The sequence below is a fragment of the Thermomonospora echinospora genome (genome assembly GCF_900108175.1).
Taxonomy (GTDB): domain Bacteria; phylum Actinomycetota; class Actinomycetes; order Streptosporangiales; family Streptosporangiaceae; genus Thermomonospora; species Thermomonospora echinospora.
Map to the genome: position 1 here is coordinate 56,917 of NZ_FNVO01000006.1, position 115,085 is coordinate 172,001.

A 115,085-nucleotide genomic window follows, 5' to 3' on the forward strand; every position below is an offset into this window, starting at 1 on the left:
CTGCAACTGCGGGTCCAGGCGCATCCGGGATATCAGGCGGGCGGCGGTCATGGAGTGACCGCCCAGGTCGCAGAAGAAATCGTCCTCAACGGAGATCCCGTCGCAGCCGAAGATGTCCTGCCACAGCGCGGCCAGCCGGTGTTCCAGCGGTGTCCTCGCGGCGATGCGCGCCCCACAGCCGCGGGCGAGCGGCGGTGACGTCGGGGCGGGCAGCGCGGCACGGTCCACCTTGTCAGCGGTCAGCAGGGGAAACGCGTCAAGGACTTCCACATACGCGGGAATCATGTAGTCGGGCAGCCTGCGCCGCAGGACCGCGCGTAGACGTTCGCGCAGCGTGTCCTCCGCCAGAGGGGCCGACCGGTCGTTCAGCGTGACGTAACCGATCAGCTCCTGGGCGACGCCATCGCGTTCCAGTGGTGTGACGACCGCGTTCTCGACGGCGTCGTCCTCGCGCAGGACTTCTTCGATCTCCGCCGGCTCGATGCGGTAGCCGCGAATCTTCACCTGGGTGTCCACACGGCCCAGATACTCGATCTCTCCGGTGGCGGTGAACCGGCCGCGGTCGCCCGTGCGGTAGATCCGCGGAGCGTCGGCGCGGTCACGCCCCACCGGGTTGGGCACGAAACGCTCTGCGGTGAGACCAGAGCGGTTGAGGTAACCGATGGCCACCCCCGGGCCGCCGATGCAGATCTCGCCGCTGTCGCCCTCCACGACCTCCCGCAGCTCGTCGTCCATGATGTAGACGCGGTACGTGGGCAGCGGGGTGCCGATGGTGACCGGCCGGTGTGGGAGGAGCTCGCCGCACGCGGCGGTCACCGTCGTCTCGGTCGGGCCGTACGCGTTGATGATGCGCAGCCCCGGACGCCACCACTGCCGCACCAGGTCGAGAGGGCAGGCCTCGCCGCTGACCAGCAGGCTGCGTAGACAGGGCACCTCTGCGTCGAGGGTCGTCAGCAAGGTGGGCACACAGCACAAAACCGTGATCTTGTGTTCGGTGAGGAAATCCCCAAGTTCCGGCCCGGCGAGCCTGCCCCCGGACGGCCCCGCGACCAGCGTCGCCCCGGCCATCCACGCCGGCCAGATCTCCTCGACCGCGAAGTCGAAGGCGATCGACAGGCCCTGATAGACCCGGTCCTCGCTGCTCACCCGGTAGATCGGCGTGACGACCCGCAGGAAGTTGACGATGCTCGCATGGGACACCGCCACCCCCTTGGGCCTGCCCGTGGTGCCGGAGGTGTAGATGATGTAGCACTCCGACGACGGGTCGATGTCGATCGTCGGCCGGGTGTCCGGCTGCCGAGCCAACTGGTCGGATGCCTGGTCGAGTTCCAGCACGGCGCAGGGCAGGGCCTCCGTCCGTTCGCGCAGTGGCGATGCCGTCACCAGGTCGCGCAGTTCGGCGTCCTGCGCGATGAACGCCAAGCGGTCGGCGGGGAAGGACGGGGCGAGCGGGACATAGACCGCCCCCGCCTTGATCACCCCCAGCAGGGCGACGTAAATGTCGCAGGACCGCTCCAGCAGGATCCCGATGCGAGCGCCCGCCGTACCCCCGCGCGCCATGAGCAGATGTGCCAGCCGATTGGCCCGGCGGTCCAGCTCCGCGTAGCTCAGGTGCTGCCCTTCGCACACCACGGCGGTGGCTGCCGGGCTCTCGTCGCACGCGTGCGTGAAGTAGTCCGCGAGGACCCGCGCCGAGGGAGGGCGGTCGGCGGACGGTTGCCCTGCGCCGCCCCGGGCCTCGGGGAGGGGTCGTCTGCTCGTGATGTCCTTCGCATCGGGCGAAGCACTCATACTCCGACGCTATGGAAGAGCCGGTTAGCGCCCGCGAAGACGGAGGTTAGGCGACGGTTAACACCGGCGAGGCACTGGCAACGGCGCGCACTCCTCGGATACGGAGCCGCCAGTACCGCCTCTCCCCGACGCACTCTGCGGCTGGGCGAGTCCCGGCGAAGATCACCAACGGTGAGTGTCGTGGAACGTTGTTCCTTGGCGCCCACCGTGCCGATGGCATCACCATGGCAGGGGCGCCGGCCGCGCCTTCGGCCCTCTGATCGCCGTACGACGGCCGTACATCGGCGCCTACGATGGGAATCGTGGCCGCTCAGCTACTCGTCGTAGAGGACGATCCGGCCATCGGCTCGGAACTGGCCGAGGCGCTGACCGGGCATGGGTTCGGCGTGGTCCTCGCCGAAACCGGGCAGCGGGCGCTCGCCGCCGCCCGGGAGCGCCCGCCCGACCTGATCCTGCTCGATCTGGGCCTGCCCGACATCGACGGGGTGACGTTGTGCCGTCGGCTGCGCACCGCGCTGCCGTTGACGGTGATCGTGGTACTGACGGCGCGCACCCGCGAGTTCGAGGTGGTCGTGGCACTGGACGCGGGTGCCGACGACTATCTGACCAAGCCGTTCCGGCTCACCGAGCTGCTGGCCCGGTTGCGGGCGCATCTGCGCCGTCGGCAGGCGGTGCCGCAGGAGCGTGCCGTCGAGGTGGGACGGCTGCGGTTGGATCTGGCGGCTCAGCGCGCCCTGCTGGACGGCGTCGAGCTGGAGTTGCGGCCCAAGGAGTTCGACCTGCTGGCGGCCCTGGTCACCCGGGCCGGTCAGATGGTCACCCGGGAGCAGCTGATGGAGGAGGTGTGGGACGCCAACTGGTTCGGCTCCACCAAGACGCTGGATGTGCACGTCTCGGCGTTGCGCCGCAAGCTCGCCATGCTGGGCGAGGATCCCGAGCGCATCACGACCATCCGCGGGCGCGGGTACCGCTACGAGACCACCGGGTGAACATCCTGATCAGGGTAAGTGTCGTCAGCGGGCAGCAGCAGGGTGAACACCGGCGGACGGGGGGAGCCGAGCACCAAGCGGCCACCCTCGGCCTCGGCCAGCGAGCGGGCCAGCGCCAGCCCGATGCCGTGGCCGGCCGAAGGCGTGTCTCCGTCGGGCGGGCGGGGGCTGCGGCGGGCGAAGACGTCCGGTGCGTCGTCGGGGATGCCGGGCCCCTGGTCGGTGACGTCGATGGCCAGGCCGTCGCCCACATCGCCGGCCCGCACGGTGACCCGGCCACGGCCGTGTTCCAGGGCGTTGTCCAGCAGCACGTCCATGATCTGTGACAGCGCGGCGGGCGCCGCCCGGACCTGTGGCAGGGGCCGTCGTATCTCGATGTCCAGCCGGCGGCCCTGGGCGGCCAGCGGGCCGTGCCAGCGCCGCCGGGCCTGTTCCAGCAGTGCCGGGACGTTGAGCACTTGGTGGGCGGGCTCGCTGTCGCGGGCCAGGTCCAGCAAATCGTCGATGATGCTCTGAAGACGGCGGCCTCGCTCCAATGCGGTGCCGATGGCGGCGCGCAGATCCGCGCCGGGCCGCTCCAGTGCCGATTCCAGTCCCAGCAACAACCCGGTGAGGGGGGTCCGAAGCTGGTGGGAGACGTCCGCACTGAACGCGCGTTCGCGGTCCAGCACCGCCCCCAGCCGACGGGCGGTGGCCTCCAGAGCCAGACCGGCGGCGTCGGCCTCACGCAGGCCCGAGCGGCGGGTATGGACGCTGAAGTCACCGCCGCCGAGCTGCTGCGCGGCGGCCGTCAGCCGCTCCAGAGGCAGGGCCAGCCGCCGGGCCTGGTACTGGGCGAGCAGGGCGGCGCAGCCGATGACCAGCACGGCGAGCCCGGCCATCGCCAGCCAGGTCCGTTCCACCCGATCGGTGGTCAGGTCATAGGGGGCGCTGACCCGCACGACCGTGTTGATGCCTCCATCGGAGGCGACCGGGGCCGAGACGGCGAGCTGGCCGCGTTCGAGGCCATCGTGGACGCGCCCGTCGTGGCTCTGGGCGGCCAGTGGTGACACCGACGGCCCGGTCCCGGTCAGCCGTCCACCGTCGAGCCGGTAGACGCCTATGGCCAGCTGTGGCGACAGCCCTGCCAGCCGGGGCACGGGCCTGGGCTGATGATTGATGTCGTCGGGTACCACGGCGGCGACGCGGGTGGCATCGCGTTGCAGCCGGGTGATCGCCTCGTCGCGGTACAGCCGTTGTACCGCCACGGCCAGCGGCAGCGCGAACAGCACGATGGCCAGGGCCGTGACCCCGACGATCGCGACCAGGACCTGCCGACGCAGCGGCCTGCCCTTGGCCGGGCCTTGCCGGACGTCCATGCACGCCAGCCTGCCACCGGCAAGGTGAGACAAACGCCGGCCGGCCGTGGCGGTTCAGGACGAACGCGGTCTCCGTCCACATGAGTCCCACGAACCCCTGAAGTGGCCTTACGTACTTGTTCCAGCACACTACGTCGTGCGCTGGTGGCATGACGACGACTGCAGGAACGCCACCAGGCGGCCGTCGGCGCCGAGATCGTCGGCCGAGGCCACCGCGACGGCCGAGCCTCCGGCGATCATGCCGAGGGCGGCGGTAGCCCGGTCCCCCCTGGGCGCTCCAAGCTTCAGGCTCCGACGCCGGAGGAACTGCGGACCGTCCGCAACCTGATCAACGAGGCCGCGGCGATCCCGGACAGCGCCTACGAGTGGGACCTGCACGACATCTACCAGGCGGGCCTGGACCTGGTACGGGAACTACAGGTACTGGCACAGCATCCGGCCGATGACGGATACATGGAGTTGGACCGGCGCGGCGCCGAGTTGCTGTCCCAGGTCCTGACCGAGCGTGAGAAGAAGGCCGGTCTGGTCATCGTCTCCAGCGAGTCCTTCGGCAAAGCGCACATGTTCGCGCGGACCTGTGCGCGGTGGTGCCGAAGGGTTACGGGTTCAGTGTCGCGGGCGGCACTTCGTTTGGGGGCGCGCGGGCCTGCGGCTACTGGGTTCCTCGTGGGTGTGCCCGTGCGGGGGTGGGCTCCTCGTCGGTCAGGAGCGTACGTAGCGTCGGAACGTGGTTCCCGAGGCGAAGGAGCGGTGCTCGACCAGGCGCAGCCGTAGTTCTTTCCTCACGGGCAGGTACGGTTTGCCACCTCCGATGATCACGGGGAACGCATGCACCCAGAACTCGTCGATCAGGTCCAGCAGGCAGGCGGCCAGCTCGGGGCCGCCGAGTTGGAGGGTGCCGTCTGCATCTCGCCGTATCGGTGGACGACTCTAGTCATGCTCGCCCCACGGCGTGATCACCGTCAGCAGTACCGGCTCCTACCGCCTGGCCCAGGCCCGCGCCCGCACCGAACAGGCCGCCGGCCGGCCCTCCCACCACGCCTCTCCAAGGGGAGCAGCCAAGATAAGCCAGAAAAAGCCCAGGTCAACGGGAGTGTGCCCGTCTGGTGAGGCGTGACGAGGGCGTGGAATACGCTCAGCCCGCCTCGCTCCCGCCCACGGGCGGCGGGTCAGCCGTTTGCCACGACCCGGCGGTGGTGGCTTGGATGGGCCGGGTGCGTTTCGTTCGCTTCACCGACGACCAAGGGGAACCGCTCATCGACCCCCGCGCCTACCTGGAACGGCTGCCGGAACTGGCCCCCGAGTTGCCGCCGGGGGCGCGGGAGTTCGCCACCGACCCGGGGCATTACGACTTCCACGGGCAGCGGTGCGTCAAGGACCTGAAGCTGCGTTCCCAGGCCTGGGACCCGGAGGCGAATGCGCTGGAGCTGTTCTTTCGGCACAACTGCTGGAAACACGAGGAGGACCTGACGATCCGCTACGCGGGTCTGCGCAGCCTCCACACGGACCTCGCCGTGGTCTCCGACCCGGTCAGCACGACGTTCGACGTGGTGCTGGACGAGGTGCTGCCGCACCAGGGCGGCTGCCTGCACGAGATCGAGTTCTGGGGCGGAACGATGGTCGTGGCGGCCGACGACCTGACCGCCGCCTGGACCGGAGCCGACTGCCCTGACAGGTCCCGCTAGGGGCTTGTGGCGGGAATGTGCGGGACTGCGGCCCGCCTTTCGCTCATGCAGTTCCACCGCACCCCCGGTCGGAGGAACGGATCCCCTGGCCCCAGAAGGTCGGGGCGGTCAACGCTGTCCAGCCGCAGAACTGGCAAGAACGGCTCAAGCGGCGGCGCCAGGACGAGTAACGGGCCACCGACACCCGCGACCCCGTCCCGTATCCCCCGATCTGCGACCTACTGGGCAGGTGCCTGGGCGAGCGACAGGCTGTTCCCGTCGGGATCCCGCACGACGACATGGCGCACACCGTTGCCGTAGGTCTCCACCGGTTCGTGGCCGATGCCGTGCACGGCGAGGCGGGCCAGGATGTCATCGAGGTCGGTCACACCGAGCGTGATCATGGCACCGCCTGCCCGCTCGGCCCGGTCGTCGACGACCACCCACGCGTTCTCACCGACCTGCCACAGGTATTCCTCGCCGATGACCCGTCCGCCGCGCGCCCGAAGAACGCCTCGAACCACTCCAGTGCCTTGGTCCGATCACTCACCGGCATGATGCTGTACAAGTCCACTCGGACCACTCTCCTCAGCCGTTTCGGAACTTAGACCACTCCCGTGACTGGAACTCACCGGAGGAAGACGGCCCAGGTCTCCGCGAGGAACCTGAGGACAGGCGATCACTCACCCTTCCGGGAAATGTTCAGGAACCGAACGTTCTGTTTTTGAACGTCGGCCCACCGGCCGTGGACGGCCAGGGCACGCCAGGTAGGCACACCGATCTTGATGACACTCTTAGATTCCACGTGGTAGCTGTGAGTAGGCATGTTGGTTCTCGGCCCCGCCCGACCCTCATCACTCCCCCGGTCCGATCTTGGGAGGTCACCGGTGCCCAGCCCTTTCGTCCGCCGGCTCCGGCTGGCCGCCGAACTGCGCGCGCTGCGCGAGGAACGCGGAATGACCGCCGACGAGTTGTCGCGGCTGCTGTACCAGTCGCGGCCGAAGGTCTCCAAGCTGGAGAACGGCCATCTGCGCCCCGACCTGGCCCTGGTCATGAAGATCCTGGACCTGCTCGACGTCACCGGCGACAAGTGGCACGAGGTGGTCACCATCGCCCGGGACGCCGCCGAACGCGGCTGGTGGGACAGATACGGCGCCGCCATGGGCGACCGCCAACGCATGTACGCCGACATCGAGTCCGGCGCCAAGAGCATCCGTGGTTACAACCAGTTCGGCATCCCGGGGATCTTGCAGACTCCCGAGTTCACCATGGCGCTCGTCGAGCTCGACAAGGCCGACGGACCGCTGGACTACAGCCCGGAACGCATGATCAAAGCACGTCTGCAACGCCGGAAGGCCGCATTCGGCCCTGAAGGACTGACATACGAACTGATCTTGGACGAGTTCGTCATGCGGCGTCTGGCCGTCGCTCCCGAGGTCATGAGCGCCCAGCTTCTGCACCTGGTGGAAACCGCGTCCTACGAGCCTCGGCTCACCGTCCACGTCCTGCCCATGGATGCACGCATTGAGGGCGGCTTCCTGGCACGATCAACGTTTGCGATCTACACGTTCCCCGATCCGAACGACCCGACGATGGCGATCGCCGACACGGTCAACACCGACGTAGTGCACACCGCCACAACCGAAGTGGCGCGGTACATCGAGTTGTACCAGCGGCTCCGTGACGCATCCCTCTCGGCCGTCAGCAGCCTTACGTTCCTGGAGGAGGCAGCCAATCGACTTGCCAAGATGGCAGGATCGTAAGCATGTCCATCAAGTACGCGCGCTGGCGCAAGTCAAGCCACAGCGCCCCCAACGGCGACTGCGTTGAAGTAGGCATCTCCCACATGGGCGCGATCGGAGTACGTGACACTAAGCAGGACGGCACAGGCCCCGTCCTGGAGTTCACCCGCCCGGAGTGGGCCGCGTTCCTATCGGCCATCCGCTCGGCCGACCCCAGGCGATGAGCACGGCCGAGTGCGAGAGATGCGGGCTCACCATCAGGCTGGGCTGAACCTGCAACCTCACACCGGCCGGCGAGGCTATTGCGAGAAGATCCAGCCGATTGCCTGACGGGTCAGTTCGTCTTCGACCGCCGAGCTCCTCGGGCCTTCGCGCTCGGCCGCGTCCTCCTGGGTCGGGCTGGTGAGGTAGGTCCGCCGGGTGCGTGGGTCGGCGATGACGCTGGCAAAGCGCAGGTCTCCTGCGAACAGCAGTACCCCGTAGCCGTCCGTCATGGCCTGCCAGGTTTCCATACGGAACCTGACCGTGTGCTGTGCGGCGACACTGTGATCGGGAGCCAGCAGGGACACGCGGGTGACGACGTGGCTCCGGCTCTGGTGCGTGCTCTCGGCCCGGCAGGGCCACGCCTGCCAGGGTTCCCGCTGGATCATCGTGGCCATGTTCCGGGTGCGCCGTCGACGCTCTATCAGCCCCGCCCATAGCGCCAGGATGAGACCGCTTCCACCACCGGTCAGTCCCATCCACAGGAAGAGTCCTGGGAAGCCGAGGGCGCCACTGAGCAGCGCGGGGCTGGTGAGCACGATGACCAGGATGAGAGGCGGGAGCGCGGTCAGCACGGTCCAGGGCGGGAACCGGTATCCGCTGGACGCGAGAATTTCGGCGAGGGCCCATGGGGTCATCTGTGCAGCGGGCCGGGGGGTGACGGCATATCCGTACTGTCGGGCGAGCACGACCAAGAATTATGCAGGAAGGTTCTTGGGAGAGGAAGCCGCGAACCCCGATGACCAGGCCCTCCGCGCAGGTCCAAACGATCGGGAAAACAGAACATCGTCGCAGGTGGGAGCGCTATTCAACCCCATCGACATCCACGAATCAGCCCGGGCCGGCGCACCGGTGGTCAGCGCGACCTGTTTCGCGCGACGGTCAACGACCTGCGCTCGTTCCTTGTTGTGCTTTCCTCACCGACCAGGCCACTCGGGGTTATCGCCTACTGGCGAGCGGAGATAGCGGGAGACGTGGATCTTCCCGCGGTTCCCGTAAGGTCGGCCGGGCCGGCTCCGTCGGTCAGGCGTCCTCGCTGATGCCACCGAGCCGCTCGATGTCCTCGGCGGGGATTGCGGTGAACAGGGAGACGCTGGAGGTCGCCGACCCCTCGCACCTACGAAGCCTTTCGGGCATGGCCTGGCGCATCTCCGCACAGCAGTCTGACGGAGAAGGACCCGGCACGCGCTTCTCCGCGCCGTGGCCTGGGACTGTCTGCGTTCTCAGCCCACCGAACGAGAAGTCCCTCACTCGTTTCCGACGTCGGCCCCGTTCCCGCCGATGTGCAGCCCCAGGATGACTCCGAGCTTCACACCGCCGTCGTCAACGCGCTGTTGGCGTACGCCGAGCAGCACAAGTTCGCTCAAGTGGAGCCGACGGCGGAGTTCACGCAGGACCAGGAGGCGCATGAGTTCCTCCCCGAGAACGACTTCGCTTTCCTGACCGGGGCTCTCTTCGATCAGGGGTGGCGGCGGGCTCTCCGAAGCCGACTCCGGGACGTACCGATGAAGGCCGAGGCGGACGAAGCCGGAGGTCATCACTCAGTCAATCCCATGCCTGTTGACCAGCGGCAACTCACATACCACCACCGTGGACGCAACCGCTGGCCGACCGCCCCGACGTCTGGAAGGTCCGCAATGAACCACGCCTCTTCCTCGGAGAAGAGTGGAGTTGAGTACGCGGAGGTCTGGCTCTGAGTAGCCGTACTCAGGGCCAGGTCCACTGCTCGCGCCCACACTGCGATCATGAGTCGGCTTTCCGGGGAAGACCCTCGCATCGGTCGTGTACGGCGACCCTCCCGTGTCCGGCGCGGCGCGGTGCTGGCGGCGCTGTGCGCGCTCGCTCTCGCCGCATGCGGCACTGACTGGGCGAACGGCAAGGACCAGAAGACCGGGCCTCATGACCAGGGCGAGGTCGCCTCGGCCGCACCCTCCCCTACCGAGGCCGAGGAATCCGAGGGGCCCGAATTCCTGGCGTTCATGGAACTCCTCAGCTCCCTGGCCGAGCCGTGCCTGAAGGACCTCCCAGCCCCAGAACCGCCTAAGGAGCCGGGGCCGGCAAGACCGCCTACCGCACCCCTGCCCGAGCTGACCGTCCCGGACGGGCCGCCATCCCCAGGGAAACCCCGGGATCGGCAGACCGCCATGAAGGAGGTGGAGCTGAGCTCCGCGGAGAAGTGCGAGGCCCGCATCCACGCCCGCCGCATCACCAAGGCCCTCAAGAGCGCCCCCGGCCCGACGTCGCAGCACGTCGAAAAGATCCTGCGCAGCCTCGGCTACATCGACGAGCGGCTCCACGGCCCGCAACCCTCGGGCCAGAGCGTGGTGTTCACCCTCGACCTGCGGGTGCTGGGCGGCCGGCTATGCCTGTTCGGCAACGTCACCGGCACGAAGACCCACATCGAACCGTACGGCGTTTCCCCGGAAGTCGGCTGTCTCGACGTACAGCGCCGTCACTGAGCAACAAGACGGACCCCGGTAGTCGACAAGGAGCCTCCGGACGAGGAGACCGTGTTCATGGGCGGTAGGCGATGGTCACGCCGATATCGCCAGTTCCATCCTCAGCCGGGAAGTCCTGTTCATCTTCGGGCCAGATCATCCAGCAGTACCGGAAGCAGCGCCTCCTCGTGGACGGGATGTGCGGCGGCTGCCGCCGCCAGATCTCCTATGGCTGTTGTGCCGCCGGCAGCCCTGTAGGAAGTGAGGTCGAACCGCCAGGGTTGCAAGCTCGGGGCGACGGTGCGAAGCCGGTCCACGATGCCGAGGCCGACCCGGTCGAAGTCGGCGCGGGCGTGGACGGTGCATCCGGCCGAGGCAAGAGCACCGATCAGCGTCATTGCCGCTGCGGCGGCGACGCCGTCGGTACAGACGAGAGGGGCGCAGCGTGCGCCATGGCGGTCTGCGGCGGCCTCGACGATCGTCGGGTTCTCACAGACGTACACCGGCTGCGGGGAGGTAGGTCTCCACCTGCCGGTCAGGGAGCGCAGGGTCAGCCAAACCGGTTCACCGGGTGCGGCTGCCGTCAGGGCCACTGCGGGGGCGGACCCGGCCAGCGGCAGGTTGAGCACCAGGACACGGGAGGAGACCTCGTTGCACAGTACGCCGACCGCGCGCCAGGCGGTCCGCCAGGTCGGGCCGGCCCGCTGGGGGCGTTCCAGATCGTGCACCACCGCCGCAAGCCGGGCCACGGCTCTGCCCAGCGCCTGATCACCGTCGAGGGCGTGGGCGTTCCCGCACACCTCGGTGGCGAGCCGGGTCAGGTGGATCGGCTCACCGGACAGTGCATGCCAGACACGAGCGACCTTCTCACCGAGTTCGACGGCACGCGGATTCTCCGACTGCCAGGTCTCCGCATGATGAGCGGCCACCCCGGCGGACTCCAGTGCGGCTCGGACGGATGCCGCACGTGCGGTGTGCCGGGCGGCCCGCTCGGCCCTCGCCTTGGCCCGGACGGTCACCGGTCCGCAGGCGAGTTCGGCGAGTTGCAGCGGGCTCACCCCGTCGAGGGCTGCAGACAGGTCCTGCAGTCGTACGGGTCGGCCGGACACGTTCCAGGAATTGCCCACCAAGCGGGCCACCTGGCGCCGTTCATCGGCGTCCAGGTTCAGACGCAAGGTGCCCTTGTCGGTGGAGTGGCCACGCGCGGCTCGTTCTCGGATCGCTTCGATGACTTTTGCGGGACCGGGCAGCCGTGCCCAAGAGGCCAGGCTGGCGGGCAACTCGGTCGGCGGTGCGGGTTCATCCTCGGTGGACTCGGGGGTCTCATGACGCAAAGAGCGTTCCCTCCTCCTGTAGCGAGTCGGTTGAGGTGGGGCGGATGGCCTGGGTCTCTTCCAGCACGACCCATTCCCCGCCGCACCACAGATGCGGGAGAGCGTCCACACCGGGCAAGTGTTTCTGGCGGGCCAGGTCGTAGACCGCGGCGGCGGGCACGGTGGCGTACCGGCACCACTCGTCGTGCGCGGTGATCATCACGTCGAGGTCGAGTTCCACGGTGAGCCCCATGAAGCTCGCCTTCACCTCGGTGTCCACCCCGGTCATGGCCTCGTCCAGCCACACGGGACGAGGTGCGTGCGGGCCCGCCGCGTCGTAGGCGACCACGGCCGCCGCGAAGAGGGGCTGTGAGAGCAGCACCACCTTCTCTCCACCGGACTTGGAGCCGTGTCGGGCGGCGTCGAAGGGACGCCAGCGACCGGCCGGACCGGGCTTGTAGCGCAGTTGGATGCGGAGCCACGACCGGTAGTCGAGGGCGCGCGCCAGGTGGTCCTGCCAGTCGGCGACGCCTTCGGAGAGAGCGTCCTCGCGTGCCTGCTCGACCTTGCGCCGCAGGAATTCGCGGATCATGTCCTGTCTGGCCGGGGCCATGTGCTCGTAGCCCTGCCGGAGCGCCTCGATCACTCGCCCGGCGTCGATATCGGACGGGTCGGCCTGCCACTCCAGTCGCAGAGTGTGGCCCTGGCGAGTGGGATGCTTGGCCAGGCGGTCGTTGATGCGGGTGAACACCGACTCGGTGTAGTCGAGGCGTTCTTTGAGGTGTTCGATGAAGGCCGAGCCGAGAAGCCTGCTCAGCACCTGTTGCTGTTCGGCGTCGAACCGCTCCCGTTGGGCGAGCACCTGTGCGGCGAGCGTCCCATCCGCGGTCTCCGGCGGGACCCAGCCGGCGGACTGGTCGGCCAGGATCACCACGCGCGGCAGGTCGCCGTCCTCCTCCTCTCGGACGGTGCCGTCACGGTTCGGCAGCAGGACCTGCCGTAGCTTTTGCAGTTCCGCAAAGCACCGCCGCCATGCCTTGTCCTGGTCGACGGCGTCGGCGGCGACCTCGATCTCACGGCGGACCGTGCGGGCCGCATCCAGCGTCGCCTCTACCGCGCGACTGTCCGGAACGGCCACCCCGAGCGGGGCCACCAACCCACGGTCTGCGGCGACCCACCATGCTGCGGCCGCCGCCTCCCTTTCCGCTGCCGCAGTCCGCCGGGCCTGCTCGTGTTTCTCGAGGACCGCCACCGCGGAGTTCTCCGCCACTCGCAGCTCGGTGAGCCGCTCACCGAGGTCTTCGACCTTCCGTTCCAGCTCCGTTGCCTGCGTGTCGAGCTCGGCGCGGCGTTTCAACTGGTCCTGGTGCCCGGTGCTCAAGGCCTCGTAGGCGGTCCGCGCAGCGATCTCGGCGTGCCTGGCCCGTTTGTGGGCATCGGCCAGCTCTCCATCAGCGCGTTCGGAGTCGTGTGCGGCCTTGCCGTGTTCTTGTTCGGCGCGTTCGACGTGAACTTGGCGTACGCCGAGCAGCTTCAGGTCGGCGTTGTGCCGGTCGATCGCGACGCGCAGCTCTCCCAACGCATGGCGCAGAGGTCCGAGATCCTCCAGTGGAAAGGCGTGCTCGGCCGCGTAGCTCGCGACCTGCGCCCAAGCCGAGTCTCGTTCGCGGGCGGCGTCCGCATGCTGCTTCTGTACGACGGAGAGTTTGCCGCGTGCTCTATCCAGCTGTGTATGTGTCGCATCTGCGAACGCGACCGCTCGCACAAGCTCAGCCTCGCTGGGGGCGGCTTCGGCCTCCTGGGCGAGGCGCCGCAGTGTTTCGTCGGTGTCGTTGAGCAGGCGTTGGTTGGCCTCAAGCTCGGCCTGGAGCTGAGCCAGCTCCCCCTCCAGTCGGGTGATCGTGCGCTGCCGGGCCTGCTCTCGTGCGGTGGCCCCGAGATAAGAGGCGGGCTGGGGCGATTCGGCCGATCCGGTGAGCGAGCCATGGCGCCAGCTGCCGTCTGCGGCGAGCCATATCTCCTCAGCCGTCTCGGGAGGCCGTGCCGGATGCCAGCCGATGCCCCTCAGCACTGCGGAGATCCGGTCAGCGGTGACCCCACCGGCCGGGGTGGGCCCAAGGATCTCGGTGAGGTTGCGCGCCACGGCGGGAGCTATGGTGATCATGGTGTCCGGGCCGGTCACCAGGTCACCGTTCGGAGTCAGCCAGGCATCCAGCAGACCGGCGGCTGCGAGCACCGCCTCAAGCCGGTCGAGATCTTCGGATGCCAGCCCGTCTCGGGGCCGGACGCAGGCCCACAAGGGCGCACCTACGGCGTCATCGCCGGTCGGGCGCCTGCGGCGCGTCCAGAGCACAGGCGGTGGTGGTGGCTCCTCCGCAGTGTGGCGGACACGTTCCAGCTCGGCTTCAAGGGTGGTCCGCCGTTCGGTCAGCCTGGTACGGCTGGACCGCTGTTCGGCTCGTTGCTCCTGCAGATGGGACCGTGCCGCATCAAGGTGATCGTGTAGCGCCGCCGTCAGCAGAGACGATCTGCTCTGGGCCGCCTCAGGGATCCGGTCCTGCCAGTAGAGGAGATCCCTTTCAGTGCAGGGGGCGGCCCGCAGTGTGGCGGACCATGTGGTGAGCTCCTCTTCCAGCGTGGCGGCGGCCGTACGTACTGCGTCATCGGCCTCTTGAGCCTCCCCTTCCAGCCCGTGCACCGCCTGCCGTCGGTCCTCGAGGATCTGGGCGAGTTGGTCCGCCCTTGTGCGGGCGTCCCGCCAGACGCGATGCAGAGTCGTCAGGTGGTCGAGCCGTTCGGTCCGTGCCGCGTGCGCGACCCGCAGCCCGGCCAGGTCCCGGCCCCGCAGGAACGGCTCCGCGTCGATCCCAGTGTCATCGGCCGCTTTGCGAAGATGCTCGGCGCTTTCCGCCGCCTGTTCGGCGGCCTCGGCGTGTTCCCGGCGGGCGTCCGTCAGCACATGCGCGGCCTCGGCGAGCCGCCCGGCAAGGCGTGCGGCTGCGGTCTGCGCTCCCTCGACGAGCTCGGCCTCCCGATCGGCCACCTGCCGCAGGGACTCGGCGCGTTCGGTCGCCGCCACCGCGTCCTGGTAGGCGCTGCTGTCGATCAGCTCGCGCAGTTCCGCTCGCCGGTCCCCCAGCAGTTCCCTGCTCTTCCTGAGCTCTCCCTCGGTCACCTTGACGTCGTGACGGGCCGCAGTGAGTTTCTCCTCGGCCCGCCGCCGCTGTTTGGTGGTGTTGTCGAGGCGGGTGGTCGCCGAGGCCAGTGCGTCGGAGCGGCGCCGCACCACGATCTGTGCCCACCGTCGCCACGGACCGCGGGTGAACCGTGCCACGGCAGTGGCGGCGGTCTCCATCTGCTCGACGCTACGGCGCAGTTCCTCCAGCCGGTCCCAGCCTTCGGCGAGCTGAGTGACCTCGTTCGCGGCCAGGCGGGGCAGCGCGTCCCGCAGGGTCCGTTCCAGCTCTCGGGGGTTGAGCCGTTCCCCGAGTTTGGGGCGGCGTAGCTGCTTGAGCAGCTCGGTCAGGTTGTCGTAACCGGTGGGGTCCAGCTCGAAGAGCTCGGCGGCCAGGTCCGTGCGGTAGCGGGCCGCGTTGTCATAGACACGGACCCCGGCCTCCTTGCGCAGTTCCTTCTCGTCCAGCGGACCCGCCGCCGGGGCGAGCACCAGATCGGGGCCTGGTCGTCGCGTGGTGAGGAACATCCATCTCTTCACCGGCTCGGTACCGCTCCCCCTGCGGGCCGAAGCTCCCAGGCCGCAGACCAGATATTCGGGCGTTCCCTCCGCGGTGAGGCGCCCGTACTCGGCCCAGGCGTACCCCAGGCCGTTGTCGGCCATCGGGCGAGGGTCGTCCTCCTCACCAGTGGGCAGCAGGTTGAACCGCATGGTGCGGTGCTGGGAGCCGAACGGGTCGAGCACCGGGGGCGCGATCTCTCCGCGCAGCAGAAGCAGCGTGGTGAGTTCCAGCAGCTTGGTCTTGCCGGCGCCGTTGCCCCCGCGCAGTACCAGCCGCCCGTCGGCGTACCAGAACTCCGCGTCGTCGTACTCCCACAGGTTGACGACACCGACCCGCAGCGGCTGCCAGCGTTCACGTGCCGGTTCGGGTACTCCACCGGTGCGGGCGGCGGCGAGCCAGGCTTCGGGGTTCACTCTTCTCCTTCGATCCGCTGCTGTGCGGCGCGTACCTCGGGATCGCGGAAACGGGCGGCGGGCGGCATCACCCGCCAGGCGTCCATCTCGGGGCGCAGGAGGTCCAACTCGGCGAGGATGATGATCGCGGCGTCGGCGAGCCGGCCCGGGTCCTCTTTGAACGCCGTGGTCATGGCCTTCGGATGGCAGGCCACCACTTCGGCTGCCGCACCGGCGATCTGCGAGACGTCGACGATCCTTCCTGCCGCTTCCCCGCCGGTCCCGGAGCGGAGCAGGTGGTCGAGGATCATGAGGGCGCCGAAGTGGTCGGCCTTCACCCGCGGGAACGGCCGGTCCGTGCCAGTGTCGCCGTCCGGGATGAGCGCGATGCCTTCTCGGCGCTGCTCGGCCGCCCAGCCGGTCATCTCCTGGCACCAGCCGAGAATGCGTGACCGTTGTGAGGTCAGGTAGGCGCGTTCCGGCTCGGTCAGGTCCTCCATCAGACAGACCGGCAGCTCCAGCAGCCGTCTCATGATCGTGAAGCGCCGGTGGTCCTCGACCGTGGGGGCTGCGGTCCGCCGGCCGACCGCGGCCGCAAGGCTCTCCGGGTCGATCAGGCGCAGCAGCAGCTCACGCCGTACCTGGTAGGCCCCGCCGATCTCGTCTTCGCGACGAGCCCAGCCGGTGAGCATCTCCTCCCCCGCACGGCCCGTGGGGGCGAGGACGCCGAGCTCGACCAGCAGGTCGATCGCCTTGACGAACAGCTGTCGTTCGGCGAACTTGTCCGGTTCGTAGGGCGCGACCGGTGCCTCTTCTCGAGCGGCGAGGGCTCGGACACGGTCCGACAGTTCCTGCACCGTGGTGAGGTCGTCGGTGTCCTCGGCACAGGCTGCGGCGAGCAACGCCAGCACCAGGCTGCGCCGGGGTGGGCCGTGCAGGCGAGGTGGCGCGATGACCGAGCTGTCCAGCGGAAGCCGGTACAACCGTGCGGCTTCCCCGGACATGACGAGCCGATATCCGAGCCGGTCGGCGAACCATTCGGTGAGCACTGGTCGGTGCTTGCGCACCACCGGCCACAGCAGGGAGCCTCGGCCGATCACCGGTTGCGCGAGCAGCCCGGTGAACGCCTGCCGTCGCTCGTCCAGATGCTGCCGGGTCATGAGGCGGGCTGAAGTTCGAACATCCAGTCCACGGTGACCAGGCGTCCGTCGGGGCCGATCAGTGTGGCCACGTCTGCCGGGTCGGCGGGATCACCGAGCCGCACCCGCCATCGTCCGTCCTGGGTGATGGCCTCATGGCCGGGGCCGGAACGGCGGGCGGCCGCGATGAGCTCCAGCAGGAGGTCCAGCTCGGCTCCGTCCAAGCGGGGCCACTGCGACAGGCGGGTCCCTGAGCGCCGGCGCAGTGCCGCCTCGGCGGCGGCACGGGCGGCGGCGAGTTTCGCGCGCTCACGGCGGGCGGCGTCTCGGCCGGCCGCATAGTCGGCCCGGCGCGGCCGTCTACCCACCATCGCGCGGTGCCCTTGTTCGCGGAACTTGGCCGGGACTGGAGCAGGAGGGGCGCTCTCCCAGGTTTCGGTGTCGTCTTCCAAGGACTCGGCAGGCACGAGCAGGTGCCGGGCGGAGAAGACCCCCAAAGCGGTGTCCCAGAGCCTCCAGGCCGTCGTCTCGTCCGGCGCGCGCTCGATCACCGCGGCCAACTCCAGCAGTTCGGCCCGGCGGGTCACCACACCCCCGGCCTCCATCAGGAAGTGCGTGTTGCGCGCCCACGGGCTGATCACATCACGGAGTTGCCGCCGCAGCCTTCGGGCTTGTGCCTGGGGACCGCAGAACCATGTCTGCAACGCGTGCCAGGTCTGTTCCCAGCGTTCGGCCTGTGCCTGCACCATCTCCTCGTCGGGGTGCTCGGCCAGTGCTCCACGAGCGCAGGCACGCCATGCCCCGCTCGACGGGGTCCGTGTGACCATGTCGGCGATGCGTGGGCTGTAGACATCGACCTGCTCTCCCCACATGGCGATGTAAGCCCGCAGGGTGCGGCCCACCTGTTCCTGCTTGGCCTCGTCCGGTGTTCCCGACAGATTGTGCGCCAGCGTCCGCTGCCATGACCGCGCGGCTCGCGCCATCGCGTGATGCAGCGCGATGACCTGTTGGAATTCACTTGCCGCAGCCGGGTACCGTTCCTCGGCCATCGCTTCGGTGAAAGCCTTGAGCCGGTCGTGGATCGCTCGTGGAGCGAGCGTGAGATCGGCGGCCTCGTCATCGGCGTCGTCGGTCTCCGCCCAGAACGCGTGCAGCCGGGCCGCCAGCGGGGTGAGCTGGTAACGATCACGGCGACGCAGGAAGTCCTCGCCGGTGCGGGCCGGTTCCTGCCAGCGGGTGACGACCTTCCAGGCGACCAGCCGGCCCAGCCTGGCCTCCAACGCGAAGTTCGAGCCCTCCAACAGCCGCTCGGCGGTGTCCGTTCCCGCCAGCGCACGCACTCGTTCGGTCACCGCGTGCGCCACCTTGTCGTAGGACATCCCGGTCAGGTTCGTGTCCATGGCCGCCAGCAGCACGTCCACGATGACCCGGTACTGGGCCGCATACCGCGACACCAGATAGGCCGGGACCATGACCTGGCCGGGCAGCGCCCCCGCCCACAGATCCGGGCCCTCCCCCTGCTCCTCGGGCAGCTCAGCCTCGTCCATGGCATCCCATTCTCAGGGAGATCTCGCGCACTCGGCGGGGCTTCCCGAATCGCGCCGGCCATATCACTGACCTGTTCCGGCCAGCACCTTCAGCGGCTCTCTCAAGGCGGCTATTCTGGAGTCGGAGTATGTCTTGATTACCTGATCGTAGGCGGCGTCGACGCTGCGTACGGTGCGTTCCTTGGGTTGTCGACCTGCAGGAATCACTCCATCGTGCAGGCCGGACAAGCGCCGATGCCGTCGGCTGACCGAATACCGCCGATGTCCGGGCGCAGGGAGCCTCCGGCGGGAGAGTACCCATCGCTCCATCGGCATCCACAGCCGTCATCAGCCACCACACGAGCCCCAAAAATGTCACCCACTGGTGAGATAATGGATGGGTCCATGCAGTCGGCCGAGGAGTTCCGCCTATGCCCCACCGGCACGCGATTGACCTGATCAATGATGAGATCCTGATCTACTTCCCGTACAACCGGGAGAACAACCGCGCGCTACGTGAATACACCCAGCCCATCAACCTGCATTGGGACAGATCACGGCGGGCCTACTGCCTGGATGCGGCCGAGGCCGACTCGCCCGAGGTCTGTGACATCTTGCGCGGCTTCGCCAGCCGCAGAGGTCTGCGCTTCAACCGGGCCGCCGCCGCCCGACTCGGCGCCTTTGTCACCCGCAGCACCGGCGAGCGGATCCGCGCTGAAATCCGCGCGATCGACCACCTGCTCACCGTCCAGACGATGCCCAACCCGGCCGCCGACGGCCAGGATGAACTCCACGACAGACTCCACGCCCGCCGTCGTGCGCTGACCGCCATCCTGACCTGGCCGGCCTTCCCCCGCCGCCCCGAAGGCTGCGACATCGCCTCCCCCGGATGTCTCTTCCATCTCCGCTATGACGATGGCGAGGAAGAGACTCGGGTCCTCGCGGTGACCGAGATCGAGGGCTACGACAACATTCCACCGCACCGCCCGCTCGGGAAGACCCTCGGCACCGCCCGTATCGGTGACCGCATCCCTCTCGGCAGGGGCCGCGCTTCCTTCACCGTCCTCGACATCACCGACTGATCCGCGCACCCCGCATTTCCGCTGTCACCAGGACGGCGGAAATGCGGGAATGAGATCCCCGGGCGACAGCATCGGCAGTGTCATCAAGTCGCTACGTCAAGTGACCCGAGTTGGGCGGACACTGCGGTCCGCCACCCGGAGTCGCTTCACTTTCTGGGCTCGCAGAGATGGGGGGACCGCCACTGCCTCGGCGTGACGTCAGCGGATCGCAGGGCCGGGATCACCGGTGGCTTCGTGCGCATCTGGGGCCCTGTGATCAGTTCGGGCCGTATCTTGGTGCCATGGAGGACGCGGAGAAGCCGAGGCTTCTGGTCAATCGGTGGGCCGATGCGGTGGGCCCGGGCGGCGGAACCGATCGTGACTTTTGTGCATGCCTTGACCCGCGGGCCGGGCGGAGGCAAAACCCTGTCCGCTTCCATGGTGAGCGTCAGGACACCTCGGCGCCGGGGTGGCGGCGGCTGCTGGAGTTGATCGAGGAGGCGGCCGACGACGGGCGCGAGGTCTTCCAGCCGTTGACAGAGTTGAGCCCGGAAGAGCGGCGACAGATCATCACGTTGCCACCGACCATCGCCAAGCTGACCGCGGTCAAGCATCTGGTGCTGTACGGCAGCAACCTGGTGCGAGTGCCTCCACAGATCGGGGCGATGACCAGCCTGGAGGAGTTCAGCCCCTACACCTCGCACCGCCTGCACTGGTTCCCCTATGAGCTCACCAGGTGCCCGAAGCTGGTTCGCAGCACGGTCAGCACCCGTTCGCTGTACGGCAACTTCAAATTCCGCCCGCCGTTCCCCCGCCTCCAGCCGGGACCGGCCACCCTCGACGGCCTCGACCACACCGACCTCGACCCCGGCGTCCGGGGAGCCACGGCCATCCACAAGTGCAGCGTGTGCGACCAGCCCATCGGCCCTAGCGGAGTCCACCAGGTGTGGATCTCCCTGCGGGTCGCAACCGATGTCCTGCCGCTGCTGGTCAACGCCTGCTCATCGGCATGCGTGCAAGCGCTCCCCCAGCCCGCCGACGGCTATGTCCCCGCACCGCACACCGGCGGCTCCGAGATCGTCCAGCCCGATCCGAGGTGGTGACCCCTGCGGCGATCCGCCGGTCTTCGTCGGCGACGCCCAGAAGGTGACCACCACGCCGTCCACGTTGCGGTGGCGATCCCTGGACTTGAGAACCCTGTCGTGGACCGCATCGGCGCCATGCCCCTGCTCTGGATGGACGTCTCTGACCGCGCACAGCGCAGGTCCATCCAGAACAAGCCGGCTGACGTCGGGACTGTCCGGAAGACCCGGGGCACCTCACCCGACGGTGACTGCGTTGAAGTGGGCATCTCCCACATGGGCGCGATCGGAGTACGTGACACCAAGCAGAACGGCGCAGGTCCCGCCCTAGAGTTCACCCGCCCGGAGTGGGCCGCGTTCCTATCGACCATCCGCTCCGCCGACCCCAGGCGATGAGCACGGCCGAGCGCGAGAGATGCGGGCTCACCATCAGGCTCGGCTGAGCCCGCAACCTCACACCGGCCTCACCACACCGCCCCCACGAGGGCCACTACTGCTGGATCCGCTCCGGTCAGGACGGCTCGGATGTGCGTCGAGGAGTTGGTGCATCCAGGGAGTGGGGAAGGCGGGTGCGGCTCCGGCTGCTTCGACCACTTGCAGGTCGTCGTCGGTGAGCAGTGCGGGCAGGCAGGAGACCGGCAGGTTGCGATGCTCGGCCGCGGCGCGGCGAACGTGCGGGGCGGGGTCTACGGCCAGCACGCTGACGAGTGTGGCCGGCAGGTCGTCGTTTTTGAGGGCCAGGTGCCGGATACTCGGCTCGTCCGATTCGGCCAGCCGTAGAAATGCCTGCGGTGGGAAGTTCGGGTGCTCCACGAGCAGGGGACTGACCGAGAAGTCTTCGCCATGCTCACAGACCAGCCGTTCTAGTTCCTCGCCCGGCACGGTGGTGCTGCTCCTGGCGGCGATCCACCGGCTCCGGATCGTTCGCCAGTTGTTCCAGCAGGTCGACCGGGATCTCACAACCCGACTTCACCAGCTCCCGGACGACACACGACGCGGCACGGTCGCTCGCACCTCAGGATCGGGATGCGCGGCCAGCCGCCGGCGAACGGCCGTCGGAAGGTGAGTGTTGCAGCCGAGGTAACGCGACCTCCACGTCCTCCGACCCCAGCAACTCCCCCGCCAGCGCCTCGGTGATGTCCGCACGGCGCGACGCGACCGCACAAGCCGCCGAGGAGTGGATCAGCCGGAGCAACACCTTCTCGGGAACCGAAGGGTTACGCGCCAGCCCGGCAAGGACCCGGCGACCACGCCGCTCGTCCAAAGGTGGAAGCCCCATAACGCAGAAGGCTATCCACGCCGCCACGCATCCACTCCGGAACGCGCTGGTCTGGGGCGACAGGCCGAGGACGGCGCAGCGGAACAGCATCAAAAGCTCCTGGCTGGGCGCCTCTCTTTGGTCGGCTGAGGTGCTCTGGAGGCGTAGTTCCCGCCGATCACCCACCGGGGCTGAGCGACCAAGTCCTCCTGCAGGGTGGCGAACTCGTCCTTGGGCAGGCCCCTGGCCGGTGCTCACACCGGTGATTTCCCTGATTCCCGCTTCCGAGGTTCCCGCTTAAATCGGCATAGGCCGATTCTGAAACGATCTGCGGTGATCGGGAGCAGGCGCAACTCCCGCAGCCGACACGACGGTGCGCCGACACGTTCGATCGGCGCGGCCAGAAGGGATCCGACATGTCTCGTATCAGCGGGCGCCTGCGAATATTCGGCGCAGTGGCCGTCGGCATCATGGCCATGGGCGCCGCCGGCGCCATCACGACCCCCGCCTCCGCCGCCACCACGGTCTACAGCGAGGACTTTTCCAGCGGGCTCGGCACCTTCACCGCCTCCGGTTCCGTCACGACCGGTACGTACGGCGCCCGGTTGAGCGGGTCGCTGCTCTCCGACCCATCCATGACGTCCGCGCCCATCGACCTGGACGGGTACAGCGGCGTGACGGTGTCGTACACCCGGGCGGCGGCCGGACTGGACCTCGGCGAGGCCTTCACCGTGGCCTACTCGGTCGACGGCGGCTCGTTCATCACGCTGGAATCGGCGCGCACCGCCACGGGTGCGGCGTCGTTCAACCTGCCGGCCTCAGTCGATGGCCGCGACCTGCGGCTGCGGTTCTCGCTGGACGCCAACAGCGCCCTGGAGACACTGACCGTCGACGACGTGCTCGTCGAGGCCGCCGGCGGCGAGGACCCCGACCCCCCGACCGGGTCGCTGCCCCCGGTGGCCGACGTCACCAAGCCCGGGCCGTACGCGGTGACCATCAACAGGTCCGCCGGCCCTCGCGGCAGCGGGTGGCTGGTGTATCCGACGAACGCCGGCCAGAACGGTGTGGATCACCCGATCTTCGTTTGGGGGCCGGGCGCGGGGTCCGCCCCCGCCGACTATGAGGACATGCTGCGCCAGTGGGCCTCGCACGGGTTCGTCGTCTACAGCGAGGTCTCCTCCAGCAGCGGCGACTACATGGTCAACGCCCTCAACTGGCTGCAGACCCAGAACTCCACGCCGAGCAGCCCGCTGTACCAGGACCTCGACACCGCCGAGGTGGCCTTCGGCGGCCACTCCCGCGGGTCGATCGGCACGTTCGACGTGGCCGACGAGCCGCGGCTGACGACCACCGTCCACGTGGCCGGCGGCTCCTTCGACGGGAACGGCCCGAGCAATCTCCGGAAGCCGACCCTCTACATCGGCGGTGACGAGGACTTCGCCACCTCGAACATGGAGCGCGACTACACCAACACTCGCGTGCCGGTGTGGTTCAACATCCTCAACAACACCGACCACATCTATGCCACCCGCAACGGGCAGCACATCATCACCGCTTGGCTGCGGTGGCACCTGGCCGACGAAGAGTTCCGCCGCACGGAGAACTTCCTGAGCCGCACCTGCACCTTCTGCAACCTCGGTGCCGTCACGTACAAGAACTGGTGACACTGCGGTGACCGCTCTGCGCCGCCCCGCCGACATACCGGCGGGGCGGCGCAGCCTTTGCCGGGGCCCTGGCCGAGCCCCCATGCCTTCGGCCCTCCGATGTCCGCGTGGATGGAGCACTGCTAGACGGGACCGGTCGGCGGCGCAGTGCGCAGTGCCCTGAGCGGGGCCTCGAGCACACCGACCAGGTGCCGGAAGTCGCGGCTCTGGTGATGGAGGGCGTTACGGGTCTTCAAGGCCGAACAGTGCGGAGACTTGCCGTACGAGGTCTTCCTCGGTGGTCGTGGAGTCCACTCTGAGGCCGTGGAGGCCCAGATGACGGGTCTGCTCGGTGAGGCGGTCGGTGAACAGTGCGTCGCGCTGGAGCAGGTTTCGCAGTGCCTGCCGTGGGGCGCTGGTCTTGGCGAGGAATCCCCATGCCGGGCCGCCGCGGCTGTCGAAGACCGCCTGGCGGAATCGGGGAGTCGGCAGCAGCCACACGGCGTGGCTCACGTCGGCGAGCAGGGGGCGGACAAGGCCGGGCAGCAGCCGGAATCCCTCGGCGATCACCGGCCGGTCGGCGGGGAGGGCGAGGAGGTCTTCGATGATCAGGTCGAATCCCTCGCCGTGGAACCAGTGGAAGGTGTCGAGCATCTCGCGCGGGCTTCTGGCCACCCACCGTTCGTCCATGTCCATGGCGGCGAACCTGGCCAGGTGAGGAGCTTGTTCCACGGACATGCGGCGGGCGTGGTCGGGCATGACCGCGTCGGTGTCGTACAGGCGCATCCCGTACCGGTCGGCGATGTGCTGGGCGATGGTGGATTTTCCGGACCCGCTGCCGCCGCCGATCCAGTGGACGTGGCGCAGCCGCTCCCGCCGGGCGTCGGGGGAGGTCCTTTCATTCGGTGCAGAGTGCATTCGTTCGCTCCTGTCGAGTGCCCACCGGCTCGGGACATTCCCGCTGCCACTGCCCTGCGCTTCTGTGATCGCGACGCCCGCAACGCCGGTCACCGCCTGGTGGCCGTCGAGCGGGGCATCCAGGAGCTGTGCCAGGTTCTGGACGGGCACCGCCCGCTGCATCACCGTGCCATCGAAATCCGCCTCGCGGCTCGCGACGTGCTGGCCCCAGTGGCACGGGTGGCACTCACGATCGCCTGGGTTGGCCGGGGGTGGGGGCTTGGGGTGCGAGATGGTGGGTTTCGTGTGCCGTAGTGCCTCGGTGGAGGGCTGGAACGGTGCATGCTGGGAGGCCGAATTCTGCCCTCACCACGCCAGGAGTACCGTTCGATGCCCATCAGCCTGGACAAGGTCCGGTCCACCGCGCCTGGCCTGGTCGGCCTCTACCAGGCCGCCAAGGTCAACCTCGACAAGCGCGGCCTCGGCGGTGAGCGCGCCGCCGTCTATCTCGTCCTCGACCGGTCCGGTTCGATGCGCCGCTACTACAAGGACGGCACCGTTCAGCACCTGGCCGAACAAGCCCTCGCGCTGTCGGCCCATCTGGACGACGACGGCGTGGTCCCCGTGGTGTTCTTCGACAAGGTCGCGTACCCGCCGGTGGAGGTCGGCCTCACCCGGTACCAGGGGCGGATCAACGAAGAGCACGAACGTCTTGGGCACATGGGCACCACCAACTACGCCGCGGCCATGGAAGCGGTCATCGACCACTATCGGGCGGCCGCGCCCGCCGCACCGGCGTTCGTCATCTTCCAGACCGATGGATCGCCGGACTCCCGGACCGCGGCGGAGAAGGTCCTGTGCGAGGCTTCCACGCTCCCCCTCTTCTGGCAGTTCGTCGGCTTCGGTGACGATGAGTTCAAGTTCCTGCGCAAGCTCGACGACCTTCCCGTCCCCCGTAAGCGCGCGATCGACAACGCCGCCTTCTTCCCGGCCGGCCCGGACCCGCGCGGCATCGCCGACGACGACCTCTATCGGCATCTGATGGACGAGTTCCCCGCCTGGCTCGCCGCTGCCCGCGCCGCCGGAATCCTCACCTGACCGGAGCCGGCTCCCGAAGCCGGCGCGGATGACGGAGACCCGGCGCCGGGGGCGTACGGAAAGTCCGGGCCCGGTAAGACGCCCTTGACTCCCCTGGGATCAGCCTTGAAGGTTGGGCCATGGTGGACGAGAACGCGCTCCGGTTCGTCGTCGTCCGGCCGCCGGTGCTGGACGAGTCGCGGGGGCGGGTGATCGTCGATACGGAGACCGCGGACGCGGTGCTCGGGCGAATCCAGGCGAAGCGCTCCGCGCGGGCGGAGGTGACCTGGGCCGATGCCGCGGCGGCGGTCGGGGCCGAGATCGTCTCCGATGCGGCGTACTGGCCCGACAGCCCGTCGTTCTCGGTCCTGGGATTCGACACCGGGTATGTCCGTGAGTTGCTGGAGTGGGCGCGCGACAATCCCGACGATCCCGCGTCGTTCTTGCCGCAGGCGCAGCGGTGGCTTGACCGCGCCACCCCGTCTCGTGGTGATGTGCGCGAGTGGGTGGCCGGTCGGGAGTATCGCGCCGCCCGCGATTCGGCGTGGCTGAGCTGGTACGGCTTCGTCCTGCATCAGGATCGCCGGCCGCAGCAGGCGCCGGGTTTGGCCGGATCCCTCGTGTTCCTGGAACTGTTAGGGGCCGCCGTCGGAGACCGCGACAGGTTCCGTCGCACGGCGGTGGCGAGCCGGACGGAGGGCCCCGCGGTGCGCCCCGACGTGCTCCTCGGGCCGCGGCCGGTCGCCACAGCCCCGGACACGACAGCCTCGGACGCGGCGGCTCCGGAGGGGGCACGGTCACGGCAGGCGGCGGCAGAGTCCGACGAGCGCATCGATCCGTGGCTGATCGAGAACATTCGCAACCTGCGCGATGCCCGGACCGCTGTGCAGGCGTTCTTCGACGCCAAGCTCGGCCGGCAGCGGGCCGTGACCTACTACGTCACATCGGTGGACTCCACCGAGCCGAACGGTCCGGTCGGGTTCGAGGGCATCGAGCAGAGTGCCCCCTGGCGGGTGACCCAGGCCGAGCTCGACGCCGACGAAGGGCTCGCGGAGGCGCTGCGGCAGGCCGACTTCGACCTGGCCCGCGACACCCTGCCCGAGGCGCTCGAACGCATCGACGCCTCCCTCGCCGACCTGACCCAGCGGTTGTACGCGCGCCGGCGCGACACCCGGGTCACCGTCGCCGACGGCCGGCACGTACGTGTGGTCACCAACAGCCGCCCGACCACCGACCGACCGGGGTGAGCGATGAAACCGCAGGTGGAGCCGATCGGCATCGGTGACCTCAAGGTCGTCAAGCAGAATCTGCTCAGGTACGAGGCGGGCGAGATCGCGCACATCGAGAACGTGTTGCGCGGCGAGAAGCGGGAACGCCGGCACCGCCGGCTCACCCAGTACGAGGTCGTCACCGAGACCGAGGCCCTCACTGAGGAGGAGAGCCGCCGCGACCTGCAGAGCACCGAGCGCTTCGAGCTGCGCAACGAGATCGAGCACACCCTGAACACCGAGTCCAGCCTTGAGGCCGGGCTGAACCTGTCGGCCGGCTACGGCCCGGTGAACCTGAGCGTGTACGGGCGGGCGGCGTCCTCCGAGTCCAAGCAGGAGGCCGAGCGCGCCACCTCGCAGTACACCAAGGAAGTGATCGACAAGAGCACCAACCGGCTGCTGCGGCGCTCGCGCGAGCAACGGCGGGTACGGACTCTCGACGAGGCCGAGGAGACCAACCTCCACTCGCTGAACGGCGGCAGGACCAATCTCGCCGGAATCTACCGGTGGGTCGACAAGGTCTACCGGGCGAAGGCGGTCAACTACGGGCGCCGGTTGATGTACGAGTTCGTCGTGCCGGAGCCGGGCGCGTGGTACCTCCACCAGAACGCCCGACATCTGGCGGCCACCGCCCTGCCCACCCGGCCGGCCGAACCCGGCGTGCTGAACGGTTCCTTCGAGTGGGAGCCGCTGACGCCGGGGGCCGTGCGGCGGGACAACTACCTGGCCCTGGTGGCGCAGACCGGCGCGGAGGGCGTCAAGCCGCCGCCGCCCGACAGCGTCGTGCTGTCCAAGGCCTACTCCAGCCAGAACGCGCAGGCCGCCGCGGTGGCGGCGGCCGACGCCCTGGCCATCCCGCGCGGCTACCTCGCCCGGTCGGCGTTCGTGGTGGCCAACGGGTTGGGGGAGATCGCCACGGCGAAGGGCAAGATCATCATCGGGTCCAGCGTCTTCGACCTGCGTACCGGCACGGGGACGCCGGTCACCGCCTGGCACCAGGTGGCGCAGATCGCCGTCAGTTCCTGGACCTCCGCGATGTACGCCTGGTCGATGAACATCGAGGTCTACTGCACGCTGTCGCCGGAGGCGTTCCAGCAGTGGCAGCTCGACACCTACAGCGCGATCATGGCCGCCTACCGGCAGGCGCTCAGCGAGTACGAGGACAGGCTGGCCGCCGCGCAGGTCCAGGCCGGCGTCACCGTCCGAGGCCGGAACCCCGCGCTCAACCGGACCATCGAACGCGACGAGCTCAAGCGGGCCGGCCTCACCCTCTGGACGGCCGACTGGCCCGGCGTGCTGCCCGGCATCGGGGCCGGCGCCGACGGCGTCCCCGTCTACCAGCGCGCGAACGCGATCGGCAACGCGGCCACGATCGCGTTCTTCGAGGACGCCTTCGAGTGGACCAACATGGTCTACACGCTCTACCCCTACTTCTGGGGCCGGTCCAGCCAGTGGCCGAACTTCCTCGACGTCGACACCGGCGACTCCGCGTTCGACGCCTTCCTCACCGCCGGGGCCGCCCGCGTGGTCGTACCGGTGCGGCCCAGCCAGACCGCCCGGGTGCTGTGGTACCAGCTCACCGGCACCGTCTGGCCGGACGGCTCACCGCCCGACCTGTCCACCACCAGCGATCCGCGGATCGTGCAGTACAACAGCTACCTGCAGGACATGGCCGACGTGACCGATCTGGATCCCCTCGACGAGCAGGTGGACATCGATCCGCACGATCCCGCGGCGGTGCGGATCCGGCTGCCGACGACACTGGTCCACCTTCAGTCATCCGAGGAACTGCCGACGCTGCGCGATTGAGGGGACCCATGGAAACCCGCGATTTCGGCCCGGCGTATGGCAATCAGGTGCGGATCGCCGTGACCGACGGGGACGTCTCCGCCTCCGCCGACTACGCCGGGGCCCTCTCCACGGCGATTCAGGCGGTGGCGGAGGCCGTGCAGCACGCGGTCGAGACCCTCGCCGAGGGCGACTCGGGGCCTGCCGGCTGCGAGGTCAGCTTCGGCCTGCGGGCGACGGCCGCCGGCGCGCTGGCGATCGCCGCCGAGGATGCGGTGATCCAGGTACGGCTCACCTGGTCCCGCGACAGCGGCCAGGACGGCGGCCTCACCGGGCTGCTGCCCGGTCTGACACCGTGACCGTGTCGGCGGCACGGCACCGATGACCCGGTTCGAGGCGACCGTCACCGAGTCGGACGACGGCCCTCCGGTGACCCGGCTGGTCGTCGGCGGCGGCCCCGGAGACGGGCCTCCGGTAACGGTGACAATGGCGGCGGCCCCTCCGCGGTACTCCGCGCCGGCCCGCGTCACGTACCGGGACTTCGACGAGATCGCCGACACGGTGAGCGGCGTGGTCCGCCGCTACTTTCCACCCATCCGGTACGCCTACCAGTTCCTCGACGAGACGGCCGAGCGGCCGTACCCGATCCTGCGCCTGGCCGCGGCGCCCGGCGTCACGCTGACGGTCACCGGCCTGCCCGGCGCCTACCTGCCGCAACCCGGGCTACCGAACCTGGAGATCTATCGGGTCCAGGATCCGAGCCTCGTACCGCCGCAGGGCACCGACATCCTCTCCGACAACCTGGTCCACGTCGTCGAGGTCAACGCTCCACGGGTCGTCCTGGAGCCACCAGAGGACCCGGACGAGCTCCCCTGGGATCATGCGCGGCGGCTCGGCCGCCGCCCCGGGGTGATCCCGCACGACTGGTTCCTCATCGAGACGATGCCGACCGGTACGTGCGTTCGGCATGCGGCCAGTGGCCAGAGTGTGCTCATGAGGCCGCGTGAGGCGACCTTCCCCTCGTCGCCCGAACCCGGTGCGGATGGGACTGAGGCGTTCGCCTACGAGTTCCCCGCCGACGGGCAGTGGGGGGTGGCCGACCGGCCGTTGTTGCGGATCGTGGCCACGGACGCGACGAGCGTGCGGGAGTCCGGGCCCCACTACTCCGACCTGCGCCTGCTGGCCCGCACCGATGTGGACCCGCTGCTGGCCCAGCCCTGGTACGAGGTGTGGCGGGTGGACTCGGTACTGGACGTACCGGTGCAGGGAAGCGACCTGACCCCGCAACGCCATTGGCGCGGGCCATCCCAGGCAGCGCGCGACCAGGCCGTCAGCGAGGAAGTGGGCCGTCTGACGATCGACATCGCCCTCGGCGCCATCCCCGGTCTGGGCGATCTCATCGACATCGGCGAGTTCTGTTATGCGCTGGCCTACCACCGCGACCGCTGGGGCCGCCCGCTGTCCCAGTTCGACATCGCCCTCATGGGGACGTTCGCGCTGCTCCCGTTCGTCACCGCGAGTATCGTGCGCCGCGGTCGGGCACTGCTGCGCCGGTTCGGACCCAGGGCGGAACGGGCCGTGCACACCGTGCGGGCGCTGGAAAACGTCAACATCTCCGCCGCCGAGAGGGAGCTGCTGACCGAGGCTCAAGTGCTCATCCGGGCGGGCAAAGCGCTTCCAACGGAGCTGGAGGCGCGGCTGTTCGAGCTGCTGCGACGAGTCGCGCCGACCCCGCCGAACGTCGAGTCGCTGCTGAACGATGCGGGCACCGGCTTCGTCCATCAGCGCCTGCAGGAGCTGTTCCAGCGCTACAAGAAGGGGGGCGGCCCCGCCAAGCCGGCCGACTGGGCCCGGCGGGTGACCCGGGGGGAGGCGCGCGAGATCTTCGAACGCATCCTCGGAGCGGACTTCGCACGTCGTGGAACGGGGGACGTCCGGCTGAAGAACCTTGTGGACATCCCCCGGCCCAAGACTCTCACCGATGATGTCGCCATCGCCCACCTGCGCCACATCGAGGCCCAGCCGGGCAAGCTGTGGGAACGACTGGACGGGCTGGAGGAGTTGCTGCGGGATCGGCCCCGCCAGCTCGGGCCGGCCGTCCTGCAGGCGATCAAGTTCGTCCAGGCCGTACCGCTCGGGCTGTTCCACATCATGAAGGGCAACGTCGGGGAGATCCTGGCCTTCAGGAAACAACTCGATGTGCTCGCCGAGCTGGTCGCACACCTTCCGAAAGAGGTGCGCTCGTCCACCGTCCTGCTGACCGGCGTGCGGATCCGGCTGGCCGACAAGGCGGGACGGCTGAGCTCCCGCACCGTGCTGTTCAGCGACAACATCATCGCGACCATGGGCGCGCGGGATCTGACGCTGCGCGGGTTGTTCGAGGTCAAGTCCGGATCCGACGGTGTCGCGGAGGCCGCCGAGCAGGTGTTCCGGTGGGTCGAGGACCGGCTCACGCCGGGCAGCCAGATCGTGCTGCCCAAGGGCTCTGCGGTGGTGGGGGTCGACGGCAAGGTGGCCCGGCTGACCCGGGAGTACGTGTTCACCTGGGCGCCCTCCGGCGCGCTCGGCCCCGACGAGCGGACGATCTCGAACCTCAGCAAGGCCAAGCGTTACCTGGTCGTCCCCAAGGACGCCACCGGCGAACTGCCGGACGCCCTGAACATCCCCGGCGGACGGGAACTGATCCGGATGGACCAGACATCCGCCGAACTCGAATACCTCACCGGCCAGACGATCACACTCGTCCCTCCACCGAACCGAGCCGGCGGCATCCCCCGATAAGACCCACAGCGTTTCAGAGCTGCCCAGGTCAGCCTGCCGGAGGCCATCGAGCAGGCGCGGTCCGCCCTGCGGTCAGGCCGGAAGCACTCGTTCCACTCAGGGGCGGGGGGCCGGGGCGGCGAAGGTGGCGTGGACGGTGCGGGAGGTGGGGGTGCCGGTCCAGTGCCAGGTGGTGGCCAGGGCGGTGACGGTGAGGAGGCCGCGGCCGGATTCGGTGAGGGCGGTGGGGTCGGTGAGGGGCTGGACGCGAGGTTCGGTGGGGGCGCCCTGGTCGGTGACGCTGACGGTTACGCCGGTGGGGTTGTGGCGGACCTCGACGGTGAAGTGGCCGGATCGAGTGTGGCGGATGGCGTTGACGGCGAGTTCGTCGATGGTGAGGAGGACGTCGTCCAGGGTGGGGAAGCCGGGCAGCAGGAAGGCGGCAAAGGTGCGGGCGGCGCGGACTTGGGCGGCGTCGCCGGGGAAGGTACGGCGCCAGTACATGGGGGTGGCGGGCTCGGCGGGGACCAGGACGGCGGCGGGCAGTGACATCGGTTTCCTTTCACGGTGACGGGTGGGCGGGATCAGCCGGTTGTTGTGCGTCGTGGTGTCGGCGGTGTACCGGTGCTCTGGGGCCGGGGTCGGCGGGGCAGGGCGGGGGGTCGGTGGTGCGGCGCAGTGTGGCGTTCACGGTGGCGCGGGCGGCGGGGTGTAGATGAGGCGGTCGCCGCGGGCTTCGGCCAGGGCGGTGATGGTGCGCCAGCGTGCGGGGCAGTACGCCGCCTGGGCGTTGCCGGATAGGGAGAGGGTCACCAAGGACGGGCGACCGCAGCCGGGGCATGGTCTGCCGCCGACGTCCACCGAGAGGACGTACGGGCGGCGGTGAGGTCGGGGGCGGAGTGCCGGGCAGGGTGAGGGACGGGCGGGGCGGGGTGGTGAGCGGCATCGTTCGCCTCGTGGGGTGGGGTGCTGGGTGGTCCGGACGGGGTTCATCGTCACTGGGTGTGCTGGGTCGGGTACGGAGAATTGGGCGCTGGGGTGGCTGGGGGGCGGAAAGGTACTGGCGGACGGGTGGTGTTCCGGGGAGGAACGGCGCCGAGGGGAACGTTCGGGATTTGCGCGTTCGATTTCGGCAAGCCGTCCGGGGGTGGGCAGGTGGCAGTTTCCGGCCACCATTCGCGGTCGTGTCCGCCGGAAACGCTCCGATTGCGCGTGGTAACACAGGGTGGAGATGCCGATGTCAGCCCCTGTCCACCCCCGTGCCGTCCGCCACTGATCCCGGGAGGTCGCCGGTGACCAGCCCCAGTCCCTTCGTTCGACGCCGCCGGATGGGCGCCGCGCTGCGCGCCCTGCGTGAGGAACGGCGGATGACCGCCGACGACATGGCGCGGCGGCTGTGCTGCTCGCGGGCGAAACTGTCCAAGCTGGAGAACGGGCATCTACGACCGGACCTGGCCGAGGTGATGAAGATCCTCGACTTCCTGGAGGTCACCGGACAGCGGTGGGAGGAGGTCGTCAAGCTGGCCCGGGACGCGGCCGAACGCGGCTGGTGGGACGGCTACGGCCTGGCGATGGGCGACCGGCAGCGGATGTACGCCGACATCGAGTCCGGGGCCGACTCGATCCGCGAGTACAACCAGTTCGCCATCCCGGGAACCCTCCAGACTGAGGACTTCATGTGGGAGATGGTCAAGCTCGCGGAGGCCGAGAGAGACATCGACTTCGTACCCGATCGCATGGTGGAAGCCCGGCTTCGCCGCCAGGAACAGTTGCTAGGTCAGAAGGGGCCACGCTACGAAGTCATCCTCGATGAGGTGGTCATACGCCGCCCCACCGTGCCACCCGAGGTCATGATCGGCCAACTACGGCACCTCACCGAAACCGCCACCAGGCACCCCCGCGTCACGGTGCGTGTCCTCCCGTTGGTGGCCGACTTCACAGGTCGGCTGCTCCCGCTCTCAGCGTTCTTCCTCTTCACCTTCCCTGACCCGGCCGACCCGCCAATGGCGATCGTTGACACGGTGAACACCGACATCGTGCACGTTGATCACGATGAAGTGATGAGGTATACCCGACGGTACGAGCATCTTCGAGAGATTGCTCTTTCAGGTGCAGCCAGCCTCGGCCTGCTGATCGATGCAGCCGACGATCTTGAGCAAAGGATCGGCTCCTCCAGATGACCAAGGAATACCTCACTTGGCACAAGTCTCGTCGCAGCGAAGCCGGCAGTGCTTGCGTCGAGGTCGCCCCCTCCACCCACGGCACCATCGGCGTACGCGACAGCAAGAACACCACCGGCCCCGTCCTCGACTTCGCTCCCCGCACATGGGCCGCGTTCCTCAATACCCTCCGCTCTCCTCGGCACGGCGAGTGACCACCTACACGACCTGATCTGCGATCAGGTGGAATCAGACGGTAGCGGCAAGCCGCTGCTGCTGGATGCGGTGCCCGCTTTTTCGGTATCAGCGGGGACGGAAAGCATGAGTCCCCGGCTCGGGCGCGCTCGACCGAGCCGGGGACTCATTTGGGGGTGGTGGTCAGATGAGTTTGAGGATGGTGGCGAGGGTGTGGGCCTTGTTTCCGCCGGGCTGGAGGTCGGGCTTGGAGCCGAACAGGTGGGTGAGCAGTTGGTCGCGTAGCGTCCGGTACTGCACGTAGTCGGGCTTGGTGAACAGGTCGGGGTTCCTGAGGTCGGCGGGGACGTGGTACGGCCGCTCGACCAGGACCCTGGTGGGCTTGCCCTTGGGGGTGCCGCCGCCGCTGCTGCTGCCCGTGGTGGAGGCGGTGGTCGTGGCGGTGTTGAGGACTTGCAGGCCCGGGTGGCCGACGCCGAACTCGATGCTGTAGACCTTCGCCGTCCGCGTGTCGATGGTCACCTCGGCCTCGTCGGCGCTGAACTCCACGGTGGTGGCGTAGGGCAGTTCCAGGGAGTACTTGGTGCGGCGCGAGACGACCGTCATGACCTGGCCCAGCTTCGCCCAGCCCGCGGGGTCCAGCAGCGGGTGCTCCTTGCCGAGCGCATCCCGCAGCACCCGGGCGAAGGCGTTGTCGATGTTGGTGGTGTCGGTGAGGAAGGCGATCAGCCGTTCGATCTTGTGGCCGGGGATCAGGTGGCACTGGGTGGCCAGGCGGATCTTCTCACTGGAGTCGGCGAAGGAGGCGCCCTTGCAGGCGAACAGGAAGACCCCGGCACCGTCGTTGGCGGGGACGCTGCGCCGCCGCAGCACGATCTTTCTCTTCAGCAGCGAGTAGCCGGGGACGTCGTAGTAGAAGTCGTGGCAGACGACCGGGCCGTCGTTCTCCTTGCCGTCGGGCTTCTTGTCCCGCTCCATCTTGACGATGCCGAACTTCTTCTGCAGGTCGCCGCTCCGGCGGAGCTCGGCCATCAGGGACAGTACCTTGGCGTACTGCTCGGCCGAGACCTGGAACTCCGACTCGGCCTCCAGCGTCGTGGCCAGCTCCTTGCCGGGCTGGAGCAGGTCGGAGAAGGCCCGGTAGACCGGCCGGTGGTCGCGCAGCGGCTCGGCGGCGTTCCACTTCAGCTTGCGGACGGTCTCGGATTCCTTGAGGTCCTCGATCGTGATGGTGCGGATCGGCACCACGCCCGTGCCGTGCTTGGCGTCCATGCCGCCGCTGTAGTGGTTGATGGAGTTGGCCGAGGCGGTCGTGCCGGCGTCCATCCACACCACCCGGATCCCCACCTGCGGCAGGTAGGAGGTGAGGGCGGCCCGCGGGCTCTGGCCGTGCTCGGGGGTCACGTGGTAGAGCGCGCACAACTGCGCCCAGGTGTAGGTGGCCTCCAGTTCCACGGTGTTGTGTCCCTCGGGCGGGGAGATGATCGCGACGGTGTCCAGCACGGTGTCCATGGCCGAGTCCAGGTAGACCACCATCAGGTCGTACGGCTTGGCCATGTGCTCGGCGTTGCACCAGATCTTGATGGTGAAGTGCAGGCCCTCGTCGTCGTAGCCGGCCTCGGCCACCCGCATCTGCGCCAGTTTCCCGAACGTGGCGTCCAGCCCGTACTTGGGCTCCGACACCTTCGGCTCGCCCACGGACTTGAGCTCCCGGGTGTGGTCGTCGGCGCGCATCTCCAGCAGGCCCTTACGGGTCTTCTTGACCTTCTGCTCGACCGGGCCGCCGTTCACCTGGAATTTGATCAGGAAGGAGTCGGGCTCCTTGATGTCCCCGGGGTCGAAGAACACGTAGTGCATCGCGTCCCGCGACGGCGGCATCGGCGTGGCGACGCCGGGGATCTCGACCGGGTCGCGCCGGAAGACCTCGGTGCCGGGGACCCTGGCGCTCTGCTTGTTGCTGTCGTAGCGGACCTTGTAGTACGTCTTCGGGAACCCGGGCTCCGATCCCTCCACGACGGCGTTCTGGGTGCCCACGCGTACCAGGCTCCCCGCCTTCAGCGGCGGGTAGGCATTGCCGACGGCCTGGTCTGTGGGGATCTCCGCCGCTGCGGGACGGGAGGATTTTCCGTAAGGGGTGGTCATATCGCGACCCTCTGCCACTTTTCACCTCGCAACAAGCGGCGGCGCCGCCACCCAAGCCGGGCTTTCCATGAGCGGCATCCATCGCTCCCGCGACTTGCGCACATCCCGCCCGACCAGGGGTCAGATCTCCTGTTGGTCACGTACGCCACTCACCGGAACGGGACGCCCTGGTTTCGGTCGTTCCACCCGCCGCAAAAGTGCGGGACAGAGACTGCGGCCCATCCATCATGCGGACGCCCGAAAACTACCATGATGGAGAAATCCAGAGGGTTATCGCGGATTCTCGCGACGCACTGCGATATTATTGTTGATTTTTGTCCGCCCTTCGCCGAACCGGCCGGTCAACCGGACGGCCGGCGGGCGCGCCGCGCCCGCGAGGCGGAGGACGGCGATCCCCCACTACCGGCACCTCGATGAACGAGTTCGCTCCGCCCGGCATCCACGCAACCGGTTCCGGTGGATTCGGCCCGGCCTACTGCGAACGCACACCGTCCACGGCGAAGCCTCGGGGCCGTTGCCTCACCACCCTGTACCCGAGCGCTTACTTGGTAGTACTCTCCCGGTGCGGTCGCGGCGGCGAGAGGGGCGGCGGATGCCGATCACACCGACGGTGGAGGAACGCGCGGGGTGCGGGCGGGGATCGCGGCTGATGGCGCGGTTGATGCGGTGGTTCCTGCGGCCGCTCGTCGCCCGGCTGCCGTGGACCCCGTTCACGCTGCGCTGCGCCGGGCTGCTCGACCTCGGGGGTGCGCTGCTGGTCCCGCCGCGCGGCACCAGGGTCGGCAAAGTGAAGGGGCTCGGCTGTGCCGCCGAGTGGGTCTACGGTCCTGGCGTGAGCGGCGGATCCGGGAAGGTGATCCTGTACTTCCACGGCGGCGGGTTCGTGGCCTGCGGGCTGCGCACCCACCGCCGGATGATCGCCCGGATCTCCCAGGCGGCGGGCATGCCGGTGCTGTCGGTGGGCTACCGCATGCCGCCCCGGGTCACCGTCGAGACCACCATCGGCGACTGCGTCGACGCCTACCGGTGGCTGCTGGCGGAGGGGCACCAGGCCGCCGACATCGTGATCGGCGGGGACTCCGCCGGCGGCTACCTCGCCTTCGTGGCGCCGCTGCGCGCGATCCGCGACGGGCTGCCCCGGCCCGCCGGGATCGCCGCCCTGTCCCCCTTCACCGATCTGGACATCGATCTCAAGGTCGCGCACGTCAACGCCGCGCTCGATCCGTTCATCCCCGCGCCGCGCATGCGGGACATGGTCCGGACCTGCTTTCCCGGCGTCGCGCTGACCGACCCGCAGCTGTGCCCGGTGCACGCCGAGCTCGGCGGCCTGCCGCCGACCCTCATCCAGGTCGGCTCGGTCGAGGTGCTGCGCGGCGACGCCGAGCTGATGGCCGAACGTCTGGGCGCCGCGGACGTGCCCTGCACCCTGCAGATCTGGGAGGGGCAGGTGCACGTCTTCCAGATCTTCGCCGATGTCTCCCGCGAGGGCATCGCCGCCATCGCCGAGATCGGCGCCTTCGCCCGCACCGTCAGCGGCGCGGACACCCGGCAGGAGGCCGCGTAGCCGATCGCGGTCCGGCGCGGAGGCCGTCGCCGCCGTCCGGTGACCGTGCCGAGCCCCGGCGTGCGCCGGGCGTTCCGGTGTGTCAGCCGAGCTTGCGGGCCTTCTCGATGGTCTGGGCGAGGTTCTCCAGCAGGGGTGCGGCGCCCGCGTACGAGAAGCGGGGCACCGGGTCCCACGGGGCGATCTGGCCCGCCTTGACGGCGGGGAGTTCCTTCCAGGCCGGCTTGGCGGTGAGGTCGGCGGGCTGCAGCGCGGTGCCCCGGTTGTCGAGCAGGATCACGTCGGCGTCGTACTTGTCGGCGTTCTCCCAGCTCAGCTCCTCGAAGTGGCCGCCCTCCCCGGGCTTGTCCGGCACCACGACGGGCACGCCGAGCTCGGTGAAGTACACCAGGTCGGTGTTGACCTTCGGGTTCGACACGTACAGCAGGTCAGGGCTTGCGGAGGCGGCCAGGACCTTGAGTCCCGGGTTGCGCTCGACGGCCTTGCGCACGGCCTCGGCGGCCTTCTCGAACCGGGCCTTGGCCTGGGCGACCTTCGGGGCGTTCAGGTCGGCGCCGAGGGATGCGGCCAGCTCCGCGTAGCGCTCGATCGGCTGGGTCAGGAGGACCCGGGCGGTGCCGATGGCCACGCTGGGGGCCAGCCGCAGGATCTTGTCCTTGCTCTCGTCGGGCACGTACCAGAGCGCTCCCGGGTCGTACATGTGGGTGACGAGCAGATCGGGACGCAGGGCCGCGTACTTCTCGATGTTGAACTCGCCCCAGGCGTTGCCGATGACGGTGACCTTCCCGGCGTCCAGGTCGCCGGCCTGGGGTTCGAGCGTGCCGTCCTTGCGGGTGGTCTCGCCGAAGACGCCGACGATCTGCCGGTCGAGACCGAAGTCGATCAGGGCCGCCGCTGTGCCGGTGAAGGCGACGACGCGCGACGGGACGGCGTCGGCGGTGACCGGCGTCTTGCGGTCGTCGGTGAACGACCAGGGGCCGCCCTTGGCCGGGGACGCCGAGGAGGATCCCTCTTCCCCGGTCCCGCAGCCGGTGAGCAGCACGCCGAAAGCGGTGGCGCCCAGGGCCAGCAGGCCGCGGCGGGACATGGGGACGGCGGTCGGGGGGTGCGGCATCGCTTCGTCTTCCTGTTATCACGGACGCCCTCTGAGGCCAGGGCATCCCAATGAGGTGAGTTATACCTAACTTAGGCTAGCCTAAGCTAAATGATCGTCACGGATGGGGCGGCATCGCGGCCCGCGTCTGCACAGGAGGCCACCGTGTCCGCCCCTGCCAGCGCCCAGGAGCTGGAGCCGAGGTCCTCCGGCGAACGGCCGCCGGCGGCGCGCACCGCGCTGCGTGCGGCCGGGCTGGTGGGCTCCCTGCTCGTCCTGCTCGCCGTCCTGACGCTCAGCATCGGGGTCGGAGCCAGGCAACTGTCGCCCGGCGAGGTGTGGCAGGGGCTCGTCGACAGCCAGTCCGCCGCCCACGCCGTGGTGCACCAGATGCGGCTGCCGCGCACCCTGCTCGGGCTCCTCGCCGGAGCGGCACTGGGCCTGGCCGGCGGCGTGATGCAGGCGCTGACCCGCAACCCGCTCGCCGACCCCGGCCTGCTGGGGATCAACGCGGGCGCGGCGGCGGCGGTGGCCTCGGCGGGGGCCTTCCTCGGAGTGGCCACCTTCGACGGCTACGTGTGGTTCGCCCTGGCCGGAACGGCCACCGTCGCGGCGCTGGTCTACGCGGTGGGCGGCGGGCGCGGGGCGACCCCGGCCCGGCTGGCGCTCGCCGGTGCGGCGCTCAACGCCGCGCTCTACTCGTACGTGAGCGCGGTCATGCTGCTGGAGGCTGCCTCGCTGGAGAGGATGCGCTTCTGGACGGTGGGTTCGCTGGCCAGCGCACAGTCCACGACGGTGGTCAAGGTGCTGCCGTTCATCGCGGTGGGCCTGGTGCTCGCCCTGGCCCTGGCCCGGCCGCTCAACGCCCTCGCACTCGGCGACGACTCGGCCCGGGCTCTGGGCGCCCGCCCCGCCCTGGTCCGCACGGCCGCCATCGCGGCGGTGACGCTGCTGTGCGGCGCGGCCACCGCGGCCTGCGGGCCGATCGTCTTCGTCGGCCTGATGGTGCCCCATCTCGTACGGGCGCTGACCGGTCCGGACCTGCGCTGGATGTTCCCCTACTGCGCGGTGCTGGCACCGGTGCTCCTGCTGGGGGCGGACGTGCTCGGCCGGGTGCTCGCCCGGCCGGGCGAGCTGCAGGTGGGCATCGTGACGGCGGTGCTGGGCGGCCCGTTCTTCCTGTACTTCGTGAACCGGGCCAAGATGGTGGGCCGCTCATGAACGTCGTGCGTTTGGCGGGCGGCCGCTCGGTGCTGCTGCGCCCACGGGCGGCGGCCGTGGGAACGGGCCTCGTACTGCTGGCGGCGGCCATCGGCGTCGTCTCGATCGGCAGCGGCGACTACCCGATGAGCCCGGCGGAGGTCGTACGGACCCTCACGGGCGGCGGCGACCCCGCCCAGCACTTCATCGTCAACGAGCTCCGGCTGCCCCGCGTGGTCACCGCCCTGCTCGTCGGCGCCGCCCTGGGCCTGGCCGGGGCGCTCTTCCAGTCGCTGACGCGCAATCCCCTGGGCAGTCCCGACATCCTCGGGTTCACCCAGGGAGCGGCGGCCGGGGCGTTCCTGGCGGTGGTCCTGGGAGGCGGCAGCCTGGCGCTGGCGGGCGGCGCGATGGCCGGAGGCGTCCTCACCGGCGTCGTGATCTACGCCCTGGCGTCGCGGGGCGGCCTGCACGGGTACCGGCTCGTGCTGACCGGCATCGGGTGCACCGCCATCCTCACCGGCGTCAACGGCTACCTGCTGACCAGGGCCCAGCTCATGGACGCGGCGCGCGCCATGCTGTGGTTCACCGGCAGCCTCGACGGCCGGGGCTGGGAGGAGGCCGTTCCGCTGCTCGCCGGGATGGCCGTGCTGGTGCCGGTGGTGCTGCTGGGCTGCGGGCGTGCCCTGCCGGTGCTGGAGATGGGCGACGATCTGGCCAGCGGCCTGGGCGTACGGGTCCGGCGCCTGCGTCTGGTCCTGCTGGCGGCGGCGGTGCTGCTCACCTCTCTGGCGGCGGCGGCCGCCGGGCCGGTGGCCTTCGTGGCGCTCACCGCGCCCCAGGTGGCCAGGCGGATGACCAAGGCACCGGGGCCGAACCCGCTCGTGTCGATGTGCACGGGCGCCGCCCTGCTCGTCGGCGCCGACTGGGCCGCGCAGCGGCTGTTCGCCGGCCACCAGTTGCCGGTCGGCGTGCTGACGGGCCTGCTCGGCGGCGGCTATCTGGTCTGGCTGCTCATCGTCCAGCGCAGAAGCGGCCGGATATGAGGCGTAAGCACGGGCTCACGGCACGGCCTGAATCGATCTCATCTGTGGGAGAGGGAATGACCATCGAGGTTCATCAGGATTCCAGGAGCACCCCGGATCCGCGTGCGGCCGATGCCTGGGAGCCCGCCCCTGGGCCGGCGTCGGCGGACCCGAGCGTCTGCGGCGGCGAGGCTCCGTTGGACGTTCTCTCCCAGCACCTGGCGAGGCAGGCGGCGGAGCTGGGAGGCGCGCTCGGGGTGCTGCCGGAACTGGTCGCCGACGACCCCGCGCAGTGGTCCCGCGCCGCCGAACTGGCACACGAGCCGTATGAAGGGCTGCTCGCCCTGGTGAACGAGACGGCGGACCGGTGGAACGCGCCACCGCATGTGGCGGCGGCGCTGCTGTGGAAGACGTACGGATACTGGCACACGCTCCCGATGGCCCTGGGCTGGGCGCTGAACCGGCGGGTGCCGCTGATGGGCTTCGCCGACACGCTGGTCAGGCCGTCGGCGGAGGGCCTGACGATCGCCGCGGCCAAAGTGACCGTCGCGGTCCTTCCCGACGATCCCCTGGCCGGCGCCCCCGGCACGGTCGTCGTCTGTGACCTGGCGGCGGCCATCCGGGACGCGCTCATCGACGGCCAGCGCCCGGTGATCCGCGCCTTGGGCGCACTGGCCAGGATCGGTGAGCGAACCCTGTGGGGCTCCACCGCCGAGGCGCTCGCCCGCCCGATCCTCTCCCTGCGCTCCTACGACGAAGCGGCGGCGCTGCTGGACCGGATCGGGCCGCCCGTGGCCGGCCTCCTCACCCCGGACGGCGACGGCTACCGCCGCCGCACCTGCTGCCTGTGGGTCGCCCTCCCCGACACCGACCCCTGCGTCACCTGCTGCGTCCGCCGGTGAACCGCCCGGGCGAGCCGACCGTCCCTGCCCGGGCGGTGGGCGTACGCGGTCGTCAGAACCAGTTCTCGGCGAGGAGCTCGAACGACTTCATGCGGTCGGCGGGGTCGTAGGCGTAGGTGGCGACGATCAGTTCGTCGACGTCCGTGCGGCCGACGAAATCCTCAAGCGTCCCCACCACGGCCTTCGGGTCGCCGACGGCCTGGAAGCGGAGCATGGAGTCGGCGAAGGCGCTGTCCGCCACAGAGGCGGGGTCAACCGGCGGCTGCAGCCCGCGCCGCCGGCCACGGCGGACGTCCAGGAACATCTGCTGGACGGTCGTCCACTGCCGCCGCGCCTCCTCCTCGGTGGGCATCATCATGACGTTGAAGCCGGCCATGACGTACGGCTCGCCGATCTGCGCGGTAGGCGCCGACGCGTTGAACACCTCTCGGTAGAGCTCGATGGCTTCCATCACCTGCTCGGGGGCGAAGTGCGAGGCCACCGCGAACGGCAGTCCGAGCTGTCCGGCGATGGAGGCGCCGCTCACCGTGGAGCCCAGGACCCAGATCGGCACGTTGGTCCCGGCCGACACGGCGGAGAAGATCGGCGCGCTGCGGGCCGTCCCCCGGTCGCCGAACCAGCCCTGCAAGTCGAAGATGTCGTTGGCGAACGACTGCGGGTCCGCGCTGGAACGGGACAGGGCCTGGGCGGTCATCGGGTCGGTGCCGGGTGCGCGTCCCAGCCCCAGGTCGATGCGGTCGCCGAACATGTTCGCCAGCGTCCCGTACTGCTCGGCGACCATCAGCGGTGCGTGGTTCGGCAGCATCACGCCGCCCGCGCCCACCCTGATCCGTTCGGTCACCGCCGCCGCCCGGCCGATCAGCAGCGACGACGCGCTCGCCGCCAGCCCCGCGGTGTTGTGGTGCTCGGCGTACCACAGCCTGCGGTAACCCAGCCGGTCGGCCTGCCGCGCCGCCTCCATCGACGCGGCGATGCCGTCGGCGGCGGTCGCGCCCTCCGGAATGGAGACCAGATCCAGAATGCTCAACGGAACGTGACGTGACACCGCGTTCCTTTCTTCTCACCGTGGGAGCAATGAACCTGGAACCCAACCCGCGAACTCACCCGCTTATTCCCAGGCCATCGAATGCGGTCCCCCACGGTGCACCGCCCTCGCTCCCTGACGGTTCCGCCAGGATCGGCACCGACCTCCTACCGTGACACCGCGGCCGTCACCTCCACCAGCGGCACTCCCACGACACCCCGGCCGCACCGTTCGGGGAGAAGTACACGACGCCCGACTCGTCCTCGTCGCAGCCACCCGTGCGGGTCACTGTGACGTACGCGGACGCGCCCGCCGACAAGGTGCCGCCGCCCCCCGCTCTGACCGGTCCCCGCGTCCCCCGGACGCTCCACCGGACCGTGCCGCCCCGCGCGGTGACGCGAATGGAGCAGGAGTCCTGGCCCCTGTCCATCCGGCAGCCGCCGACCTCCAGGGTCCCCCGTGCCGGCGGCGAGGGTGGGGGCGGGCCGGGGCGCGGCGGCGCCGGAGTCCTCGTCGGGGCGCTCGTCGGGGCGCTCGCCGAGGCCGTGGGCGAGGGACTGGGCGAACCGGTGGTCGGCGACGCCGACGGCGAGGTCGGGCTCTCCGACGGGCTGCGGTCATCCGGGGTCGGCGATCTTCTCGGGGTCTCCGGCGGGCCCGGGTCGCCGCTCTCGCCCGAGGGAACGGACGTCCCCGGCCGGGGATCGCCGATCGCCGCGCTCTCCGAGCCGCCGGGCAGCAGCCAGAACGCTCCGCCCACCACCATGACCACCGCGGCGGCGACCGCCAGCAGCGGCAGCAGCCGCGACGCGCGCCGTCGGGGGGCTGCGGCGGCCGGGTGGGCGGCGGGCGCGTCCAACGGCAGCGGCCACCCCCACTCGTCGAACGGCTCGGCGTTTTCGGCCGCCACCGCGCGGGCCTCTTCGCCGCCGGGGCCTGCGGCGGCGCCGATCACCTCGGCGCGCAGCCCGGACGGGACGAGCGCGACCGGCAGCGCCCGCAGCAGCGACCCGGGGTCCAGCCGGGCACGGTCCTGGGCGCAGATCCGGCACCCCTCCGCCATGTGGGCGTCCACGCCGGCGACGACCTCGGGATCCAGCGGCCGTCGCTTGCCGATCACCATCGCGGTCACCTCGGGACAGTGCTCGAGCTCGGCGACCGCCGGCACCCGCAGCGCGTCGTACACGGTGGCGAGGGTCCGTTCCGCCAGCTCCGCCGCCTCGGCCTCGTTGAGGTCGAACACCCCGGCCAGTTCGGAGGACGTCAGGCCGTGCCGCACCAGCAGGTCCACCGCCTCGCGCTCGCGGTGCCGCAGACCGGCCAACGCACCGTGCACCTGGCGGCGTGTCCCCTTCCGCCGGGCCCGGTCCGACTCGTCCAGGGCCGCGTCCTCGGCCTCCGGTGCCCGTTCCGGCGGCCGGGCCTCTCCGGTGCGCGGGTCGACGATCCAGCCGTGCTCGGGCCGCCGCCCGTGCCGGTCCCGGGACCGGCGGCGGCGTAGGCACTCGTTGCGGGCCAGCGCGTACAGCCATGCCCGCAACAGATGCCGCTCGGTCAGCCGTCCGGCATGCGCGCAGGCTGCCAGCAGCGTGTCGCGCAGCGCGGCCGCGGCCGCCGCCTGGTCCGGCAGCAGCGCGTGGCAGTAGTCGTACAGCCCGGCCGCGTGGTCGTCGTAGACCTGTGTCAGGGCATCGATGTCGCCGGCGGCAAGGGCCTGGGCGAGGCGCTGGTCGTCGCCACGGTCGTCACTCGACCATCCGGACATTCCTGGAAATCTCTCCCGTGCTATGGCACCTGAGCGGTCATACCCGTCACCGGAGGCGCGGAGATTCGACGTCCCGCTCTCGCCGGGCCCCTATTTAACATGACGACCGATACATCGCGCTCGTTGACACAAAATTCCAGACAAGCCACACAAATCGGATATACGGTCGGACATCGCCTGCGGGAAGGTCGCCCCTCCGCCGTCACCTGGACTCTTCTTCCGTCACATCCGTGCGTCCCCGAAGGGCATCTCGCGAGCACAGGACACTTTTACGGAGGTCACAACGGATCGCCGCCCCGGGTCCGACCGTGTCCGGGCGACCCAGTCCAAGACCGAACCCCGCGGCCCGGCCGGCGCGGCCGGCTCCAGCGGTGTGCGCGGCGCCCCGCCGGAATGAACGATCACGCTCCGTAAGCGCACGTCATTGTGTTCGGACAAGTCTGAGTATTGGCATTCTCCATGGAGGAGAATAGCATATCCGCTAATGACGGCCGCCCGGCACGACGATTCCGTATCCACCCTCGGGGGCGTGGCCCCGCCATCGCCCCGCCGCGGACACTTGGAGCTGGCAGCATGCGCGCGATCCCCGCCGAACTGGTCAGGCGATACGAAGCCGAAGGCTGGTGGACCCAGGACACCATCGGGGATCTGCTGGAGCGTGGTCTGCGGTCCGCCGGGCCCGACGCGGCGTTCCGGGTGCATTCGCAGGTGCGGCCATGGTCGGGGACGCTCGGCGAGGTGGAGGTGGTGGCGCGCAGGCTGGCGGGAGGGCTGCGGGCACGGGGAGTGGGGCCCGGTGACGTGGTGGCGTTCCAGCTGCCGAACTGGATGGAGGCCGCCGCCGTGTTCTGGGCGTCGGCGTTCCTGGGGGCGGTGGTGGTGCCGATCGTGCACTTCTACGGGCCCAAGGAGGTCGGCTACATCCTCAAGGCGGTCGAGCCCCGGGTGTTCGTGACGGCCGAGGAGTTCGGGCGGATGCGCTTCTCGGCGGAGCTATGCGCGGACGTGCCCATCGTGGGAGTGGTGGGGCGCGACTTCGAGGACCTGCTGGACGCCGACCCGATGCCCGGTGTCCTCGCGACCGACCCGGCGGGGCCGGCTCTGATCGCCTTCACCTCGGGCACCACGCGCCATCCCAAGGGGGTCGTCCACAGCCATCAGACCCTCGGCTTCGAGACGCGCCAACTGGCCGAGCGCTACCCGCCCGACCTGGCCCGCCAGCTCACCTCGGCCCCGGTGGGGCACTTCATCGGCATGGTGAGCGCCTTCCTGATCCCACTGCTGGACGGCGCGTCGATCAACCTCGCCGACGCCTGGGACCCCGGCCGGGTGCTGGGCCTGATGAACAGCGACGGGCTCGTCGTGGGGGGCGGCGTGCCCTACTACATCACCAGCCTGCTCGACCATCCCGACTGGACGCCCGAGCATCTGCAGTACATGCGGTACGCGGGCCTGGGCGGGTCGTCCGTCCCGGTGGCGGTCACCACACGGCTGGCGGGCCTGGGCATCACCGTGTACCGCTCCTACGGCAGCACCGAGCACCCGTCGATAACGGCCTCCCTGCCCACCGCCCCCGAGCACAAGCGGCTGCACACCGACGGCAAGGCCCTGCCCGGTGTGGAGATCCGGCTGGGCGAGGACGGCGAGATCATCAGCCGTGGCCCCGACCTGTGCCTGGGATACACCGACCCGGCCCTGACCGAGGCGGCCTTCGACGCCGACGGCTGGTACCGCACGGGCGACATCGGCGTGCTGGACGAGGACGGCTATCTCACGATCACCGACCGCAAGTCCGACTTCATCATCCGCGGCGGCGAGAACATCAGCGCGCTGGAGGTGGAGGAGGTCCTGCTCACCCTGCCGGGCGTCGCGGAGGCCGTCGTGGTGGCCGCCCCCGACGCACGACTGGGTGAGCACGCCGCGGCGGTGGTACGGCTCAAGCCCGGCCACCCCGCCCCGACGATGGACCGGTTGCGCGCCCACTTCGACAAGGCGGGCCTGGCCAAGCAGAAGTGGCCGGAAGAACTGCACACGGTGGACGACTTCCCGCGCACCGCCAGCGGCAAGGTCCAGAAGTACGTCCTGCGCCGAGACCTCGCCGCCCGCGGCGCGGTGGGATGACACTTCCCGAAGAGCCGTCCGGTGCGGTAGCTCAGGAGGATTCGGAGCGGCGCTTGAGGCCCTCGGCCTCCAAGGTCAGGTAACGGCGGACGAGCCGGCCGGCGAAGACGCCCAGGAGGGGAGCGAGCGGGCCGCTCTGGTCGAAGACCAGCCGTACCGTCACCGGGCCGCCGGGCGCCGAGGTGAGTTCGTGGACCGCGGTGCTGGTGATGCCGGAGCTCTTGGAGACCCAGGTGAACGACGAGCCCGGGACGAAGTCGGTCACCTCCCACACGGCCGTGGGGAGCTTGGGCTGCTTGATCCGTACGGTGGCGCCCGTACCGAACGGCCGGTCCTCCAGACGCCGGACCTCGTCCATTGAGGCGGTCCACTCCGGCCATCGCTCGACATCGACGAGGACCTCCCAGACACGCTCGGCCGGCGCGTCGATGTCGGCCGTGATCTCGTACCGCATGGGACCTCCAGGGGGCGCGAACGATCCTGTGATCATCCTGGCAGCGACCGGCGGCGCCGGAAACCACTCCGAAGGCCCGATGTGGCCGCGCTCAGGCGGCGATGGTGGCGTGCATCTCCCACACCAGGATCTCCGCAAGCTCGCTCGCGGTGACCCGCTGCCCGCCGGTCGCGGTAAAGCGGACAGCGTCGCCGGTGCCGAGCGCTCCGGCGCCTTCGAGGTCCACCGCGCCGCGGGGCACGAAGAGGTGCAGGTACGGGGCCTCGGGCAAGTGAACGCTCTGGCCGGGTGCCAGGCGGGCGGCGTACAGCGCCGCGTACCGGTTTTTGATCCGGATTGCCGCCTCGCCGTCGTGCCGCTCCATCCCGGAGGCGACGGGAACGAGCGCACCGGACGACAGCAGCTTCTCGTCGATCTCCAGCTGTTCGTACCCCGGGGTGATGCCCTCCTCGTCGGGGACGACCCACATCTGCACGAAGTGCACCGGCTCGTCGTGCCGCTCGCCCTGCAGGCGCCAGGAGTCGTTCTTCTCCGAGTGCAGGATGCCGCGCCCGGCGCTCATCCGCTGGGCGAGGCCGGGGTAGATCACCCCGTTGTGGCCGGTGGAGTCCTGGTGGACCAGCGACCCGCGCAGCACCCAGGTGACGATCTCCATGTCGCGGTGCGGATGGGTGTCGAAGCCCGTGCCCGGCGTGACGATGTCGTCGTTGTTGACCAGCAGCAGCCCGTGGTGGGTGTTGTCGTGGTCGTAGTGGTGGCCGAACGAGAACGAGTGCTTGGAGTCCAGCCAGCCGAAGTCGGTCTTGAACCGGTCGGCGGCGCGGCGGACGTCGAGCTGCGGAGTGAGCGAGGTACGCATGGCACGGCCTTTCGCCGAGAAAGCGGAACGCGGGGTGTCGGGTGGCCGTCCCGCCGGCCCCGCGCCGGGCCGGCGGGACGGTGGCCGGGGTCAGGCGTTCTTGATCGCCGAGACCTCGAACTCAAGGGTGATCTTCTCGCTGACCAGCACGCCGCCGGTCTCCAGCGCGGCGTTCCAGGTCACGCCGTAGTCCTTGCGGTTGATCGTCACCGAGCCCTCGAAACCGGCGCGCACGTTGCCGAACGGGTCGGTCGCCAGGCCCTCGTAGGTGAACGGCACGGTCACCGGGTTGGTGACGCCCTTGATGGTCAGGTCGCCGGTCAGGTCGAAGGTGTCCTCGCCGGTCCGGCGCACCGCGGTGGAGACGAAGGTGATCTCCGGGTACTCGTCCATGGCCAGGAAGTCGTTGCTGCGCAGGTGCTCGTCGCGCTGGGCGTTGCGGGTGTCGATGCTGGCGGCCTTGATGGTCACCTTGGCGGTCGAGGCTTCGGGGTTCGCGCCGTCGATGTGGGCACCGCCCTCGAACTCGTTGAACGCGCCGCGGACCTTGGTCACCATCGCGTGCCGGGCGACGAACCCGATGCGGGTGTGCGCGGGGTCGATGGTGTAGTCGCCGGTCAGCGTGGTCAGGTCGGTCGCGAGAGTGCTCATCTTCGGGCCTCCGTCGGGTCGGTCTCGGTGTAGATGATGTGTCATCTACGCATCCCCCAACCTACATGACGAGTCATACATTCCGAAATACATGACGTGTCATCGATCACGGTAGAATGGCGACCATGACCGGCACCCAGTGGCTCGACGACGAGGAGCAGCGCGCCTGGCGGGCCTTCGTCCGGATGCAGGGGCGGCTGACCGCCCGGCTCAACCGGCAGTTGCAGACCGACTCGGGCCTGTCGCTGGCCGACTACGAGGTGCTGGTGCAGCTCACCGACACCGCCGACGGGCGGCTGCGGCCCTTCGAGCTCCAGCGCTGCCTGCACTGGGAGCAGAGCCGCCTGTCGCACCACCTCACCCGGATGCAGCGCCGCGGCCTGATCGGCCGCGAGGAGTGCACCGAGGACGGCCGCGGCGCCTTCATCGTGCTCACCGACGCCGGCCGGGACGCCATCACCGCCGCCGCGCCCGGCCACGTCGACACCGTCCGGAGCCTGTTCCTCGACGGGCTCACCCGTGACCAGATCGCCGCGCTCCGGCAGGTGTCCGAGCAGGTGCTCGGCCGGCTCGACGCCACCGCCGACACGGACGACTGAGACCCCGGACGGCCGCCCTCCACACGCCGGCACCGCGTGGGAAGTGCGGCGCATCTCTTCGCACCCGGCGACGACCGCGCCACGCCGTCGCGTGAACGCCCGAGCCCGGGAAGACGACGCGCACCGCCATTCCGCCGGTGTCCCGGGCACGTCATCATGGTGAGCCGACGTCGTCCACCGCGCCCATGCGCGGTAAGGCGACGTTCCAGGCGAGGGATCGCATCCGTTCAGACCGCAGCGACGGTCTGCCATACCCAGGGAGGGCCAGTGCCCAAGGCGTACGTCATCTTCACCGAGGCCATCAAGGACCGGGACGCCATGGACGCCTACGGCCGGGCGGCCGCGCCGACGATAGCCGAGAGCGGCGCCCGCGTCCTGGCGGTCGATCCGCAACCCCAGCCGCTCGAAGGCGAATGGCACGGTGACCAGACGGTCGTCCTGGAGTTCGACTCGGTGGAGGCGGCCCGCGCCTGGTACGAGTCGGCCACCTACCAGAAGGCCAAGGAACTGCGGCAGGCCGCGGCCGACACCAACGCCGTGATCATCTCCGGTTTCGACGTCCCGGCGTGACCGCGGCGGCCCCGGAGCGAACGCGCACCACCGGACACCGTCGCGGATGACAGGTCCGGGCGGTACGGCCGGGTCGCGGCCGTACCGCCCGGGTGCCCGTCAGGTGCGGGCCCCCACGATGGCGATCGCCGGCGGCTCCTCCCCCTCCCGCGCGTTGTGCTTGTCCGCCCAGTTGGTCAGGGCGGTCCGGCACGCGTGGTCGAGGTGCCGCAGCCCGCTCAGGTCCAGCTCGATGTGCCGGTCGCGGGGCAGCGCCTCCAGGGCGTCGAGGATCTTGGGCAGCCGCAGGAACGTGGCGTTCCCGCCGAGAGTCGCCCGGATGGGCCCGGTGCCGTCGTCGTCGACCCTGACGGTGACGTGCGAGGTCTCCCAGGCGGTCTTCAGCACCGCCAGCAGCAGGCCCAGCAGCACCCCCTCGAACAGGTTCAGGGCGACGACGGCGACCGCCGTGGTCACCAGGACGATCGCCTCGCCCCGGTGCTCACGCCACAGCGGAGCCAGCCGACCGAACGGCACCAGCTTCCAGCCGGTGTGCACCAGCACCCCGGCCAGCGCGGCCAGCGGGATGATCCCGAGCGCGGCCGGGAACAGCGCGGCGAACAGCAGCAGCCACACGCCGTGCAGCACCCGCGACGCCTTGGTGCGGGCGCCCGCGTTCACGTTGGCGGAGCTGCGGACGATGACGGCGGTCATCGGCAGCGCCCCCAGCGCCCCGCACACGGCGTTGCCCGCGCCCTGGGCCATCAGCTCCTTGTCGTAGTCGGTGCGCGGGCCGTCGTGCATCCGGTCCACGGCAGCGGCGCTGAACAGGCTCTCCGCCGAGGAGATCAGGGCGAACGCCACCACCGTGCCGATCACGCTCAGCTCGGCCAGCCGCGCCAGCTCGCCGGCGCCCGGCGGCTGGATCGCCGCCAGCAGCCCATGGATCTCCAGCCGGGCCGCCGGCAAGTCGAACACCGCCACCACGGCGGTGGCCAGCGCGACCGCCGCCAGCGGCGCCGGGACCACCCGCACCCGGGCGGGCAGCCGCGGCCAGACGACCAGCACCGCGATCGTGGCGGCGCCGACGGCCACGGCGGTGAGCGTGGCGGCCGAGCCGAACCCGTCGGCGGCCAGACCGGGCAGCCCGAAGATCTTGCCCAGCCCGGAGCCCGGCGCGTCGGCGTCGGCCATCGCGTACAGCTGCCCGGCGATGATCGTCAGCCCGATCCCGGCGAGCATGCCCTCCACCACGGCCACCGAGATGGCCCGGAACCAGCGGCCCATCCGCAGCGCGCCGAGCACAAGCTGCAACAGCCCGGCCGCCAGCACCAGCACGCCCAGGGTGGACAGGCCGTGCTGCTGCACCGCGTCGTACACCAGCACCGTCAGCCCCGCGGCCGGGCCGCTGACCTGCAGGCTGCTGCCCGGCAGCAGCCCGGCCACCAGACCGCCGACGATCCCGGTGACCAGGCCCAGCTCGGCCGGGACGCCGGAGGCGACCGCGACGCCCACGCACAGCGGCAGCGCGACCAGGAAGACGACGAGCGAGGCGGCCAGATCGCGCCGCCAGACCTCGGCGGTCATCTTGGCGGTCATCGCACCTCCCCGGTCACAGCGGTAGGAACATGTCGTCGCCGGGCTGATGGGCGTACATCAGGCCGGTGTTCACCTCGTAGAACCAGCCGTGCAGGGTGATCCGGCCGTCCGCCAGCCGCTGCCGGACCGCCGGGTAGCCGCGCAGCCGCTCCAGCTGCGCCAGCACGTGCTCGCGCACCGCGTGGTCGAGGTCGCGGACGGACGGGGCCGGGTCGGCGTGCTGGGCGAGCCAGCCGCTCATCGCCGGGACCGCGCTGAGCGCGTCGCCGCGGGACAGCGCGGCCACCGCGGCGCAGTGCGAGTGCCCGCACACCACGATGTCGTCGATGCCGAGGACCTCGACGGCGAACTCGATGGTGGCCGCCTCGCCGGTCGGCCGGTCCACGGTGTACTCGGGCACGATGCCGCCGGCGGTGCGCAGCTCGAACAGTTCGCCGGGCCGGGCTCCGGTGATCATCGACGGGATGACCCGCGAGTCGGAGCAGGTGATGAACAGCGCCTCGGGCTGCTGGCCTTCGGCCAGCCGCGCCAGCGACTCGCCGGACGCCGCCACCCGGGCGGGGAAGGAACGGGCGTGTTCGATGAACGTGTGCATGCGGAATTCCTCCAAGGGCGCCGCACGAAGGGCGGCACGTCGATGGAGCGGATATGAGCTGAGGGCGGAACGCGGACGACGGCCTCCGTGCCCACAAGCCGTGGCACGAGGCTCGGCGCATCGCGCCGGGCGCCCTCAGCAGCGCAGCACTTGGATCCGGGCGAGAACCGCCCCCATATCCGGCAGGCCTTCCCACCAGGGCCCGTCGCCGGGTCCGTACAGCCGCAGCACCAGTCCGGCCCGCCATTGGGCGAGCAGGTGCCACAACATCACCACCATCACCGGCCTGGCCGGTGCGCCGACGTTGTCGTCGGCCTCGCGCAGGCGGGACGCCTCGGCCTTGCGGGGGAGCTTCTCGGACTCCTCGCGTTGTTCGCCCATCAGGTGGTCCGGCGCGGCGATGGAGGCGCCCCGCCGATCTCCCTCGCCCCAGGACGCGGGCATCAGCACGGCGGACCAGCACAGGCACAGGCAGAGCACCCAGCCGAGCATTCTCACGGCGTTGCCGTCCGTCCTGCCGCGCATATCACCGCCCGTCCCGAGATGAACGCCAGATGACGCATGGATGAACGAGCCAGCGCCTCCTGCGGAGTAAGGAAGCGTGGCGCCAAACGGTCAGGCCTAAATTCAACCATGTCCAGATTCACCAACGCACCACCCGAAGGTTGCGAGTGACACAACCCCCACCCCGAGAACCACATCAAACTTCGCAATTGCCCATATATCGAATGTCTGCCGTTGCCAAGGACACGCCGAAAGAAGTGTCCGCGGCCCCGCCAGGGACACCTCGAAAGAGGCGTCCGCGACCCCGGGGGTGAGGCCAGCCCTGCGGGAGTCTCGGCCGTGCAGAGAGGGCGTTCACCACCGGACCGGCCGCAGGCCGCACTTTCGTTCCGCCGGTTCAAGCGTCGCAACGCGGATTCCACAATCGCGCAATGCGCGGACATTCATGGACTTTCCCAATGATTCTTTACCCGATCGACGCGGGCGGCGGTCGTCGGCCTCCACGGGCGCTCGGCGACGTCCGGCGAGCGCCCGTGGAGGCCGACAATCCGTGAAACATCTCCCACCACGACCGATATGTCAGATCCGACCATCGGCACGACCTTGACGAATTCGGTGGCGCCCCGGCAATCGAACGTTCTCTGCGATGTCCCCCGAAGACGGATTTCGGTGGCGGCGGCCCCTGCCGCCGACCGGCGCGCACGGCCGGGGCCGGCGGCGGGCCGGCCGGCGGGTCAACGCCTCGATGACGGCGCGGAGCCGGCGGGCGCCGGCGGCCTCACCCTCGGTGATCTCCAGCGCCGGGGCGGGACCGCGGCTGGGCTCACCGGCTTGCCGGCGCACCCACGTAACCACTATAAGTGGTTACATGGCTTTGCACTGGAAACTGGTCGTCGACACCCGCGACGCACCCGCCCTGGCGGACTTCTGGGCCGCCGCCCTGGAGTACGAGGTCGAGGACCAGGACTCCCTCATCGAGCATCTGCTGGCCACCGGCCGTCTGCCCGAGGACGCCGTCGCCGAGCACCGCGGCCGCCGGATCTTCTGCGGCCACGCCGCGATCCGCCACCCGGAGGACCCGTTCGACGAGACCACCGGAGTCGGCCTGGGCCGCCGCGTCCTCTTCCAGGACGTCCCCGAGGCCAAGACCGCCAAGAACCGCCTGCACCTGGACCTGCACGCCGCCCCCGGCGGCCTGGACGCCCTGGTCACCCGCCTGGAGACGCTGGGCGCCACCCGGCTCCACGAGGTGGATAAGGGCCCGGCCGGCCACTGGTGGGTCATGCAGGACCCCGAAGGAAACGAGTTCTGCGTCGCCTGAGCCCTCAGCGCCCGGGGCCGGGGGCTCCGAGGAGGCATGAGTCTTCGCGGTGGCACCGGCACCCGGAGACGAACCCACCGTGCTGAACGGCCTGCCGCCGCCCGTCCGTGACGCGGGCAGGATCGGTTCCGTTGTCGGCCGCCTCACAGCGGCGGCCGACAACGGAACGGCCGATCGTTCTCCGAGGTCAGCGCCAGCCCTGGAGTCCTGCGCCATAGGGATACAGGGGGTCGCCGTAGGTGGTGGGGACGGAGCGGCCCGCGTTGATGTGGGAGCGGATCTCGCTGCGCTGGGCGGGGGTGGCGCCCAGGTCGTAGGGGATGGTCCAGTCCTCGACGGTGTCGGCGGGGGTGTCCGTGCCGCCCGGTTTGAGGATCTGGTCGAGAGAGCGGGGCATCTGCCAGGGCAGCCTTCCGCTGGGGGCGTAGTCGCCGAACAGCAGGGCGGCGGTGGCCGGCCCCACCTCCTCACCGCCCCGGTAGGTCAGCACGACGGCGTCGGCCAGGTCGTGCCACTCGGTGATGACGGTGGGCCGGGGCAGGGTCATCACGACGACGACCGGGACACCCTGGTCGTGGAACCGGCGGATGAGCGCGAGTTGGTCGGGCGGTAGCTGGGGTTTCTCCTTCACCCAGGCGGTGGCGTGCGTGTAGGTGGGCTCCCCGACGGCCACGATGGCCAGTTCGGGATCCGGCGCGGTGTCCTGGTGGACGGTGACGCCGGCGGTCGCGGCCCGGGCCCTGATCGCCTCCAGCAGGGTCCTGGAGCCGTGTTCGGCATGGAAGTAGCTGGTCCAGATGCAGCAGGCGGTGCCGTCGGTGGCGGTGGGCCCGGCGACCACGATGTCGTCTCCGGCCCCGAGCCTGACGGGCAGGACGCCGTCGTTCTTGAGCAGAGTGTTGGCCTCCCGCGCGGCCTGGTGGGCCAGGGCGACGTAGGACGGCTGGTGGAACCGGTAGGGCCCGTTCACCGGATCCCCGTACGGGCGCTCGAAGACCCCGAGCCGGAACTTCAGCCGCAGGATCCGGGTCACCGCGTCGTCGATGCGGGCGAGCGGAACACCGGACAGGAACTGGGACATGGTGAAGCCCGGGGCTCCGGGGTCGGCGCCGCCCATCACGTCCGAGCCTGCGTTGGCGGCCTTCACCCACACTCCGGAGGGCAGCCAGTCCGTGGTGATCAGGCCCGTGTAGCCCAGGTCGTTGCGGAGGTGGTCGAGGATGGGCTTGCTGTCTCCGGCGCCCGACCCGCCCGGATCGAGAAACCTGGCGCCGGCGTAGCCGGGCATGATGTTGACGGTGCCCGCCTCGATCGCCGCCCGGAACGGGATCATGTGGTACTTGATCGTCACCTCGTCGTAGACGATCTCGGCCTCTCCCCCGGCGCCCTCGCCGGGCCAGTGCTTGACCGTGGCCAGGACCGAGTCCGGGTTCAGCTCCGGCCCGCCCTGCAGCCCGGTCACCAGCGCCCGGACCTGGGCCGCGGCGACCTCGGCGTCCTCGCCGTTGCCCTCCTGGACGCGTGGGTAGATCACCTTGGTGCCGACCTCGGCGAGCGGACCGAGCACCCCGCGGGTGCCGACCTCCAGTTGCTCGCGCCGCTGCATATCGCCCAGTTTGTAATCGAGCGGGTAGTTCTTAGCGGCGGCCAGCGCGCTCTGCAGCGGATACGTGGTCTGGTATCCGGCGATGGTGTCGCCCGCGGAGACCGGCGGGATGCCCAGGCGGGTCCCGGCCGCGTCGAGCAGGACGTCGTGCAGGTCACCGGGCTGTGCTGGCCCGAAGTGCCATCCCGACCGCGGGTACTGCTGGGCGTTGTAGAACATCTGGTACGCCTTCTCCTCCGGCGTCATCCGGCCGAGCAGGTCGCTCACCCGGGTCTCCACCGGCCGTCGCCAGTCCTCGTACGGCTCGATCGTCCCGTTCCGGTTGAGGTCGCGGGCGCCGCCGACGATCGGGACGCCGTCGTCGACCTGCTCGATCTCGGGGAGGTAGACGCTGAAGGTGCGGATCGCCGAGGCGGTCCTGCCACCGGCCCCGTCCACCGCGACCACGAACCACCGGTACGTCCAGCGGTCGGAGATGTCCCAGGTCGGGGTGTAGCCGGTGGCGGTCGTCTCGGCGACCTTGGTGTAAAGGTCCAGCAGGGTGCCCGACGCGGTGAAGTCGTAGTCGGCCCGGCTGACGTTGATCCACACCTCGTAGCGGGCGGTCCCCGGCACGGCCGCCCAGGACAGCGCGGGCCGCCGCGTGTCGGTGATCATCGCCTGGTCGGCCGGGGCGGACAGCGCGAACCGTCCGGTGGCCGCCGGTGCCCTGGTGGGCCTGGACAGCAGCGGCGGGGTGTCGGACGTGGTGTCGACGGTGCCGTAGACCTGGAACTCCCACAGCGAGTACCCGTACCCGGTCGCCCGGGCCGTTCCGGTGAACCGCACGTAGCGGCCCCTGCCCGAGACCGCGAGGTTCTCGATGCCGCCCTTGCCGGTGGTGGTGCTGTGGAGGGTCGTCCAGGTGGAGCCGTTGTCGGACACCTCGACGCGGTAGCCGGTGGCGTAGGCCGCCTCCCAGTTGAGGGTCAGGCCGGTGATCGTGGCGGCGCCGCCGAGGTCGATCCTCAGCCACTGGTCGTCGCCTGGAAGGCTGGCCCAGCGGGTGGTGGTCCGCCCGTCCAAGGCCGCGGCGGGCGCGTTGCCGCCTTCCCAGGACGAGGCCGAGACCTTCTTGAACGCGGAGATCGGCGTCCCCGCCGGGGCGGTGTCGCCGGTGTGGACGGCGAACTCCCACAGCGAGTACCCGTACCCGGTGCCTCGGACGGTGCCGTACATACGGATATAACGGCCGGTGCCGGTGACATCGAGGGTCTGGGTGCCGCCGGCCGCGGTACTGGTCGTGTAGATGGGCGTCCAGGCCGACCCGTCGTTGGAGACCTGGATCTGGAACGCCCTGGCATAGGCGGCCTCCCAGCGAAGCACGACCCGACAGATCGACCTGGTCGCGCCGAGGTCGGCCTGGATCCACTGCGGGTCGCTGGAGGCGCTGGACCAGCGGGTGCCGGTGTCACCGTCGAAGGCGGCGGAGGCAGGGGCTCCCGCGTTCTCGACGGACGAGGCGCTGGACGGCCTGTTCAGGGCGGCGTTCGCGGTGCCGCAGGTGGAGCCGCTGGTCTCGCCGTAGACCTGGAACTCCCACAGTGAGTAGCCGTAGCCGGTGCCCCGAGCGGTGCCGTACATGCGGAGGTAGCGGCCGGTGCCGGTGACGTTCAGTTCCTGGGTGCCGCCGCTGCCGGTCGTGGTGGAGTAGATGTCGGTCCAGGCTGAGGCGTCGGCCGAAACCTGGAGCTTGAACGCCTTGCCGTAGGCGCCCTCCCAGCGGAGCACCACACGGCTGATCGTGGCCGTACCGCCGAGATCGACCTGTAGCCACTGCGGGTCGGAGAAAGCGCTGGACCAGCGGGTGGCGGTGTCCCCGTCAACGGCGGCCGAGGCGGGGTAGGCGCCGTCCTCGGCGGAGGAGGCCGTGGCGGGCTTGCCCTGCGACAGCAGTACGGGGGCTGCGTAGGCGAAGCGAGCCGGGGCGAGGGCAGTGGCGATGAGTACGAGCGCCACGGCGAGCGCCGTGGCTGATCTACGGGGATCCATCGGAGACTCCGGCTACCAGCCGACCGCGACCAGCAGGTACTGCGGGTTGCCATGGGAGATGAACGACGACTGGTCGGCGTAGTCGTCGTACGGGAAGCCGTACGCCAGCTTGTTGATCGCGTGGTCGTGCCAGAACCTGGCGTAGTAGTTCGCCGGTGCCGCCCGGTAGAACTGGGACGGGTCCGACCACTGGGACTCGGGCAGCCCCGCAACGTGCCGGTTGAGCGCCGCGCACATCCCGGGCCGCTCGGCCAGCGGGCCCGCGCAGCCGGTGACCTCCGCCGTGGTGGCCGAGACTCCGGCCGACGCCGCGTAGGCCGTGAAGTAGTTCGCGTAGGCGCCGCCCGGCCGGAACGCGCTGGAGTTGCCGGGTGAGGGGATCCGGTACGGCGCCTCCACCTGGGCGAGGTGGTCGAACTCGGCCGGCACCTCGTCGATGAACCGCTGGAAGGTGGCCGCGCGGGACTCCTGGAAGATGTTCTGCTCCTCGCCCACGGCCACGTCATAGCCGTCGTGGGCGTGCAGCCTCATGGCGAGCTTGAGGCCGAACCCGTCGACCCTGGTGGTGTTGCCGTTGAACACCCCGGGCCCGACCGTGAACTCGATGAAGTCGTTGTACCTGCTGGTCGGCGAGCCGAGATGGAAGTACATCCGCCCGGCGGTGTTGGCCGGCATGTCGAAGTACGGCTGCTCGGCGATGGAGTGGACCTGGCCGTTGTAGCTCCAGAAGACCTGGTCGTCGGAGTACTGGCCGTTCGTGCGGTTGAGGACCTTGACCATGAGCACGTTCCGGGCGGGCGGGATCGTGGAGGTGTCGCCCCAGAACGGGTCGGAGGAGCCCTCGGTGGTGTGGACGGCGAACTCCCATAGCGAGTGGCCGTAGCCAGTGCCACGGGCGGTGCCGTACATGCGGAGGTAGCGGCCGGTGCCGGTGACGTCGAGGGTCTGGGTGCCGCCGGTGGCGGTACTGGTCGTGTAGATGGAGGTCCAGGCCGACCCGTCGTCGGAGACCTGGATCTGGAACGCCCTGGAGTAGGCGGCCTCCCAGCGGAGCACGACCCGGCAGATCGACTTGGCCGCGCCGAGGTCGACCCGCAGCCATTGCGGGTCGGAGAAGGCGCTGGACCAGCGGGTGCCGGTGTTGCCGTCGACGGCGGCCGAGGCGGGGAAGGCGCCGCTCTCCACCGAGGAGGCGGTCGCCGGGCGGTTCAGGGCGGCGTTCGCGGTGCCGCAGGCGGCGGCCTCCGCCGGTCGGGGCGCACCGGCCATGGCGCCGGCGGCCAGCAGTGTGAAGGCGCTCAGCGCCGCGGCGAGGTTTCGGGTTTTCATGAGCGTTTCCTCCGGGGGCGGGGGGACCCCGGCCGGACCGGGCCGGGGTCCCGGAGGCGTGCGATCAGGGGTGTCAGGGGTGTCAGGGGAAGGAGACGACCACGGACGGGACCGTCGAGGTGCCCGACGTCGGCGCGCCGGTGTCGTTGATCACGTGGTTGTACTGGCCGTTGCCGCCCAGCGAGACCACCAGCAGGTGGTGGAACCGGACGCCGGGCTTGACCGGGGCCTGGAACCCGTGGTGCTGCCGGATCGTGGGGTCGATGTTGTAGTAGCAGTAGGAGCCCATGCCCCAGCCCTCGTGGGTGTTCACCGAGTCGGCGACCCGGTAGGCGGCGAAGCCCTGGGTGGAGCCGTTCTGGATCGCGGCCTGGTTGGGCGCGTCGTAGGCCTTCTCGTTCTGGAAGAAGATGGTCCGGCCGCGTTCGCCGGACCACTGGACGTCGTACTTGTTGAAGTGCTCGACGAACAGGCCGGTGGCCAGCACGTCGTCACCGTTGACGACCAGGCCGTAGTCGGCGCGGTTGGTCTCCCAGCCGACGCCCTCGCCGTGGTCGGCCCGCCAGATCCAGGTGTGGTCGATGATCACGTCGTCGCTGTTGACGACCATGCTGGTGGTGGCCTTGCCGGGACCGGCGCCGCCGATCCGGATGAACACGTCCTGCACCGTGGTCGGGTCGGCGGCGTGGTCGGCGGCCGCGCCGGACGGGCCGACCTCCACCAGCGTGGCCGAGTTGGCGGGTCCGGCGTCCACCAGGAAGCCGGCCAGCCGTACCCCGTCCACGTCGGCCACCTTCACCGCGGTGACGCCGTTGTCGGGGATGACCGTCGCCAGGCCCAGGCCCAACACGACCGTCCCCGGCCGGTTGACCGCGATCGGCTGGTCCACGTGGTAGATGCCGGGTGTCAGGAGCAGGTGGAGGCCCTGTGCCAGGGCCGCGTTGATGCGTGCGGCGCTGTCACCGGGCTTGGCCACGTAGAACTGGCTCAGCGGGAGGGACGTGCCCGGGGTCGGGCCGTTCGCCCAGCTGGTGCCCCGGGCGTTGGCGCGCTTGGCCGGCAGGAACACCCGGTAGGTGTCGCCGTCCAGGTAGATGTACGGCTTCTCGCGGCTGATCGGGGTGGTGGTCAGGTCCGTGTAGGGCGGGTTGGGGAAGGTGTCGCCGGGCGAGCCCTGGACGCCGGAGAACACCATGTTCCACACGCCGTTGAGCCAGCCGCCGACGGAGCTGTCGCGGGTGTACCACTGCTGCTGCGAGTACGGCCCCACGGTCCCGTCGATCTTGCTGTCGGCGATGTAGCCGCCGCTGGCCCAGCCATAGCCGTCGGGCGCCAGGTTGAGCCCGCCGCGGACGTGCATGCGACGGAACGGCGCGGCCTGGGAGACGGCCCAGCGGTTGGTGCCGTTGACGGGCACCACCGCCAGGTTCTCGGCCGAGCGCCAGAAGTTCTGGGTGGCGTTGCCATTGAACCAGCCGGCGTCCACGGTGATGTCGCCGTTGATGGTGACGTCGTCGGGGTTGCGGCCGAGGCCGTGGACGGAGGTGTAGAAGCCGAGTTGCGCGTTCAGGCCGCTGTAGGTCCCGGGCTTGAAGAAGACGGCGTGCCGTCCGGTGCCGAACTGCGCGGACTCCTGCTGCCGGAAGATCTGGTCGAGCCGGGACTGGATGGTCGAGGACGGCATCGAGGGGTCGAAGACGTGCACGTTGGGGCCGAGGTCGCCGCCGCCCACCGGCGGCGGCTCACTGCCGCCCTCCACATGGACGGCGAACTCCCACAGCGAGTAGCCCCAGCCGGTGGCGCGGGCGGTGCCGTACATGCGGACGTACCGTCCCGAGCCGGTCACGTTGTAGCCGGCGGTGCCGCCGGTCCCGCCGGTCACGGTCGTCAGGTCGGTCCAGGACGTGCCGTTGGAGGAGGTCTGGATCCGAAAGTCCCTGCCGTAGGCGGTCTCCCAGCTCAGGTCCACCCGGCAGATGCTCTGGACGGAGCCGAGGTCGACCTGGATCCACTGGGGGTCGGAGAAGGCGCTGGACCAGCGGGTGCCGGGGTTCCCGTCGAAGGCGGCGGAGGCCGGGGTTCCGGCGTTCTCGGTGGAGGAGGCGGTGGACGGCTTGTTCAGGGCGGCGTTGCCGGTGCCGCACGCGGCGGCCTGCGCGGAGGGAGCGGCGTGCGCGGGCGGGGCGGGGACGACGAGCAGAGCTGCCAGGACCGCCGCGGCGGTCCAGGCGGGTCTGTGTCTCATGGGGCTCCTCCTGGGGTGTGGTGGGCGCGGATGATCTCGGCGTAGCGGTGGCCGCTGGCCTTGACGGTGCGGTCCTGGGTGGCGCGGTCGACGTGCACCAGCCCGAACCTCTTGTCGAGGCCGTCGGCCCATTCGAAGTTGTCCAGCAGCGACCAGGCGAAGTAGCCCTTGACCGGCGCACCGGCCGCGGCGGCGCGGGCGACGGCGGCCAGGTGGTCCTCCAGGTAGGCGATCCGGTCCTGGTCGTCGATCGAGCCGTCGGCGCCGACCTTGTCGTCCCAAGCCGAGCCGCTCTCGGTGACGTAGATCCGGGTGGCGGCGTACTCGCCGCCCAGCCGCAGCAGCAGATCGGCGAGCCCGTCGGCGTGGACCTCCCAGCCCATCGCGGTGGTCTGCGCGCCGGGCACCGGGACCTGCCGGGCGTACGGGGCGGGCCCGTCCGGGTCGTCGGCGATGACCTGCCGGAAGTAGTAGTTGAGCCCGGTGTACTCGACGGGGGCGGCGATCGTCTCCAGGTCGCTCTCCCGGACGGGCGGTTCGACCCCGTAGACCTCGATCATGTCGGCGGGGTAGCCCCGCCCGTGGGTCGGGTCCAGCCACCACCGGTTGATGTGGCCGTCCGCCCGGGTCGCGGCCTGTACGTCTTCGGCCCGGTCCGACGCCGCCACGATGGGGCTGAGGTTGTTGACCAGGCCGATCGACGGCGGTGACGCGGCGTGCGCCCGGACCGCCGCGGCGCCCAGGCCGTGGGCCAGCAGCAGGTGGTGCGAGGCGTGCACGGCCTGGTGCAGGTCGCGCAGGCCCGGCGCGAAACGCCCCTCCAGGTGCCCGATCCAGGCCGTGCACAGCGGCTCGTTGATCGTCGTCCAGTCGGTGACCCGGTCGCCGAGCCGGGCGGCGACGACGGCCGCGTAGTCGGCGAAGTGCCCGGCGGTGTCGCGGGACGGCCAGCCGCCCTGCTCCTGCAGCGCCGACGGCAGGTCCCAGTGGTAGAGGGTGACGAACGGCCGGATGCCCGCCTCCAGCAGCGCGTCCACCAGCCGGTCGTAGAAGTCCAGGCCGGGTCCGTTGACCTGGCCGGCGCCGCGCGGGACGACGCGGGGCCAGGCGACGGAGAACCGGTAGGCGTCCAGGCCCAGCCGCCGCATCAGCGCGATGTCCTCCCGCCAGCGGTGGTAGTGGTCGCAGGTGACGTCGCCGGTGTCGCCGCCCGCGACGGCGCCCGGCACCTTGCAGAAGTCGTCCCAGATGGACGGCAGCCGGCCGTCGGCGGTGACCGCGCCCTCGATCTGGTAGGCGGACGTTGCGGCACCGAAGAGGAAGTCGGCGGGAAGGTTCACGGCGGTCTTCTCCCAGGGAACGACCCGGCGGCCGGGGGGTTGGCGGTTTGGCGGGGTCACTTGACGGCGCCGGCGGTCAGGCCGGCGACCAGGAAACGTTGCAGGAGCAGGAAGCCGGCGACGACCGGCACCGAGACGATGAGCGAGGCGGCCATGACCTGGTTCCAGTAGACCTGGACCTCGGTGGAGTACTCCTGCAGGCCGACCGCGAGGGTCCGGGTGCCGGAGTCGGTCATCACCGAGGCGAACAGCACCTCGCCCCAGGCGGTCATGAACGCGTAGATGGCCACCGCGACGATGCCGGGCCTGGCGGCGGGCACCACGACCCGCAGCAGCGCGCCGAGCGGCCCATTGCCGTCGACCAGCGCGGCCTCGTCGAGTTCGCGGGGGATCGAGTCCAGGTAGCCGGCGAGCATCCAGATGGCGAACGGCAGCGAGAAGGTCAGGTAGGTCAGCACCAGCCCGAGCCGCGAGCCGTACAGCGCGACCCCGGTGGCGTTGCCCAGGTTGACGAAGATCAGGAACAGCGGGAGCAGGAACAAGATCCCGGGGAACATCTGGGTCGACAGCACGGTCACCGCGAACACCCGCCGGCCCGGGAAGCGGAACCGGCTGATCGCGTACGCCGCGAAGATCGCGATCGTCACCGACAGCGCGGTGGCGGCCCCTGACACGATCAGGCTGTTGAGGAAGTAGCGGCCGAGCGGGATCGTGGTCCAGATGTCGGCGAACGGCCGCAGCGTGACGGTGGTGGGGATCCAGTGCCAGTCGCCCTGCACGTCGCCCAGCGGCTTGAGGGCCGAGGTCACCATGGCGTACAGCGGCAGCGCGGTGAACAGCATCAGGAAGCCCAGCACCAGACGGCGGGCCCAGCCCACCCAGCGCGGCTCACGCATGCGCGTGCCTCCTCCGCGACGTCACGGCCAGATACCCGGCCGTGACCAGCAGCAGGAACAGCAGCAACAGCACCGACATCGCCGAGCCGAGGCCGAAGTTCCAGGTCACGAACGAGCTCTGGTAGATGTGGATGGAGATCAACGACGCCTCGCGCGGCGCGGACTCCCCGAACAGCACGTACGGGGTGTTGAAGTCGTTGAACGTCCACAGGAACAGCACCAGCAGCAGCACCTGGTTGACCGGGCGCAGCAGCGGCTGGGTCACCTCCCGGAACTGGCGCCACCAGCCGGCGCCGTCCAGCGCCGCGGCCTCGTACAGGTCCCGCGGGACGTTCTGCAGCCCGGCCATGATGATCAGGAAGGCGAACGGCCAGGTCCGCCACACCGACACCACCACCAGCGACCAGAAGCTGTTGCCGCCGATCAGCCAGAACGGCGCGTCCGGCCCGTCCCGGCCGAGCAGGGCGTTGACCATGCCGGTGTCGCGCTGCAGCATGAACGCCCAGGTGATCACCGCCGCGTACATCGGCAGCGCGTACGGCACCAGGAAGAAGGCGCGCAGCAGGCCGCGGCCGCGGAAGTGCCGCTGCATCAGCACGGCGGCGGCGGTGCCGAACAGCCAGGCCGTCCCGACGGAGGCGGCCGTGAAGGCGATCGTGACCCAGAACGAGTGGAGCAGGCTGCGGCCGACCGCGGAGTCGAAGTCCAGCACCACCCGGTAGTTGTCCAGACCGGCATGCGGGGCGGCCGACCAGTTGCGGATGTAGAACTGGGTGAGCTTGCGGAAGCTCATCACCAGCCCGACCAGCATCGGCACCAGGTGGACGAGCAGTTCCAGCAACACCGCGGGCAGCAGCAGCAGGTAGGGCAGCGCGATCCGGCGGCCCCGGCCGCGCGGGGGGCGGCCCCCGGCCGCCGCCGTCCGGGCGGCCGGGGTCTGGTCGAGCAGCGCGGTCATCGGGTCAGCTTCCGGCGGCCAGTTGCTGGTCGGCCTGGGCCAGCCTGGCCTTGATCTGCGCGGCGTCGACGGTCCGGCCGGAGGCGACGTCGGCGAACATCGACTTCATGGCGGTGCCGACCAGGGTTTCGAACTGGCTTTCCTGCGGCACCTGCGGCATGGGTTCGGCGGTGCCGCTCAGCACGCCCTGGAAGACCTTCACCTGCTCGGTCTGGAACGCGGGGTCGGTGTAGGCGTCCTTGACGGTGGGCAGCGAGCCATAGGTCTTGTTGAGCAGTGCCTGCTCCTCGGTGCTGGTCATGAACTTCACGAACTCCAGCGCCCCGTCGAGGTTCCTGGTGTTCTTGAACACCGCGAGGTTGATGCCGGCCACGAAGCTGTTGACCCGGCGGCCGCCGGGCGGGGGCTGGTCGGGCAGCGGAATCGGGGCCACGCCCAGGTCGTCCATCTTCATCCCGACGGCCTCGAACGAGCCGGCGGAGGCCTGGTTCATGAACATCGCGGCCTTGCCGTCGGCGAGGTCCTTGAGCGACTTGGCGGTGTCGGTGTACTCCACGTTGCTCGGGTTGACGATCTTGTGGACCTGCATCAGGTCGAGGTACTGCTTGATCGCGTCGGCGGCCGGGTCGGAGGCCAGCGTGGGCTTCTCGCCGTCGAAGAACCGCGCCCCGTGCTGGGCGCCGAGGATCGCGGCGTGGTGGGCGTTCTCGGTGACCTGGCCGGCCTGCAGCGTCAGGCCCCACTGGCCGGGCTTGGTGAGCTTCTTGCCGGTCTCGATGAGCTCGTTCCAGGTCGCCGGCGGCCTGTCGATGCCGGCCTCGCGGAACAGCTTCTTGTTGTAGTACAGGCCGTAGGCCTGGCCGTAGATGGGGACGGCGGCCGGCGGCTTGCCCTGCGCCCCGGTGGCGGCCAGGCACGGGCCGAGGAATCTGTCCCTGCCGCCGACCTTGGCGAGCGTGGCGTCGTCGAACGGCAGCAGCGCGCCGGTGGCCTGTAGGGAGGCCGACCAGGTGTTGCCGATGTTGAGCACGTCCGGGCCCCTGCCGGAGGTGGTGGCGGCCAGGATCCGGTTGAGCAGGTCGGGCCAGCCGATGACCTCCAGCTTGACCTTGATCCCGGTCTTGCGGGTGAACTTGGCGAGTTCGGGTTCCAGCACCTTGCGGTCGTGGTCGAGGCTGGTGCCCTGGTTGGAGGCCCAGTAGAGGAGTTCCTTGGGGCCGCCGGCGGACGTGCCGCCGTCGCCGCAGGCCACGGCGGTCAAGGCGACCAGCGTCAGCGCGGCGGCCGACGCCATCGTTGCGATGCCCATGGGGATCCTTGAGGGGGTCGGGGAACGGAGTGACTTACGCCACACCTTTTTTCAAGGCTTGATTTAATACGTGGGAGACTGAGGGGTCAACACTGCGGGACTACTTTTTTCAGGCCTTGTCGGAAGACGGGGCCCGAGCGGGGAAGGTGGACATGGCCGAGCGCAAGGGGGGCACGGTGCGCGACCTGCGCCGGGACAACCGGGCGGTGCTGTTGCGGGCGCTGTACTTCAGCGGTCCGCGCAGCCGGCAGGAGCTCAGCGCCGCGACGGGGCTGAGCCCGGCCTCGGTCAGCAACGTGATGCGCGAACTGCTCGGCGAGGGGGTCGTCGCCGAGGTCGGCTCGGTGGACTCCGACGGCGGGCGGCCGCGGGTGCTGCTGCAGGTGAACCCGGAGTACGGCTACGTCGTCGGCGTGGACGTCGGTGAGACCCGGGTGCAGGTGGAGCTGTTCGACCTGGCGATGACCGAGCGGGCCAAGGCCGACTTCCCGCTGGACCCGGCACGCCATCCGGCGGACGCGGTCGTCTCCCGAATCCTGGCCGGCCTCGACGCGGTGCTCGCCGACAGCGGCGTGCCGGCCGAGGCGATCTTCGGGGTGGGCATCGGCGTGCCCGGCGTCGTCCAGCAGCGCCCCGAGGTGGTCGTGGACGCCCAGACCTTCGGCTGGGACCGCGTCCCGCTGGAACGGCTGCTGCGCGCGGGCACCGACCTGCCGCTGCTCATCGACAACGGCGCCAACACCATGGGCCAGGCCGAGCTGTGGTTCGGCTCCGGCCGCGGCACCCACAACGCGGTGGTCGGGCTGATCGGATCCGGGGTCGGCGCGGCGATCATCACGCACGGCACCGCGGACCGGGGCTCGACCGCCTCCGCCGGCGAGTGGGGCCACACCCCCGTCGTCGTGGGCGGCCGGACCTGCCGCTGCGGCAACGTCGGCTGCCTGGAGGCCTACGTCGGCGCCGAGGCCATGCTGGAACGTTACGCGGAGGCGGGCGGGACGCTCGCCGCGGCCGACCAGGAGTCCGCGCTGGCCGCGATGATCCTGGAGGCCGGCACCCCGGGCACCGTCGGAGCGAGGATCATCGACGAGACCGTGCGCTACCTCGGCGCCGCCGTCGGCGGCCTGATCAACCTGCTGAACCCCGAACGCGTCATCCTCGGCGGCTGGGCCGGCCTGCTCCTCGGCGAGACCCACCTGGACGCCATCCGCGAGGCCGCCCGCTGCCACGCCCTCAAGCACCCGTTCGCGACCACCTCCATCGAACTGTGCACCCTGGGCCCCGACGCCGTCGCCCTGGGCGCGGCCACCCTCCCCCTGGAGCTGTTCCTCAACGGCTAGCCGGCGGCAAGGTCACCGTGGCGGCCCCGGGACGGCCTTCGCCGAGGGGACGGCCCCGGCCGGGCTCAAGCTCACCGGATCGGCCACCACCGAATCCGGCATCGTCTACGCCACCTGCGACTGGACGGGCAAGCTCGCCTACGGTTCCGTCACCTGAGGACGCCGCGCCCATTGCGGTGTCCAGGTCCCGACGTCGCGGTGGTCGTCGCGCAGGGAGCCGAGATGGTCGCGGAGTGCGGTGAGGGCGGCGTGCGGGTTGTCGCCGCGCCAGATCAGTGAGTGCGGGTAGACCGGTGTCGGGTCGCGCAGGGGGATGCGCCGCAGGTCCTGGTCGGCGGGCCAGACGAGGCGGGTCCGCTCGCCGACGAGGGTCGCCAGCGCCGGAGAGTCGGCGATCGTGTCCAGGAGCGGCTCGGCGCCGAAGTCCGGGCCGGTCACCTCGATGGTGAGCCCGAACGCGGCGGCGAGGTCGTCGTAGAAGCCGGCCCACTCGGTGCCGGCGACGAGGCCGGGCATCCAGATCCGGTGCCCGGCCAGCCGGGCGGGGGTGACCGCGCGGGCGGCGGCGAACTCGTGGGCCGGCCCGGTCAGAAGTTGGAGGGGCTCGTCGAAGACCCGGGCGGCCTCCATCCCGTCGGGGAGCCGCGCCGGGAGGGGGACGGCACGGAAGGACGCGTCGATCGTGCCGGACCGGACGGCGGCGATGGCCGCGTCGACGTCGAAGAGGGTCACCACGTCGAGTTCGATCTCCGGTCGCGCGCGGCGGAAGCCGCGCAGCAGATCGGCCGGCGCCAGCCGCCGGCCGATCACGTCGACGCGCAGCGCACGGCGGCCGGGCCGCACGGAGGCGGCCGCCCGTTCCGCGGCCCGCAGGAGGTCGCGGGCGTGCGGTAGGAACGCCTGCCCGTCGATGGTGAGCCGGGCTCCGCGCGGGGTGCGGGTGAACAACCGCACCCCCAGGTCCCTCTCCAGCGCGGCGACGCGCTTGGAGACGGCCTGCTGGGTGAGCGACAGCTCGGCGGCGGCCTCCTGGAACCACCCCGCGTCCGCGACGGCGACGAAGGTGCGCACGGCCTTGAGATCCACCCGGGCAACCCTAGTCGTACAACTCATGATTGTGCCCGCTGGACGAACCGGCTGCTCGACCGGCGACTCTGCCGCCGCTTCGATGGCCCGGTCAACGCAGGGTTGTTCGGATGCGGCGGCGAGAGGTGTGCCGGGCATGGGGCGGGTGGCCGCCGGGCCGGCGGTTCAGGCGTTCGGCAGGGAGCGGAACCATCGGGCGAGGTGGTCGTTCTGTTCGTCCGGGGTGCCGAGGCCGTCCTCGGGGGCCGGGTCGAGAAGGTTGGCGGTGTCGGACAGCGCGGCGGGCCTGCCCGGACGCAGCAGGGAGACCAGGTGGTGGGTGTCAGGGGCGTCGACCTGGCAACGGTGGACGTCCCGGCGAGCACCGTTGACCAGGAGCTTGACGCCCCGCTTGGCGGCGGCGCGGCACAGCCCCTGGAACGCGCCGAACAGGTCGTCGCCGAGCGCGACGATCGTCGGCCGCTGCCAGAGCCCGTCGTCGAACTGGAACGTCAGCGTCCACGGGTCATTCCGCCGCACCGTCACCAGCGCCCGCTCCGGACCGCACCCCCGGGTCGCCTGGATCTCCACGGGAATCCCCCAGACGATGTCGCCCCACCGGCTGTCCGGCCCCGGCAGCTCGACGTACCTGGCCCGGCACCTCGGACACCCCCACCGCTCCGGCCCCGGCATGCACCCACCGAGCACTAGTTCCCCGGCCGCCAGCATCCGCTCCAACTCGTCGGTGAAGTCCGGATATCCGTACATCACCGGCGCGAGGCGCCCCTGTTCGCACTTCGGGCAGACGGCCCGCTCCAGCTTCCTCATCTGTTCTCCTCCCGCCCGCGGCCGCCCCCTCTCCCCCGCAGACGCCCTGACCGCCCGGGAGGTTCATTCCGGAGGCCCGTCGCGACGCCCCGGCCCGCCGCCGTCACCGCACGCAGCGGATCACCGGCGGCGTCGGCGGATGCCCGCGGCACGGACGGCCGTCACCGATCCGGGGGGCTCGCGCGGCCCTCACCCGGAGAGCACCGGGCGCGGAGGTCTCCCTCCCGTCCGCGAGAGCCGGTGCCGGCACCGGATGTCCGCCGGCCCGAGTCCGCTCCCGGTATTTGAGGGTTGTGAATTCATATGACCAGGTCGAATAGGGGCTAATTGCGCCAACCCTCAAAAAGAACTTCAATGAGACACTTTAAGCATGAATATCAGTGAAAGCGCTGCCGGGCCGGCGGAGCCCGACCGTCGGCGCCCCGCCGACGATGGCGGCAGGGGATCGCCGAGCACCGAGCCGGCCATCGAGACCCGTGACCTGCGGATGCGTTACGGCTCCACTGAGGTGCTGCGCGGGGTGGACCTGCGCGTGCACCAGGGTGAGGTGGTGGCCCTGCTGGGGCCCAACGGCGCGGGCAAGACGACCACGATTGAGATCCTGGAGGGGTTCCGCCGTCGTTCGGACGGGCGGGTGCGCGTGCTGGGCGTCGATCCCAACGACGGCGGCGAGGCGTGGCGGGCCCGGCTGGGCGTCGTACTGCAGTCCTGGCGCGACCACGGCAGGTGGCGGGTCCGTGAGCTGCTCGGCCACCTCGGCCGCTTCTACGCCCCGTACGCCACGGCGCGGCGGCCCCGGCCGTACGACACCGGTGAGCTGCTGGAGCTGGTGGGGCTGACCGACCGCGCGGACGCGGTGATCGCCACGCTCTCCGGCGGCCAGCGGCGCCGGCTCGACGTGGCCGTCGGGCTGGTCGGCCGGCCGGATCTGCTGTTCCTGGACGAGCCGACCGTCGGCTTCGACCCGCAGGCGCGGCGCGACTTCCACGAGCTGGTGGAACGCCTGACGGGCCTGGAGGGGACCTCGGTCCTGCTCACCACGCACGATCTGGAGGAGGCCGAGCGGCTCGCCGACCGGATCGTGATCTTGGCCGGTGGCCGCATCGTCGCCGACGGCACCTCGGCGGAACTCGCCCGGCGGTTCTCCGGCAAGAGCGAGGTCCGCTACCGCAGGGACGGCCGGCGGTACGTGGAGTCGGCCGTGGACGCCACCGGCCATGTGCGCGGGCTGTTCACCGAGTACGGCGAGGCGATCGAGGACTTGGAGGTGCACCGGGTGCGCCTGGAGGACGTCTACATGACGCTGGTGCACGAGTTCGAGTCCGGACGTCGCACGGAGGCGCCGAGCGAGCTCACGGAGATGGCCCGATGAGCCCGCAGGCGGTCGCCGTCCGGGCGGGCCTGCAGCGCGCCCGGATCGAACTCCGGCAGAGCCTGGGCAACGGACAGGAACTGTGGTCGGTGACCTTCTTCCCGGTCATCTCCCTGACCGTGATGTTCCTGCTGCGGCACAGCACGGTGCCGGGCACCGACTTCTCCCTCGGCGCGCATTCCGTCCCCGGCATCCTGGGGATGACTGTCGCGTTCAACGGGATGATGGCGCTCGCGCTGTCGCTGACCATGGACCGCGAGGACGGCACCCTGCTGCGCGCGAAGGCGACGCCGAACGGCATGGTCGGCTACCTCACGGGCAAGGTCCTCTGCCGGGGCGGGACGGCCGTGGCGGGGCTGCTCATCGCGCTGGTCCCGGCGGTGTTCCTGTTCGAGGGGCTAGAGCTGGGCGGCGTGTCGTCGTGGCTGACGCTGGCCTGGGTGGTGACGCTCGGCCTGCTCGCCCTGCTGCCGCTCGGCGCGATCGTCGGCTCGCTGTTCACCAGCGCCCAGGGCGTGGGCTTCGTGACGCTGCCGATGATGGCCCTGATGGGCGTCTCGGGTGTGTTCTACCCGATCAGCGCGCTCCCCGAATGGCTGCAGTGGGTCGCCCAGCTCTTCCCGCTCTACTGGCTGGGCCTGGGACTGCGCTCGGCGATGCTGCCGCAGACCATGGCCGCCGCCGAGGTCGGCGAGTCCTGGCGCCATCTGGAGACGATCGGCGTCCTGGGCCTGTGGGCCGTCGCCGGGCTCGCCCTCGCCCCGTTCGTCCTCCGCCGGATGGCCCGCCGCGAATCAGGCTCCGCCGTCGCCGCTCGCCGCCAGCAGGCCATGCAGCGAATGGCGTAGACCCGAAGCTCTGACCGGCGATGGGATCGCCTCGCGACCGCCCCACCCGGCCGCAGGGCGATCCCTCCCCCACCCGCCCGCAACGTTCCGGGACGGCTCCCCCGTGATCATATTTCGGGACGACAGCCGATATGGACATGAAGGCCGGGAAATCCGATGCCCGCAAAGCGGGAAATAGGTGCGGGCCGAATTCCGGTGGCACCGGCCGGGCGGGCTGCGGCGCGGATCCCACCCGTAGACCAATGCGTCGAATTACCTGGATGACCTGCACGGCGAATGATAGTCAAGAGGCTTCGGGGGGTGATACGGAAGGCCATCCGGAGGGGGAGGTATGACCACGAGCGCAGCAGGCGAGTCCACCGAGCGCAGCCCTTCCACCCGGTTCATGGTGTGGTTCTTCTTCGTCTCGCTGGGCGCTTTGGTCCTCACCGTCTGGCTGCTGTCGCTGGGGGCCAAGGGCAGCGAGATCAGCGGGGTGCTGTCCCTGCTCGTGGCGCTCGTCAGCCCGTTCATCCCGGTCTTCATCGACCGGTTGAGCAGGGAACAGGGCGGACCCGGGCTGCCGTTGCCGAGCCGCAAATGGCTCATGTTCGTCACCGCCGCGCTGCTGGGCATGACGCTCTCGCTGGTGTACTGGTTCGCCTACCACAAACCCGACCTCAACGTGACCGACCGGGTGGTCCTCGGCAAGGCGGCCGGGCTTCGCGACGGGAGCACCGCGACCGTGCGGATCCGCCCACCCCTCGGCCGCAGCCACCTCTACCTCGTCTTCGGCCTGACCAACAGGTCCGAGGTCGGCGACTGCGTCGATCCGGCGACCCTGCGGGGGACGCTCACGGTGGACGGTGTCGACCGGGGGGAGATCGACGCCAGAGCCGGGCAGGAGCTCCGGTACCCCCTCGGAAAGGCCGAGAACAGCGTCGACCTCACGGTCACCTTGTCCGAAGAGAAAGGAGACCGCACCTGTTCGGTCGATCTCAGGGTCACCGAAGCGGTTCTCTACAACGAGGGATTCCTATGAACCCGTCCAATGAGCCCGGCCACAGCGCCAGGACGCGGCCCTCGCGGCAAGGGGGTCCGGTGAGCCCGTCCAACCGGACCAGGCGACGAGCCGTGTGGGTCGGCGCGGTGGTTCTCGCGATCGTCCTCGCCATAGGCGTCATAGGCGCCATCCGGGTCCTCCAGCAGGGCCCGGCGGAGCCACCGGAGCCGAAAAGCCCGTTCCCCCGGGGTTCGGTGGTCAACTTCGGCCTGATGACGGACCTGCCGGGCTGGAGCGTGGTCGAGCCCGGCCCCAACATCCGCTCCGGGTTCCAGTACGACCTGATGGGGTGGCTGGCCAACGAGATGGGCGTCAAGGCCGTCCCCGTCGACCTCACCTTCGGTGAACGCATGCTCGCCCTCCAGGATCGCAGGGCCCAGGTGATGCTCGCCAACTTCGCCATCACCGACGAGCGGGCCAAGTACGTCACGTTCGCCGGCCCCTACATGATCAACACCCAGGCCGTGATGACCCGCAGGTCGGGTGAGCGGATCCGCAAAGTGGAGGATCTGGCGGGCCGGACGGTCTGCACCATGAGCGATACCACCTCCGACGGCAACGTCGCGGAGATGCTCCGCGTCAAGGTCAACCGCGTCCTGAAGGTCGGGCTGAGCCAGTGCGTGGCGGAGTTGCGGGCCAAGCGGGTGGACGCCGTGTCAACCGCGTACCTCAACCTGCTCGGTTTCGCTCAGGAGAACCCGGACCTGCGGGTGGAGGACTTCGAGTTCGGCGCTCAGGACCGCTTCGGCATCGGCCTGCGGCTCGGCGAGGTCGAGGCCTGTGAGTTCTTCACCGGCCTGCTGCGCAAGTTCCTCACGTCCGGGACCTGGGACGCCTTCTTCAAGAAGTACTTCCCCGACGAGCCCCCGCCCCCCACAAGCCCGACCCGAACAACCTGCGGAGGTGTTCAGCGCCCCCGACCCCCTGAAGCCGTACGGCCCCTTCGACCGTCCACCTTCGTCTGTTCGCCGAATATTGAAATCGGAATCTATCACTTATCGCCAATCGCGTTGTCAAGGGCGACTCCACGCCGGTCATGCGTTGTGTCATCCACCGACAGCGGAACGAATTGGAACTGGACGGCCCGATCCGGCCATGTGACGATCCCAGGCGAGTGGCAGGAGGTCGTCATGCCGCCTGGGAATCCGGTGCTGGTGGAACGGGACGACAACCTGGCGTCACTGGTGGCGGCGCTCGCCCGGCCGCCCGTCATCGCGGTGGTGCAGGGCGAGCCGGGCGCCGGGAAGACCCGCCTGGTGCACGAGGCGCTCGCGGATCCGGCGCTCGCCGCGCGGCAGCACCTGATCGGGGACGCCCGCCCGAGCCTGGCGGCCTATCCGCTGGGGCCGATGATCGAGGCCCTCGCCACCGTGCGGCGGCCGCCCGTGCAGCCCCTGAGCGCGCTGGCCGGGGCGCTGCGCACGGTGCTCCCCGACCTGGCCGGCATCCTGCCGCCGCCGCTCCCCCCGCTGGAGGACCCGCGGCTGGACCGGCACCGCCTGGTGCGCGCCATGGTCGAACTGCTGTCCAAGCTGGGCCCGACGATCCTGGTGCTGGAGGATCTGCAGTGGGCCGACGAGGCCACGGTCGAACTGCTCCGGATGATCGACGCCCGGCCGCCGCCGAGGCTGTCGGCCGTGGTCACCTGCGGGCCCGCGGCCGTCCTCCCGGAGCCGGGGGCCGGCACCGTCCGGATCCGCCTGGCACCGCTGTCGGCGCCGGGTGCCCGCCGGCTGGCCGAGGCGGTGCTGGGCGTCGCGGAGACGGCCGTGTCCCCCGAGCTCGCCGGCCTGCTCCATGAACGCAACGGCGGCGTGCCACTCGTGGTGTGCGAAGACGTGCGGCTGCTCCGGCACCGTGGCCTGCTCCGTGCGGTGAACGGCGAATGGGTCCTCGCGGCGGACGAGGCGGACCTGTCGTCGGTGGTCCCGCCGGGGGCCGGCGCCGAGATCATCTCCCGGGTCCGTGGGCTCGGTGACGCGGGGAGCACCGTCCTGGAGGCGGCGGCCGTGCTGGCCGAGTCGGCCGAACCCGACCTGGTGGCCAGGGTCGCGGAGCTGGACGCCGGGCAGGCCTGCGCCGCCCTCGGGGAGGCGACCCGGTGCGGGCTGCTGTGCGACCAGGGACCGGACGGCGACACCGTGCGGTTTCGCCATGAGGTGGCCCGGCTCGCCGTCTACCAGGCCATCTCCGAGCCCCGGCGGCGCCGGTTGCATGCTGCCGCCGCCCGCGAGCTCACCCGTACCGGCCGCAGCGCCCTGGTCGTACGGGCGGTGGAGCACCATCGGCGTGCCGGTGACGTGCGGGGATGGGCGGCGAGCGCGGAGGCCGCCGCCGAGATCGCCGCCGCCGACGGCTCGTTCGACGCCGCCCAGGCCCAGCTGCGGGACGTGCTGCGGGCGGGCGCGGTCGCGGAGGCGAGACGGGCCGAGCTGACGATCAAGCTGGGTTGGGCCGCGCTGGGCGACGACGATCGGAGCGCGGCGACCACCACCCTGCTGGCCGAGGCGAGCGAACGCGCCCCGGCGTCACCGGAGCAGCGGGCCGAGCTGCTCCTGCTGCACCTGTGGTCGGCGCTGGAGTCCGCCGGGCCGGGACGGGAGACGGACATCGCCGCGGCCGAGCTGTGGGCCGCGCTCGGCCACCTCATGACGCGCCCGGACCTGTACGCAATCGCCTTGACCGTCCTGTCCACGCCGAACAGGCTGCCGGGCCACAACCTGCCCATGCAGATGTCGTACCTGGGCCGGGCCCGCGGGGCGCTCGCTGAGACCATCGACCCGATGGCGCACGCGGTGGTCACGACCGGCACCGCGCACCTGCTGCTCGCCTGCGGCGACCCCGAGGGCTGGTCCGTGGCCGGCGCGCTGCCGGCCCACGGCGACCGACCGGAGGTGGACCGGCAGCTCGTCCGGGGCCTGGCCGACCTGGCCGACGCGGCCCTGCATCTGGGCCACTACTCGCGCGGCCTGGAACTGGTCGAGCGGGGACGACGGCTGGCCGCCGACGTCCGGTTGAGCAGGTACGACCTGCGGCTCCACGCCACAGAGCTGCGAGTCCGCTGGACGAGGGGAGACCGCGGAGCCGAGGAGGGGCTCGCCGCCGAGGTACAGCGGCACGGGCTGCCGGCCTCCCGGCTGCTGGCGGCACAGATCCGCATCGGCCAAGGGCACCTGGACGTCGCTCGCCGCACGCTGCGCACGGTGGCCGAGGAGACGTGCGAGATCGGGGATCTGGCCATCGCGGCGCATGCCGTCGCAGAGCTCAACCGGGTGGCGCTGACCGCGGCCCAACGGCGCGTCGGACATGCCCTCGCCCGCCAGGTGCTGGACGAGCTGGCCTGCAAGCAGGTCTGGGTCTGGGCGGCACCGCTGCTGCCGTTCATCCCGCTCGATCTGGTGGACGCGGTCCTTCCCCGGTATCGCAGTGCTCTGGTGGGCCGGGACGCGCCGCTCGCCCGGGCTGCGCTCGGCTTCGCCGAGGCGCGGATGAGCGAGGAGCACGGCGACATGGGGCGGGCCTCGGCGGGCTACCGCCGTGCCCGCCGCAGGTACGCCCTGCTGCCCGACCCCCGGATGGCGGCTCATGCGTGCGCCTGCGAGATGCGCTCCCAGATCTCCGCCGGGCAGGCTCCGGACACCGACCTGCTGCGCCAGGCGTGGAGCACGTTCACCGGCCTGGGCGCCGTCTGGGACGCCAACCGGCTGAAGCAGCTGATGCGGTCGGCGGGCCTGCCGGTGCCCCACCGGCGCGGCCGGCCCGGCTACGGGAACCGGCTGTCCCCGCGGGAACGGGAGATCTCCGACCTGGCGGCCTCGGGCCGTACGAACCGGGACATCGCCGGGGACCTGTACCTGTCGGAGCGCACGGTCAAGTACCACCTCGCCAACGCCATGCGCAAGCTCCAGGTGAGCAGCCGGCGGGAGCTGCGCGACGCGCTCGAACCGGGGGGCCCGTCCGGCGGACCGCACACCTGCCGGTGTGTGCGGTGTGGTCGGGAACTAAACCCGTCCTGATCGGACGGGTTATTCGCCGGGGCCCCCGCTGACTATGAAAGAGATTCAGATTCATGGATGCGGCGCTCCTCGCACACCCCGGCGAGGAGAACGGCGCGGCCGCGTCGGACGGTGGCGGAAGGACCGCCGCCGTGCCCGAGGAGGAGGACCCCATGAGATCTGCCGGCTTGCTCGTCGGCCTCTCCGCCACCGCCCTCGTCGCCTTCATGGCGACCCCCGCCCACGCGGCCCCCGGCAAGGTCGACGGCTCGGTCACCGCCGCCGGCACGACCTGCTCCTGGACGAACGCCGACACCACCAACACGCCCCCGAACACGCTGACGATCAACCACACCACGGTCAGCCCGACCTGCACCAGCGCCCTCATCACCGTGACCCTCAGCGCCAGCCCGACGGTCACGTTCAACGACACGCCCCCCGGCACCGCCACGTCCCCGCAGGTCAACGTCGTTGCGACCGCCCCGATCGTCGGCACCTGCAACTACCGGGTGAACAACGTCACGGTCAACCGCCAGGGAACGACCAGGACCTACACCCGCACCACCCCACTCACCGCCACCAAGACCGGCGGCGGCATCCTGTGCCCCGCCTCCCAGGCCATCGACTCGGTGAGATTCACCTTCCACTGATCGCCTGACGGCGTCTCGCGGGGCTCCCCGGCCGGGGAGCCCCGCGAGACGCCGTCTGCGTGCGGGCCGGTCGCCGTCACAGGTCGGTGGCGATGATCTTCTCGATGTTGCGCTCGGCGAGCGCCGTGATGGTGACGAACGGGTTGACGCTGGTGTTGCCGGGAATCAGCGCGCCGTCGATGACATACAGGCCGGGGTGGCCGTGCAGCCGGCCGTAGTTGTCGGTGGCCCTGTTGAGCACCGCGCCGCCGAGCGGGTGGTAGGTGAGGTGGTCGCCCCAGATCTTGTAGGTGCCGAACAGGTCGGTCCGGTAGATCGTCCCCTCCTTGGCGTTGATCTTGTCGAAGATCGTCTTGGCCATGTCGATGGACGGCTGCTTCCAGGAGGCCTGCCAGTTCAGGTCGACCCTGCCCGTCGCACCGTTCCAGGTGAACTGGGCGCGGTTGGGGTTCCTGGTGATCGACAGGTAGAACGAGGCGAAGGTCTCGATCCCGGTGGGCAGCGGGGCGACCTCGGCGAACGCGCCGCCGGCGGCCCAGTTGTCGATCCCGGCGCAGGGGATGGTGGACTGCTGGGCGCCGGTCGGGTCCCACAGGTGGTTGGCACGGCCGCACATGACGTTGCCGTTGTCGCCCCAGCCCTTGCCGACCTCGCCGTTGAGGTTGGGCAGCGCGCCGGTGGCCTTCAGCTTGACCAGCAGCTTGCTGGTGCCGACGCTGCCGGCCGCGAAGAACACCCGGTCGGCGGTCACGGTCTTGGTGGCCGTGACGCCGCCGCCGGTGTCGAGCTGCTCGATGGTCACCGTGTAGCGGCCGCCGGCCGGGGCGACCGAGACGACCCTGTGCAGCGGCGAGATGGAGACCCTGCCGGTGGCCCTGGCCCGGGCGAGGTAGGTCTGCTGCAGCGACTTCTTGCCGTGGTTGTTGCCGAAGAGGATCTCCCCGGCCAGCGCCGACTTGGTGGCGGTCCCGGCCGCCTCCCGCTCCATGTAGTCCCAGTCGTACACGTCGGGCACGAAGACGAACGGGAAGCCGGAGCGCTGGGCGTGCTTACGGCCGACCCGGGAGAACTGGTACCAGGGGGTGCTGTCGAACCAGGCCGGATCGACGTTGGCGACCCCGAGCCCGGCGTTGGCGCGCGGGTAGTAGGTGTTGTACATCTCGTCGGCGTTCACCGACGGAAGGACGTAACTGAAGTTCTCGCGCTTGGGCGTGACCGCCATGCCGCCGTTGACCAGCGAGCCGCCGCCGACGCCGCGGCCCTGGTAGACCGTGATGCCGCCGAACTCCTCGGCGTCCAGGACCCCCGTGTAGCGGGACACGTCCCGGTCGATCGGGAAGCCGAGGAAGTAGTTGAGGGGCATCTTGGTCCTGGTGCGCAGCCAGAAGGACCGGTGGTCCGGCGAGAGCGTGCTGCAGAAGATCTTGCCGTCCGAGCCGGGGGTGTCCCAGGCCATGCCCATCTCGACCATGTGCACGTCGACGCCCGCCTGAGCCAGGCGCAGCGCGGCCACCGATCCGCCGTATCCGGTCCCGATCACCAGAGCCGGGACCTGGGCCCCGTCGCCGATCACCGCGGGGGCGGTCTTCGCCTGGGCCACGGCGGGGAGCCCAAGGGTCGCCGCACCCAAAATAGAACTCGTTCCAGCCAGGAAACCACGGCGGGATACACCCGGCAACCCCGTGCCGGGCAGGCTTCTCTCGGCCATGTGACCTACCTCACTCTCAATGGCTAGAACGAGTTCTACATTGCTCCCGTAGAGTGCGTCACTACCTACCGAGCAGTAATTTGGTTACGATCACCCACCTGAATCACCAGGTCACAGCGCGTCCACCCGATCGACGGAAGGCGACGAACCGGTCACCCTCGGAAGGGGACCGCCCGTCCAGGTGATCCCGGCACGCGGCGGTCGGCACGGCCGGGCCGCCCCGGGCCGCCGGTCGGCGCGGTCCGGCCGGATCCGACCGGTTCACTGTGACCCTGGTCACCGAACCAAGCGCTTGCTAACCTCCCAGGCATGATCTCCACGATCGTCTGGGGCACCGGCAACGTCGGCCGTCTGGCCATCCGCGCCGTCGACGCCCACCCGGGGCTGGAACTGGCGGCCGTACTCGTCCACGACCCCGGCAAGGTCGGCCGCGACGCGGGCGACCTCGGCGGGCTCGACCGTGCGCTGGGGGTCACGGCGACCGACGACGTCGACGCGGCGCTGGCCGCCGGCCCCGGGGCCGTGGTGTACGCCGCCTCCGGCGACATCCGCCCCGACGACGCCCTCGCCGACGTCATCAGGGCGATCCGGGCCGGAGCCGTGGTCGTCACCCCCTCGCTGTACGCGTTCTACGACCACCGCAACGCCCCGCCGGAACTGCGGGAACCGGTACTGGCCGCCATCTCCGACGGCGGCGGCTCGCTGTTCGTCTCTGGCATCGACCCAGGCTGGGGCAACGACGTGCTGCCGCTGCTGATCAGCGGGCTCGGCGGCACCGTGGACGCGATCCGCTGCCAGGAGATCTTCGACTACTCCACCTACGACCAGGAGGACTCGGTCCGGTATCTGGTCGGCATGGGACAGCCGATGGACTGCGAGCCGCCGATGCTCGCGCCGACGGTCCCGACCATGGTGTGGGGCGGGCAGGTGCAGCTGATGGCCAGGGCCCTCGGCGTCGAACTCGACGAGGTCCGCGAGACCCTGGAGCGGCGCCCGCTGGAGACCACGGTGAGCACCAAGACGATGGGCGAGTTCGAGGCCGGCGGCCAAGGCGCGGTGCGCTTCGAGGTGCAGGGCATCGTCGCAGGCGAGCCCCGCATCGTCATCGAGCACGTCACCCGCATCCACCCGTCCTGCGCGCCGGACTGGCCGGCGCCGCCCGACGGCGACGGCGCCCACCGGGTGATCATCGAGGGCCGCCCGCGCATCGAGGTCACGGTCGAGGCCACCGACGAGGGCGGCAACCGGGCCGCGGGCGGGAACGCCACCGCGGTCGGCCGGCTGGTGAACGCCATCGACTGGCTCGCCGACGCCGCACCCGGCCTCTACGACGCGCTCGACGTCCCGCTGCGCCCGGCGGTCGGCAGGCTCGGAAGGGAGCGACCGTGAACATCGACATCCCCGAGGGCAAGGACCCGATCGGGTACGTGTGGGGCGAGATGGTGCCCGGCATCGGGCCCGCCGCCGCGCACCTGTCGCTGGCTGTGTACGAGCACACGACCCTCGGGCTCCGCGAGTTCGAGGCCGCGCGGCTGCGGATCGCGCAGCTCAACGGGTGTCTGTTCTGCCTCGACTGGCGGACCGAACGGGACGGGCACAAGGTCGAGGAGGGGTTCGCCGACGCGGTGACCCAGTGGCGCACCACCGACGCCTTCGACGAGCGCACCCGGCTGGCCGCCGAGTACGCCGAGCGGTACGTCCTGGACCACCACGGCCTCGACGAGGAGTTCTGGACCCGGATGACCGCGCACTACAGCCAGGCCGAGATCGTGGAACTGAGCATGTGCATCGGCTCCTGGCTGGCGTTCGGCCGCCTCAACCACGTGCTGGGCCTGGACGCCATGTGCGTGCTGCCCCGCCACTGAGGCGTCCGGGGAACCCGAAGCGGTCCCATCCTGGGCGATGTGGAGGGGCGGACGGGACATCGATCTTGTCCTGTCGGGCCGATGGTGTTATAGCCGAGGTATGGGTCTTCCTGCGCCGTGGTGGCGGATCGGTGCCGTGCGTGTCGTGGCCGCGGTCGTGGTAGCCGTCGCTCTGGTCATGGGAGGCGCGGCCCTGCGGTCCTCCGGTTCCCGTGAGGCCGACGGCTCGCTCACGGCGGATGAGCAGCGGAGTCTTGCGACCCTGCGCGTGGTCGATGCGCGGCATCCGCTGCTGGCGATGACGCTTTACGCGCCGTACGACCCGTTGCGGCCGGTCGTCGCCGCGCCCGCCACCGAGCGCCCGCTGGCGTGCTCGCTGTTCCTGGCCCGGCGGGGGCCGCGCGGGCCGGTGTTCGGCCGCAACTTCGACTGGCTGGGCAATCCGGCGTTGCTGCTGACGACCCGGCCGCCCCGCGGGCCCGCGTCCATCTCGCTGGTCGACATCTCCTACCTGGGGATCACCCATGCAAAGGCGAGCCGCGTGACGCGTGACCCGGTGCTGCGGCGCAAGCTGCTGCAGGCCGCGGCGCTGCCCTTCGACGGGATGAACGAGCACGGCCTGACCATCGGACTGGCCCAGATCCCCGATGCCGAGCCCCCGCGGGTACCGGGCCGTCCCACGGTCGGCAGCGCGCGCATCCAGCGGCTCGTTCTCGACCAGGCGCGCACGGTGGACGAGGCGATCGCCGTGTTCGGCCGCTACAACGTCGAGTTCGCTCCGGGCGAGCCGGCGTTGCACTACCTCGTGGCCGACGCGCGCGGACGATCCGCGGTAGTGGAGTTCGTGGACGGCCGCGTCAAGGTGATCCGCGGAACGGGCTCGTGGCAGGGCATGGTGAATTTCGTGCTGTCCGGCGCGGGAGAGGACGTCAAGCGCTCCGACGACCGCTACCGCACCATCGCCGAGCGGATGCGGGCCACCGGCGGCGGCCTCAGCCCGGCCGGGGCGATGGACCTGCTGGCGGCGGTGGCCCAGCGGCACACCCGCTGGTCGGCGGTGTACGAGTTGCACCATGGCACCGTCCACGTCGCGCTCGGCCGCGACTACCACAAGCGCTACACCTTCTCTCTGAAGGACGACTGAGGTTTCCAGGCGCATCGGCGTCAAGGGCTGGTGCGGCGCTGAGACGCTTGGCCTTGCCGCAGCGTCAACGTTTCTCCTGAGGGCATGCGAATCGGCGGACTCGCGGCGCTGGTCGGGGTGTCCACCCGGACCGTGCGCCACTACCACCATCTGGGGCTGGTTCCCGGACAGGTGCGGCGGATCTTGGGGTTCGACGTCAAGGGCATGGTCAGTCTCGTTCTGTGGGTCGCACGGACCCGAATCCGAGGACACCGATGCCTAGCCGTCCTGCCCTTGTAGAACGGCTGGACGGCCGACGCCATCGTGCACGCGGCATCGTTCAGGAGGATCGCTCCGGCTCCCCGGCCTTGGATCACACGGAGCCTCGGATACCGCGTTCGCCTCAGCGGTGCAGGAGCACGGCGGTCAGGTCCAGTGCCGCGATCACGGCGATGACGGCGGTGAGCGCCCGGGTCGCGCGTACGTGCGCGGTCAGGACGCTGGAGGCCGTCCGGCCGCGCCCGCGCCGGTACCCGCGGGCGGCGGCGAGCCAGATCACCACGGCCACCACGATCACCGTGCCGCCGGACACGACCGCGGCCGGGCCCAGCTCGGTCGCCGCCCTGGCCAGCAGGGCCCCGTTGATCGCGATCAGCAGGGCCGTGCGCTGCCAGGCCAGCGCGGTGCGCTCCAGTTGCGCCCCCGGGTCGGCCAGGCGATCGGACCGCCCGGACGGCGGGTCCGCCGGCGTCACCTGGTGACCAGCAGCACGACCGTGCCGGAGGCCACCGCGACCGCCAGCGCCAGCACCGGCATCAGCCAGGAGTCCGGCAGCGGCTCCCCGCGCCGCATGGCCCGCTGGTTCAGCGACCACCGCCGATACCCGGCGATCATGACCGCGAGGCCCAGCACCGCCAGCGCGACGGCGGCGGCACGGCGCCATGCGGCGGTCGCCACGTCCGGGAGCAGTTGCACCACGGCCAGCCCCCCGGCGTCCAGCGCCAGCGCGGTGCGCACGTACGCCAGGAAGGTCCGCTCGTTGGCCAGCGAGAACCGATAGTCCGGCTCCTCGTCGCGCCCCTGCGGATCCGTACGGTGCGGGGTGCCCATTCGTCCCGCCCTCCCGTGGAAGTCGTCGGCCGACTAGGCAGCACCCTACGACCCGTTGGAACGGGACAAGCCACCCGCCCCCACCCGTCGCCCGGGTCGGTGCGCCCGGCCAAGGTGAACGCGGCGAACGCCGCCGCGACCGGCCGGGGCCACACGCGTGAGGCCCGCGGATCCACGCGCCGGGTAGCATCCTCGCAGGATGCGTCGCAGCGGAGGATCCCCCGAACCGGGAACGTCGCGGATCCCGCGGCTGGACCCGCAGACCGAACGCGCCATCAAGCGGGCCTGGTCGCTGCTGCTGCCGCAGATCGACGAGATCGCCGAGGGCATCACCCGGTCGCTGATCGAGACCGACCCGTACTGGCGGGAGCAGTCGCCGGCGTTGCAGGCCGACCAGCACAACACGGTCCACGAGCACGTCCGGCGCGGCGTCAAGGCCATGGCGGGGGTGTCCTCGCCCGACGAGCAGCCGATCGACCTGTGGCGGGAGAACGGCCGGGTGCGGGCACGGCAGGGCGTGCCGATGGAACGGGTGCTCAACGCCTACAACCTGGGCACCCGCGCCCTGTGGGAGGCGCTGCTGCGGCTGCGCTGGGACCAGCAGGCCGACATCGACGAGCATCTGCTGCTGCTTGCCGGGCAGCGGCTGTGGGCCGCGCTGGACATCCAGAACGCCGCCCTGATCAACTCCTACCGGCGGGAGAGCGCGCTGCTGCAACGGCGCGACCTGCAACGGCAGCAGAACTTCCTGGACGGCCTGGTCGACGGCCGCGGCACCGACCCACAGTTCTCCCAGGAGGCGCGCGAGGCGCTGGGGCTCGCCCCGGGCGATCCAGTGGCCTGTGTCGTGGCGCTGCTGGAGGATCCGCCGGACGAGCCGCTGCGGGCGCCGCAGGACCGGCTGGAACGGCTGGGCGTCTCCTCGCACTGGCACGTCCGCGGCGGCAACTACTTCGGGCTGGTGCCCCAGGGCGGCCTGGCCCTGGACGAGCTGGCCACGGCGCTGCGGCCGGGAGTGGCGGGCCGGGTCGGCATCGCCGCGGCCCTGGACGGCATCGCCGGGTTCGCCACCGCGTACCGGCTGGCCGCCCGCGCCGCCGAGTCGCTGCCACGCGGCTGCCAGCGGATCGTCACCCTCGCCGACAGGCTCCCGGAGGTGCTGGTCACCGGCAGCCCGGAGGTGGCGCCGGTGCTGGTGCACGAGACGATCGGCCCGCTGCTGGCGCAGCCGCCGAACCAGCGGGACATGCTGCTGGGCACCCTGGCCGCGCTGCTGGAGCACAACGGATCGCCGACCCAGGCCGCGCAGGTCCTGTTCTGCCACCGCAACACCGTCATCTACCGGGCCAAGCAGATCGAGACCCTCACCGGCCGGAACCTGCAGGACTCCCGTCACCGCCTGGAACTCTCCCTGGGCCTGATCGCCTCCGGCCACGACCCGACCCCGCCGGGACGCGACTCAGGCTGAGACGCCGGGGGCGTGTGGGCGCCCCCGGCGTCGCCGTTATCTCCGCTCAGGCGGCGGGCAGGTCGACCAGGCCGGCCAGCCGGGCGCGGTGGGCTCCCGGGGTGCCGAAGGCGAGCTGGTCGGCCTTGGCGCGCTTGAGGTACAGGTGCGCCGGGTGCTCCCAGGTCATGCCGACCCCGCCGTGCAGCTGGACGCACTCCTCGGCGGCCAGTACCGCGGCGTCGGCGCAGTACGCCTGGGCGACCGAGGCCGCCACCGAACGGTCGGGGTCGTCGGCCGCGACCGCCGCGGCGGCGTACCGGGCGGCGGCGCGGGCCGACTCCACCGCCACGTACAGGTCGGCCAGCCGGTGCTTGAGCGCCTGGAAGCCGCCGACGATCCGGCCGAACTGGCGGCGGATCTTCAGGTACTCCACGGTGGAGTCCAGGCACCACTGGGCGACGCCGAGCTGCTCGGAGGCCAGCAGCGCCGCGCCGGTCTCCAGCGCCCGGCCGATCGCCCGTTCGGCCGCGCCGGCGTCGGCCACCGGCCGCGAGGCCGCCCCCGCCAGCTCCACGTCGGCGATCTGCCGGGTCATGTCCAGGGAGGTCACGGGCGTGATGCGGGCGGCGTCGGCGGGCACCTCGTGCAGTTCCAGGCCACCGTCGCCCTGAACGGGAACCAGCAGCAGGTCCGCCTCCAGCGCGCCCGCCACGGCGGTCACCGTCCCGCGCAGCACGCCGTCGTGCACCGTCACCGCCGGGACGGCCCGGCCGGGGACGGTGGACAGCGGCACCGCGAGCGCCGCCGTCCGTTCCCCGGCGGCCAGCTCACCCAGACGGTCGGCGGCGCCCGCCTCCAGCAGCGCCGTCGTGGCGACCACCGCGCTGGTCAGGAACGGAACCGGCGCGGCGAACCGGCCGAGCTCCTCCAGCACCACGGACACCTCGCGGGCCGAGGCGCCGGCGCCGCCGAGGTCCTCAGGCACCAGCAGCCCGGCCAGCCCGAGGTCGGTGGACAGGGCGCGCCACAGCTCGTCAAGCCCGGTGCGGTCGCCGTCGTAGACGGCGGTCACGCGGTCGGGGGTGCACCGTTTGGCCAGCAGCGCCCGGACGCTGTCGCGCACGGACTCCTCGACGTCGGTGTAGAGCAGGTCGAGTTCGTCGCTCAACGGGGCAGGTCCTTCCACGGGGCGTCCTTGTCGGTGCGCGGCTCGGGCGGCAGGCCCAGCACCCGTTCGGCGACGATGTTGCGGAGGATCTCCGAGGTGCCGCCCTCGATCGAGTTGCCCTTGGCGCGCAGGTACCGGTAGCCGGCGTCCCGGCCGGTGAACTCCACGATCTCCGGGCGCCGCATCGTCCAGTCGGAGTACCGCAGCCCGTCCTCGGCGAGCAGTTCCAGCTCCAGGCCGGACAACTGCTGTGCCAGCCGGGCGAAGGTCAGCTTGGCCGCCGACCCCTCCGGGCCTGGCTCGCCCACGGCCAGCTTCTGCCGCAGCCGCCGGCCCGACAGCCTGGCGACCTCGGACTCCACCCACAGCCGCAGCAGCCTGTCGTGCAGCTCGGGCGTGCGCAGCTCCGGCCGCTCGCGCCAGGTGCGGGCGACGGCGCCGATCATGCCGCTCTCCCGGCGGGGGTCACCACCGCCGATGGCGACCCGCTCGTTCATCAGGGTGGCGGTGGCGACGCGCCAGCCCTCCCCCTCCGCGCCGAGCCGGTGGTCGTCGGGGATCCGCACGTCGGTCAGGAAGACCTCGTTGAACTCGGCCTCACCGGTGATCTGCCGCAGCGGCCGGACCTCGACGCCCGGGTCGGTCATGTCGCAGACGAAGTAGGTCATCCCGCGGTGCTTGGGGGCGCCGGGGTCGCTGCGGGCCACCAGGATCGCCCAGCGCGCCTTGTGCGCGCCGGACGTCCACACCTTCTGCCCGTTGACCCGCCAGTGGTCGCCGTCGCGTTCGGCGCGGGTGGCCAGGGCGGCCAGGTCGGAGCCGGCGCCGGGCTCGCTGAACAGCTGGCACCAGATCTCCTCGCCCGTCCACAGCGGGCGCAGGAAGCGCTTCTTCTGCTCCTCGGTGCCGTACGCCAGGATCGTCGGCGCGGCCATGCCCAGCCCGATGGCGTTGCGGCGGGGGTCGTTGTCGGGGGCCCCGGCCCGCGCCAGCAGCGCGTCCACGTGGATCTGCAGGTCGCGCGGCAGGCCCAGCCCGCCCAGCCCCTCGGGGAAGTGCACCCAGGCGAGCCCGGCGTCGAACCTGGCGCGCAGGAACTCCAGCCGGTCGGTGGTGGCGGGGTCGTGGTCGGCCAGCAGCCTGTCGACCCGTTCGGTGAGCCCGGTGATCAAGTCTTGGGCCATGTCAGGCCACCAGCAGCGACAGGGACTCGGCGACGCACGCGGGCTTGTCGCCGCCCTCGCGTTCCACGGTGACCCTGACCTTGGCGCGGGTGCCGGCGGAGCCCGTGGTGAGCTCCAGCAGTTCGACGCCCGCCCGCAGCCGGGAGCCGACCGGCACCGGCGACGGGAAGCGGACCTTGTCGCAGCCGTAGTTGATGCCCATCTTCAGGCCGTCCACCCGGTAGACCTGGTGCACCAGCTTGGGCAGCAGGGACAGGGTCAGGTACCCGTGGGCGATGGTGGCGCCGAACGGCCCCTGGGCCGCCTTCTCGGCGTCCACGTGGATCCACTGGTGGTCGCCGGTGGCGTCGGCGAACAGGTCGATCTGCTCCTGGGTCACCGTGTGCCAGTCGCTGTACCCCAGATGGGTGCCGACCGCCTGCTCCAGTTCGGAGATTCCGTTAAAGACCTTCATCGGGATGCTCCCCCCTTCTCCCCCGCCGCTCAGGCGCGCGGCCCGCCGGCCACGTAGATGACCTGGCCGGACACGAACCCGGCGTCCTCGCTGACGAAGAACGACACGGTGTGCGCGATGTCCTCGGGCCTGCCGACGCGCCGCACCGGGATCTGGGCGGCGGCGCCCTTCTTGTAGTCCTCGAACGGGACGCCGACGCGGGCGGCGGTGGCGGCGGTCATCTCGGTCTCGATGAAGCCGGGGGCGATGGCGTTGACGGTGACGCCGAACTTGCCCAGCTCGATCGCCAGGGTCTTGGTGAAGCCCTGCAGGCCCGCCTTGGCGGCCGAGTAGTTGGCCTGACCCCGGTTGCCCAGCGCGCTGGTGGACGACAGGTTGACGATGCGGCCCCAGCCGGCCTCGGTCATGTGCTTCTGCGCCGCCCGGCTCATCAGGAACGCGCCGCGCAGGTGGACGTTCATCACCGCGTCCCAGTCGCCGGCGCTCATCTTGAACAGCAGGTTGTCGCGGATGATCCCGGCGTTGTTGACCAGGACGGTGGGGGCGCCCAGCTCGGCGGCGATCCGCTGCACGGCGGCCTCGACGGCCTGCTCGTCGGAGACGTCGGCGCCGACCGCCAGGGCCCTGCCGCCCGCGGACTCGATCTCGGTGACGACCGGCTTGCAGGCGTCGGCGTCCAGGTCGACCACGGCGACCGCGAAGCCGTCCCGGGCGAGCCGCTTGGCCACCGCCGCGCCGATGCCTCGCGCCGCGCCGGTCACGATGGCGGTACGGGATGCCTGCTGGGTCATGGGCTCTCCTCCTCGTGGACTGCTACCCGAGCGCCCGGAAGGGACCGGGCGGATTCGCTGCGAACGCTAGTGCGTCCGTATGCCGGCCGGTCACGCAGGGGGCAGCCATCACGAACCGGACACGCGGCCGGAACGGCGCGACCGGCGACGCACGCCGCGAGGATCCCACCACATGCACAAATGTTCTAGACCTCGGGATTCATTTCATGCGGCTCGCACCATGGGTTTTGTGCACCACGCCCAATACCGGCCGCCGTGCCGCCTGCCCGGACCGCGCCCGGCCGAGTCCGTCACGCCCTCAGCCACCGCACGGCGGCGTCGCGGTAGTGGCTCAGGCCCTTGTAGTCGACCAGGTCCTCGGGGAGGCCGGCCAGGACGGCGGCGAAGCGGCGACGCCACTCGGGTACCCGGGCCAGGTCCGTCAGGGACAGCAGGTAGGTGCGGATCAGGAAGAGGATCGCGCCGGAGGGGGCCAGCCGGAGGAGGTGCTGCACCTCCACGCGCAGGTGCAGGCGGTCCCCGAGCGCGGGATCGTCCACATCGAGGAGGCGGCGGTCGGCTCCCCACTCGGGATAGGTCTCGGTGGAGGTGCCGAGCCGCCGGCCGACGGTCATGCCCCAGTTGGTGCGCCGGTACTTCAGAACCGTCCGGGGCAGAGCACGCTCGGGCCTGAAGGCCGGAGCACTGGCCCGCAGCCCGGTTGCCCGCGACCTGCCCGTACGCAGGGTGCCCGGTCACGTTAAACGACGACGAAGGTGACGGAACACCCAGGGGTCGCCGGGGCATCCGGGGGTGGCAAGTCGGTTCCAAGTCGGAGCCAAGTGGGGGCGGTCATGCTCTTATCGTCCGGCCCGGCGTCCGGCCTCGGGGGTCGCCGGTCGGGCAGCGGCGTACGGCGCCAGGGGCGCTTGCAAGGAGGAGCTGGCATGACGGGAATCGGCCACGGTGATCGGACCGGGAAACATGCCGTCGTCATCGGAGGCGGCATCGGCGGGCTGCTGGCCGCCCGGGTGCTCAGCGAGAGCTTCGCCCGGGTCAGCGTGATCGAGCGTGACGAGCCGAACAGCGGAGCCACGCCGCGCAGGGGCGTGCCGCAGGGCCACCACACGCACGGCCTGCTGGCGCGGGGACGCGAGATCGTCGAAGAGCTGTTCCCCGGGCTGACCGCCGAGCTGACCGACCTGGGCGCCGTCCCCTGCGACATCCAGGACGACTGCGTCTGGTACAACGACGGGCGGCGGCTGTACCCGGCGCCCTCCCGGCTGCGCGGGCTGGCCGTGAGCCGGCCCCGGCTGGAGGACTTCCTTCGGGCGCGGGTGGCGGACCTGCCCAACGTCGAGATCCGCTCGCGCTGCGAGGTGGTCGGGCTGCTACCCGCCGCCGGCGGCGTGCGGGTGCGTCCCGCCGGCGGCGCCGAGGCCGAGGACGTGCCGGCCGACCTGGTCGTGAACGCCTGCGGGCGGGGCAGGCGCGGGGCCGCCTGGCTGGCGGAGCTGGGATACCGGACGCCCGCGGAGGAACGCGTCGACTCCCGGCTGGTCTACGTCACCCGGGAGTACCGCGCCCATCCCGGCGACGCCGACGCCACCTCGATCCTGGTCGCACACGGCGCCGCCGCGCCCCGCGGCGGGTTCGCGATCAGGGTCGAGGGAGACCGCTGGCTGATCACTCTGCTGGGCATGGGCGACGACGTCCCGCCCACCGACCCGGACGAGTACGAGCGGTTCGCCGCCACGTTGCCGATCCCGGACATCCACCTGCTCATGCGGCGGCTCCAGCCGCTGGGCCCACCCAGGCTCATGCGCATCCCCACCAGCGTCCGCCACCGCTACGAGCGGCTCCGCCGTCTTCCCAAGCGCTACGTGGTGCTCGGGGACGCGCTGTGCCGGTTCAACCCCTCCTATGGGCAGGGCATGACGGTGGCGGCCTGCCAGGCGATCGCGCTGCGCGAGGCGCTGCGGGAGGGACCGGACGACGTGGCCCGCCGGTTCTTCCGGCTGGCCGCCCGGATCATCGACGTGCCGTGGGACATGGGGGTCTGCGGCGACCTGCGGTTCCCGCACGTCCAGGGGCGCCGCACGCCGCGGGTGAGGCTGCTCAACGCCTACCTCGCCCAGGTCCATGTGGCGGCCGAGGACGACCCGGTGGTCGGTGAGGCCTTCCTGAGCGTGGTGAACATGGTCGCTCCCCCGCAGAGCCTGTTCGCCCCGCGGCTCCTGCGCAGGGTGCTGCGCCGCCGGCCCGAGGGGGCGCGGCTGGTCCGGCACCCGGCGCCGGTCTTCGCCGAGGACGTCCTTCCCAGCGTCCCCCAGCTGACGGGGCAGGAGACCGACATGGAGACACATGCGACCACCCGGGCCGCGGCGGCCCCCCAGGGCGGCTGATCCCATGACAGGACCGGACAAGGAAGTCGCGGCGGCCTCCCGGACGTCGTCCACCACCGTCTACACGGTTCCGGCGCTGGACGAGGCGGCGGCGCTGCTCGCCGACCTGTACGCCGCCGGGGACGGGCACGGCATCCTCCCGGACGACTGGGCCGGGCCGGGTGCGGACCTGCCCGGCATCGCACTGCGCGTCGTCGCGGCCCGCTACCGCCGTGCCCATTCCCGTCGTTCCGCGCGCGAGGTCGAGGCCATGTACAAGCGCATGAAGGCCGCGCTGTCCGAGACCGGGGTCACGCCCGTGGGCGTGCACAAGGGGCGTATCGTGCTCCCCCGCCTCGACACGACCCCGCCGTGGGGGTGGTCCGGCGAGGCGGCACTGACGGTCGGCTTCTACCCCGGCGATGGCTGGACGCTGGAACTGGCGCAGGCGCGCACCCCGGTCATCGACGTGGTGGCGCCCACCGAGGCCGCGGTCGCGGCACTGGTGGCCGACATCCTCACCGGACGCCGGTCCGACCCGCTGTTCCCGCGTCCTTGACGATGAGGCCGGACAGCAGGGCGCTCGCCTCCCGCCGGGACAACCGACGTCCCTGGGCCAAGCGGCGCTCGTACTCCTGCGGCGGCAGCGCCTCGCGTACGGCGGCGGCCTCTCTGGGGCCGTCCAGCGGGTCCATCAGTTCGGGTGAGAAGCCCACCTGCCTGCCGATGCCGTCCACCGCGCCCATCACCACGGCGGCGTCTTCGGCGCGGCCGGTCACGACGAGCGCGTGGGCGGCGGTGTGCAGCAGCACCAGCCACGACGTGACGTCCATGTCACGTTCCAACATGTCGATCATGTCCCCGGCGAGCGTCAGCGCGTGCTCGGCGTCGCCGCGGTCCAGCGCCGCCTTCATGGCGGCCCAGACGGCCGAGACCACCGACCAGTGATGGTCGCAGGCACGCGCGGCGTCCATCGCCTGATCCAGCACGTCCGTCGCGGAGGGGTCGCCCAGGACCCGCCCCAGCGAGCCCTGGATCATCAGGGCTTCGGCGACCAGCCAGTCCTGGCCGCTGCGCCGGGCCACCTCCACCGCGGTGCGGGTCAGCGTCGGGATATCGAGCGGCACCCCTGCCAGCGCCCCCATGTACGGCTGGTAGACGGTCGCCAGGGACTCGGTCACCTGGTCTCCCGCCTCGTGGGCCTCGGCCGCGGCCAGCACCGCGGTCTCGTAGGCCTGCTGCACCTGGCCCGCCAGGTAGAGCAGGCCGCCCAGGCCCACCCGGGCGCGCGCCCGGACACCGGGGTCGGCGTCGGGCGTGGCCGCGAGCGCCTCCGACATCCAGGAGATCCCCTCGGCGATGTGCCCCTTGCGGTACCAGAACCAGTACAGCGCCCCGCCCAGCCGCAGCATGTACTCGCCGTCACCGGCGGCCGACGCGGAGGCGAACGCGGCGCGGTGCTCGGCCTGCTCCTCACTCAGCCGGGCCAGCAGCCCGGCCGCCTGCGGGCCCCGCAGATGGCGTTCGGCGGCCTCCGCCCGCGCCAGCACCCAGTCACGGTGCCGTTCCCGGGCCAGCGCCAGGTCGTCGGGGGCCAGTTCCCGCAGCGCGTACTGGCGCAGCGTCTCCAGCATCCGGTAGCGGCGGGGCGCGGTGCCGGGCTCGACGGTGAGCAGCGACTTGCGGACCAGCGCCGACAGCGGCGGCAGGACCGGGGTGAGGCCGGCGACCGCGCCGGCCGCCTCCAGGTCGAACCCTCCGGCGAACACCCCGAGCCGGTGGAACAGCCGCCGCTCGGCGGGCTCCAGCAGCTGGTGGCTCCAGGCGACGGTGTCCTCCAGGGTGCGGTGCCGGGCCGGGCCGCCGGCCGAGCCGCCGACCAGCACCGCGAACCGGTCCTGCAGCGCGTCGGCGACCTGGTCGATGGACAACATCCGGCACTGCGCGGCGGCCAGCTCGATGGCCAGCGGGATCCCGTCCAGCTCGGCGCACAGCGCCACGATGCGGGCTTGTTCGGCCTCGTCGGGCGTCCAGCCGGGCAGCACGGCGGCGGCCCGGCGGCGGAACAGCTCGGCCGCGTCCCCGGCCGGGTCCAGCGGCGGCACCTCGTAGACGGCCTCACCGTCCACGCCCAGCGGTTCGCGGGAGGTGGCCAGCACCCGCAGCCCGCCGCAGCGGGCCAGCAGCGTGCCGGCCAGCTCCGCCGCGGCGGCCAGCAGGTGCTCGCAGTTGTCGAGCAGGAGCACCAGTTCCCGTCCGCCGAGCACCGCGGCCAGCTGGTCGGCGGCGGCGACGCCAGGGATGCCCAGCGCCGCGGCGACCGCGGCGGGCAGCAGGCCGGGCTCGCTCAGGCTCGCCAGCTCCACCAGCCAGGGCCCGTCGGCGTCGGCGCGCTGCCGGGCGGTCTCCAGGGCCAGGCGGGTCTTGCCGACCCCGCCCGGGCCGGTGAGGGTGACCAGCCGGTGCTCGGCCAGCAGCCCGCCGGTCATGGCCAGATCGCTGGCCCGGCCGACGAAGGCCGACAGCGCGAACGGCAGGTTGCCGGAGGCCTGCGCGGGAGCCGGGGCCGGAGCCGGAGCCGGGTGCGGCCGTGCGGCGGGCACCGGGTCCAGCCGGGCGTCCTGGGCGAACATCGCCGACTCCAGTGAGCGCAACGCGGGCCCCGGTTCGATGCCCAGCTCGTCGGCCAGCCTGCGCCGGACGGTCCGCAGCGCGGCCAGCGCGTCCGCCTGCCGCCCCGACCGGTACAGCGCCAGCGCCAGCAGCTCCCAGCCGCGCTCCCGCAGTGGGTGCTGCGCCACCTGGGCCTCCAGCGGCCCCACGGCCGCCGCGTGCCGTCCCAGCTCGATCATCGCGGCCAGCCGGTCGTCCTGCACGCTGGCCCGCAGATCTTCCAGGCGCGCCACCTCCGGCGCCGCGAACCCGGTCTCGGCGAACTCCGCGTAGGCAGGCCCTCGCCACAGGTCGAGGGCCTGACCAAGCAGGTCCTCGGCCTTCTCATGCTCACCGGCCTCCAGCGCGCGCCGTCCCCGCGCGGCCAGGTCCGTGAAGCGCTCGGCGTCCACCATGTCGGGCGCGACCCGCAGCACGTAGCCCGGTCCCTCCCGCACCAGCAGCCGCGCGGGCGCCCGCGCGGCCCGCCCCGGCTCCAGCGCCCTGCGCAATTCAGAGACGTACGCGTGCAACGTGGTCGAAGACGGAGGCGGAAAGCCCTCCCAGACCGCCGACACGATCTGCTCCGCCGACACGACCCGGCCCCGCGCGATCAGCAACACCGCGAGCACCGCCCGTTGCCGGAGCCCACCGAGCTTCACCGCACAGCCGTCCAGCTCGGCGCTGAGCGGCCCGAGCACTCCGAAGCGAACCACCGAAACCCCACCCTTTTGCCCGGCTATGAGGGTATAGGATCACCACCCGTCCCGGACAGCGCCCGACCGGCACCGCCGCGCACCGCGGTTCACCGCCGAAGGTACGGCCGCGCGTGACGTGCGATTCCCCGGCCGCGGAATAACACCGATTCCGCCTGCCGCGCTCTCCAGGAGCCCGAATGGATTCCGAAAAGATCTCCCTGTCCCGGCGTCATCGGCAAAGCGATTGCGGCCATCCCAAAAGGACCATGATCTCACGAAAGAAACGTCCGAATCCGGCTTCGGCCGCCTGGAACAGGTGATCTCCCGTCCGCCCACGGCGAAGGTTGTTATTTTTGCCCCACACATGGGCGAGTCGCTGGGGGAGCACGGTGAGAGAACTACTGCGCTGGGAGTCCGAGGAGGGGCCAGTGGTCGTCGAGGTCGACTCCCGGGAGCCAGGCTTCACCTCGGTGTCGAAGAAACCCGGCCATGAAATTCACGACGTCCAGGGGCGTTTCGAGGAGGCGCTGGGCAACGTGCGCGGCGCGGCGGTGTCGGCGCTGCGCACCTTCCGTGACAGGACACTCAACCCGGACGAGGTGTCGCTGGAGTTCGGGGTCAAGCTCAACGCGGCGGCGGGCGCGGTCATCGCGAAGACCTCCGCCGAGGGCCATCTGGTGGTGCGGCTGACCTGGCGGCACGAGGACGCGGAAGACGCGCGCGACGGGCGATGACGGCCATGCGGTGGCGGGCCAGGGTGGACACGGTCGACGGCCGCACGCTCGGCGCGGGCTTGCTCGTGACCGGCAGCCGGATCCTCACGTGTGCGCACGTCGTCAAGGGGCTCACCGAGGTCTGCGTGACCTTCCCGGGGGTGGCCGAGAAACTGCCGGCCACGGTGACGACGACCGGTCCGTGGCGGAGTGTGGGCGATCCGGGTGACGTCGCCGTCCTCACGCTCGACGACCCGGTTCCGCTGGAGCCCTGCGAGTTCGCCTCGTGCGACGTACTGACGCCGTGGGCCGGCGGCGCGGCGCACGAGCTGCGGGCGCTGGGCTTCCCGCACGGCCACGAGCGGGACGGCATCCACGTCACGGTCCGCACCGACGCCTACCGGATGCTCCGCGAGGAGTGGCTGGAGATCAACGTGGCCCAGGCCCATCTCCAGCTCCTCGATGAGGGGTGCAGCGGCGCCGCCGTCTACTTCCCGGACACCGGGAAGGTGGTGGGCATGATCACTGACGCCGTGCTGGACGACGAGCGCGGAGGCGTGATCGGGCGCATGCTTCCGCTGAGCAGCATCCGTCGGCACTGGGAGGGCCTCGACGACCTGCTGCCGCTGGACTGGCTTCCCCCTGAGCCCCGCCGGGAGCTGCGGGCCCTCGTCACCGGCGCGACCTCGGACAGGGACCTGGGCTCGGTCTTCAGGGAGGCGTTCCCAACCTTCCTGCGCCCCCCGGAGACCTTCGGGTCGGTCTGGGAGGCCGTCCGTTTCGTGGGCGAGACGGTGCCAGGACAAGACCGGTTGCGGCGGTTCCTGGTGACGTTGACGCCCCGGCTGGACCAGGAGGCGCGGCCCCGACTCGCCGACTGGCTGCGGCGGCGGCTGCCATCCGCCGAGCAGTCCGCCGGCGGCCGAGCCCCGGCCTCGTCGATCATCGTCAGGCTGGATCCGCTGACCCGCGGCGCGGCCCTGGAGCTGACGGTCTCCACGATCGTCGAGGGCGTGGGGGCCGTCCGGAGCGGGCCGCTGCGAATCCGCCGGGATCAGGTACGGACCAAGGTGGAGCATGCGCTCGCCGCGCAGGTCCGCACCGTCCACGACCTCGACTGGATGATCGAGTTCGTGGTGCCCGAACGCCTGATGAACGAGCCGTTCGAGGACTGGGGCATCCCCGAGCCGGAGGCCGAGCGCCGACGGCCGCGTCCGCTGCGGTCGGTTCCGCTGGTCGTACGGCACGTGGACCGGCTCAAGCCGCTGACTGTCTCCCGGCTGACCCGCGGCCGCTGGCGGACGCTGCGCGCCCGGGGCGCCCTGCGACCCCAGCAGATCAGCTGTCGGCTGGACTACGACTACGAGGCGTTCTACGACTGGCTCGACGCCGGCGAGGAGCTGTGCGCGCTGATCTACGCGGCGCCTCCCCGGGACGACTGGCTGTCGGCGGCGCTGGACACCGGTATCCCGATCATGCTGTGGCGCCGCCGGCCCTGCGCCGACTCCCGGCACGCGGGCTGCGCCCCCGAAGGGTTCCTGGACGAGCTGGCCGCAGCCGTGTCCCATCTGGACCCGGACGCACTCCCGGTGGAGGTGATGAGGCTGCGCAAGCGGGCGCGGGCGCCCGGCGGGGGCGACCACCACTGCGGCCACCGGCTGACGCTGTTCTGGGACGATCCGGCGCGGCGCCCCGATCCACCACTGGCGATGGGAAGGCTCTGAGATGTCGGACTGGCACGTCTACACCGGCAGCCGGAGGCCGCACGACGGCATCACCCGCCTTCCCGATCCGCCACCGTGGCGGACGTTCGACGGAGCGCCCGTGCTGCCCACGCCGACCGGGGACTCGGGCAACGGGCACGACGCGCGCAGCTACCATCCCAGCGAAGCGGCGGTCCGGCATGTCAACGCCGCCCTCTACCTGCGCCGACCGCTGCTGGTGACCGGCCCGCCGGGCACCGGCAAGTCGACTCTCGCCTATGCGGTGGCGCACGAACTCAAGCTCGGCCCGGTGCTGCACTGGCCGATGACCAGCCGGGTGACCCTGCGCGACGGCCTCTACCAGTACGACCCGCTGACCCGGCTGTACGCGGCCGGGCGGACGAAGGACCCGGGCGGATCCGACGACATCGGCGACTACATCCGGCTCGGCCCGCTCGGCACCGCGCTGCTGCCGTACCAGCGGCCGCGGGTGCTGCTCGTCGACGAGATCGACAAGAGCGACATCGACCTGCCCAACGATCTGCTGACCATCTTCGAGAAGGGCTCGTACGAGATCGTCGAGCTGGCCCGGCGGGCGGACCGCACCGCTCGGGTGATGACCGCCGACCGCACCACCGACCGGGTGGAGATCCGCGACGGGATGGTCACCTGCCACGCCTTCCCGCTGGTGATCATGACGAGCAATGGCGAACGGGAGTTCCCGCCGGCCTTCCTGCGCCGCTGCGTGAGCGTCGAGCTGAAACAGCCGGCCGGCGCCGAAGAGCTCGGCGCGATCGTCGCCGAGCATCTCGGCGGCGTGATCGGCGACGACGGCGGGCTGCCGGCACAGGCCCGGCGGCTCATCGAGCACTTCCTGGAGCGCCGCGACCGCGGTATGCTCGCCAACGACCAGTTGCTCAACGCCGTCTACCTGTGCCACCACGCCGTGCTGGACGAACGGCCGCAGGACCTCCTCGAACTGGCCGACCAGGTGATGCCCCACCTGAGCACGGAGACCACCCGCGATGACGGTTGAGCGCCTGCGCGACGTCCTCAACGCGATCGGGCCGCCCGTCACCGCGCGGGAGATCGCCGAAATGCTCTGGCTGGCCGCCCGGCTGCCGCCCGCCGGACCGCCGACCGGACCGCCGGCCGAGCCGTCCGCGGAACCGCCCGCCGAGCCGGCGGGCCACGGTCACCGGCCCGGCGGCCCGGCAGGACGTGCCGATCCCGATCCGGACGAACCCACCCCGGTCCCCGTGTCCGCCCCTGACCGGCTCGCCCTGCACACCCCGCCGGCCTCCGTGGAGGAGGGCACGGACGCCGGCGGCGTGCTCGTGCCGACGGCGCCGATGCTGCGCAATCCCCTGGCGATCCAGCGGGCTCTGCGGCCGCTCAAGCTCCGGGTCCCCTCCCACCGCCACCGGATCCTCGACGAGGAGGCCACCGCGGCCCGTGCCGCCGACCGGCCGCAGGCGCGCCCGTGGATTCCGGTCATGGCACCCTCGCCCGAGCGCTGGCTGAGCCTCGCGCTGGTCGTGGACACCGGCCCGGCAATGCGGGTCTGGCGGCCCCTCGTGCGGGAGCTGCACGAGGCGCTGGTGCGGGTCGGCGCGTTCCGGGACGTGCGGCTGCGGCTGTTCGCCGACCTCGGCGACACCGTCGGGGTACGGTCCTCCCCCCGGTCCCCGGCCGCCGCTCCGGCGTCGCTGGTCGACCCGGCGGGACGCCGGGTGGTGCTCGTGCTCAGCGACTGTTCCGGGCCGCACTGGTGGGACGGACGCGCCGGAGGGGCGCTGCACCTGTGGGCGACCCGCGGGCCGACGGCGATCCTGCAGCCTCTCCCCGAACGGCTGTGGCGCCGCACCGCCGCACCCGTCGTGCCCGGCCTAGCCACCGCGGTCCGACCGGGCGCGCCCAACACGACGTTGCGCTTCAGCCCATACGAGAGCAGGGAGCGCGTCCCGCCCGGGGCCGTCCGGGTGCCGGTGCTGGAGCTGTCGCCGGAGTGGCTGGCCGACTGGGCCCGCCTGGTGACCGCGACGGGCGGGGAGGGCAGGGCCACCGCGATCACCTATGTGGGCGGCCGCGTCCTCCCCCGGGCCGAGCCGGTCTCCGCCGAGCACGACCTGCCCGTCCGGGAGCAGGTGCTGCGTTTCCAGGAGGCGGCGTCTCCGGCCGCGGCCGAACTCGCCGCGCACCTCGCGGTGTCCGTGCCCGTACTGCCGGTGATGCGGCTCGTCCAGCAGCGCATCCTGCCCGGTTCGGGGCCGAGCGATCTGGCCGAGGTACTGCTGAGCGGCCTGCTGCGCCCCGTCGACGGTGAGCAGGGCGCCTACGACTTCGTGGACGGCGCGCGCACCGCGCTGCTGGAGACGCTGCCGCGCCCGGAGTCCCTGGCCACGGCCGAGGTACTCGCCGAGATCTCCGCGGAGGTCCAGGCCAGGGCGGGTTCGGCGGCCGAGACCTTCCGGGCGCTCATGCGGGTCGCCCAGGGCACCGGGGACCGCTCCCTGTCCTCGGCGGACCAGCCCTTCGCCCTGGTCGATGAGGAGGCGCTGCGCTTCCTCAACCACACCGCCATCCCTGTCATCGACGACCCGCCACGGTCGCCACAGGACGTCGCCGGTACCGCGGCGAAGGCGTCTCGGAGGGCTGAAGCGGACGATGCCGGCGCCGAGGACATCGCGGAACGGCCCGTCGCCCGGCCGCCCGATCCCGACCGGACGGCCGCAGATTCCCGGATCGGGGTGGGACACCTGCTGGCCAGCGGCGGCCGTGACCGCACGGTGCGCCTGTGGGACCCGACCACTGGCGACCCCGTCGGCGAACCGCTCACCGGCCACACCAGCTGGGTGTTCTCCGTGACCGCGTTCCGCGCTCCGGACGCGCGGACACTGCTGGCCAGCGGGGGGTACGACGGCACCATCCGCCTGTGGGACCCGACCACCGGCGACCCCGTCGGCGAACCGCTCACCGGCCACACCGGCACCGTCGCGGTGGTGACCTCGTTCCGCGCCGACCATGGCCGGGTACTGCTGGCCAGCGGCGGCCACGACCGCACGGTCCGGCTGTGGGACCCGGCCACCGGCGACCCCGTCGGCGAACCGCTCACCGGCCACACCGGATGGGTGCGCGCAGTGGCGGCCTTCCCCCACGACGGCCGGACCCTGCTGGCCAGCAGCGGCTACGACGGCACCATCCGCCTCTGGGACCCGACCACCGGCGACCAGATCGGTGGACCCCTCACCGGCCATGCAGGGGCCGTTACGGCGCTGGCGGCCTTCACCGACGCCGACCGGACTCTGCTGGCCAGCGCCGACGAGAACGGCACCATCCACTTCTGGGACCCGGCCACCGGTTTCCCCGTGCACACGACGTTGATCGGCCACATCGGCGCCGTGACCATGCTGACGGCGTTCATGGACTCCGGCCGGACCCTGCTGGCCAGCAGCGGCGGCGACGGTGTCATCCGCCTCTGGGACCCGGCCACCGGCGTTCAGGTCGGTGGACCCCTCACCGGCCATGCAGGGGCCGTTACGGCGCTGGCGGCCTTCACCAACGCCGACCGGGCCCTGCTGGCCAGCAGCGGTGACGACGGCACCATCCGCCTCTGGGACCCGGCCACCGGCGTTCAGGTCGGCGAGCCCATCACTGGCCACGCCAGTGAGGTGATGACGCTCGTGGCCTTCAGCCGTCCGGCGGGCGTCCTGCCTGGTGGCTCCCCGCATCGCTCCGACACGTACCGGGTGTCGAGTTTGTTGCTTGCACAGGCCCGGACCGTGCGGTTCCGGGGGCGCAAGGAGGAACTCGCCCTGCTGGAACGCTGGTGCGAGGAAGACGGGTCGACACGAATCGCCCTGGTCACCGGACCCGGCGGTCAGGGAAAGACCCGGCTCGCACTGGAACTGGCCGCGCTTTTGGAAACTCGCGGCTGGCTCGTCGAGTACCACGCCCCCGACGGCCGGACCCCGCTCCGCGGTCCCGGCCGCAAGCCCTGGCTGGTGATCCTCGACTACGCGGAGAGCCGTCCCGAACAGGCCATGGGCCTGGCGAACCGGATCGCCCGGCTGGATCCGGCCAGAGCCCGGCTCCTGCTGTTGGCCCGCACGCCCGGCCATTGGTGGGGTCGCCTCCAGGCACGTCATGGCCCGACTTCTTTGCATCTGCACCTGCCCGATCTGGAGAACGGCCTCGCCGGCCGGGAGAGGGCGTTCAGGGAGGCCCTCACCGATATGGCCGACGCGCTCGGCCTCGCCCCTCCTTCGCCGGTAAGGGCGGTGCCCGATCTCAGCGATCCCGCATACGGCAATGCGCTCGCCCTGCACACGGCCGCGCTGGAGACACTGCTGCCGGACGGTGACGTCAGGTCCGGCCTGCTGCAGGCGGAACGGGCGCACGCACGCGCCGGTGCCATGGCCGCCGGCCTCCTGGTGTCGGCGAGGGTGACGGACCGGCTCCTCGCACTCACCGCGCTGTGCACACCGGTGGATGAGAACGATGCGGTCTCGCTGCTGTCCGGCATGCCGGAACTTTCCGATCAGCCCATCGACACGGTGCGGACGGCGCACTGGCTGGCCGACCTCCATCCACCTTCGCCAGGGACGTTCTGGGGGTCGCCGACGCCCCCGCAACTGGTCCACGCGCTCATCGCCGCCGTCGTCCAGGACGATCCGGAGTTCATCCGGCGCCTCGACCGGCTCTCCCCGCCCGGCTATCACGGTGGCAGGCGCGCCATCGTGGTCCAGGCGGCACGGCACTACCCGCAGGTCGCCGAGGTGCTCGGCACGGACGGTCGCCGGCAGACGGCCGACGCGTGGCGGCGGCTGATGGAGGTGCCCGGCCTGACCTCGGTGAAGGAGTCCCTGCAGGAACATCTGACGAGCCTGTGGCAGGTACGGAACAGGAGCCCGGGTTCGCCCGGCCTGCGGCATTTCGCCTTCGTCGGCAACCCTGGAACGGGCAAGAGCATGACGGCACGCCTGCTCGGGGAGATCCTGCGGGAGTCGGGCCTGCTGCGCCGCGGCCATGTCGTGGAGGTCGCGGTAAGCGACCTGATCGAACCATTCGTGGGGCAGACCGTCGGCAGAACGAACGAGGTCGTCGATCGGGCGCTGGACGGCGTACTGTTCGTCGACGACGCCCACCGGTTGGCCGACATGCCCCCCTGGGGCGACGAAGCGTTGCGCACTCTGCTCACCCGGATGGAGAACGACCGCGGGCGCCTGGTGCTGATCTTCGCGGGGTCGCAGCGCGGGATGGAGGACTTCCTGGTCTCCCATCCCGGGCTCCGCAGCAGAGTCGCTGTCCTGCCCTTCCCGGACTATACGAGCAAGGAACTGACGGAGATAGCGTTCATCCGTTTGGCCGAACACGGCCTGCACGGCGATGCGGAGTTCCGTCCGGCCCTGGTGAGAGCCGTCGAAACGGTCTGCGGCGAGCGGGAACCGCATCTCATCAACGCCGGAGACATGCGGCGGCTGGCCGATGCGATCCTCATTCGGCGGTCCGCCCGCACCGAGGACGCCTCGGCACCACTTGAGGTCACGGACATCCCCGAGCAGTGGTTCGCCCCCGCTCCCCCGCCGCCTCGGCGGCCCGCCGCCGAACCACCGGTGAAGACCTGCCGCATCGCCGTGTGGGGGCCTCCCGGCAGTGGTAGGACGACCTTCCTGACCGCGCTCGGAGTCGCCGCCGTCCGCAGCGCCGACTGGCGGCTCATGGGGACCGATGCCGTGTCCAACGACCTGCTGACGACGCACCTCCATGAATTGACGACCCGCCGGCTCTTTCCCAGCGCACAGACAGCGGTCCGGGAGCACCACTACCTGCTTCGGGGAGTCCTGGAACTTCCGGTCCGCCGGCGACTGTGGCGCTCCCGGGAGCGGATCCCGATGGACATTCGTCTTGAATCGCTCGAACCGCCGGGCCTGTCGTACTCCCCGAACGCCCTGACATCGCGTGCGGACGACCTGGTCGACCGCTTGGCGGAGTGCGACGGAATCGTCTACCTCTTCGACCCCACCAGGGACGACCACGACGATTTCTCCCACTTCAACGCCGTGGTGACCGGGCTCATGCTGCACGTCGCAGCGGGCGGCTCCGCCGGCCACCGCCTACCGCACTCGCTGGCCGTCTGCACGACCAAGTTCGATGACCCGAGGGTCTTCCGCACCGCCGGCACGCGGGGGCATCTGGCCTTCGCCCTTGACCGGCACCCCTTCCCCTACGTTCCCGACGATCGGTCCGAGGACCTCTTCCTCGACCTGTGCCAGGTGTCGTCCGTACCGAGCGCCGGCCCGCTGGTCCAGACCATCCGCAGATGGTTCCACTCCGACAGGGTCCGCTATTTCACCACCTCGTCCATCGGCTTCCACCTCGACTCCTCGGCGCGCTTCGACGAGGCCGACTACCAGAACACGGTGGCCACCGAGAGCAGCGGGCTCGCAATCCGCGGTGACATCAATCCCCTGAACGTGCTGGAGCCGTTCATCTGGCTCGCGACACGAGCAGCCGCCTCGCCGAGGCCGTGAACGAGAGCGACCGGTGTCGCGCCGGTCTCGGGAACATGCCGCCCGCCGGCCTGTCCCGGCGGAGCACGGGCCGAACCGATTACAGCAGCCGGGGGCGGGTCAGTCGGGGGCGGAGACGCGGTGGGCGGTGAGTTGGGTGAGGACGGCCTGGTGGGCCTCCCAGCCGTCGGGGAACTTGACGGGGACGTTCAGGTGGATGGGGTCGGTGGAGGGGTAGGCGTCCAGCAGGTCGGTGATGCCCGCCCGCGCCACGACGATGCAGGCCTGGCGGTGGCGGGAGGTCAGCACGCACAGGCGGCCGGCCTCCAGGTGGAAGGCGGTGGCGTCGCGGCGGCCGGACAGGGGGTGGACGACGACGACCACCTCGAACTCGCGGCCCTGGAGGCGGTTGGCGGTGTCGACGGTGATGCCGGGGACGCCGAGAGCCGCCAGGGCGCGGCGGATCTGGTCGGCCTGGTCCCGGTGGGCCACGCCGATGGCGATGTCGCCGGGGCCGATGGGACGGCCGTCGGGGTGGCGTTCGCACACCGCGACAGCGCCTCGGGTCAGGAGGCGGGCGGCCAGGCCGGCGGCGGCCTCGGCGGCCTGGGGGTCGGTCCGCAACGTGTGGCGGGCGGGGAGTTCGTGCAGCGCCCAGCCCGCCCGGCGGGCCGTCTCCAGAGTGTCGTCCAGTGGGGAACGCAGCCCCCGGGTGGTGAACTCCAGGCGGCGCGTGCCCTCGGAGGTGCCCGCCTGGAAGCCGGTGAACGGGTAGAACGCCCGTGACACCAGCGGAGCCGCCGACGCCGGAAGGCGCCAGGAGACCGGGAGACGGTGGGTCGGCAGTTCCTCGTTGTGGGCCAGCAGGACGTCGATGGCGTTCAGGCGGGGGTCATAGGACAGCCCCGTCCAGCGGGCGGTCTCCACGACGGTGAACGGGTCGAGCTGACCGGGGTCGCCGACGAACAGGCCGCGGTCGAACAGGTGCGCCACCAGCAGCAGCGCGTCGGACCTCATCTGGTAGGCCTCGTCCACGATGGCCCAGCGGCGGTGGTGGTCGCGGACGCGGGCCCACTTGGCGGCGGTGCCGAGGACGATGCGGCACTCGCCCAGGCCGTCGATCCCGGTGTCGACGGCGACATTGGCCAGCCGGTTCACGCCGTCGGGCGGGGTGTAGGCCTCGGCGGACAGCCGGCCCAGGGGGACGTCGGGGAGTTCGGCGGCGAGGCGTTCGATGAGGTCGTCGACCTGATTGTTGGTCTGGGCGATGATCATCGTGGTCTCGCCCGACTCGGTGAGGGCGCGGGCGGCCCGCACCACCAGGGTGGTCTTGCCGGCGCCGGGCGGGGAGTCGACGACCACGCCGCGGTCGCCGTCGCCGGCGCGGGCCATGTCGGCCAGCACCGACTCGACGGCCTGCTGGGACGCCGCCGACGGGTCCTCGATCACTGCTCGGCTCCCTGGGGTTCTTCGGACCCCGGCGGCGGGCCGCCGTGCGTCCATGGGGTCTCCTCCGGGGCGGGGAAGTCCTGGCCGCCCCACTGCGGGGGGACCCTCGTGTAGCGGACGGTCTCGCCCGGCTCCGGGATGGGGACGGGTTTCTTGACGGTGCCCATGCCGGAGACGACGTCCAGCACCAGCAGGCACCCGGATTCGTCCTCGGCGATTTCGCGGATCCGCACGTTCTGCTTGGGCCGGTCAGGGCACACGTAGGCCTGGTCGTCGTCCACGCGGACCGGGTCCTCGGTGCGCACGGTCAGGCGGGGGCGCAGCACGGTGCGGCCCTTGGCGGTGACCTCGGTGCGGTCGGGTTCGCCGGCGACGACGGTGCCGCCGAACGCCTCCCCCGTGGTGCGCAGCTCGGCCAGGACGAACGGGTCGTCGACGGCCTGCTGAGCCTCGAAGCGGCTCTGGGCACGTTCCAGGGTGGCCAGCCGGGCGGCCGCGGCGACGGCGTGGTCATGGCGGGGCTGCGGAGGGCCGCCCTCGGCGATGCGGTCGACGTGCCGGGTGAAGCGGTCGCGGTCGGCCGCCCAGCGCTGCTCGCAGCCGGCCGCCTCGGGCAGCTCGCGCAGCCGCCGCAGCCCCTTCCACATCAGCCGCCAGGTCGGCATGAGCTGCGAGGTGACGGCCTCGCGGACCTTGGCCTCGGCGCGGGCCGCCGCCACCGGGTCGCCGGCGTCCACGGCGCGGTCGTAGCCCTGGACGGCGGGCTGCAGGACGAGGCCGTCGAAGTCGGGGTCGGTGGCGGGGCCGGCGGGCGGGAAGTCCAGCGGGTTCTCGGCGACCTGCGCCGCGGCGGCCCCGGTGGTCCCCTCGGGCGGGCAGATCCAGGCCAGCAGCATCGCCAGGTTGGCGTCCTCCAGATCGCTCTGGCCGGTCGCCCACTGGGCGGTGAGCAGGTCGGTGAGCGCGAGCGCCAGCGAGGACCCGGGATACTCGGCCCGGTCGGCGAAGAACGTCAGCCAGCGCCCCAGCAGCGGCACGTCGTCCTCGGTCTCCTGGAACCGGGTCAGCCGCCCCGTCAGGCCGAGGTGGTCCAGCGCGGGCCGGTTGGGCACGAGGATCTGCGGGGCGTCGGCGTACCGCAGCCGGGGCTCGCCGCCGCGCGGGACGACCTCCTCGGTCTCCCCCTGCCGGGCCGCGACGTAGCCGAGCACGACGTGCGCCAGGTCGGTGAAGAAGGCGTGCTGCAGGTCACGGTTGCGCGGCTGCGGCACGGTGAGCAGCACCGGCTCGTCCGGATCGGTGCCCACCGCGCAGCCCAGCGGGGCGGCGGCTTCGCCGGCGAGCTTGAGCGGGACGATGACCAGCGGCTCGTCCACCAGATGGTGGTGCCGGAACCTGCGCAGCGGCCGGGCGTACCCGGTACGCGCGGCGTGCATCTTCTCCAGCACGGTCAGCAGGCCGCTCATCCCAGGCCGCTCCGCAGCGTCTCGGCGTGCCGGAGCGCCCGTGCGATCTCGGCCTCGTCCTCGGCGGGCGCACGCGTTCCCTCGGCCAGGCCCAGCGCGGCACAGACGGTGTCGACGCCGCCGAGCATCCCGCCGACCGCGGGGCCGAACACGTCGAGGGAGTCGGCGCAGCGGGCCTCGTCGCGGCAGAATGCGGCCAGCTCGCAGTGCGCCCGGCAGCCCGGCCGGTAGCGGGCCGGGATCTGGTGGAGAGCGGCGGCCAGCTCGGCCGGGTCGCGGGTGGGGTCGCCGTCGTCGTCGGGGGCCAGGTCGAACGACACGCCCTCGGGCAGCGCGTCCAGCAGGGTCTCGACGCGGCTCATCCGGGCCAGTACCCGGCGGACGGCGGCGAGCTGCTTGCGCACGTCGATCAGCGACACGACCGGCCGGTTGGTGAAGTCGGCCGGGGTGACCAGCAGGACCTCGTGCGAGACGGTCTCGGGGTCCAGGCCGTGGTCGGCCAGCAGCTCCCGCAGTGCCAGCACGTACACGGCGGCCTGCCGGGCGGCGGCTGTTACCTGCTCGCCGTCCACCTGGCCGTCGATGACCGCGAACGACTTGATCTCCACCACGTGGAACCGGCCGCCGACCTGGAAGGCGACCAGGTCCGGCTCCAGGTAGGCGGTGCATCCGGCGACGCGCAGCCGCAGCATCGGGTGGTCGAACAGCGTCCCCGCGTCGTCGCCCTCGCGGGCGGCGCGCAGCAACTGGGCGGTGGTGTGGCGGGCGCGCAGCTCGCGGCCGGTGTTGTCGCCCACGTCCTCCAGCGGCAGGTAGGCGGCCTCCTCGATGGTCAGGCCCAGCTTCTCGCGCAGCAGTCGCAGCAGCTGCGCGGCGCCGTTGGCCTTGATCTGCTCCTCGAACACCCGGCCGCGGGCCAGCGCGAACGGGGACTGCCCGAAGCGGCCCGGGAAGCCGACGCGGGCGCCGATCCGGTCCTTGTCGGCTCCGGAGGCGTCCAGCAGGGCGCGGCGCGCACAGCCGGGGTTCTCGTTGAGACCGGCGATGGTGCGGGCGGAGAAGCCGACCGGTGACGTCCCGCCCCGCAGGGCGGCCAGCCGGGTGTTGAGTGAGTCCACGGTAGTGACCTAAGTGATTGTCGAGTCGGTACGGAAGTATGACGCGCGCATCTGTCAGCCCTGGGCCGTTTTCCCGGGGATCGCCCGTAGCTTTGTCCCGAACAGCCGTTCCGTCTCGTCGAGCCGGCGGCGGGCGCGGTCGGCGGCGGCGGCACGGGCCTGCCGGTCGGCGTCGAGGTGCACGGCGATCTCCGCCTCGGCCGCGCGGGTGAGCAGGCCGGGGTCGATCGGTCCGGTCCCGCGGGGGGTCGCCCCGGGGATGCTGACGGCGAAGCTGCGCAGTAGGCGTTCGGTGTCGGGCGTCTCGTGCAGCCCCCGCTGCGCGGCGTCCGCGACCGCGACCGCGGCTCTCAGGAAGTCCACCCGGGGGCTGAGCGGGCCGATGATCCTGTGCTCCAGCGGCCAGGAGCTCACCGTGACGAGGCCCCTGGCGGGTGCGAGCAGGTCGGAGGTCAGCGCCGGGCACAGGTAGTACGGCCGGGCGCCCGGGGACGAGCGGAACGAGCGCTCCTCGTCCCGCCGCAGGCTGGCCAGCCGGGAGGCGGGCAGTTCGCCGGGGAAGAACGCCCGGTGCACCGCCCCGATCAGCTTGGGCGCGGCCGGGACGCCGAGCAGGGTGAGGACCTGGTGCACATGCTCCCGCGCCGGCACCAGCGGCCCCGGCGGGCGGGCGGGCTCCGGCGCGGACGGCTGCTGCCGTTCGTCTCGTTCCAGGGCGTCGGCCAGCTCGTCCCAGGCCCGCTCGACCCTGCGCAGCTCGGCCCGCAACTCCTTGACCCGGGCCGAGTCCCGACGCCTCATGGCGGCGCGCACCGAACGGCGCAACCGCGCGATCCGGTCCTCCAGCGCCTCCAGATCGTCCTGCACGACCGAACGCTAACAGATCTCCAGGGTTTTCCAGAGTTCTCCAGAGACGGCGACTGGGGAACGGTTGCGGCGGCGTGCCCGATCAACGGGCTTTTAGAGTGGCGGCGTGTCCAATCACCGCATTCTCGTCGTGGAGGACGAGCCGGCCATCGCCGACGCGGTGGCCGAACGGCTGCGGGCGGAGGGCTTCGACGCCGTGATCGCCGCCGACGGGCCCGGCGCCATCGAGTCGTTCCGCAGGTGCCCGCCGGATCTGGTGGTCCTCGACGTCATGCTGCCCGGCATCGACGGGCTGGAGGTCTGCCGGCGGATCCAGGCCGAGCGGCCCGTGCCGGTGCTGATGCTCACCGCCCGCGGCGACGAGATCGACGAGCTGGTCGGGCTGGGCGTCGGCGCCGACGACTACCTCACCAAGCCGTTCAGCATGCGGGTGCTGGTGGCACGGGTGCGTGCGCTGCTGCGGCGGGTCGAGCGCCTGCGGGCCGAACCGTCCGGGGTGGTCCGGCTCGGCGGCCTGGAGGTGGACCCGGCGGCGCACCGGGTCCGTCGTGACGGGGCCGAGGTGCATCTGACGCCGACGGAGTTCGAGCTGCTGGCGTTCCTGGCGGGCGCTCCCGGCACCGTGTTCTCCCGCGCGCAGCTCCTGGAACGGATCTGGGACTGGGCAGACGGTTCCGGGACGCGCACGGTCGACAGTCATGTGAAGGCGTTGCGCCGCAAACTCGGCGCCGGGGTCATCCGGACCGTGCACGGCGTCGGGTACGCGCTGGAGGTGCCGCGGTGATCCCTCGTCCGCTCGATCCGCTCCGTTCGATCAAGCTCAAGCTGGGCCTGCTGGTGGTGGCCAGCACCTGCGTCACCGCCCTGGTCCTCAAGGAGGCGCTGGAGACGGGCATCCGGGGGCGGCACGCCTTCCCGTTCGCCGTGCTGCTCTCCCTCGTGGTCACCCAGGTCCTGGCCCACGGCATGACGTCGCCGCTGCGCGATATGACCGCGGTGGCCCGGGAGATGGCGCGGGGGCGTTACGACCGGCGGGTACGGGCGAGTTCCCGCGACGAGGTCGGCGACCTCGCCCGCGCCTTCAACGCCATGGCCGATGATCTGGCCGAGGTGGACCGGCGGCGACGCGACTTCATCGCCAACGTCTCCCACGAGCTGCGGACGCCGATCAGCGCCCTGCACGCCCAGCTGGAGAACATCGCCGACGGGGTGACGCCGGTCCGGCGGGAGACGCTGCAGGTCGCGCTGGACCAGACCGAGCGGCTCGGGCGCCTGGTCGCACAGCTGCTCGACCTGTCCCGCGTGGACGGGGGCGGTGAGCCATTGCACCGCTCCCCGTTCGCCGTCCGGCCGTTCCTGTCGGACGCGGTGGACCAGGCGCGGACCGCGCACCCTCAGGTCCGTTTCACCGTCGAGGCCCCGCCCGGCCTGACCGTACGGGCCGACCGGGACCGGCTGCACCAGGTCGTGGCCAACCTGCTGGACAACGCCGCCCGGCACGGCCGGGGCACCGTCACGGTCACCGCGCGGGCCTCACGCGCCGGTCTGGTCCTGGAGGTCGCCGACGACGGGCCGGGCATCCCGCCGGGTGAACGGGACCGGGTGTTCGAGCGTTTCTCCCGCGGCGACCACGGCTCCGACGGCGGCACCGGCCTTGGTTTGGCGATCGCCCGCTGGGCGGTGGACCTGCACGGCGGGCGCATCGAGGTGGTCGACGCGGCGCGCGGCTGCCGGATCCGGGCGCTCATCCCGGCCACGGGCTGACCGGCGGCACCCACCGCCCCGACCGGAACGCCCACCCCGGGCACGAGCCGCCTCGCCGGCACCGGCGGGGCGGCCTCGCCCCGCAACCCTCGCCCCCGCCGCGACCCTCGTCCCGGACGCGGACCGGCCTTCACAGGCTCTTCACACAACCCGCACCCGGCCCCCGCCATCGGCGAACGGCCGGGCGGTATCCAAGTCATGGAACGACCTGGAGGAGCCCATGCAGGTAAAAATGATCTTGCCCGCGCTGACCGAGGCCACGTCCCCGTTCTTCCGCCCGATCAAGTACTCGCTGTTCCCGCCGCTCGGGCTGGCCACCCTGGCGGGCTATCTGGACCCCGGCGACGAGGTGACCATCACCGACGAGCACGTGCAGCGGGTGGACACCTCCGACGAACCCGACCTGGTGGTGATCCAGGTCTACATCACCTCCGCGCGCCGGGCGTACGAGCTGGCCGACCACTACCGGGCCAAGGGCGCCCACGTCTGCCTGGGCGGCCTGCACGTAACCTCGCTGCCGGAGGAGGCCGCCCAGCACGCCGACACGATCTTCTGCGGGCCGGGCGAGGACACCTGGCCGCGTTTCCTGGCCGACCTGCGCGCCGGGCAGCCGGCGCCCCGGTACGACTCCACCGAACGCACCCTGGCCGGGCTGCCCCCGATCCGCCGTGACCTGATCGAGCGGCACCGGTATCTGGTGCCGAACTCGATCGTGGTCTCGCGCGGCTGCCCGCACGTGTGCGACTTCTGCTACAAGGAGGCGTTCTTCGAGGGCGGCAAGTCGTTCTACACCCAGACCGTGGACGCGGCGCTGGCCGAGATCGACCGGCTGCCCGGGCGTCACCTGTACTTCCTGGACGACCACCTGTTCGGCAACGCCCGCTTCGCCACCGCCCTGTTCGACGGGATGCGCGGGATGGGACGGCTGTGGCAGGCGGCCGGAACGGTGCAGGCGGTGCTGCGTCCCGGGCTGCTGGAGAAGGCCGTCGAGTCCGGGCTGCGCAGCCTGTTCGTCGGCTTCGAGACGGTCAACGCCGGCAACCTCGCCGAGCAGCGCAAGTGGCAGAACATCGACCGGGACTACGGCGCGGTGATCCGGCGGCTGCACGACCACGGGGTGATGGTCAACGGCAGCTTCGTCTTCGGCATGGACCACGACGACCCGAGCGTGTTCGACCGCACCGTCGAGTGGGCGATCGGCCACGGCGTGGAGACCGCGACCTTCCACATCCTCACGCCCTACCCCGGCACCCGGCTCTACGACCGGATGGCCAAGGCCGGCCGGCTCCTGCACTCCGACTGGGACCGCTACGACACCCGTACCGTCGTCTTCAAGCCCGCCCGGATGACCGCCCGCCAGCTTGAAGACGGCTACTGGCGCGCCTACCGCGACTTCTACCGCTGGGGCTCGATCCTGCGCGGTGCCGCCACCAAACCCACCCTGGCGGGCAAAGCCCGCCACGCCGCCTACGCGGGCGGCTGGAAGAAGTTCGAACCCGCCTGGGATCTCATCATCCGGGCCAGACAGGCCACCCGCGCCCTGCCCGTCCTGGAAACGGTCCTCGCCGGCGGCCTCCGCTCCCGAAGGCCGGACACCTCAGGTCGGCTCCTGCCGTCCGTCGCGACGGCGGATACGGAACGGCGTCAGCCGGAGCGGGCCTGAGGCGCCCGGGCCGCGGTGGTCGTGGTCAGGTGCCGGGTGTAGCTGATACCGGCGCGCTTGGCGATGTCGAGGCGGAACCTACCGCAGGACCGGCCCGCCTCGTCCCCCACGACGCCGCCCGCAGCGTGCCCGGTCTCAGCGCCCCGGCTCGGCCGTCACCTCGGTCGCTCGCCCATGACCGAGCAGCAGAGAGCGGTCTCGGCGGTGGCCTCGGTCCGGTGGCTCAGTGAGATCTCCGGCGGAGCAGGAATACCGCCGCCACGCCCGTCCCGGTCAATGCTTGGGCGAGCAGGTAGGAGCCGAGGTCGGGGGGCTGGGCGCCCAGGGCCATCAAGGCGGGTGCGCAGCCGAGTGCGGCCAGGTCAGCGCCGGTCAGGGCCCAGAGGACCGGACCGGTGAACATGACGCCGAAGGGGGTGGGGATGGGCGGAAGCGAATGGTCCACCGGGCCACGCCGTGCCATCCGCAGGGCGCCGACGGCCAGAGCGGGTGCGGCCACCAGGCCGAACAGCCACCACGGGCCGGCGCTCAGGGCTCCGGTTGCGACGAGCCCGGTCAGCGCGAGGGCGAGCCAGCCGCCGCCTGCCAGCGCGGGCAGCAGCGCGCGTGCCGCCAATGCGGGCCGGGCGCCGATGCCGGACAGCCGCGCCAGGCTCGGGTCGTTCCTGTCGCGGCGCACCCCCGCCGTGCAGGCCGCGGCGGTGATGAGCGCTCCGGCGGCCAGCACGGTCAGGACGACCGGGGTGAGACCGCCCCCGGCCCGTGCGGCCAGGGCGGGCAGTGCGGCACTCGCCAGCAGCAGCGCCGAGCGGCCCGGACGCCGGGCCGCTCGGCGCCAGTCGGGCCAGGCCGGCGCCAGCGGGGCGGGGAGCCGCCGCGGCAGCGGCCGTGATCGCAGGCGGCGACGGCGCCAGTGCTCGTCCTCGGCGATCCAGGTCAGCGTGCCGGGGTCCAGCAGGACCGTCGCGGTGACCACCTGCCCGGTACGCGTGGAGGCGGCCAGGATGCTGCGCGCGGGGACGCGTTCGAGCGCCGCCCACGCCAGCCGCACCAGCACGGCGGTCGCGGTGGCCGCCACGACCGCGACGGCCGAGCCCACGCAGGCGGGCGCCCCGGCGACGGCGGACAGCAGCGGCCGCCACGGACCGCCGCCCAGCACCGCCGCGAGCACGGCCAGCACCACCACGGCGATGATCATTGCCAGCAGCCATGTGTCCCAGGACTGGGAGGCCTGCGCCAGCACCGCCACCGCCATCCCGCCGGTGGTCGCCGAGATCCCCAGCACGCCCGCGGTGAGCAGCCGCACCATGAACGGGTCGGGGGCGCCGAGGGCGGACAGCAGCCCCACGCCCAGGGCCAGCCCGGTCAGCAGCGCGACCGCGAGCAGGATCCCGACCGTCTTCCTGAGCACCCCGCGACGGGGCAGCGGCGAGAGCAGCAGCCATGCCGCGTCGGCGGCCGAGACGGCGACGGGACCGAACGTGCGGGCCAGCACGAGGTAGCCCGCGTAGGCCAGTGCGGCCAGGGCGACGCCCGCGCCCATCCGGGACGGATCGACCTGTCTCGTGAGGCCGGCCAGTACCTCGTCCAGCGCCGGGGCCAGCAGCACCAGCGCCACGGCGATCCCGAACGCGGTGCAGTACCGATCCGTCCAGGTCTTCATGAGGTCTGCAACGTCAGCCGACGGGCGCGGGTGGACTCCGCGAGTTGCAGGTCGTGCGTTGCCATCACCACTGTGCCGCCTTCCTCCGCGTACTCGCACAGGCTCGCCGCCAGCCGCTCCCGGAACGCCGGGTCGAGCCCGCGTTCGGGCTCGTCCAGCAGCAGCAACCGGCTCGGCCGGATCAGCGCCATGGCCAGCAACAGCCGCTGTCGCTGACCCGTCGACAGCGCCAGCGGCGCCCTGTCACCCTGCCCGGCCAGGCCGAACGTCTCCAGCGCCGCGTCGACCCCCATCCGCGCCGCGCCGTGCACCGCGGGCATCAGCTCCAGATGCTCGCGCACCGTCAGCCCCGGATACCACGCCGGCTCGTCTCCCACGAGAGCGACGTCGCGCCAGAACCCCGGCTCGTCCGCCGGAGGCCGGGCGAAGACGACGACCTGTCCCGACACCCCGGGCTGAAGCCCCGCCAGGCACCGCAGCAACGTCGACTTGCCCGCCCCGTTCTCCCCGACCACGGCCACGATGTCGCCCCGGTCCACCCGAAGCCCCACGCCGGCAAAAACCCGGCCGCCACCCAGCTCGACCCCTACATCCCGGGCGTCAACGACCATTTCCGCCATTCTCCGACCCTACGACGCGGCCGCCGTCAATGGGGGCGGAACGGCGGCCGGTCGGCGGGACGCGCGGGGATCAGCAGGTGTTGAGCATGGCGGTGAGGGCGGACTTCTCGGCGGAGTCGACCGAGAGGTTCCAGTACCACTTCACCTGGATCCAGGCTCGGGCGTAGGTGCAGCGGAAGGAGGCCAGCGGGGGCTGCCACTCGGCCGGGTCCTTGTCGCCCTTGGCCTGGTTGACGTTGTCGGTGACGGCCCACAGTTCGGGACCGCCGAGGTCGTTGGCGTAGGACTGGCGCTGGGAGGTCGTCCAGGCGTAAGCGCCGGACGACCAGGCCTCGGCCAGCGGGACCATGTGGTCGATGTCGACGTCGGAGGCGGCGCGCCAGGTGGCGCCGTCGTACGGGGAGTACCAGGAGCCGGAGGTCGCGGCGCAACCGGAGTCGGTGACCACGCCGGAGCCGTCGCGCTTGAGAACGGTCTCGCGGGTGTTGCAGGTGCCGGAGATGGTGATCCAGTGCGGGAACAGGTCGCGGTTGTAGGAGGAGTGGTTGGACTCGGCCCGTACGGTCAGGGCGGCCAGGCGGGAGGCGGCGGTCGAGGCGGACGGGATGTTCGGGGGCGTCGCGGACGCCGCGGGGGCCAGGACGATGGTGAGGACCACGGCCAGGGCGCCTGCGGACAGCAGTCGTCGCATCGGCGGGGAACCCTTCTGCCGCCACCCCGGTCAGGGAAGCGGGGGCCCTGAGCGGGCCGGGAGGGCGACAGATCGAAGATCACCCCACACAGTGACATAAGGAATAAATCGGTCTTAACTGATGCGAATCAGCAACAATCGCCCGGGTGCCACGGCTCGGCTCATTGGTCGCGCCGGTGGACGGCGATGATGGCGAGCGCGGCTGCGGCCAGGGTCCACACCGCGTAGACGGTCCAGGCTCCGCCGGTCGTCCAGGGGAAGCGGGTCGGGGCGGGGTCGACCGTCACCAGCCGGAGCCACGCCTGGAAGGGCAGGGCGTGGCCGACGACCGCCGACCAGTGGCGGCCGTCGGTGATGATCGTGGGCAGCACGATGACGACCAGCGCCGAGGCGACCATGGTCGGCGCGGTCTGCCGGATGACGGTGCCCAGCGCCAGGCCGGCGAGCGCGCACACCGGCGCCAGGAGGGTGGAGGCGAGGACGACGCGCAGGGCGCCCGGGTGACCGATGGAGACGCCCACGCCCCGGCTGCCCAGGATCGCCTGGGTCAGACCGAAGGAGATGCCCACGACGAACGCGCCGAAAACGGTCGTGAACACCGTGAGGACGACCGCCTTGGCCGCCATCACCGAACGGCGGGCCGGGACGGCCGCGAACGTCGTGCGGATGCCGCCGGTGGCGTACTCGCCGATGATCATGAGGGCGCCGAGGACGCCGAGGGCGAGCGCCATGATGGCGGCGGCGTTGATGGTGAAGGCCTCCTGCAGCGGGATCCCGTCGCGGACGAAGGCGGCCCGGTCGGCGGCGCCCTGTTCCCTCCAGTGGTTGTAGGTGTCGTAGGCGGTGCCCACGTTGATCGCGATGACGGTCAGCGCGGTGACTCCGTAGGCGATCCAGGTCGAGCGCAGCGACCGGAGCTTGATCCACTCGGCGGCGGCCAGGTCGCGGAAGCGGGCACGGGGCTCGGTGACGCGGAGCTCACCGGCGAGTTGAGCGGTCATCGGGACCCTCCTGCGAGGTACTGGGCGCTGTCGGCGGTGAGTTCCATGAACGCCTCCTCCAGCGAGGCGGATCGGGTGTCGAGGTGGCGCAGCGGGATGCGGTGCTCCAGGGCGATCTCACCGATTCGGGCCGCGGTCAGGCCGGTCACGGTGAGCAGTTCGCCCTCCGCGCGCACGGCCGCTCCCTCGGCCGTCAGCAGGTCCGCGAGGACGACGGCGGCGGGCGTTCCCACGGTGACGTTCTGCCGGGTGCCGCGCGCCGAGAACTCCGCGAGGCTCTCGGCCGCGATCAGCTCACCGCGGCCGATGACGATCAACTGGTCGGCGGTGTGCTCCATCTCCGACATCAGATGGCTGGAGACGAACACGGTGCGCCCCTCGTCGGCCAGCCGCCGGAACAGGTCGCGCACCCACTTCACGCCACCGGGGTCCAGGCCGTTGAGCGGTTCGTCGAACAGCAGCACCGGCGGGTCGCCGAGCAGGGCGGCGGCGATGCCCAGCCGCTGCTTCATGCCGAGGGAGAATCCGCCGATGCGGCGCCGGGCCACCTCGGCGAGACCGACCTCCCGCAGCACCTCCCCCACCCGGCTCCGCGGGATGCGGTTGCTTCGGGCCAGCGCGAACAGATGCGCCGCCGCCGTACGCCCGCCGTGCACGTCGTGCGCGTCGAGCAGCGAGCCGACATGACGCAGACCGCGAGGACGGTCCCGGAAGGGACGGCCGTCGACGGTGACCGTGCCGCCGGTGGGCTCGTGCAGGCCGAGGATCAGCCGCAGGGTGGTGCTCTTACCGGCGCCGTTCGGCCCGAGGAACCCGGTCACCTGGCCGGGGCGCACGGTGAAGGTCAGGTCCTTGACGGCCGTCGTGCCGCCGTAGCGCTTGGTGAGTCCGCTGACTTCAATCATGGGCCAACGGTGCCGGTGGGCGGCC

The 115,085-nt window shown here is 71.2% G+C and carries 95 protein-coding genes (1 of these 95 running past the window's edge); 44 read left to right on the forward strand and 51 right to left on the reverse strand.

Annotated elements, in window-relative coordinates:
• On the reverse strand, positions 1-1,791 hold the start of the coding sequence (locus C4U03_RS16015; protein WP_103938585.1) for a Pls/PosA family non-ribosomal peptide synthetase. It extends 2,316 nt beyond the left edge of the window; only the first 1,791 of its 4,107 coding nucleotides appear in the window; the start codon lies at positions 1,789-1,791; its stop codon lies off the left edge, out of view.
• Between the two features lie 293 nt (positions 1,792-2,084).
• Between C4U03_RS16015 and C4U03_RS16020 the strand changes: the two genes are divergently transcribed.
• Positions 2,085-2,780, forward strand: a complete 696-nt coding sequence (locus C4U03_RS16020) for a response regulator transcription factor (RefSeq protein WP_103938586.1) — start codon at positions 2,085-2,087, stop codon at positions 2,778-2,780.
• Here the strand turns inward: C4U03_RS16020 and C4U03_RS16025 are convergent.
• The gene (locus C4U03_RS16025) at positions 2,762-4,138 is read right to left on the reverse strand and encodes a HAMP domain-containing sensor histidine kinase (protein ID WP_103938587.1); all 1,377 of its coding nucleotides are present in this window, start codon (positions 4,136-4,138) and stop codon (positions 2,762-2,764) included. The genes C4U03_RS16020 and C4U03_RS16025 overlap by 19 nt on opposite strands.
• A 702-nt stretch (positions 4,139-4,840) precedes the next feature.
• Positions 4,841-5,056 (reverse strand): dihydrofolate reductase family protein, encoded by a 216-nt coding sequence (locus tag C4U03_RS42970; protein ID WP_146087424.1) that lies wholly within the window; start codon positions 5,054-5,056, stop codon positions 4,841-4,843.
• Positions 5,057-5,343: 287 nt separating this feature from the next.
• Here C4U03_RS42970 and C4U03_RS16035 point away from each other — a divergent pair, with 287 nt between their 5' ends.
• Positions 5,344-5,823: a hypothetical protein gene (locus tag C4U03_RS16035; protein WP_103938588.1), complete on the forward strand. Its 480-nt coding sequence runs from the start codon at positions 5,344-5,346 to the stop codon at positions 5,821-5,823.
• A gap of 218 nt (positions 5,824-6,041) precedes the next feature.
• Here C4U03_RS16035 and C4U03_RS41145 read toward each other — a convergent pair whose 3' ends face one another.
• Entirely contained in the window at positions 6,042-6,245 is a 204-nt protein-coding gene (locus tag C4U03_RS41145) for a VOC family protein (protein ID WP_200827266.1), read from the reverse strand.
• 444 nt (positions 6,246-6,689) lie between these two features.
• Here C4U03_RS41145 and C4U03_RS16045 point away from each other — a divergent pair, with 444 nt between their 5' ends.
• Positions 6,690-7,565, forward strand: coding sequence for a helix-turn-helix domain-containing protein (locus tag C4U03_RS16045; protein ID WP_103938589.1), 876 nt, complete (start codon positions 6,690-6,692; stop codon positions 7,563-7,565).
• 2 nt (positions 7,566-7,567) lie between these two features.
• A complete protein-coding gene (locus C4U03_RS16050) occupies positions 7,568-7,768 on the forward strand; it encodes a DUF397 domain-containing protein (protein ID WP_103938590.1) in 201 nt (66 codons plus the stop codon).
• Positions 7,769-7,843: 75 nt separating this feature from the next.
• On the opposite strand, the gene C4U03_RS16055 is transcribed toward C4U03_RS16050, so the two are convergent.
• On the reverse strand, positions 7,844-8,494 hold the full coding sequence (locus tag C4U03_RS16055) for a hypothetical protein (protein ID WP_160147011.1): 651 nt from the start codon (positions 8,492-8,494) through the stop codon (positions 7,844-7,846).
• 558 nt (positions 8,495-9,052) lie between these two features.
• Positions 9,053-9,343 carry a hypothetical protein gene (locus C4U03_RS16060; RefSeq protein WP_103938592.1) on the reverse strand — a complete coding sequence of 97 codons (291 nt, stop codon included), beginning with the start codon at positions 9,341-9,343 and terminating at the stop codon, positions 9,053-9,055.
• A gap of 207 nt (positions 9,344-9,550) precedes the next feature.
• On the opposite strand from C4U03_RS16060, the gene C4U03_RS41150 reads away from it, so the two are divergent.
• Complete coding sequence (locus tag C4U03_RS41150) at positions 9,551-10,264, forward strand: hypothetical protein (RefSeq protein ID WP_200827267.1); 714 nt, start codon at positions 9,551-9,553, stop codon at positions 10,262-10,264.
• A gap of 119 nt (positions 10,265-10,383) precedes the next feature.
• On the opposite strand, the gene C4U03_RS16070 is transcribed toward C4U03_RS41150, so the two are convergent.
• Genes C4U03_RS16070 through C4U03_RS16085 form a run of 4 tightly spaced genes read right to left on the reverse strand, consistent with a single transcriptional unit; the run spans position 10,384 to position 18,371 of the window.
• Complete coding sequence (locus tag C4U03_RS16070) at positions 10,384-11,577, reverse strand: DUF2399 domain-containing protein (RefSeq protein ID WP_160147012.1); 1,194 nt, start codon at positions 11,575-11,577, stop codon at positions 10,384-10,386.
• Positions 11,567-15,706, reverse strand: a complete 4,140-nt coding sequence (locus tag C4U03_RS16075; RefSeq protein WP_160147013.1) for a TIGR02680 family protein — start codon at positions 15,704-15,706, stop codon at positions 11,567-11,569. The genes C4U03_RS16070 and C4U03_RS16075 overlap by 11 nt, the downstream gene beginning before the upstream one ends.
• The gene (locus C4U03_RS16080; protein WP_103938594.1) at positions 15,703-16,845 is read right to left on the reverse strand and encodes a DUF2398 family protein; all 1,143 of its coding nucleotides are present in this window, start codon (positions 16,843-16,845) and stop codon (positions 15,703-15,705) included. Before C4U03_RS16080 ends, C4U03_RS16075 begins: the two co-directional genes overlap by 4 nt.
• Complete coding sequence (locus C4U03_RS16085; RefSeq protein WP_103938595.1) at positions 16,842-18,371, reverse strand: DUF2397 domain-containing protein; 1,530 nt, start codon at positions 18,369-18,371, stop codon at positions 16,842-16,844. The genes C4U03_RS16080 and C4U03_RS16085 overlap by 4 nt, the downstream gene beginning before the upstream one ends.
• A 410-nt stretch (positions 18,372-18,781) precedes the next feature.
• Between C4U03_RS16085 and C4U03_RS16090 the strand changes: the two genes are divergently transcribed.
• From C4U03_RS16090 to C4U03_RS42495, 3 genes are all read left to right on the forward strand, one after another.
• Positions 18,782-19,432: a hypothetical protein gene (locus C4U03_RS16090; RefSeq protein WP_103938596.1), complete on the forward strand. Its 651-nt coding sequence runs from the start codon at positions 18,782-18,784 to the stop codon at positions 19,430-19,432.
• Between the two features lie 467 nt (positions 19,433-19,899).
• Positions 19,900-20,514: a hypothetical protein gene (locus tag C4U03_RS16095; RefSeq protein ID WP_200827268.1), complete on the forward strand. Its 615-nt coding sequence runs from the start codon at positions 19,900-19,902 to the stop codon at positions 20,512-20,514.
• Between the two features lie 132 nt (positions 20,515-20,646).
• The gene (locus C4U03_RS42495; RefSeq protein ID WP_103938840.1) at positions 20,647-20,889 is read left to right on the forward strand and encodes a DUF397 domain-containing protein; all 243 of its coding nucleotides are present in this window, start codon (positions 20,647-20,649) and stop codon (positions 20,887-20,889) included.
• 57 nt (positions 20,890-20,946) lie between these two features.
• Here C4U03_RS42495 and C4U03_RS39960 read toward each other — a convergent pair whose 3' ends face one another.
• Positions 20,947-21,453, reverse strand: coding sequence for a hypothetical protein (locus C4U03_RS39960; protein WP_146087408.1), 507 nt, complete (start codon positions 21,451-21,453; stop codon positions 20,947-20,949).
• 714 nt (positions 21,454-22,167) lie between these two features.
• On the opposite strand from C4U03_RS39960, the gene C4U03_RS16120 reads away from it, so the two are divergent.
• Positions 22,168-23,415 carry a poly(ethylene terephthalate) hydrolase family protein gene (locus tag C4U03_RS16120; protein ID WP_146087409.1) on the forward strand — a complete coding sequence of 416 codons (1,248 nt, stop codon included), beginning with the start codon at positions 22,168-22,170 and terminating at the stop codon, positions 23,413-23,415.
• Between the two features lie 222 nt (positions 23,416-23,637).
• Here the strand turns inward: C4U03_RS16120 and C4U03_RS16125 are convergent, their stop codons facing one another.
• Positions 23,638-24,312: a shikimate kinase gene (locus tag C4U03_RS16125; RefSeq protein ID WP_103938601.1), complete on the reverse strand. Its 675-nt coding sequence runs from the start codon at positions 24,310-24,312 to the stop codon at positions 23,638-23,640.
• 369 nt (positions 24,313-24,681) lie between these two features.
• Here C4U03_RS16125 and C4U03_RS16130 point away from each other — a divergent pair, with 369 nt between their 5' ends.
• The 5 genes from C4U03_RS16130 to C4U03_RS16150 all read left to right on the forward strand — a co-directional run bounded on the left by C4U03_RS16130 (position 24,682) and on the right by C4U03_RS16150 (position 31,205).
• Entirely contained in the window at positions 24,682-25,389 is a 708-nt protein-coding gene (locus C4U03_RS16130; protein WP_103938602.1) for a VWA domain-containing protein, read from the forward strand.
• Positions 25,390-25,508: 119 nt separating this feature from the next.
• Positions 25,509-26,615, forward strand: coding sequence for a hypothetical protein (locus C4U03_RS16135; RefSeq protein WP_103938603.1), 1,107 nt, complete (start codon positions 25,509-25,511; stop codon positions 26,613-26,615).
• A gap of 3 nt (positions 26,616-26,618) precedes the next feature.
• Positions 26,619-28,445: a hypothetical protein gene (locus tag C4U03_RS16140; protein WP_146087410.1), complete on the forward strand. Its 1,827-nt coding sequence runs from the start codon at positions 26,619-26,621 to the stop codon at positions 28,443-28,445.
• An 8-nt stretch (positions 28,446-28,453) separates the two neighbouring features.
• The gene (locus C4U03_RS16145; protein ID WP_103938605.1) at positions 28,454-28,783 is read left to right on the forward strand and encodes a CU044_2847 family protein; all 330 of its coding nucleotides are present in this window, start codon (positions 28,454-28,456) and stop codon (positions 28,781-28,783) included.
• 22 nt (positions 28,784-28,805) lie between these two features.
• A complete protein-coding gene (locus tag C4U03_RS16150) occupies positions 28,806-31,205 on the forward strand; it encodes a hypothetical protein (protein WP_103938606.1) in 2,400 nt (799 codons plus the stop codon).
• 96 nt (positions 31,206-31,301) lie between these two features.
• Here C4U03_RS16150 and C4U03_RS16155 read toward each other — a convergent pair whose 3' ends face one another.
• Complete coding sequence (locus C4U03_RS16155; RefSeq protein ID WP_103938607.1) at positions 31,302-31,736, reverse strand: ATP-binding protein; 435 nt, start codon at positions 31,734-31,736, stop codon at positions 31,302-31,304.
• 135 nt (positions 31,737-31,871) lie between these two features.
• Positions 31,872-31,997, reverse strand: coding sequence for a hypothetical protein (locus C4U03_RS42500; RefSeq protein WP_268817507.1), 126 nt, complete (start codon positions 31,995-31,997; stop codon positions 31,872-31,874).
• 515 nt (positions 31,998-32,512) lie between these two features.
• Between C4U03_RS42500 and C4U03_RS16160 the strand changes: the two genes are divergently transcribed.
• Positions 32,513-33,364, forward strand: coding sequence for a helix-turn-helix domain-containing protein (locus C4U03_RS16160; protein ID WP_103938608.1), 852 nt, complete (start codon positions 32,513-32,515; stop codon positions 33,362-33,364).
• On the forward strand, positions 33,361-33,558 hold the full coding sequence (locus C4U03_RS16165; protein WP_103938609.1) for a DUF397 domain-containing protein: 198 nt from the start codon (positions 33,361-33,363) through the stop codon (positions 33,556-33,558). Before C4U03_RS16160 ends, C4U03_RS16165 begins: the two co-directional genes overlap by 4 nt.
• A gap of 163 nt (positions 33,559-33,721) precedes the next feature.
• On the opposite strand, the gene C4U03_RS16170 is transcribed toward C4U03_RS16165, so the two are convergent.
• Complete coding sequence (locus tag C4U03_RS16170; RefSeq protein WP_146087411.1) at positions 33,722-35,680, reverse strand: hypothetical protein; 1,959 nt, start codon at positions 35,678-35,680, stop codon at positions 33,722-33,724.
• A gap of 592 nt (positions 35,681-36,272) precedes the next feature.
• Between C4U03_RS16170 and C4U03_RS16175 the strand changes: the two genes are divergently transcribed.
• On the forward strand, positions 36,273-37,244 hold the full coding sequence (locus C4U03_RS16175; RefSeq protein WP_103938611.1) for an alpha/beta hydrolase: 972 nt from the start codon (positions 36,273-36,275) through the stop codon (positions 37,242-37,244).
• 82 nt (positions 37,245-37,326) lie between these two features.
• On the opposite strand, the gene C4U03_RS16180 is transcribed toward C4U03_RS16175, so the two are convergent.
• Positions 37,327-38,358 (reverse strand): ABC transporter substrate-binding protein, encoded by a 1,032-nt coding sequence (locus C4U03_RS16180; protein ID WP_103938612.1) that lies wholly within the window; start codon positions 38,356-38,358, stop codon positions 37,327-37,329.
• A gap of 144 nt (positions 38,359-38,502) precedes the next feature.
• Between C4U03_RS16180 and C4U03_RS16185 the strand changes: the two genes are divergently transcribed.
• From C4U03_RS16185 to C4U03_RS16195, 3 genes are all read left to right on the forward strand, one after another.
• Entirely contained in the window at positions 38,503-39,558 is a 1,056-nt protein-coding gene (locus C4U03_RS16185; RefSeq protein ID WP_235017904.1) for a FecCD family ABC transporter permease, read from the forward strand.
• The gene (locus C4U03_RS16190) at positions 39,555-40,583 is read left to right on the forward strand and encodes a FecCD family ABC transporter permease (RefSeq protein ID WP_103938614.1); all 1,029 of its coding nucleotides are present in this window, start codon (positions 39,555-39,557) and stop codon (positions 40,581-40,583) included. The genes C4U03_RS16185 and C4U03_RS16190 overlap by 4 nt, the downstream gene beginning before the upstream one ends.
• Before the next feature lie 176 nt (positions 40,584-40,759).
• On the forward strand, positions 40,760-41,464 hold the full coding sequence (locus C4U03_RS16195; RefSeq protein WP_103938615.1) for a hypothetical protein: 705 nt from the start codon (positions 40,760-40,762) through the stop codon (positions 41,462-41,464).
• Positions 41,465-41,516: 52 nt separating this feature from the next.
• Here the strand turns inward: C4U03_RS16195 and C4U03_RS16200 are convergent, their stop codons facing one another.
• The gene (locus C4U03_RS16200; protein ID WP_103938616.1) at positions 41,517-42,491 is read right to left on the reverse strand and encodes an LLM class flavin-dependent oxidoreductase; all 975 of its coding nucleotides are present in this window, start codon (positions 42,489-42,491) and stop codon (positions 41,517-41,519) included.
• Between the two features lie 184 nt (positions 42,492-42,675).
• On the reverse strand, positions 42,676-44,253 hold the full coding sequence (locus tag C4U03_RS16205) for an RNA polymerase sigma factor (RefSeq protein ID WP_103938617.1): 1,578 nt from the start codon (positions 44,251-44,253) through the stop codon (positions 42,676-42,678).
• A gap of 573 nt (positions 44,254-44,826) precedes the next feature.
• Between C4U03_RS16205 and C4U03_RS16210 the strand changes: the two genes are divergently transcribed.
• Positions 44,827-46,374, forward strand: coding sequence for an AMP-binding protein (locus C4U03_RS16210; protein ID WP_103938618.1), 1,548 nt, complete (start codon positions 44,827-44,829; stop codon positions 46,372-46,374).
• 31 nt (positions 46,375-46,405) lie between these two features.
• On the opposite strand, the gene C4U03_RS16215 is transcribed toward C4U03_RS16210, so the two are convergent.
• The 3 genes from C4U03_RS16215 to C4U03_RS16225 form a co-directional block, all read right to left on the reverse strand.
• Positions 46,406-46,828: an SRPBCC family protein gene (locus C4U03_RS16215; RefSeq protein WP_103938619.1), complete on the reverse strand. Its 423-nt coding sequence runs from the start codon at positions 46,826-46,828 to the stop codon at positions 46,406-46,408.
• 91 nt (positions 46,829-46,919) lie between these two features.
• A complete protein-coding gene (locus C4U03_RS16220; protein ID WP_103938620.1) occupies positions 46,920-47,687 on the reverse strand; it encodes a pirin family protein in 768 nt (255 codons plus the stop codon).
• Between the two features lie 90 nt (positions 47,688-47,777).
• A complete protein-coding gene (locus tag C4U03_RS16225) occupies positions 47,778-48,338 on the reverse strand; it encodes a YceI family protein (RefSeq protein WP_103938621.1) in 561 nt (186 codons plus the stop codon).
• A gap of 125 nt (positions 48,339-48,463) precedes the next feature.
• Here C4U03_RS16225 and C4U03_RS16230 point away from each other — a divergent pair, with 125 nt between their 5' ends.
• Positions 48,464-48,937: a MarR family winged helix-turn-helix transcriptional regulator gene (locus C4U03_RS16230; RefSeq protein WP_103938841.1), complete on the forward strand. Its 474-nt coding sequence runs from the start codon at positions 48,464-48,466 to the stop codon at positions 48,935-48,937.
• A gap of 267 nt (positions 48,938-49,204) precedes the next feature.
• On the forward strand, positions 49,205-49,507 hold the full coding sequence (locus tag C4U03_RS16235; protein ID WP_200827269.1) for a DUF1330 domain-containing protein: 303 nt from the start codon (positions 49,205-49,207) through the stop codon (positions 49,505-49,507).
• Between the two features lie 99 nt (positions 49,508-49,606).
• Here C4U03_RS16235 and C4U03_RS16240 read toward each other — a convergent pair whose 3' ends face one another.
• From C4U03_RS16240 to C4U03_RS16250, 3 genes are all read right to left on the reverse strand, one after another.
• Positions 49,607-51,085, reverse strand: coding sequence for a SulP family inorganic anion transporter (locus tag C4U03_RS16240; RefSeq protein ID WP_235017905.1), 1,479 nt, complete (start codon positions 51,083-51,085; stop codon positions 49,607-49,609).
• A 13-nt stretch (positions 51,086-51,098) separates the two neighbouring features.
• Positions 51,099-51,680, reverse strand: coding sequence for a carbonic anhydrase (locus C4U03_RS16245; protein WP_103938623.1), 582 nt, complete (start codon positions 51,678-51,680; stop codon positions 51,099-51,101).
• Between the two features lie 135 nt (positions 51,681-51,815).
• On the reverse strand, positions 51,816-52,205 hold the full coding sequence (locus tag C4U03_RS16250; RefSeq protein ID WP_146087412.1) for a hypothetical protein: 390 nt from the start codon (positions 52,203-52,205) through the stop codon (positions 51,816-51,818).
• Positions 52,206-53,052: 847 nt separating this feature from the next.
• On the opposite strand from C4U03_RS16250, the gene C4U03_RS16255 reads away from it, so the two are divergent.
• Positions 53,053-53,505, forward strand: coding sequence for a VOC family protein (locus tag C4U03_RS16255; RefSeq protein ID WP_103938625.1), 453 nt, complete (start codon positions 53,053-53,055; stop codon positions 53,503-53,505).
• A gap of 187 nt (positions 53,506-53,692) precedes the next feature.
• Here C4U03_RS16255 and C4U03_RS16260 read toward each other — a convergent pair whose 3' ends face one another.
• From C4U03_RS16260 to C4U03_RS16290, 7 genes are all read right to left on the reverse strand, one after another.
• Positions 53,693-57,109: a discoidin domain-containing protein gene (locus C4U03_RS16260; RefSeq protein ID WP_235017906.1), complete on the reverse strand. Its 3,417-nt coding sequence runs from the start codon at positions 57,107-57,109 to the stop codon at positions 53,693-53,695.
• A gap of 45 nt (positions 57,110-57,154) precedes the next feature.
• Entirely contained in the window at positions 57,155-58,471 is a 1,317-nt protein-coding gene (locus tag C4U03_RS16265; RefSeq protein ID WP_103938627.1) for a beta-1,3-glucanase family protein, read from the reverse strand.
• An 82-nt stretch (positions 58,472-58,553) separates the two neighbouring features.
• A complete protein-coding gene (locus tag C4U03_RS16270) occupies positions 58,554-60,716 on the reverse strand; it encodes a discoidin domain-containing protein (protein ID WP_103938628.1) in 2,163 nt (720 codons plus the stop codon).
• Positions 60,713-62,056 carry a GH1 family beta-glucosidase gene (locus C4U03_RS16275; protein ID WP_103938629.1) on the reverse strand — a complete coding sequence of 448 codons (1,344 nt, stop codon included), beginning with the start codon at positions 62,054-62,056 and terminating at the stop codon, positions 60,713-60,715. The genes C4U03_RS16270 and C4U03_RS16275 overlap by 4 nt, the downstream gene beginning before the upstream one ends.
• 56 nt (positions 62,057-62,112) lie before the next feature.
• Positions 62,113-62,952 (reverse strand): carbohydrate ABC transporter permease, encoded by an 840-nt coding sequence (locus tag C4U03_RS16280; RefSeq protein WP_103938630.1) that lies wholly within the window; start codon positions 62,950-62,952, stop codon positions 62,113-62,115.
• Positions 62,945-63,910: a carbohydrate ABC transporter permease gene (locus C4U03_RS16285; protein ID WP_103938631.1), complete on the reverse strand. Its 966-nt coding sequence runs from the start codon at positions 63,908-63,910 to the stop codon at positions 62,945-62,947. Before C4U03_RS16285 ends, C4U03_RS16280 begins: the two co-directional genes overlap by 8 nt.
• Positions 63,911-63,914: 4 nt before the next feature.
• Entirely contained in the window at positions 63,915-65,219 is a 1,305-nt protein-coding gene (locus C4U03_RS16290; RefSeq protein WP_103938632.1) for a sugar ABC transporter substrate-binding protein, read from the reverse strand.
• Between the two features lie 152 nt (positions 65,220-65,371).
• Here C4U03_RS16290 and C4U03_RS16295 point away from each other — a divergent pair, with 152 nt between their 5' ends.
• Entirely contained in the window at positions 65,372-66,559 is a 1,188-nt protein-coding gene (locus tag C4U03_RS16295; RefSeq protein WP_103938633.1) for an ROK family transcriptional regulator, read from the forward strand.
• A gap of 138 nt (positions 66,560-66,697) precedes the next feature.
• Here C4U03_RS16295 and C4U03_RS16300 read toward each other — a convergent pair whose 3' ends face one another.
• Positions 66,698-67,645: a LysR family transcriptional regulator gene (locus tag C4U03_RS16300; protein WP_103938634.1), complete on the reverse strand. Its 948-nt coding sequence runs from the start codon at positions 67,643-67,645 to the stop codon at positions 66,698-66,700.
• 165 nt (positions 67,646-67,810) lie between these two features.
• Positions 67,811-68,452, reverse strand: coding sequence for a hypothetical protein (locus C4U03_RS16305; protein WP_103938635.1), 642 nt, complete (start codon positions 68,450-68,452; stop codon positions 67,811-67,813).
• Positions 68,453-68,939: 487 nt separating this feature from the next.
• On the opposite strand from C4U03_RS16305, the gene C4U03_RS16310 reads away from it, so the two are divergent.
• From C4U03_RS16310 to C4U03_RS16325, 5 genes are all read left to right on the forward strand, one after another.
• Complete coding sequence (locus C4U03_RS16310) at positions 68,940-69,824, forward strand: ABC transporter ATP-binding protein (protein ID WP_235017928.1); 885 nt, start codon at positions 68,940-68,942, stop codon at positions 69,822-69,824.
• On the forward strand, positions 69,821-70,672 hold the full coding sequence (locus tag C4U03_RS16315; RefSeq protein ID WP_103938637.1) for an ABC transporter permease: 852 nt from the start codon (positions 69,821-69,823) through the stop codon (positions 70,670-70,672). The genes C4U03_RS16310 and C4U03_RS16315 overlap by 4 nt, the downstream gene beginning before the upstream one ends.
• Before the next feature lie 331 nt (positions 70,673-71,003).
• Positions 71,004-71,693: a hypothetical protein gene (locus C4U03_RS40445; protein ID WP_160147014.1), complete on the forward strand. Its 690-nt coding sequence runs from the start codon at positions 71,004-71,006 to the stop codon at positions 71,691-71,693.
• Between the two features lie 59 nt (positions 71,694-71,752).
• Positions 71,753-75,730 (forward strand): transporter substrate-binding domain-containing protein, encoded by a 3,978-nt coding sequence (locus C4U03_RS16320; protein WP_160147015.1) that lies wholly within the window; start codon positions 71,753-71,755, stop codon positions 75,728-75,730.
• Between the two features lie 152 nt (positions 75,731-75,882).
• Complete coding sequence (locus C4U03_RS16325; protein ID WP_146087413.1) at positions 75,883-76,359, forward strand: hypothetical protein; 477 nt, start codon at positions 75,883-75,885, stop codon at positions 76,357-76,359.
• Between the two features lie 76 nt (positions 76,360-76,435).
• Here C4U03_RS16325 and C4U03_RS16330 read toward each other — a convergent pair whose 3' ends face one another.
• Positions 76,436-77,959 carry a GMC oxidoreductase gene (locus C4U03_RS16330; RefSeq protein ID WP_235017907.1) on the reverse strand — a complete coding sequence of 508 codons (1,524 nt, stop codon included), beginning with the start codon at positions 77,957-77,959 and terminating at the stop codon, positions 76,436-76,438.
• Between the two features lie 417 nt (positions 77,960-78,376).
• Here C4U03_RS16330 and C4U03_RS16335 point away from each other — a divergent pair, with 417 nt between their 5' ends.
• The 4 genes from C4U03_RS16335 to C4U03_RS41855 all read left to right on the forward strand — a co-directional run bounded on the left by C4U03_RS16335 (position 78,377) and on the right by C4U03_RS41855 (position 81,355).
• On the forward strand, positions 78,377-79,456 hold the full coding sequence (locus C4U03_RS16335) for an NAD(P)H-dependent amine dehydrogenase family protein (protein WP_103938641.1): 1,080 nt from the start codon (positions 78,377-78,379) through the stop codon (positions 79,454-79,456).
• Positions 79,453-79,932, forward strand: coding sequence for a carboxymuconolactone decarboxylase family protein (locus C4U03_RS16340; RefSeq protein ID WP_103938642.1), 480 nt, complete (start codon positions 79,453-79,455; stop codon positions 79,930-79,932). The genes C4U03_RS16335 and C4U03_RS16340 overlap by 4 nt, the downstream gene beginning before the upstream one ends.
• Before the next feature lie 100 nt (positions 79,933-80,032).
• Positions 80,033-81,076, forward strand: coding sequence for a carcinine hydrolase/isopenicillin-N N-acyltransferase family protein (locus C4U03_RS16345; protein WP_160147016.1), 1,044 nt, complete (start codon positions 80,033-80,035; stop codon positions 81,074-81,076).
• A gap of 84 nt (positions 81,077-81,160) precedes the next feature.
• A complete protein-coding gene (locus C4U03_RS41855; protein WP_235017908.1) occupies positions 81,161-81,355 on the forward strand; it encodes a MerR family transcriptional regulator in 195 nt (64 codons plus the stop codon).
• Between the two features lie 103 nt (positions 81,356-81,458).
• On the opposite strand, the gene C4U03_RS16355 is transcribed toward C4U03_RS41855, so the two are convergent.
• A complete protein-coding gene (locus C4U03_RS16355) occupies positions 81,459-81,809 on the reverse strand; it encodes a DUF202 domain-containing protein (protein ID WP_160147017.1) in 351 nt (116 codons plus the stop codon).
• Positions 81,806-82,165 (reverse strand): YidH family protein, encoded by a 360-nt coding sequence (locus C4U03_RS16360; protein ID WP_103938644.1) that lies wholly within the window; start codon positions 82,163-82,165, stop codon positions 81,806-81,808. The genes C4U03_RS16355 and C4U03_RS16360 overlap by 4 nt, the downstream gene beginning before the upstream one ends.
• A 199-nt stretch (positions 82,166-82,364) precedes the next feature.
• Between C4U03_RS16360 and C4U03_RS16365 the strand changes: the two genes are divergently transcribed.
• Positions 82,365-83,633 carry a PucR family transcriptional regulator gene (locus C4U03_RS16365; RefSeq protein WP_103938645.1) on the forward strand — a complete coding sequence of 423 codons (1,269 nt, stop codon included), beginning with the start codon at positions 82,365-82,367 and terminating at the stop codon, positions 83,631-83,633.
• A 46-nt stretch (positions 83,634-83,679) separates the two neighbouring features.
• On the opposite strand, the gene C4U03_RS16370 is transcribed toward C4U03_RS16365, so the two are convergent.
• From C4U03_RS16370 to C4U03_RS16390, 5 genes are all read right to left on the reverse strand, one after another.
• Complete coding sequence (locus C4U03_RS16370) at positions 83,680-84,783, reverse strand: acyl-CoA dehydrogenase family protein (RefSeq protein ID WP_103938646.1); 1,104 nt, start codon at positions 84,781-84,783, stop codon at positions 83,680-83,682.
• Positions 84,780-85,967 carry an acyl-CoA dehydrogenase family protein gene (locus tag C4U03_RS16375; RefSeq protein WP_103938647.1) on the reverse strand — a complete coding sequence of 396 codons (1,188 nt, stop codon included), beginning with the start codon at positions 85,965-85,967 and terminating at the stop codon, positions 84,780-84,782. The genes C4U03_RS16370 and C4U03_RS16375 overlap by 4 nt, the downstream gene beginning before the upstream one ends.
• 1 nt (position 85,968) lies before the next feature.
• Positions 85,969-86,421: a MaoC family dehydratase gene (locus C4U03_RS16380; protein ID WP_103938648.1), complete on the reverse strand. Its 453-nt coding sequence runs from the start codon at positions 86,419-86,421 to the stop codon at positions 85,969-85,971.
• Between the two features lie 29 nt (positions 86,422-86,450).
• The gene (fabG, locus tag C4U03_RS16385; RefSeq protein ID WP_103938649.1) at positions 86,451-87,212 is read right to left on the reverse strand and encodes a 3-oxoacyl-ACP reductase FabG; all 762 of its coding nucleotides are present in this window, start codon (positions 87,210-87,212) and stop codon (positions 86,451-86,453) included.
• A gap of 290 nt (positions 87,213-87,502) precedes the next feature.
• Positions 87,503-87,937, reverse strand: coding sequence for a heme-dependent oxidative N-demethylase subunit alpha family protein (locus C4U03_RS16390; RefSeq protein WP_327373011.1), 435 nt, complete (start codon positions 87,935-87,937; stop codon positions 87,503-87,505).
• Between the two features lie 201 nt (positions 87,938-88,138).
• On the opposite strand from C4U03_RS16390, the gene C4U03_RS16395 reads away from it, so the two are divergent.
• The gene (locus C4U03_RS16395; protein WP_146087415.1) at positions 88,139-89,596 is read left to right on the forward strand and encodes an NAD(P)/FAD-dependent oxidoreductase; all 1,458 of its coding nucleotides are present in this window, start codon (positions 88,139-88,141) and stop codon (positions 89,594-89,596) included.
• 4 nt (positions 89,597-89,600) lie between these two features.
• Positions 89,601-90,134, forward strand: a complete 534-nt coding sequence (locus C4U03_RS16400; protein WP_103938651.1) for a hypothetical protein — start codon at positions 89,601-89,603, stop codon at positions 90,132-90,134.
• On the opposite strand, the gene C4U03_RS16405 is transcribed toward C4U03_RS16400, so the two are convergent.
• Entirely contained in the window at positions 90,094-92,943 is a 2,850-nt protein-coding gene (locus tag C4U03_RS16405; RefSeq protein ID WP_103938652.1) for a BTAD domain-containing putative transcriptional regulator, read from the reverse strand. The genes C4U03_RS16400 and C4U03_RS16405 overlap by 41 nt on opposite strands.
• Positions 92,944-93,314: 371 nt before the next feature.
• On the opposite strand from C4U03_RS16405, the gene C4U03_RS16410 reads away from it, so the two are divergent.
• From C4U03_RS16410 to C4U03_RS16425, 4 genes are read left to right on the forward strand one after another with little or no spacing between them, the layout of a single operon-like run.
• On the forward strand, positions 93,315-93,659 hold the full coding sequence (locus tag C4U03_RS16410; protein WP_235017909.1) for a CU044_2847 family protein: 345 nt from the start codon (positions 93,315-93,317) through the stop codon (positions 93,657-93,659).
• Entirely contained in the window at positions 93,656-95,362 is a 1,707-nt protein-coding gene (locus C4U03_RS16415) for a VMAP-C domain-containing protein (protein WP_103938653.1), read from the forward strand. The genes C4U03_RS16410 and C4U03_RS16415 overlap by 4 nt, the downstream gene beginning before the upstream one ends.
• Position 95,363: 1 nt before the next feature.
• Positions 95,364-96,377, forward strand: coding sequence for an AAA family ATPase (locus tag C4U03_RS16420; protein ID WP_103938654.1), 1,014 nt, complete (start codon positions 95,364-95,366; stop codon positions 96,375-96,377).
• The gene (locus C4U03_RS16425; RefSeq protein WP_103938655.1) at positions 96,367-101,874 is read left to right on the forward strand and encodes an SAV_2336 N-terminal domain-related protein; all 5,508 of its coding nucleotides are present in this window, start codon (positions 96,367-96,369) and stop codon (positions 101,872-101,874) included. Before C4U03_RS16420 ends, C4U03_RS16425 begins: the two co-directional genes overlap by 11 nt.
• A gap of 99 nt (positions 101,875-101,973) precedes the next feature.
• Here C4U03_RS16425 and C4U03_RS42505 read toward each other — a convergent pair whose 3' ends face one another.
• The 4 genes from C4U03_RS42505 to C4U03_RS16445 are packed head-to-tail and all read right to left on the reverse strand — an operon-like array spanning position 101,974 to position 106,753.
• Complete coding sequence (locus tag C4U03_RS42505) at positions 101,974-103,302, reverse strand: AAA domain-containing protein (RefSeq protein WP_268817508.1); 1,329 nt, start codon at positions 103,300-103,302, stop codon at positions 101,974-101,976.
• A complete protein-coding gene (locus C4U03_RS16435; protein ID WP_103938657.1) occupies positions 103,299-104,768 on the reverse strand; it encodes a hypothetical protein in 1,470 nt (489 codons plus the stop codon). Before C4U03_RS16435 ends, C4U03_RS42505 begins: the two co-directional genes overlap by 4 nt.
• Positions 104,765-105,886: a hypothetical protein gene (locus C4U03_RS16440; RefSeq protein WP_103938658.1), complete on the reverse strand. Its 1,122-nt coding sequence runs from the start codon at positions 105,884-105,886 to the stop codon at positions 104,765-104,767. The genes C4U03_RS16435 and C4U03_RS16440 overlap by 4 nt, the downstream gene beginning before the upstream one ends.
• A gap of 54 nt (positions 105,887-105,940) precedes the next feature.
• Positions 105,941-106,753, reverse strand: coding sequence for a hypothetical protein (locus C4U03_RS16445; RefSeq protein WP_103938659.1), 813 nt, complete (start codon positions 106,751-106,753; stop codon positions 105,941-105,943).
• 106 nt (positions 106,754-106,859) lie between these two features.
• On the opposite strand from C4U03_RS16445, the gene C4U03_RS16450 reads away from it, so the two are divergent.
• The 3 genes from C4U03_RS16450 (at position 106,860) to C4U03_RS16460 (ending at position 110,180) form a co-directional block, all read left to right on the forward strand.
• Entirely contained in the window at positions 106,860-107,537 is a 678-nt protein-coding gene (locus tag C4U03_RS16450; RefSeq protein ID WP_103938660.1) for a response regulator transcription factor, read from the forward strand.
• Positions 107,534-108,517, forward strand: a complete 984-nt coding sequence (locus C4U03_RS16455; RefSeq protein ID WP_103938661.1) for a sensor histidine kinase — start codon at positions 107,534-107,536, stop codon at positions 108,515-108,517. Before C4U03_RS16450 ends, C4U03_RS16455 begins: the two co-directional genes overlap by 4 nt.
• A gap of 220 nt (positions 108,518-108,737) precedes the next feature.
• Positions 108,738-110,180 (forward strand): B12-binding domain-containing radical SAM protein, encoded by a 1,443-nt coding sequence (locus C4U03_RS16460; RefSeq protein ID WP_103938662.1) that lies wholly within the window; start codon positions 108,738-108,740, stop codon positions 110,178-110,180.
• 223 nt (positions 110,181-110,403) lie between these two features.
• On the opposite strand, the gene C4U03_RS16465 is transcribed toward C4U03_RS16460, so the two are convergent.
• From C4U03_RS16465 to C4U03_RS16485, 5 genes are all read right to left on the reverse strand, one after another.
• Positions 110,404-111,843, reverse strand: coding sequence for a DUF6297 family protein (locus C4U03_RS16465; protein ID WP_103938663.1), 1,440 nt, complete (start codon positions 111,841-111,843; stop codon positions 110,404-110,406).
• The gene (locus C4U03_RS16470; protein ID WP_235017910.1) at positions 111,840-112,394 is read right to left on the reverse strand and encodes an ABC transporter ATP-binding protein; all 555 of its coding nucleotides are present in this window, start codon (positions 112,392-112,394) and stop codon (positions 111,840-111,842) included. Before C4U03_RS16470 ends, C4U03_RS16465 begins: the two co-directional genes overlap by 4 nt.
• A 139-nt stretch (positions 112,395-112,533) precedes the next feature.
• Positions 112,534-113,154, reverse strand: a complete 621-nt coding sequence (locus C4U03_RS16475; protein WP_103938665.1) for an HNH endonuclease family protein — start codon at positions 113,152-113,154, stop codon at positions 112,534-112,536.
• Positions 113,155-113,315: 161 nt separating this feature from the next.
• Positions 113,316-114,155: an ABC transporter permease gene (locus C4U03_RS16480; protein WP_103938666.1), complete on the reverse strand. Its 840-nt coding sequence runs from the start codon at positions 114,153-114,155 to the stop codon at positions 113,316-113,318.
• Positions 114,152-115,060, reverse strand: a complete 909-nt coding sequence (locus C4U03_RS16485; RefSeq protein ID WP_103938667.1) for an ABC transporter ATP-binding protein — start codon at positions 115,058-115,060, stop codon at positions 114,152-114,154. Before C4U03_RS16485 ends, C4U03_RS16480 begins: the two co-directional genes overlap by 4 nt.
• Between the last annotated feature and the right edge of the window lie 25 nt (positions 115,061-115,085).

Excerpts from the sequence above, each read along its gene's own strand:
- C4U03_RS16020 (WP_103938586.1), top strand. The coding sequence starts at position 2,085 with ATGGGAATCGTGGCCGCTCAGCTACTCGTCGTAGAGGACGATCCGGCC.
- C4U03_RS16025 (WP_103938587.1), bottom strand. The coding sequence starts at position 4,138 with ATGGACGTCCGGCAAGGCCCGGCCAAGGGCAGGCCGCTGCGTCGGCAG.
- C4U03_RS16035 (WP_103938588.1), top strand. The coding sequence starts at position 5,344 with ATGGGCCGGGTGCGTTTCGTTCGCTTCACCGACGACCAAGGGGAACCG.
- C4U03_RS16050 (WP_103938590.1), top strand. The coding sequence starts at position 7,568 with ATGTCCATCAAGTACGCGCGCTGGCGCAAGTCAAGCCACAGCGCCCCC.
- C4U03_RS16060 (WP_103938592.1), bottom strand. The coding sequence starts at position 9,343 with ATGACCTCCGGCTTCGTCCGCCTCGGCCTTCATCGGTACGTCCCGGAG.
- C4U03_RS41150 (WP_200827267.1), top strand. The coding sequence starts at position 9,551 with ATGAGTCGGCTTTCCGGGGAAGACCCTCGCATCGGTCGTGTACGGCGA.
- C4U03_RS16080 (WP_103938594.1), bottom strand. The coding sequence starts at position 16,845 with ATGACCCGGCAGCATCTGGACGAGCGACGGCAGGCGTTCACCGGGCTG.
- C4U03_RS16085 (WP_103938595.1), bottom strand. The coding sequence starts at position 18,371 with ATGGACGAGGCTGAGCTGCCCGAGGAGCAGGGGGAGGGCCCGGATCTG.
- C4U03_RS16090 (WP_103938596.1), top strand. The coding sequence starts at position 18,782 with ATGCCCCACCGGCACGCGATTGACCTGATCAATGATGAGATCCTGATC.
- C4U03_RS42495 (WP_103938840.1), top strand. The coding sequence starts at position 20,647 with ATGGACGTCTCTGACCGCGCACAGCGCAGGTCCATCCAGAACAAGCCG.
- C4U03_RS16120 (WP_146087409.1), top strand. The coding sequence starts at position 22,168 with ATGTCTCGTATCAGCGGGCGCCTGCGAATATTCGGCGCAGTGGCCGTC.
- C4U03_RS16125 (WP_103938601.1), bottom strand. The coding sequence starts at position 24,312 with ATGCACTCTGCACCGAATGAAAGGACCTCCCCCGACGCCCGGCGGGAG.
- C4U03_RS16130 (WP_103938602.1), top strand. The coding sequence starts at position 24,682 with ATGCCCATCAGCCTGGACAAGGTCCGGTCCACCGCGCCTGGCCTGGTC.
- C4U03_RS16135 (WP_103938603.1), top strand. The coding sequence starts at position 25,509 with ATGGTGGACGAGAACGCGCTCCGGTTCGTCGTCGTCCGGCCGCCGGTG.
- C4U03_RS16140 (WP_146087410.1), top strand. The coding sequence starts at position 26,619 with ATGAAACCGCAGGTGGAGCCGATCGGCATCGGTGACCTCAAGGTCGTC.
- C4U03_RS16145 (WP_103938605.1), top strand. The coding sequence starts at position 28,454 with ATGGAAACCCGCGATTTCGGCCCGGCGTATGGCAATCAGGTGCGGATC.
- C4U03_RS16150 (WP_103938606.1), top strand. The coding sequence starts at position 28,806 with ATGACCCGGTTCGAGGCGACCGTCACCGAGTCGGACGACGGCCCTCCG.
- C4U03_RS16155 (WP_103938607.1), bottom strand. The coding sequence starts at position 31,736 with ATGTCACTGCCCGCCGCCGTCCTGGTCCCCGCCGAGCCCGCCACCCCC.
- C4U03_RS16160 (WP_103938608.1), top strand. The coding sequence starts at position 32,513 with ATGGGCGCCGCGCTGCGCGCCCTGCGTGAGGAACGGCGGATGACCGCC.
- C4U03_RS16165 (WP_103938609.1), top strand. The coding sequence starts at position 33,361 with ATGACCAAGGAATACCTCACTTGGCACAAGTCTCGTCGCAGCGAAGCC.
- C4U03_RS16170 (WP_146087411.1), bottom strand. The coding sequence starts at position 35,680 with ATGACCACCCCTTACGGAAAATCCTCCCGTCCCGCAGCGGCGGAGATC.
- C4U03_RS16175 (WP_103938611.1), top strand. The coding sequence starts at position 36,273 with ATGCCGATCACACCGACGGTGGAGGAACGCGCGGGGTGCGGGCGGGGA.
- C4U03_RS16180 (WP_103938612.1), bottom strand. The coding sequence starts at position 38,358 with ATGCCGCACCCCCCGACCGCCGTCCCCATGTCCCGCCGCGGCCTGCTG.
- C4U03_RS16190 (WP_103938614.1), top strand. The coding sequence starts at position 39,555 with ATGAACGTCGTGCGTTTGGCGGGCGGCCGCTCGGTGCTGCTGCGCCCA.
- C4U03_RS16205 (WP_103938617.1), bottom strand. The coding sequence starts at position 44,253 with ATGTCCGGATGGTCGAGTGACGACCGTGGCGACGACCAGCGCCTCGCC.
- C4U03_RS16210 (WP_103938618.1), top strand. The coding sequence starts at position 44,827 with ATGCGCGCGATCCCCGCCGAACTGGTCAGGCGATACGAAGCCGAAGGC.
- C4U03_RS16215 (WP_103938619.1), bottom strand. The coding sequence starts at position 46,828 with ATGCGGTACGAGATCACGGCCGACATCGACGCGCCGGCCGAGCGTGTC.
- C4U03_RS16220 (WP_103938620.1), bottom strand. The coding sequence starts at position 47,687 with ATGCGTACCTCGCTCACTCCGCAGCTCGACGTCCGCCGCGCCGCCGAC.
- C4U03_RS16225 (WP_103938621.1), bottom strand. The coding sequence starts at position 48,338 with ATGAGCACTCTCGCGACCGACCTGACCACGCTGACCGGCGACTACACC.
- C4U03_RS16230 (WP_103938841.1), top strand. The coding sequence starts at position 48,464 with ATGACCGGCACCCAGTGGCTCGACGACGAGGAGCAGCGCGCCTGGCGG.
- C4U03_RS16240 (WP_235017905.1), bottom strand. The coding sequence starts at position 51,085 with ATGACCGCCAAGATGACCGCCGAGGTCTGGCGGCGCGATCTGGCCGCC.
- C4U03_RS16245 (WP_103938623.1), bottom strand. The coding sequence starts at position 51,680 with ATGCACACGTTCATCGAACACGCCCGTTCCTTCCCCGCCCGGGTGGCG.
- C4U03_RS16250 (WP_146087412.1), bottom strand. The coding sequence starts at position 52,205 with ATGCGCGGCAGGACGGACGGCAACGCCGTGAGAATGCTCGGCTGGGTG.
- C4U03_RS16255 (WP_103938625.1), top strand. The coding sequence starts at position 53,053 with ATGGCTTTGCACTGGAAACTGGTCGTCGACACCCGCGACGCACCCGCC.
- C4U03_RS16265 (WP_103938627.1), bottom strand. The coding sequence starts at position 58,471 with ATGAAAACCCGAAACCTCGCCGCGGCGCTGAGCGCCTTCACACTGCTG.
- C4U03_RS16270 (WP_103938628.1), bottom strand. The coding sequence starts at position 60,716 with ATGAGACACAGACCCGCCTGGACCGCCGCGGCGGTCCTGGCAGCTCTG.
- C4U03_RS16280 (WP_103938630.1), bottom strand. The coding sequence starts at position 62,952 with ATGCGTGAGCCGCGCTGGGTGGGCTGGGCCCGCCGTCTGGTGCTGGGC.
- C4U03_RS16285 (WP_103938631.1), bottom strand. The coding sequence starts at position 63,910 with ATGACCGCGCTGCTCGACCAGACCCCGGCCGCCCGGACGGCGGCGGCC.
- C4U03_RS16290 (WP_103938632.1), bottom strand. The coding sequence starts at position 65,219 with ATGGGCATCGCAACGATGGCGTCGGCCGCCGCGCTGACGCTGGTCGCC.
- C4U03_RS16295 (WP_103938633.1), top strand. The coding sequence starts at position 65,372 with ATGGCCGAGCGCAAGGGGGGCACGGTGCGCGACCTGCGCCGGGACAAC.
- C4U03_RS16305 (WP_103938635.1), bottom strand. The coding sequence starts at position 68,452 with ATGAGGAAGCTGGAGCGGGCCGTCTGCCCGAAGTGCGAACAGGGGCGC.
- C4U03_RS16310 (WP_235017928.1), top strand. The coding sequence starts at position 68,940 with ATGCGTTACGGCTCCACTGAGGTGCTGCGCGGGGTGGACCTGCGCGTG.
- C4U03_RS16315 (WP_103938637.1), top strand. The coding sequence starts at position 69,821 with ATGAGCCCGCAGGCGGTCGCCGTCCGGGCGGGCCTGCAGCGCGCCCGG.
- C4U03_RS40445 (WP_160147014.1), top strand. The coding sequence starts at position 71,004 with ATGACCACGAGCGCAGCAGGCGAGTCCACCGAGCGCAGCCCTTCCACC.
- C4U03_RS16325 (WP_146087413.1), top strand. The coding sequence starts at position 75,883 with ATGAGATCTGCCGGCTTGCTCGTCGGCCTCTCCGCCACCGCCCTCGTC.
- C4U03_RS16335 (WP_103938641.1), top strand. The coding sequence starts at position 78,377 with ATGATCTCCACGATCGTCTGGGGCACCGGCAACGTCGGCCGTCTGGCC.
- C4U03_RS16345 (WP_160147016.1), top strand. The coding sequence starts at position 80,033 with ATGGGTCTTCCTGCGCCGTGGTGGCGGATCGGTGCCGTGCGTGTCGTG.
- C4U03_RS41855 (WP_235017908.1), top strand. The coding sequence starts at position 81,161 with ATGCGAATCGGCGGACTCGCGGCGCTGGTCGGGGTGTCCACCCGGACC.
- C4U03_RS16360 (WP_103938644.1), bottom strand. The coding sequence starts at position 82,165 with ATGGGCACCCCGCACCGTACGGATCCGCAGGGGCGCGACGAGGAGCCG.
- C4U03_RS16365 (WP_103938645.1), top strand. The coding sequence starts at position 82,365 with ATGCGTCGCAGCGGAGGATCCCCCGAACCGGGAACGTCGCGGATCCCG.
- C4U03_RS16375 (WP_103938647.1), bottom strand. The coding sequence starts at position 85,967 with ATGGCCCAAGACTTGATCACCGGGCTCACCGAACGGGTCGACAGGCTG.
- C4U03_RS16380 (WP_103938648.1), bottom strand. The coding sequence starts at position 86,421 with ATGAAGGTCTTTAACGGAATCTCCGAACTGGAGCAGGCGGTCGGCACC.
- fabG (WP_103938649.1), bottom strand. The coding sequence starts at position 87,212 with ATGACCCAGCAGGCATCCCGTACCGCCATCGTGACCGGCGCGGCGCGA.
- C4U03_RS16395 (WP_146087415.1), top strand. The coding sequence starts at position 88,139 with ATGACGGGAATCGGCCACGGTGATCGGACCGGGAAACATGCCGTCGTC.
- C4U03_RS16400 (WP_103938651.1), top strand. The coding sequence starts at position 89,601 with ATGACAGGACCGGACAAGGAAGTCGCGGCGGCCTCCCGGACGTCGTCC.
- C4U03_RS16415 (WP_103938653.1), top strand. The coding sequence starts at position 93,656 with ATGACGGCCATGCGGTGGCGGGCCAGGGTGGACACGGTCGACGGCCGC.
- C4U03_RS16420 (WP_103938654.1), top strand. The coding sequence starts at position 95,364 with ATGTCGGACTGGCACGTCTACACCGGCAGCCGGAGGCCGCACGACGGC.
- C4U03_RS16425 (WP_103938655.1), top strand. The coding sequence starts at position 96,367 with ATGACGGTTGAGCGCCTGCGCGACGTCCTCAACGCGATCGGGCCGCCC.
- C4U03_RS16435 (WP_103938657.1), bottom strand. The coding sequence starts at position 104,768 with ATGAGCGGCCTGCTGACCGTGCTGGAGAAGATGCACGCCGCGCGTACC.
- C4U03_RS16460 (WP_103938662.1), top strand. The coding sequence starts at position 108,738 with ATGCAGGTAAAAATGATCTTGCCCGCGCTGACCGAGGCCACGTCCCCG.
- C4U03_RS16465 (WP_103938663.1), bottom strand. The coding sequence starts at position 111,843 with ATGAAGACCTGGACGGATCGGTACTGCACCGCGTTCGGGATCGCCGTG.
- C4U03_RS16475 (WP_103938665.1), bottom strand. The coding sequence starts at position 113,154 with ATGCGACGACTGCTGTCCGCAGGCGCCCTGGCCGTGGTCCTCACCATC.
- C4U03_RS16480 (WP_103938666.1), bottom strand. The coding sequence starts at position 114,155 with ATGACCGCTCAACTCGCCGGTGAGCTCCGCGTCACCGAGCCCCGTGCC.
- C4U03_RS16485 (WP_103938667.1), bottom strand. The coding sequence starts at position 115,060 with ATGATTGAAGTCAGCGGACTCACCAAGCGCTACGGCGGCACGACGGCC.